Raw genomic sequence first — 115,343 nt, forward strand, 5'->3', positions numbered from 1 at the left:
CTTCTTAGTACCAGAAACATTGTTAACAACAGTTCTCTTCAACAGAATGCTTCTTTTCTATAAAAAATGTCCCAAAAAAGCAAAATAAAAGAAATTCGTTGTAATTTTACACATCTTCTAAAAAAATTCATTTTTCCTTGGTATAATAATTAGAGATCTGCGTATCATTAGATTTACGTTGCCCGTTAGTGAAGTTTCAGGCAACGTTTCTTTTTGGGGGATAGCTATATGGAAGATAAGCAAATTTTTGAGAAGCGGTGGCTATTAGCTACCAGTGAACAACGGGAGAAATACCATGCCTTAATTGCCTCTTACCCTTCAATAGAGTGGACTTTTAAAGAAAAAAGCTACCTTTTGTGGCTTTGCCAACTAGATAATGACACATTCAAATCCTTTGAAGCGATTTTTGCTAAACTGGCAAATGAACAGTAAGAGTTTTCGTGGATCAAGCTACTTCATCTCAGAAGCGTCCATCTTTTTTTTAAGAGGAGTGAAGGAAATTCCTTCCTTGCTTATTAAGAGAAAAAAGCCACAACCATTTTTCTCAACGGTTGTGGCTTTTTAGCTTAATAGGTATTCTGCTTTCATGAGCATTTCTGCTAGCAATAGCTTCACTGATTGCATTCAAAGTATACACTTGACTTAACTTGGGGTTGCACTTAATGCTTGCCCCAACTGAGGATCGATTTTTTCAATCACTCTTAGCCAATCTTGATGATCCGGGATTGTTTTAAGTAAGAGATAGTCCGTGGATAAGATGAACTCTGATAGGTATTCACTATAATTCGTTACCACGAGATCGATAGCATTTTCCTTCAAATAGGCAGTCGTCAATTCATTGATTTTTGGGAAAAACACGTAATGATCATTGCCAACATAGCGCAAAAAGCGTGCGCGGATAGCGTGACAGGTGTAAAGGTCGCCTTCTAATGTCAATGCGATTCGGTTGACCTTTTGATAATAGAGTTCCTTGAGCGCCTCACTATACAAGGTAAGCGCTGCACAGATATCAGACAGGTACTCCTTACTGACCCCAAGAATTGCTTGATTCTGCTTCAAAAATACAAGATTTTTTTGATAGGCGACGTAGCTATGCTTTAGGGGCTCATTTTTTACTTCCGTCAGCAAGCGATTCAAAATGGGCGCTAGTTGATCATTGATTTTCTTAGATAACAAAAAGGCGTGAATCATCGTCTCGATTAGTTGGGGATCATTAAATGGGATGCCCCATTCTTGAACAAAGTGTTGACTTAGCGCCTGTAGTTCAGGATAAAGTGCAAACAATGCAATGAACTGCTGTTCTTTTACGGGCTCAGTCAATGTACGCTTCATCACCGTGACTAGATAAAGCCACACCAATTCTTCTTGTGGTAGTCTCACCTGGTAAAGGGCTTCGATTTTAGGTGCTAAGTCTTTCATTACGGTAAATGCCGTGTGGTCTTTGACTATCTCAGCCAAATGAGTAGGAAGTTGGATGGTCTTTCCAGACTGATAACGCTTGATTGTAATATACAAACTATAATAAAAATCACTAGGAGCAACACCCGTGTTCACCACATCAGTTGGCACTTCTGAAAACGTCTCACTGACTACCGCAATCAGCTCTTTAGGTGGAAGCAGAGTATGAGGAGTAACATCTGATTCATAATAAAAATCTTTGAAAAATTTACGAATATTCGCTTCTGCTCCACTCAAATTAACTGGTTGTAGCACCAACTCTAAACCATACTTTCTCAACGTGAGTGAAGCACTATTCAAATAACGCCGCATCGTGCTTTCTGATACATACAAGCGCTGTGCCCACTCTTCAACAGAACAAAGTTCACCATGAAAGATTGCTTCTAAAATTTGATACATACCTTCTTTTGCAACCAGCGCTCTTTTTTTGGTCAAGTATACTTTCGGATTCGTTTCCATAAAATGATAACCATTAGCCACATGCACAAACTTGGCTGCATCCTGCAAATAGGCTTTCAGTTCCTTGATATCAGAGCTGATCGTCCGTTGAGTTACATCAAGTTTGTTCGCAAAGCTTGCGATTGAACAAGTACGTTCACGCTCAAACGCATTTAAAATTTGAAGCCAGCGAACGGTCGTTTTGTTCAGCATAAAACTTAACTGCAATTCTCTCATGTTCCCCTCCTTGTAAGCGATAGTTTGTCTAACGATTTTCTTTCAAAATGTCTTAACTCTAAAAATGATTGGCTAACACATGCCTCGAAAAAGGTATTGCACCAGTGTGTAACTTTCAGAATCTGTTGCATCGAAAGGAGTCAAACGGAGCTCTTATAGGTTTATCTACCTTATTCAGATGATTTCCTGAATCACTGTGTTTCCTAACATCTCAAGCGTTGTTTCCATAGCGACTGAGAACTGCCTCGTTCAACGCCGCAGGTTTCCTCTCTATAGTACATTATTTGCTTACAGAAAAAAACTACCCTTTTTCTTTTATTCATAATACGTTGGTTTTAGGTTGTATACTTAAGTGAACAAACGAGGTATTCTCTAGGTAGACTTATTTTTAAATGGAGGAAATTGTATGTCAAATATGGTTTATGGATACGCTCGCGTATCTACAAGACAGCAGGATCTTTCTCGTCAACTAGACTTGCTTGAACGATATGAATGCCACAAAATTTATACTGAAAAAATTAGCGGCATTCGCACAAATCGACCGGAATTAAACAAACTAAAAAAGCGAGTGAAAGAAAATGACAAAATTATTATTGAAAGCTTTTCACGGCTTGGTCGGAGCACCAAAGACTTGATTGATCTCGTCTATTTTTTCGAAAGAAAAGGAGTAAAAGTGATTAGTATCAAAGAAAATTTTGATACACAGACCCCTCAAGGAAAACTGATGATGACGGTTTTCCAAGCCTTCAGTCAATTTGAACGAGACATTATTGTGGAGCGAACCAAAGAAGGGCTAGATTCTGCTAGAGCCAGAGGAAACATTGGTGGGCGTCCACGAATCGACCCTAAACTGATTCAGTACGCCCTGAATCTTTATCAGAAGGAAGGTCGAACTGTCGTTGATATTTGTGCCCAAACTGGAATAAAACGATCAACTTTCTATCGCTATCTTCGTTTAGAAAACGACAACCTCCTTTCATGAATAGGTACTCTGGTTTTGCTAATGACCCTAGATTCCCCGTAACAAAAAGCACAAGACGGATCTTGCTGATTTGATTGATCCTTCAAAGATAACTTCTTAAGTTAGCTTTGAGGGACACTCACAGTTCTTCGTCCGGTGCTTTTTTTCGTCTAGCAGATTGTTTCCTTTATTCTTCTTCATTGCTTTTTCTTTTGCTCTCTTTTCTAGAGAAACTTCCGATTATTTGTCCTCTCCCGAACCTAAGCTAAGATGCACCGAAACAGGCCCTGTTCTTTTCGAAGGACACTTCTTCGTTAATTGAAGGGTGTTTTACGTATAAGTAGCGCTTGTTAAATCTGATTCTATTAAGTTTCAAAGGATAAAGCTTCTTGATTGACGTAGAGTATTATATAATCTACTTAAAACCAACGTAATTTACATTCGGCACTGATTGCTTCCATAAGATTTTAAAAGAGGTGGTGATATCAATGTTAGAAAATTTATCAATCAATTTGCATCGAGACAAGTCATTTTCCCGTCAAGTAAAAATTTTACAGATGCTAAATGCAGCACCAACCGGTTATCATCCGCAAGAATTGGCAACGTTGCTGGGTCTATCTATGCCGACAATCACGAAAGAACTCAATGTTTTGAGCGATAGCTTGCCAGAAGAACTGATTAAAATCAACTTTTCTGAAAGTAACATCGTTTCGATCAAGTATGCACCAAATGCCTCAATCAATTTAGCGATTCAGCTTTTAAGCATGGAAACACTCGAGTTTAAAATCATGTCGAGTATCATTGATAACAAAAAATACTCCATTCATCGAGCAACGATCGAATTTGGCTATTCTCGTAGTCACTTGTTGCGAACCATCAGCTACATGAACAAGTCTTTACAAACCTATTCTGTGACGATCGCTACGAATCAACTTGACTTTATTGGTACTGAAGCCGATATTCGTTTTTGTCTGTTTGTCTTTTTCTCCGCTTATGGTGACAGCACGATTTTAGATAAAGATAGCCCGGCGGATGCACGTCTTCTGGTCCAAAAAGCCAAGGAAGCCAACAAGAAAGAGTTACATTACAGTCATTATCGACTGGCCCTGTGGTTAAGTATCGCCAAACGCAGATGGCGCTATTCTTACTTTTTGAACTTGCCGCCTTCTTTAGAGCGTAACTTATTGGAAAAAGAACGCTTTAGCATTTTCTCGCAAGTATTGAACGAGTATTATTTAAAAAAATACCGGATCATTCACTTACCAAAACAAGAACTACTTTGGCTCTTCCTCACTACACTCCACTGTCTGTCTTATAGTACATTGGATGTTACTGAAGAAGATGCAGCCAAATATATTTTTCACCATACAGAAAAACCGGAAATCATTGCGGAAATTGGTCTGTTTTTAAAAAAAGGCCAACAACCTATTTCCTCTGCAGTCTCTCAGAAAATCATCTCTTATCTAGTGAACCTCCGCTTGTTATCGATGATTTCTGCCAACTATGAATTTGCTGATCCACAAATCAAAACCTTTGTTGAATCGACCTTTAAGACAGAGTACCTCGCTTGGAATAAGTGGTTGAAACAATCCAATGACCAAAGCGCCTTCTTCTCCTTTACTCACTTGGAGCATATCGCAGTCACATTGACCTTATTAAGCGAACTGGCACCTAGTACTCCGCTAAAAAAACAACGTAAAGTGGCCTTTGCTTTTCAAGGTGGCGCTGGATTAGATGCTTTCTTAGCCGCATCAGCGGAGCTATTCAAAAATGATCAGACTGAAGTCAGTTACTTTTTCGAAGTGACTCCTGATACCCATGAATTGATCCATCAGGAAATTGATTTGATTGTCAGCAATTTTGACTTACACTTGAAAAGTAATCCCCACTTTCAGCAATTGCGAATTTCGAATGTACCAAGTCTATCTGACTGGATGATCATCCATAAAACGATTGAACAATTGGTTCAGCCAAAGATCATCCCCGATTATTTACCGTAAGGAAACTGACGGCGCTTTACTAAAGCCAGCCGCCAGTTTCCTTCTTTCATTTGGAAGTTCAAGAAGCAAGTGCTGCTGCCCCCTCTTCGCTTGCGTTTTGCCTACAGGAAAAGCAAAAACCCGGTCCCTCACATTCCTTTATATCAGTAACTTATCGATGTGTTGCTCCTGGTATCTCATCACTAGAAGCCATCTAAGTAGTCGCTGGTTCCATCGCCTGCCTTTTTTAATGGAAACAACCTCTCACTTATTTCTAGGATTCGTTATAGTAACGGTCACCAAAAATAAAAAGACTTACCCCTGAATACTACACATATTTGAAAGAACTTTTATATCTATTTTTTTGATTTACGATAAAAAAAAAGAAATTATTTCACTTTCCTTTTTTTGTATAATTTGAGAAAAGAAAGGGGAACAAATGTGGATTTTATCAAAGAGCTGCAATCCTTTAAAACTATCGTCGAAGAAGGGACTTTTACGAAGGCTGCTGCCAAATTAAACTATGCCCAATCAACGGTTACCAATCATATCAAAAAGTTAGAAACAGAGTTAGAAGTGGCGTTATTTTTAGAAGGGAAAAGCAATGTACTAACATTGGAAGGCGAATTGTTGAAGCAGGAAGTCCCTGGACTGATCGCCCAATGGGAGCAGGTAAAAGAACAGTTGCACAACGCTTCAAGTACGATCGACTCATCTATACGGATGGGGATCGTTCAGCCCTATGACATTTCCATTTTGCCAGAACTGCTCCATATGTTTGCTCAGCAATACCCAAAAGTGAAATTCGAGATTCTTGTGGGAACCACCATGGAATTAGCCAAGGCAGTAAAAGAAAATCGTATTGATGTCGCACTATGCTCACTTCCTCACGAGGGGAATTTTGTTTACGAAGAATTGTTCCAAGAAGAGCTTTGCTGCATCACATCGATCCACAACCCGTTAACGATCAATAAACTAGCTGATTTCGAAGGCTGCCACTTCTATCGTTTTAACGATGACAGCCTAGCACATAAAAAAGTTGAAAGCTATCTTGCCAGTTGCGTGCCATCGATCCATTGGGAATATGTCAACAATATTAGTACGATTCCTTACTTGATCGAACAAACTGGTTATTGCAGTTTAGTGCCTCGCTCTATCGTTGATCAGACCCGCGCTGGAATAAAAATCTTAGCGAATCCTTTAGCAAATACTCGTATGTCGATCGGATTGCTTTCAAAAAAATCCCTAATGCATTCTCCCAGTATTACAAAAGAATTTGTCTTTGAATTAAAAAAAACGTCTGCTCTAGTTATCCAAAGGAGATTATGTATCATTGACTTTTTATGCACGTTTGCTTTTTCTTGAATCAAGTGTAGTTATTTTGAAAGGATCGTCACTGTAGAAAAGAAACAAGCTGTACAATGTCTAATGGAATCAAAGACGTTGTACAGCAAGGTTTTGGATATTTCTGACTCTCATAAAATGATGAAATCATAGCTTTTCCTCAATTTTAATCTGTGTTATCATTTTACTTTTTTTATACAAATTGATACGATTATTCATACCATTGATAAGAATCTGAAAAGAAAGGCTACTCTTAAATTTCAGAATTTTTCACCGATTTTAAAAAACAGAAACTCTCTTTTGTCCTTTCCAAAGTATACTCTACTTCGGAAAGACACAATGAACAAAAACGCCGGACGTGTAAACCGCTCGACTGTATTTTTCAGTAGCAGGTAGCTATTGAACAACGAGCCTATTTTTGCAATTGTCTGAAAAGATAGACGCTGAGAAAAGGAGGAGAAAACCATGTTTATCGTTGAAGCGATCTTCAGCTTTCTAAGAGACACATTAGGTGTGATCCTAGCCATTCTCTTAGGGACACTTTGTTTGTCGATGGTGGTCAATCTGATCGTGATCGTTGTAAAAAACACCTATACAAAATTCAAAAAAAATTATTGATCAATTGCTATCTTCCATAGATAGCTTTTTTGATCTTCTAGGTTTCTTTTTTTCCTTTGTAATATCTTTTTTCAAACTCAATCCAAGACTTGCTGAATTCATGGTTGGAAAAGGCGCTTTTTAATCCTGAGCGTTGTTTAAAGCGGAAAACTTCTTCACGATCCATCCCTAATTCCTTGGCAATTCGTTCATCCGTCCAGTCATTAGCGACCAATTGCTGCACGATATTTCCCATCTTCTCGATGCCATGGGTACCGCGGGCCCGATTGTGACGAATTGTTGAAGCGATGCGATTCTCAAAAGGCTTATCGATCACTGTGACCGGAACGCTTGGCAACGCCAAGCGCTCTTTTGCTACGATATACCGATGAAACCCATCAATCAAAATATACTGGTCTTGCTCTTTATCGTGGTAGCAAACCAATGGTTGCGTAAAGCCATCTTCTCGAATCGACAGTTCCAACAAATCCATTTCTGGAGCAGCCACGGTGTTGGGATTATACGTATTCGCGTGAATCTTGTTGACTGGGATCAGCTTCGCCGCTAACACTGGAAAATCGATATCGCTCATGAGGGACTACACTCCTTTTTAGAAATGAATAATTTTTTGTTTGTCGATAGACCGCAAACCCTTTTGACTCCAAAAGGGCAATTTCACTGGGCTGGTTAGTAGAAGCGAGAATCTCTGCTTCTGGGTAGTTGCGGGTGATATCCACCAACATTTTCCGTAAAAGAAACTTTTTAAATTGAGCAGCTGGATCTTTTTCATAAAATTCCCCTAGCTCCACTTTGTTGGCGCCTTTTTCATAATAAGAAAAAGCGGTCACTCGTTTTTCATCATCAAGAATCACGTACCAGTAACAGTTATCATCATTGACTAAGTACGGAAATTGTTGCTGATACACTCGCTCTGCAAAGAAAGCTCCCATCAATTGATAGAATTGGCTTTTCTTATACGGTGGGAAAAATAAAACCAATCGTTCGTTCACAAAACCCTTCCTCTCTACGGACCCATTCGTCCATCGTTAGGTGATTTTTTTCGTTAGATACTCGTATTTGGCATTCAATTTTTTCAACTGATACTTTGGTAAATGCTCGATCCCCAACGCCGCCCCAAAATCCACCGCCAACTCATACAATTCAGACTCATCTTTTTTCGTCAAACTGTATTGTCGCGTGCTCAAGGAAAAATCATTTTTTTCTAACGCACGAGCGATCCCTTTCCAGTCATGCCAGAGTACTTCGTTTTTTAGCCACTCCTTACGTTTGGTCACATCGGGAATGTCTTCCACTTCGATTCCGTGCTTTTCTCGATAATGATCAATCAAAATCGTGATTTTGCGGTAATAATGATCCTGTAATTTCTTTGAATAAAGTCCAATTGATTCCAGTAAAAAGACCGCATACTCTTGCCAAGTCATATGACTGGGTTTTCTCGTATTGTAATGCGCCAATAATCCCGTCTGGGCATACAAGCGACCAAAATTGGCTCCTGACACACGATTTACGACGCGCTCCCACGTTTCCGGTTCCACCAAAGCATATTGGTACAAGCCTTTTCGTTGCTGCATGCCGTAAGGCTGACAGATCCGCATTTGATGGATCGGAACGCCATGATCATACAACTTTTCATAAAAGCCATTGATCGGCCAGTCAAATCGAGCATAGGCTCCCCAGACATCTTCGGTTTTCCAATCATAGATGGGGTAAAAATTGACAACCATTGAATCTGCTACTTGCCGTTTGATCCAGCATTGCTTCCGAAAGTTATACTTTGGCGATGTGATTGATCGATACCGATACAGACTTTCTTGTGTCCGAATACCTACACCGCAAGCAACGGGCTCAAAGCCATGGTGACTTGCGTACCAATGAGCAAAGTTTCGCAAGAACTTATCAGGATTCATATTTGCACTCTGATAAATCTCCATCAATGATTCATCTAAATCACCAAGTGAAATCGCATCTTTTGGCATTGGCTGTACCCACTTCTCCCGTTCTTGTTCATCCCACATCAGCCATTGTGGCTGAAATACGCTGGTATTGTTGTCCTCGTAAAAGGGTAAGCAAAAATGGTAAGTTTGATTGATACTTGGTAACGCTTTGATTTTTTCCATGAATACTCGTGTAGCATCATAATTTGCCTCTATATCTAAAATCAGCAGATCGAAGGTTTTCTTTTTTTGTCGGGCGACTTGATCGGCCAACTGGATCATAGCACCACTGTCTTTTCCGCCACTGAACGAAAAGTACACATGGGGAAACGTATCAAAAATATATTCCAGACGATTCATCGCCGCTTCCAGCACATTTTCCTTACAATATTTCTTCATAAAAGCTCATGTCCTCATTTTATTTGTCCTTTTTTTGAATAAGTATTACATTCTAGTATAAAGTTTCACTTGGCTTCTTACAAGGACTTAAGGGAGATTTTGCATGCGATACATGCAACTAATTGGTAACTATCATTGCAGCATGCTCCTCATTCCTCCCGACTATTCCCAGTAATCAAGAAAAAAAAGTGGGGGAAAACAGCAAGCCCCCCTTCTGAAACAAGTTCAATTGCTTTTCTTGATTCATTCGGTCAAAAGAGTTTGGAGGACTTTATCAATACGCTTCATTTGTTTTTCATTGAAGTTTGAAAGCCATACTTGATCCGTAAGCAAGCGTTTCTTTTCATGCTGAAGGTCTTTGTGTCGACTGGCTTCCTTGATATTTTCAATCATCTTCAAGAAATTGCTAATTTTTTCTTCTTTAGGCAGTAGTACATATTCTTGCTTGATTGCTTCAAACTTGTCTTCATGATCGATCACCAGAAGTTGCGTGATCAAATCGTGGGCGATCCACTGATGATAGGAGTTTTTATGGGTATGCAACGCCCAGATCCGTTCCCACTCATCATAAATCAACTCAGGGTTTTTAATGGCTACTTCTTTAATGATCAAATAACTATTAAAATACTCATTGATATGGTTTTGACCATCAACGACATTCTCCACTAGTTTCTCCCTTACCTTTCGATCATCGATCGCCGTTTGCACAAACGGTTGGGGATCAAAGGATGTTGTCTGGAAATGACGCGCGATTTCTTGGTAGTCCATGCTTTCACCTTCTTTAAAAATTATCAGATTATTTTTCAAGTTTGAACCTCTATATGTATTTTAACAGAATTCAAGTATGAAAAAAGTGGCTTTTGGGTTCCCTCTTCTTACATCAATCATCAATTCTGCCCACGCAGATAGACTAATGTCTTTTTGAATATCATTATTTTTGGAAAAACAGTTAGGAAGAACCATCTTGATTCTTTATCCACTAACACATCTATTGATTTCTTTCATTCGTCTATTGGGCTCTCGCAAGCTTCCTTTTGTATCCTCTTCCGAAAGTGGTCCTCCACAAGAGAACGTGTTGACAACTGCTTTTTCGATAAGCACCCTATTTCAATGACATAAAAAAGGAAGTCCCGTCTTCGGAACTTCCTGCGTTTCTTTTCTCTTTAAAGACTATTTCACGCATAGCTGCGAGATGCTGGATCACGCGTCCTTTCTCCGAATAACTCGGCTGGTAGGCATTTTGATCCATTGTTCTGGCGGACGCTTTCTGATTTTTTTTGGTGCAAACATCAGTTGAACAGTTCTTTTGACAAAGTTATTTCGGTATACGTTTTCCATAACTTGCACGCCCTTTTCAATTGATTTAGGAAGTGGTGACGCCGATCCTTCTTCCTATCTTTATTATAAGCCCCAAACCGTCACAAAACAAACAATTCAGCTGCTGCTCTCGCCCTGTCGTTTAGCTAAAATCTGTGAACACTCCCTTAAGTAAGAGGCATATTTTCTTGAATAATGTTCAACAATTCACCGCATATTTATTGAAAAAAATAATGGAAAATTGCAGAAAAAGCTTGAATCTGCTCGAAACTAACGCCAAAGGATTGTATTTTTGAATGAAAAATCGTTTCACTTTACTTTTTCTTAAATTTTAATTATTATTCTTTTGAAATAAGATTAATGAAGGAGATAAAAACATGGAAAAATACCAAGTGTTCCCTGGTCAAAACTATCAGGCAAATGTTATTGGCTTTACCGGTTTACAAGAAGTTAGTGTGATTCATGTTTACGAAAATACTGCAACTGTTCTAATCAAAGAAACAGCTGAAACTGGTGTTGCCAAGCTATGTAATTTTCTTGTTGGTACAACACAATTAGTTAGTTGATGCTCTTTTATTAACCAAAGCATGGGGAGCCATTTGCCCTCCAACATGTTATAGGAAAACGATCTAAAAGTCGCCTTTTGAATGATTCCCTTTTTCCTATTCATCAATTACATTAGTATTTTTATTTATCTACTCAATATCTCTCTACTTTATATATAAATAGTGTTAGAATGAACAAAAGGAAACGTATCAGGCTTCCCCCAAGAGAATCTTCCCCAAGTACTCTTGTCTGATACGTTTCCTATTTTTGTGGCGAAAAAGCCACAGACCAATGGTAGCCCTTTACTCTGTGAAAAGCAAGCATTCAAAATTGATTTTTTCTTTATTTTTTTATTTTCCTTCCTCAAATTCCCTTTAAAAAGCAGGCAAAAACACACCTCGCGGCGAAAAGGTGTGTTCTTTTTATAACGATGATTATTCACGAATAATAAGTTCGTAAGGCAGAATGATCTGCTCTTGTTTTCTTTCTTGAAACAAGCGAAACGCCTCTTTCCCACACCGATCCAGATGAAACTCAACGGAAGAAAAGTGCAGCATTTGACTGATGAGGAGGTTTTCTTGCCCAATCACGATGGGTGCTGTCCCGTGAGGGTATTGATTTAAGATCATCGCTGCGATCTCGTCCCCATTTGTGATCACCCCATCGATTCCTCGTTCCTTAAAAAATGCGGCTGCGGAAATCCCGTCTTGGGCTTTGATACAATCCCAATAAATATCTGCTTCAGAAAAATCAGGAAACAGCTCCTTGGCTTTTGCGATAGTGTTGACTGAATTGCAGCTAAGACGTTTGCTGCGCCCTAACGTCACCCCCAAGCGCTTTACGCCTTGTTCCTTCAAATAATTGATACTGGCTGTCACAGAGCCGACCAAGTCGATCGCAACGAAAGGAACGGCAGTACCGGTCGAATTTTCACAAAAAACAATCGGTCCTTTTTCCATGTAGGGATAAAACGTCTCGATATGATTTGCCCGAGTGATGACGATCAAGCCATCAAATCCCTTTGCAGCGAATTCTTCTAGATACTCTAATTCCAATTTTCGATCAAAATTGGTCGGCAATAACGTCACTTTGTATTTTTGAGCAAAGGCTTCTTCCATAATGCCATTTAAGATCCCATCAAAGAAGGCGTGATTGACAAACGGTACGATGACTCCAATATTATAGGTTTTCCCCGAGCTAAGTTTTTGGGCGATTTTATTCGGTTTGTAATCCAGCTCTTCCATCACCGCCAAAATCGCTGCTCGCTTTTGCTCATCAACATAAGGATGGCCATTGATCACACGAGAAACTGTCGTGATCGAAAAACCAGTAATTTTTGCTATATCGCGAATCGTTGCCATTTCTTTCATTCCTATCTGATTGTTTTGCTAGTGACCTAAGTCTACCATAGAAAATTAGTTGTTCCACTTTCGACAAATTTTCTGAAAAGGTCCCTTGGTTGATTGTACGGTATGAAACGAGTTTCATAGCAAGAGACAAACTCCTTTTAAATAAAAATTTATTTGAAAACAAAAACTGACTGCTTAGCACGCTATAAGAGCTGCTCAAGCAATCAGTTTTTCCTACCATTTACTGAATCATTTCTTTTGACAAGCTTTTACGTTTCTTCGTATATCTTCGCATCAGCAGCTCGATGCCCTTATCCGCAAAGCGTTGCATATAGGCGGAAAAATTCAACAAGGCAATCAAGAGAATGAGGTTGAGATAGCTGGTATTGCCCAGGTTAAAGAGGTCACGACCGACGATCAAGGCGGCAAAGTACAAAATCTGGGTGCTGAAAAAAATCATCGTTCGATAGCTGTTGATCGCTGGATAGACTTTTTTCTGGATCAAGCGATAGTTCCAAGCAGTAAAAATAATGCTCATGATCGATAGAGCTTTACTGCTGCTGTTGAACCAATAGCCAAAGTTGATGATCAGCAAAGTTCCTACCGTAATCGTCAAGGCTGTTGGAAAAGCATTTTTGAAAATCGTCGTCATAAAGTCCCCTTTGATCCGATTGAAGTCTGGTTCAAAGTTTAAAAAGAAGGTCGGAATGCCGACAAAGCAGGCATTGATGATCGTTAATTGGATCGGCTCAAAAGGATAGGTCGTTCCTGATAACAACGTCCCCATAGTGATCATGATGGAGAATAAGACTTGCACTAGCACCAATGAACCTGAGCGAGTAATGTTATTGATCACTCGGCGGCCTTCATCCATGACCGATGGCAAAGCATCGAATTGATTTTCCAAAAGCACCAAATTTGATACTTGACGCGCAGCATCGACACCGGAAGCCATCGCGATGGAGCAGTCGGCTTCTTTCAGCGCCAAAACATCGTTGACGCCATCGCCAGTCATCGCGACAGTATGCCCTTGTTCTTTCAAGAAGAGTACCATTTCTTTCTTTTGTTGCGGCGTCACTCGACCAAAAATCTGATAGTTGCTGACAGCTTCTTTTAATTCGGTCGCAGTTAATTTTGACACATCGATAAAATCAGCTGCTCCTGGTAGATTGACTTTTTTCGCGATTTGACTGACTGTCACTGGATCATCGCCAGAGATGATCTTGCATTGGATTGCCTGTGAACGAAAATACTCCAAGGTCTCTTTGGCATCTTCACGGATCGTGTCTGATAGTAAATAAAAGCCCAGCGGTTCAATATCCGTCGGCAGTCCTGCCTCCTCATAGCCTTGCGTACTGTGAGCCAAAACGATCACACGGTAGCCTTCTTCTGCCAGCTGTCTTTCCTGTTTTAAGACAGCTTCATGGTTGGTTCCCAGTAAAATCGACGCAGCTCCGATGAAATAAGTGCCTTGTCCTTCAAACATGACGCAACTGAATTTGCGATCTGATGAAAAGGGGACGACTTGCTGCATCTGGTACGTCGTTTTTTCTGGGAAAAAGGTCCGCAGCGCCATTGCTGTTGGGTTCTGATCGGGTAGCTGCGCCATTAAGTTACCAGTGATTTCTGCCAACGGTGTGTACGATTGAAAGGAAATCGTCTTTTCCACCGTCATCTTGCCTTCGGTGATCGTACCGGTTTTATCTAAGCAAAGCACATCGACCCGTGCTAAGGCATCAATACAGTTCAATTCCTGCACCATCACTTTTTTGCGCGCCAGATAGACAGCACTGATGGTCAATGTGACACTCGTCAATAAAAACAATCCTTCGGGAAACATCCCCACAGCTGCCGCCACCGTCCGTAAAATGGCTGTGTTGAAAGCCGCATGAGAGAAATAGAACTGCTTGACGAATAAGAGGGTACATAACGGCACCAAAATCAAGCTGATCCAACGAATGATTTTATTCAAACTGCCTTGGATCAAGTATTTTTGTCGTTTGATGGTTTTGGCTTCTTTGTTGATTTTTGCGATATAGTTGTCAGCGCCTACGTGGATCACTTGGCATAACGCTTCGCCAGCAGTGATAAAACTGCCAGAAAACAACTCGTCTGCTGGCTGCTTGTGGATCGTATCCATTTCACCAGTCAGCAAGGATTCATTGACTTCTAAAGATCCTTGAATGACTTTGGCATCCGTCGGCACTTGATCCCCGCTTTTCAGTCGTAACACATCATCCATTACGAGCTTGTGGATCGGCAAATTCTCCAGCTTGCCATCCCGATAAACATCGGCTTTGGCAACTTTTAGCAGTGCCAGCTTATCCAGCGTTCGTTTGGAACGAACTTCTTGAAAGAGATTGATGATCACATTGCTGAAGACAACAAAGACGAACAACCCGTTTTGATAAGAACCCGTCAAACAGACGAGAAAGAATAGGACACAGTTGATCAAATTGAAAAAGGTAAAGATATTGGTAAAAAGGATTTTCGGGTACGTATTCGTCGTATCCTTTTTTGTCTTATTGACTTGACCGCGCTGCACCCGCGCCTTGACTTCTCCTGACGTCAAGCCAATGGTTTGGTTGTTTTTGATGATCCTCACCCTTTCTATTCTTAGTCATTTACTTTTATTTTGCTGAATATTCAGCAAACTTGCATCAGACTTGGGAATGGTTTTGTGTTTTTTCTATAAAACCAATTGGCGTCGATTGCGTAAGATACGCCATCGACTCCCCGCTTTTTTTCTGTAAAAAAACAAGTACTGTTTAAAATATAGCATACCCTTTTACGAATTGGCGTTTCATTTTTGTCACCTTCGCGTCACTTTAGCACTTAAAATAACAGTTTATTTTATTAACTCCACTAACTAGACATTAAGCGGTCACAGGCTTCTCCAGTTATTTCTTACGATGACACAAAACAAAAAAACAGCTGATCTTCACAGATCAACTGTTTAACAATTCTTTAAGTCAGCTTTTTCTAGCAGCTATTAGCAGCATCATTGGTCGGCGCATTTCGTCTTTCATTCCCGGTACTTCCAGTAATTCTTCTGGTGGTTGTGGCTCGATCACCTTTTCTAAAATAAAGCCGTTTTGCAATAAGGTCATTAAATAGGTTGTCAGGGTACGATGGTATTTGGTCACCGTTTCACCTAAAAATCGCGCTTGCCGCTTGCCTTCATAATAGTAATGATCGACTGGAAAATGCTGGATTTCCCCCTGCCTATCATACTGCCAATCTTGCGATCCTTCCGCCGTATAAACCGGATGCTCCACCGAAAATACCAGCACACCACCAGATTTCAGCCAGACCGATATACTTTTGATCAATGTTTCGAACGTTGCCACATAGTGAAACACCAATGAACTTAAAACAACGTCTATTGAGGCTGGAGGAAGTGTCACTTCTTCCATTGCGACACATTGATACGTTATTTTCGGATCAGGGTGCCTTTTCTTGGCCTCCTCAAGCATCCGTTGAGAAATGTCAGTTCCTAGTACTGCTGCCGCTCCATGGTCTACAGCATATTGGCAATGCCATCCATACCCGCAGCCTAAATCAAGTACCTGCTTTTTTTCGAAGTCAGGCAACATTTTTTCTAGCGTCTGCCATTCCCCAGCTCCTTGCAGGCCTTTTTGCGAACGAGTCATTTCACTGTATTTCGTAAAAAACGTTTGGTCATCATATTTGTTTTCTTTCATCATTTATTCCTCCCATGTAAATCGTTTTTTGCTGGTCTTGATCTACATGGGCTTAGGCAATTTTTTGGGAAATAATGCCACCACACATCTGCTTTTTCCTCCTTGCTCTGATTAACGCCATCATAGCACGATTTTCAGTCTCTCACAATTGATAGCAAGCCACTGGCGCTTCTTTGCCATTGTTTCTCAATGAACCGTTTTTTATGTACAGCAAAAAATCACACTATGAAAAGGGTGTGATTTTCCTGTTCGATTCATTCATTTCTCTGTTGATCAATGCAGTGCTTCCTTTTTCCATTTTCGGATTTTCGTTCTGAAATTGGTAAACGGCGCTACTGTATTGATATGGATCCATTTATAGACTGGCCACTGTGCTTTGGTGGTTGCCCAATCCCGTTGCCCTGCTTCAAACAATTCCTGATCGGATAAGCCTTCGATCCACTGGCAAAGGGCCGTCACCTTTTGATCTAAGAGTTCTTGCTGCTGTGCTAAGGTCAAACTGCCGTATGTCTGATAAAAAGATTGATACAATCCGCCAAGGTTGTTCCATTTATATCCTTCAGCAGGTGTGTGAACGCTCATCCCTTGTTGTTCCTGTGCTTCCCATGACAATAACAAACTGACCCAGCCGATTTGGTAAGACAGGTTTTCTGAAGGCGTCTTATCGACCCCAGCTGTTCGCTGATTTCGTAACGCTTCGGGAATTTCAACAAATTCTTGGCGAAATTTTTGGTAACGTTCTGTGATCTCTTGGATCAAGTCTGCTTTGCTTTCGTACTGTCTCATTGACTGTCCTCCTATTCAGGAAAATGGTTACTCTTTGTCGCTTTCTTCAATGGCGATAAAAATCGCCACCTCGCCGTCTGGTGCATACTGTTCAAAATCAAAGGAATACTTGCGCTGTAGCTGCTGGTTTTCTTCCTCTGACCAGATTTGACGCCAAGTAGTCAGAATGCCCTGCGCATCGCGCCGATCGACCGGATACATTTTCCAAGTATATTTTTCTGTATCAAAGTCTGCTTGCTCCGTTTCTTCGAAACAAAGCGAAACGGCATAGTCTCCTTGATAGTTTGACTCATACTCGTGGTAAACGCAAGCGATGACTGTTCCTTTTTCTGCGGCTTTCTTGACCGCCTCGCTGTTTTTCTCCCATAAGCCAGTGATTTTTGCTTGAATCGCTGGATCAGTAAAATTATTGGTTCTTTCCGTTGCCATTATCGAAAATTTCATTGGAGTTCCTCCTTCTTTGTCTTTATGATACGATAGAAACCTAGACACCTTCTGTCAGTGTTTTATCATCTTTTTATAAAAGGAGTAAATCAAGTGAGCACGACACGCCTGTTCGGCCTTATCTACCACCTGTTGAATCATGAAAAAGCAACCACTTCTGAATTAGCCAAACAATTTGAAGTCTCGACTCGCACCATCACCAGAGATATCAATACCCTAAGCAGTATTGGCGTACCCATCTATACCGAAACGGGTCGAAATGGCGGCGTTTATTTGTTAAGCAGTTTTGTGTTGGATAAAGTGTTATTATCAGAGGAAGAACGGAAAAACCTGCTTTTGGCGTTGAAAGGGATTCGCCAGCTGACGCCACAGATCAGCGGAGAATCATTGGCAAAACTGCAATCCTTATTCCAGCAAAACGATACAGACTGGCTAGAAGTTGATTTTTCCACTTGGCATCGGCGAGAAAACGGCAACGACACGTTTGATTTATTAAAAAAGAGTATTTTAACGAACCACGTGATCACCTTTGACTATATCAGTAAACAGGGACCGCAAAAACGCGTCTGTCAGCCTTACAAACTGCTTTTTCGTTCGCAAGCATGGTATCTGCATGCCTTCGACCAGCAAAAGAATGCCTTTCGGACATTTAAAATCAGCCGCATGAGTCAGGTCCACCTCACTGACCAGCATTTTTTTCCGGTCACTGCGCCTGATTCTGCCATTGAATTGACTGTTACCACCTATCCTGCTCGTCTATTCTTTCAAGCCGACGTTCTTTATCGGGTATATGATGAGTTCGATCATCAGGATATTACTTTGACGGAGGAAGGCACTGCTGTCGTTACCATTGAGTTACCCGAGGAAAGCTGGGTGGTGCCCTATTTGTTCTCTTTTGGAAAAAGCCTGCGTATTTTAAGTCCCCCTCGACTAAAGAATCGTTACCAAGAAGAAGTTGCTGCGATTTATGCCAATTTGTCTAAGAACGAGGGTGCGAACTGATTTTTCAAGAAAAGGATCCCTAGTTGAAAGGAGTGTTTGATTTGAAAGAAGTGATCGTAGACTATGGCGGGGTTTCGCTAGCCCGCATTTGCCAGCAGTTGGAAGAAAATCAGATTCACTTAAACGCGTATGCCAACCAGCTCTTGCGCCATCCCCAGCTCTCCCTCAGTGCCGATAAACAGTGTGCTACTTGTGTGATTGTTTCCCTTAAAGAACTAGGACTCACACAAGGTGGGGCTTTGACGGAGATTTTTGCAGCTGCATTTTCTTACGGATTGACCGATTGTACCTTGGAAATGGCCTTACATTTTCGCCTCAGCTATCGTCAACTGGCAAATAGTACCGGACTGAAATCCCACGGAAAAGCGCCAGCTGCTGCAATCACGATCGCTTCTATGCCACTGGAAAAAGCCGACGATTTCCCCAAAGGATTCTACATTCGCCGCATCGATGGGGTTGACTGGTTGCGAGGCTATACTTGCGATGGACTCTACCAGTTTGCACAGGATGACCTGTTTTTGTTTAAACGACGAGACCCGTTGTCAGAGACCTTCAACTAAAGGGGAAACAAACCATTCCATATCAAATGTCCTTGTTTCTCATGCCTACAATCATTCTGTAGGTTAAGAAGAGCCGAAAAGGACAAAAGGAGAAATAGATGAACTTAATACCAATGAAAGACAGCGACTATGCTGCCTACTTAGCCAATGCTGTTTTAGAATACGCCAATGACAAAGTCCAAGCGGGCACATGGACCAAAGACGAGGCCCTCACCCTCGCCAAAGAGAGTTTTGCTTCTTTGCTTCCTCAAGGGACTGCCACTGAAAACAATCACTTGTTTTCTTTATTTGCAGCTGATTTTAGTGAACCGATCGGAGTGATTTGGGTCAACACAGCTGCCCAGAAAGCCTTCATCTATGACTTTATTATCGAGGAAGACCAGCGAGGAAAAGGCTATGGTACCAAAGCCTTACAGGCTTTGGAAAAGTGGGCGGTCCAGCAAGGCATCACTGAGATCGGCTTGCACGTTTTTGCCCATAATCAATCTGCGTATCAGCTATACAAAAAAATGGGCTATCTGGAAACAGATATTACGATGGTTCGACGCTTAGCTGAATGAGTGGTGTTGAATGGGCCCGATCATTAGAACAAAAAAATTGATTGATCAGTGCCGGAGCCAAACAAAAAGAAACGACAGAAAATCGTCGTTTCTTTTTTCTATTTACAGAAAACCACTCTTTCAGATAGGGAATAGTTTTTTCAGTAGCATCGCCATTGTCGAGCCTTCTTCGCTATAAGGACTGCCTTTGACATCACCGAATATCTCACAAATATCAAAACCGGCAACCCTAGCTTCTTTTATCAATGCATCTTTTGCAAAATAGGTCGTCCATAAATAATAATTTGTGACCTCATCTTCTGATAAAATCGTTGTTTGCTCCAGCAAGACGTGATCAGGATATTTCCATCGTTGATTCAGCACATGATGGGGCTCCCCCCGCCAAAACCCTTCTGATTCTTTACTTTCCCAGGTCTGCTCTTCATTAAGCGTTAAAAACTGTGCAATCGTAAATACATCGAACAAAAATTTGCCCCCCGGTTTTAGATGCGCCAGCACATTTTTTAGCAGTAGTTTGCGTTCCTCTGGATTTAAGGCACCATAGTCGCAATAAATCAAGGTAATAAAATCAAATTGCTGAGCTAACGCCATCTCCAAATAATTATCAAATAGATAGGTAATATTTAATTGCTGCTTACTCGCGGAATCTCTCGCATAGGCGATGGACCTTCTGGAGTAATCAACCCCTGTCACTTCATAGCCCAGCGCTGCAAATCTTTCCGCATAGATCCCTGGCCCACAACCGATATCAAGAAGTTGCGTCTGTTTTTCTGGCGGCACAAGGCGACTGATCCATCGAACGGATTCGTCGATAAAGTCAACCTTTCTACTCGCTCCCTCAAAATCAGGATCCAAATGAGCCTTCAACATTTGCTTGGAAATATACGCATCGTCCCAAAACGCCTCTGCCATTTTTTTATAGAGCGGTGGCCGCTCGATTGCTTTTCTCAATTCTTGGTACATCTTCTTTTCCCCTTTCAAAATAATTGAAAAACAAAAAAGACCGCAGATTTCACTCTGCGGTCAACCTTCAAACGATGAAGATCAAAAAGCGAAGAGTAAAATAAAATCAATGATAGGCTCTTCAAATAAAACTGCATGCAGTCAATTTTTTGCCTATGAAATTGATTTTATTTACTCTTTTCCAGTCCTACCCCTGTTAGCGAAGGAATAACAGCAGATAGGCCGGAGCCATCACCTTTTTCTCTTGTTTTTCTGCTTTTAGTTTAGAAGGAGCCAGCCGATTTGTCAATGAGATTCGCCTGCTTTCCTTCGATAAAAGAAGTTCTTACTGCAATTCACACCTTGCCTAACAAAAAAATTGCATCAAACTACGTCTCTGCTTACTGTCGCCTGCTGATTTTTTCAACAGGAAGCTGGATCTCAGTCAGCCCTTCCTCTTCACTTTCTTTCTTCCAAATGCCATCAATATAGCTTTCACGAAAAGGCCCTGTGATTCGATAGCCGTTGTTTTCAACAAACTGAATAACTGCAGCATAGGCTCCATTATGGACCGTACAAACTGCTTCTAGTACTTCTTCTATCTGCCTGAAGGTCAAATCACTATCTTGGGATGTATAAGAAACAGCCCCCCTCACTTTATCTCCACCAATCCTATTGGTCAAAAATAGTACGACCAGCGGTATTCCAATACCAAAAAGGTCAGTTGATCAATTGTTTTGCGTCCATTGATTTCTTTTGACAGCCCAGCAACCTCAATCATTTTCCATAGCAATCGCCTCTTTCTACTAACGCATACTGGCTCCTCTTGAGGGAGAGTCAATAGCAGATTCGCTTTTTTCATGACGAACAAACTCATGCTCATTGGTTAGCTAAACGTGGCTTTTTCTTTTTTTTACCTATTCGCAAAAATATTTAAATCACAATTAACTATTTTTAATTCCTGACCTTGTTTTTTTCTTCTATCTCCACTATATTTGTGGGTAACCCTATTTATTTCTATGTAGAGAGGATGTTTCCCTTGAATTATCCCTTATTAAATGAACAAATGCCTCAAACCATCATTCGTGTTTGGCGGTTGCGAAGGATTACGTCACTGATTATTTTCAGCCTGATTTTCGCTGCTTCTTTTTGGTTTCTAGCCACGCAAAACTGGCTGCATTTCTGGGTGATCACCCTTTGGTCAAGCGTATTGGCGCTGACTTTGATCAGCCATCTGCTTTCTTTTGTGCTAATGAGCTACCGTTACAAATTCCATCGCTACGAGATCCAAGAAAATGATATCGCCATTCAACACGGCTATCTATTCCGCAGCACCACGTATATTCCGATCCGCCGAATCCAGCATATCGAAACAGACCAAGGGATCTTTTTGCGAAAATACTCCTTAGTCTCCTTACAGATCCATACGGCTGCCACCAACCACACCATTGAAGGCCTACCAGTGGCGCAAGCCGAACGCTTGCGAGAAACCATTATGACTTTAGTCGAGGTGGTCAAAGATGATCTATGAAAAACAACGACTGCCGTTGCTGTGTATCGGTCTTTATTGGTTCAAAAATTGCAAAAATTTTCTGGTACTAGCGTTTCTGCTTGTATTCAAATTATTCAACGACGCCCCTTCTTTGCCAATGATTCTGGGCGGCATTCTGCTATTTTTACTGGTCTGTTTGATTTTTGCGGTACTGTCATACACCCGCTTTACCTTTCAAATCGATCAAACGAGTGTGCTAGTCAACAAAGGACTCTTTATCCAAAAACAAACGATTTTGCCGTTTGAACGCATCCAAACCATTCAAGAGAATCATTACTTTTATTTACGTCCGTTTAAACTAGCTGAAGTGAAATTGGAAAGCGCCGCAAGTTCGAGTGGCGAAGCCGAAATTCTTTTCCCAGCGTTGCCGCTGGTTCTCATTGCCTCCATCGAAGCGTCAAAAAAAGCAGCTGCGACACCACAAGAGCCGACTGCCCAAGCAGCTAGTGGAGAAGAACCAACCAATAATTACGCTACTGTTTTTTCGGGTGAGGAAACAGCAAATCCGCCGTTAGAAACATTCACTTTGAAATTCAAGGAGATTTTCTTGTTTTCTATCACTGATTTTTCTGTTTTCACCTTGGTTCTAGTCATCGGCTACAACGTGCTCGACAACATTCCCAATCTCTTTGCCTATGCATCGGAATTGCAACAACTCGGCCTTTTATTAGGTGCTGCGCTTTTGCTAGGACTGCTGATTTTGTTTTTCTTCCTTGCGATCGCTAGAAATCTTTTCCGCTATTATGGCTTTACGGTGGAAACGAACCAGCAACAGCTGCTGATCACGCAAGGCTTGTTTTCTAAACGACACCAAACGATACCCCTCGCTAGGATCCAAGGGCTAAGTGTCGAACAAAACCTTTATCGCCGGATCTTTCATCTAAGCTCCGTCAAGTTACTGCTGGCTGCTGGCAGTTCTTCAGAAAGCGATGATACGGTCTATCTGTTCCCCATTTTAAAAGAGGCGCAGCTGACCGAAACATTGGCCCGCTTTTTACCCGAATGGTCGTTTCAACAAACCGCTCTAGTGAAAAATCCGCGACCCAACTTTTGGTACTTTTGCCGTTGGCCACTGCTTCTCGGGCTGCTTGCTGTAGGAATCTCCGCCTTCTTTTTCTGGTGGTTAGCGCTGATTTTCTTCGTGTTCTTTGGTTCCTTCGTGTTATCAAGCATCTGGCGGGGCAAAATACAAGGCTATCAATTTTTAGACAACCACGTATTGTTGTGTCAAACGATTCGCGGCTTATCAAAGGTGACCGCTTATCTGAAGAAAAATAAAATCCAAGATTTCACCGTCACCACGACGTATTGGCAGCACAAAAAAGGGCTTGGCAAGTCACAGCTGACCATCAAAACCGAAGATACTCTCACCGAAAGTAAGCTGTTCTACTTTCCATTAACTGAAGCAGAAAAGTTACGGCGCTGGTTTTTGTCTTAGTTCACACAAAAAAACGTCAAACAGCAGGACTTACGCGCTGTTTGACGCTTTTTTACAAGACCTGAAAGGAATGAAAAGGAAGCATCAACCATTGATTCGTTGATGCTTCCTTTTTCTATCCCTTGACCTTCCCCTCGACGATTTGCTGCTTGATTGAAGCAGCATCTAAGCCATATTCTTTTTGCAGAAAGTCGGGTGTGCCGACTTGGCCAAATCGTTCGTTGACACCAATACGTTTTAAGGAGACAGCACTGCCAGTTTCAGCAAGCACTTCGGCGACGGCACTCCCTAGTCCACCGGTGATAGAATGATTTTCGATGGTGATGACTTGCCGTTTCCCCTGAACTTCACGGATGATCAGTTCTTTATCGATCGGTTTGATGGTAAACATATCGATCACTTCACAGCTGATTCCTACTTCTGCTAATTCTTCTGCCACTTGCAGTGTTTCAGAAACCAATTGGCCACTGGCAATCAACAATAGTTCATCGCCTGGTCTTAAAATATTGCCTTTTCCTAGTTCAAAGGTCGAGCCTTTTTCATAAATTGTCGGAACCGCTTTCCGATTGCCTCGTACGTAATGAATGCCTGATAATTGGCTAAAGGTGTTTATGATCCACGCCATTTGGACTTCATCCGCTGCATCGCAGACGATCGACTGGGGAATCATTCGCATCAAAGCCACATCTTCCCATGTCGTATGGGTGCCGCCGTTGTGCCCGACTGCAAACCCTGGATCAGAACCGTAAATGTTGATCGTATTGCCGCCATAACCGCCAGAAATAAACAACTGATCGAATACCCGACGCGTCGCAAATGGCCCAAAGGTGTGGATAAAAGGTGTATAGCCAGTTAAACTCAAGCCAGCCGCAACGCCAACCATATTGGCTTCCGCGATCCCCATGTTGACAAAGCGTTGGGGATGTTTGTTAGCAATCGTTGTCCAGCCACTGGCAGAGCCAAGGTCGGCATCCAACGCAACTAGCTGGTTATTTTCATCCATGAGTTCCACCAATGTGTCAACGACACATGTTCGCAGCTCTTTACCAGCAGCAGTGGTTTTGCTTAATGTAAACATTCCTTAGCGTCCTCCTTCGATTTTTATCGTCAATTCTTTGATTGCCGCTTCTGCCGCTTGATTGATTTCATCCGTGGTAAACTTCACGGAGTGATTGGCATCTAGTTCTTCAAAGAAAGGAACGCCTTGTCCTTTCACGCTGTCCAAGACAATGCAAACCGCTTGGTCTTCGATTGCTTTGCAACGCTCGATTGCCTCATCAATGGCATGCATGTCTGCCCCTAGAACTTTTTCTGTATAAAAGCCAAAAGCAGTCATCTTCTGCTGGATGTCAAAGGGATCAAGAATGTCTTTGGTTGGCCCATCTAGCTGTTTTTTATTGTCATCAATAATGACGATACAGTGATTCAGTTTGAAGTGGGCAATGTATTGGAAGGCTTCCCAGCACTGTCCTTCATTTAGTTCGCCATCTCCGACGATCAAATAAACAAAATTGTCCTTGCCTGCCAAGCGCAGACCCGTCGCGATCCCAGCAGCCATGGAAGTCCCCTGCCCCAGTGAACCTGTGGTGGCATCAACCCCTGGCGTTTTCCAGCGATCCGGATGGGAAGGTAGTCTCGTGCCGCCCTCATTGATCGTCCATAACCACGACCGATCAAAATAGCCACTATTTGCTAATGCACTATACAGTGCGGCGCCGGCATGCCCTTTTGATAAAACGAGTCGGTCACGGTCCGCCCACTGTGGATCTTGTGGATTGATCCGCATCTGTTTGCCGTACAAAACGGCCAATAGTTCAACAATTGAAAAGGAACCGCCCAGATGGCCTTGCCCCATTTTCTTGATGCTGCAAAGGGTATCTAAACGAATCTTTGCCGCTAATCTTTCGAGTTCGTGGTATTCTTGTTCACTGATTGCCACTATTTATCCCTCCATCCTCTATTTATTCAGAAACAGATTTTGCCCGGCTGTTTTTCTTGAAAATCGTCAATCCGATCAAGACCGCGACTACCGCAATTATCCCTGAGAAGATGGCGATTTGACCGCCCATATTGGCTAAGTTTCCTAGGAAGATCCCTGCAACTCCATAGTCGGTATCAGAGAAAGTTGAGCCTTGGAACCCAAGATCCCCCATGACTGGCATCAACAAGATCGGCATGAAGCTGATAATGATCCCATGAATAAAGGAACCAATGACGGCGCCTCGCACACCACCCGTTGCATTGCCGTAAACACCTGCCGTTGCGCCACAGAAGAAATGGGGCACGACACCTGGAATAATAACGGTTGTTCCTGTGAAGACCATGATGATCAAACTAACGATTCCACCGACAAAGCTGGTTAGAAAACCAATCAGAACAGCATTTGGCGCATAAGGAAAGACAATCGGACAATCCAATGCAGGAATCGCATTAGGAACAAGCTTTTCGGAAATCCCTTTAAAGCTGGTACGATTTCTGCCAAAATCAGACGGACACCAGCTAAAATCACAAAGACACCAGCGGCAAACGAACCGGCTTGCTGCAACGAATAAATGATCGAGTTCGTGCCATTGCTAAGATTTTCTGTAATAAATTCACTCCCAGCAAAAATTGCTACGATCACGTATACAACAGCCATCGTAATCGTGATACTAACAGTAGAGTCCCGCAAGAAAGACAGGCCTTTCGGAAAATTGATGTCTTCGGTAGATTTTTCCTTATTGCCGACGTATTTCCCAATCAATCCGCTCAATGCATAGCCGAAGTTCCCCGTATGCCCCAATGCGACGGAATCATTTTTAGTAATTTCTCGAGTAAACGGTTGTGCGATCGCTGGGAAAATCGTGTTACAGATCCCTAACGCTAAGCCGCCAAATAAAACTAGATTAAAAGTATTCATTCCAGTAACGCTCAAAATCACCGCAATCATGCAAGCCATATACAACGTGGCATGCCCAGTCAAATAAATGTATTTAAAGCGAGTGATACGGGCAATCAAAATATTGAAGGCCATTCCGGCTAACATAATAAGTGCGGTATAGGTGCCGTAAGTCGTCAAAGCCAGCGCAACGATTGCTTCGTTATTTGGGACGACCCCTTGCATGTTAAAGGCTGCTTGGAACATCTCCCCAAATGGCGCCAGAGAGCTTTCGATCACCCCAGCCCCGGCAGTGACCACGAGAAACCCAACAAAGGTTTTGATGCCCCCTTTGACGATCGTGGCAATGTCTTTTTTCTGCAGCACATTCCCCAAAACGGCGATCAGTGCAACTAGGATCGCTGGGGTACTCGCGATATCAACAAGAATATCTAAAAATTCGTTCATGACTGTCTACTCCTTTTTATAGTAATCCTTTTTCCTGACAAACGGCTTGAACCTTTTGCTTCAATTCATCGAGATCGATAATACTGTCTAACACCACGATCTCACCTAGATGCTGCGCACTATCGGCTAAATCGCCACCAACAAAGAAAACATCCGCCATATCGGGTGCGGCACTTCCTAAATCATAATGGGACACTTCCACACCTGAGACACCCAATTCATTTAAAACAGAATTGATATTCATCTCCACCATAAAACTTGATCCTAATCCTGACCCACACACTGCTGCAAATTTCATTTTTCATCTTCTCCTTCTCTGATCACTTCAATTATTTGATCCGCAGTGGTTGCGGAAAGTAACGCAGTTAGTTTTTCATTATTCGACAAAATTTTTGTTAAACTCGCTAACGCTTTTAGATGGAGCTCATTGTCAACCGCCGCCAAACATATAAACACTTGAATGGGGTGTTGCGGATCATCATTTAAAAGCACTGGCTCTTTGACTTTTAATAACGACATCCCGATCGCATTGACCCCATCTTCTGGACGCGCATGGGGCAAAGCGATGCCTTTTCCAATATGGATAAAAGGACCGTGATCTACCACTTTATTGATCATGGCGGTTATATACTGTTCCTCAATTTTATTGGTCTTTTTTAATGGCGCAGCAGCTTCTCGAATGGCTTCTTGCCAAGTCAGCGGCACCTCAGTAAATTGGATGGTTTCTGCTGTTAATAAATCTGATAACATCGGACGTTGGTCTTCCCTTCTATTCAATTCTCGATTGATTTTTCTTTGCAAAATTTTTCTCAGCTTTTGCTTACTGATGCCTGCTTTTAAATCAACATAGGGCAAAATCACTTCTAACACATCGTCAATGGAATGCAAACCAGTTTTTGAAGGAAAGAATGCCGCTTGTACGTTTCTAAGCAGTTCATCCTTCTCAATGGGCGTCATAATCGGATTGATCACATAACATGGTCGTTTGGTTTTGATCGGGGCACTGGAAAAAATCAGATCAATCTCGTCATTGAAACGAACATTTTCATACTCTTCGATCGAACGAGCCGGAAAAAAATGGATCTGGGGAAACAGTTCCTTTAATTCTGATTCCAAAATCAAGGATGAACTGATGCCGCTTGGGCAGACAACTAATGCATTCAATTGGAAGTAATCACGTTTGGCCTTTTGTTTACTGATTTCTCCACCAAACAAAATCGTAAAATAACCGATTTCTTCATCAGGGATCGTACCGACTAGGTCTTCTAAAGAACCCAGTGCTCGTCTCGTCAGTTCAAACAACTCATTGTATTGCAGCTTGATTTCTTCAATCAGTACATTCTCCAGTGGAAAACCGTAGCGGATTCGAAAATACGCCGGGACAAGATGATAGAATGTGTTCATCAAAAGGGTGCGATAGTCCACAAACTCGATAGCTGCCAGCCGTTCCATTTCATGAATGATCTTACTGGCACATTCCAATAAAAACTCTAATGAAGTATCTTCGATATCTCCTTGCAGAATCGTTTTCAACAGGATCGTTACATAAAGTTCTTCTGTTTTCCGATCTTTGATGGCAGGAAATTCTGCTAAAAACTGCTGACTAACTTGATGGACATGCAGCGACTGTAGCAGCGATGTTTCTGTCTCCGCTAAAGAAACAGACGTTTCTGCCATCCGAAAGGATAAATAATTAAGAAAATAAAGCATTTCTTCGAAGCGGCTCGGTACGATCACCAGATTGAAGGCAGTCAATGTTGCGGACAAACGATCTCTTATTTGAATATACATCGTTTTATTCTGCTCATAGATTCCCTCAAATAAAAGCAAATTCCCATTTTTCGTATTGGATAACGCACTGACTTTTCGAAAAGCAAGAGCGCGAATCTGATATTCCTCTCCCTCTAGATAAAAGCCATATTTTCGAGAGTACAATAGTTGAATCTTGAAAGCTGCAAGTTCCTCTCTGATCCCCTTTAAATCCTTCAAAATCGTATTTTTACTGACATAGAACAGCTCTTGAAACTGGTAGACGGATAAGTCTTTCTCTGCTGAAAAAGTCAGAAGATAAATCAAGGACCGCCGCTCTTCTTCCGAAAAAAACAACGTGTTCTTCTGGACATCGAAAAGAATTTCCGCCCATTTTCGTTGAATCAGCGAAGGAATCAAAACTTCTCCCTCATGCATCGTGATTCGTTGATTCAACCGCTGTTCAGTGATTTGATTGATCTTGGCAATCTCCGCCAGAAATTCCTCATCCCTCCACTTCGTCAACTGAAGAAACGCCTCAATATTTGGTTCTGAAAACAGATACGTCAATTTGAAATGAATCATATTTGCTACCCCCACCTAAACTATAGCTTGCACAAAATGAAATCGCCATCATTTCTCGGCACAACTGAAACTCCGTTTTTTTTAAACGATGGACCGAAGAGGAGATTTCAAGGATTACCATAACATCCAATAAAGTATTCGAGAAGGTTTTATTGATAGAAGCAAATGATAAAAAATACAACATTAAAAAAAGCGAATCATTTACTGATTCGCTTAGATAATGATGCTATTTGTTGTTTTATTATTGAAACTATCAGAATCATGAAGGACAATCGTCTTTTTTCCAATATACTTTTTTAAAGTTATTTTCTAATACCTAAAAATACTTATCTTAATGAATGATGGAAAATAGGCTTCTTCTATCTACTCACTTATACTCAAAGGAATCGTTGTTCCCGTTTCTTGCGCCTCTGCGGTTTCATTTTTCACTTGCTGCTTTTCCAATATTTTGAAAAATGGCATATAAATAAAATATGAAATGAAAATCGATACAAAAGACCAAACGGCTGCTCCAATACTACCATTAGTAGCTAAATAAGGACCAATAATAGGAGGAATAGTCCATGGAACTTGAATAACAATCGGTCCTACTATACCAATATTCATTAAGATATACGTACCGATACATAGGACCATAGGCGTTGCTATAAACGGAATAAGCATTACAGGATTCATCACAATAGGCAAACCAAAAATAACCGGTTCATTGATACAAAAAATAGCTGACGGCAAAGATAATCGTCCAATCGACTTATACATCTTACTTCTGGAATGGAGCATATTTAACACTAGACCGAGTGTTGCTCCAGTTCCGCCTAAACACATAAAGACAATCCAAAATCCATCGGCAAAAACATGAGGTACTTCTGCACCACTTTGAAAAGCTGCCGTATTATCAGCAAGATAACTTAGGAAAACAGGGGTCGCAATTCCAGACAAAACATTGTCTCCGTGGATTCCACATATCCATAGCAAACAAACGAGAAGTGTGTATAACAGCATGCCTGGGAGTGTTCCCATCCCTTGCATTAAAGGTTGGAAAACAATAGTAATGATTTCATTGATATCAACCCCTAATAAAGTTCTGACGATCCATATAACGGTCAGAATAAATGCCCCTGGGATTAACGTTGCAAAAGAAGTTGCTACAGTGGGCGGCACACCTTCTGGCATTTTTATTACAATATTATGAGTGACAAACCATTTAAAAGCATGAGTGACAAATACCCCAACAATGATCGCGGTAAACATACCACTAGCACCAAAATTAGCCAAATTTATCGTCCAGTCATCGTTTAATGTTGCTAGAAGAAAGCCGATAGTTGTGAGCATCGAATTAGAAATAGCATCAACACCAAACTCTTTTCCTAAATGATAGCCTATGCCAATTGCAGATATCAGTCCAAGGATTCCGAACGTAACATTGACTGGTGCATTCAACTGCAGTCCCCAATTTGACACAAAATCCATCCATGACTGTATTGGAAAGTTACCAATGATTAGGAAGATACTTCCAACAATAGTAAAAGGAATCGTCATGGAAATCCCATTTCTTATAGCAACTAAGTGTTTACTATTGCCTATTTTCAGCAATATAGGCAATACCTTGTTCTCAATGACCTGCATCTTTTTTCCTCCTTTTAGTTCACGACTTCCTTATCAACCACCAATACAGGATCTTTGTGCAACCATAGAGAAGTAACTGGACACTCTTTTGTAATCGTACCGCATAGAAACTGTTGTATCGCAGATTTCTTTTTTGCTCCACTAGCTTGTACGATCATTGTTCCAGATTGTAATAATTGTCCTATCCCTAACGTAATTCCTTTCGTACGATCAACTTTCTCGTCTGAAAAATATTTTTTCCCAACACTTTGGGTTGATTCGTCTAAGTTCACTATATGAGCTTTATCTTCGAAGGACGAACCAGGCTCATTAAAACCTAAGTGACCATTTTCTCCAACCCCAAGCAAACTCAGTGTTAATCCTCCATTCTCCTCGATAAATTTATCAGCTTTTTTGCATTCCTCATTTAAATCATCGGCTAAAGGATCAAATGTGTGAAGTTGCTTTAGGTCAATAGGAACCCGATTGAATAAGTTTCTTTTTAAATAGGATAGACAACTGCCTTCATTTTTCGGATCGATTCCAACCCATTCATCTAGTTCAATAAACTTTGCCTGGGATAAATCTATTTCTTTGTTGATTGCTGCTTCTGCAATGATGTTAAGCGTTCCTACGGGTGTATCACCACCTGCAAAGCAATATAACCCATTTGGCTTTTCTTTTAAGACATCTAAAATGAGTTTTGCACAGATCTTACTGACTTCTTGGTAATTTGCCTCAACATAGTATTTTACTTTCATTGTCATTCTCCTTTAAAAAAATTCGGCAGATATTCTTTGTGTGCTAAAAGCATTTCATCAAGTAGTTGCTTTGCTGTCCTATCACTTGGAACTAAGGGATTGATCGTCATCGCTAATAAAGCAGTGTTATAGTCTCCCGTAACAGCTGCTTGGGCCGCTATACGTTCAAAAGACTTAATTTGTTGAACTAGTCCTTTGATAGGAATAGGTAATTCACCTGTAGTCAAAGGGATCGGTCCTTGTTTTGTAATCAAACAATTTACTTCAACCGCTGAATCACAATCGATATCACTGATGGCACCATTATTTCTTGTATTGACCGTTTGAATATCACGTTTGTCATTATAGATGGAATTAATTAAATTACATGCTGCTTCACTATAATAAGCGCCCCCACGTTCTGACAATTGAGGTGGTTTGATTGCTAGATGTTCATCTTTATAAAGTTCAAACAACTCATGCTCGATTTTCTGCACAACTTCTGCACGAGTTCCTTCTTTCTCTGCTGATCGTTTTTGCTCAGACAACATAGTAGCTGTTTGATAGTAATACCTTAAATAGCCGATGGGAATCATGCCAAGTGTTCGGAAAAAATTTGGTTCCCATTCTAAATCAGCAATGTTTTTCAGACCAACTGCATCGCCAGTATCTTGCGTCATCAATGTAAGTACTTTTTGGGTCACATCAATCCCTTTATGATAAATCTTTTTCGCAAAAACCATATGATTTAGCCCAGTAAATTCAACATATAATTCTTCTTTGGGTACTTTTAATGTTTCTGCAATGCCACGTTCTATTCCAATTGGTCCATTACACAAACCTACTACTCTACGCATATTGCTATGGCGTAAGACAGCTTCTGTCACCATGCCAGCTGGATTAGTGAAGTTGATCAGCCATGCTTCTGGGCAAAGGCGCTCCATATCTTTCACTATTTCTAAGATAACAGGAATCGTGCGTAATCCTTTAAAAAGCCCTCCTGGACCATTCGTTTCTTGTCCAATCGTGTCATATGTTAAAGGAATTCTCTCGTCTTTCGCTCGCGCTTCCAAAAGACCTACACGAAATTGCGTCGTAACGAAGTCCGCATCCTTTAATGCCGCTTCACGATCAAGAGTCATATAAATTTTCATTGGAAGGTTCGCTTTTTTTACCATACGTTTAGCAAGTTCCCCAACTATTTCTAATTTCTCTCTTCCTTGTTCAATATCCACAAGCCATAATTCTGAAATCGGTAATTCAGCATATCGTTTAATAAATCCTTCTATCAATTCTGGTGTATAACTTGATCCACCGCCAATTGTTGCAATTTTTATTCCTTTATCCATCCTGAAACACTCCTTTAACTTAACTACATGGTCAGTATAGATTATTTTTATCCCCTTAAATACCGCTTTTAAGTAAACGGTTACAAAAACAGACGATTGACACCGGTTACAATCCTGTTACAATTTGTAACAGGAGGGGATTACTATGTTGTTTCTTGACTATCAACCAGACTTAAATGAAACGGATATTGAGGTATATAAAGCAATTATTTCAGAGGTAAATGCAGTTGCTTCCATGAGTATTCGAGAATTAGCTGAGAAAAGTCATACGAGTACTGCCAGCGTATTACGCTTTTGTAAAAAATTTCGCTGTACCGGTTTTTCTGAATTTAAAATTTACCTTAGTGCGTATCTCGAATCTCTTAAAGAAGAAAAAGAGGTAAAAACACTTGATTTTGAGAGTGAACTCTTGAATTTTTTAGCACGGACACAAGACAAATTCTTTGAAGATAAATTTGATGAGGCAGTTCACTTATTGATGGAAAAAGAGCTGATTATTTTTATTGGCGTAGGCTCCTCAAATGTTGTTGCTGAATATGGTTCTCTTTATTTCTCGTCACTATTTAACATGGCGATTCGCATTGAAGATCCTAGTAATTATCCTATTAATTACCTATCCACTGAGTTAGCAAAAAAAATGTGTATCGTCGCTTTATCCGTTTCCGGCGAGACCACAGAAATCATTCAATATTTAAATCATTTGAATCTATCAGAAAGCTCAGTAATAGGAATTACCAGCAGCTCTAATTCAACACTTTCTAAATTAGCTGATATTTCAATAACCTATAATATTTCGCTAGAAAAAATTAATGAAGCTGATATTACAACCCAGATACCGGCAATGTATATTATTGAAAAGTTAGCCAAAACCGTGAGAAATAGAATGGAAACTCAATAGATTTGTATAAAAAAATTCTTGCTAATAAATTCTTCAGGTAATTCTTTCCGTCTAAACACAAGTTCACCGACCGATATTTCCACAAAAAAAAGAGACTCACATGTATCTATGTGGTCTCTTTTTGATATACAAATTTGTTCAATTTATTTGTTTCTCTTCCCTTTGGTTTGAGAAGACTTCAAAAATCTTGTGAAGTTTCCTCTTCTCAATCATTTGCCTCTTCATTTCCTATTGTTGAGGTAACTTTTTCATCGATACGTAAAAATGGTAAGTAGATAAAAACACTCACAGCAATGATCGCAATTTGCAAGACTGATGCTCGCCAATCGCCACCAGTTGCTAAAAATCCAGATATGACGGGAGGAGTGGTCCAAGGTATCTGCACGACTACATGATTGATCAAACCAACAGCTGTCGCAAAATATGCAACTGTTAGGGAAAAAATCGGCGCCAATACAAATGGAATAATCAAACTAATATTGAAAACAATTGGTAAACCAAAAATGATTGGTTCACTGATATTAAAAAGTGCTGGAGTTACGGATAATTTTGCAAAGTCTTTGTAATCTTTACGACGACTAAAGATAAAAATAGCAATTAGCAAAGCAATAGTATTTCCTGACCCTCCCATAACAGCAAACGTATCTTTAAATGCCATGTTTATGATATGTGGAATATCTTCTCTATTCGCATAAGCAGCCATATTCTCTTGCATATTTTGAATCAAGAACGGATCGAGAAGTGAACCTGATATCACTGCTTGATGAATTCCAAACCCAAAAAAGAGATTTGCAATTGAGGTAATTAAGAGGAACCCTGGTAAACCTGTCGTTACCCTACTTAAAGGCCCAGTGATTAGAGTAGTAATCAACGAATTAACATCCATATTGAATAATTGATTGACAGCAAATGAACCAATTGCGAAGGTAGTCACGGTAATCATGATTGGAATAAGGACGTTAAAAGACTTCAACACAGCTGGAGGGATATTTCCTGACAATTGAATTTGTAACTTTTTATTATTAGATAACTTAATAAAGAGTTCCGTAGCAGCTAAGCCCACAAAAATTCCAACGAACATTCCTGACGCACCAGTATGAGTGACAGGAATAACCCCACCTACTTCCAGCGCTTCTTGACTTCCTTCTGGTGTAAACATCGTCATCATAGGGGTGAGAACAATAAACGTTGAAATAGCGACTAGAACAGCAGCAATATGATTTGTATAATTTCTGCTAACACACATATGATAAGAAACTGCCGCAACAACTAATAGTGTCGTTATACTTAGCGTTCCATTACTGATGGAAGTCCCGATCTCTTGAATCGTCGTTAATGTTGCTGGATCAATAATATTTCCCATAAATCCTGTTGGCTCTAAAATAACATAGTTGATCAATGTAACAAATCCCGCCAACATCATAAAAGGCATAAAAGTGGCGAAAGCATCCCTTAGTGTTCGAAGATGAATCTGGTTTCCTAACCTTGTGGCTATTATTCCGAACTTTTCAAAAATAGCATCTTTTTTACTCATAATTCCAATCAGTCTCCTTTTTTAGTTGTAAGCGATTGCTTATGGGATGATCATACACCAGCTCTTCCAAAAAGTAAATATCTTTATTTAAAATTATATATCTTTTTTGAAAGTCAAAAAAAGACCAACGAAATTCGTTAGTCTTCACTTCTCAACAAAAACTGCTTCAAAAATAAAATCTTTGTATAAATGTCTCGAAAGAGAATATTCAAACGGTATACCAGAAGACAATGACACCACTTTGTCTACCTCTATCATAAACTCGCCTGGTTTTACAGAAAGAATTTCCGCATCGAAATCATTTGCCACATCCCCTTTGATCCAAATATGGGAAGATTTAATCTCTAGACCAAGCTCATTTGTAATGTAGCCATATACAGAACGTTTCAAATGCTTTGGTTCTAACCCCGGTATAACAGAAAGCGGCATAAACGTTTGCTCAATAGAATAAGGCTGTTCATCAATAAAACGACTTCTAATAATATTATAGACATACTCTTTTTGATTTATTTCTAAAATTTCTGCAACTTCATTCGATGGCAACTCAATTGAGAACGTATGGATTTCAGAAGTCACATGTTCTTCCCCTACTAAATCAAAAAGACCTTCATTTGGTCCAAACACTTTCGAATTATCAATTGGTCTGCGTAGAACTTCCGTTCCAAATCCACTACGTGTTCGTAAAACTCCCTCTGATACTAGCATATCAATACCTTTCTTCACAGTGAGCTTACTTGTTTGATACTCATACGCAAGTTCATCGCCCGTAGGTAATTTTTCACCGATTTGATAGGTTCCATTGGCAATTTTTTTCTTTACCTCCGTATAAACCTCCATATATTTTGGCTGTTTCTTCATAACTTACTCCCTCATACTCATCTCTATTACTTATACTTTAACATAAAAATTGTCTTTTTACAGCTAAAACCATACCCACCATAAAAAGATATATATTTTTAATAAAAAGTATTTATTTATATCAAAAGCAATGTTACACTGTTAAAAACGAACAGGAGGAAACGATAATGTCAATACATACTCAGTTAACATTTCCAGATGACTTTTGGTGGGGATCCGCTTGGTCAGCAGAACAATCTGAAGGGCGTGGAGAAACAGGAAAAGCAGAGACCGTATGGGATCGGTGGTTTCACGAAGAACCTCATCGTTTTTATAAACGAATTGGACCTAGTATTACGACAGACCATATCCATCGTTACCACGAAGATATTCAATTGATGAAACAAACCGGGCACAATTCATTTCGGGTGTCTATCTCATGGGCACGAATGTTTCCAAATGATGGGGGTGGTAAAGCGAACGAGAAAGCGATAGCCTATTATCGAGATCTTTTTACCGAAATGAAAAATAATAATATCAAAGTTTTTGCGAATCTCTATCATTTTGACATGCCAGCAAAATTACAAGATAAAGGGGGATGGGAATCACGTGAAGTTGTTGAAGCTTATGTAAATTTTGCTGATACCTGTTTTCTAGCGTTTGGCGACTTAGTTTATCATTGGTTCACCTTTAACGAACCTTTGGGGCCAATCTTGGGCTCTTATTTAGAAGATTTTCACTATCCAAATCTCATTGATTTTAAACGTGGTGCTCAAGCAGCGTTCTTTACCATATTAGCCCATGCAAAAGCCATTCAAACTTTTAAAAAATACCAGCTATCTAGCAAAATCGGAGTAATTCTCAATTTGAGTCCGACTTTCCCAAGAAGCCAAAATTCAGCAGATAAAAAAGCAGCAGAAATTGCGGATCTTTTTTATACTCGTAGTTTCTTAGATACCATGGTCAAAGGAGTATTTCCAGAAAAACTAGTCTCTTTGCTGGAAGAATATGACCAATTACCCGTTGATTTCAATGACACAGACCTAAAAATTATTGAAGAGAATACCGCGCAGATACTTGGTCTAAACTACTATGAACCACGCCGTGTCAAAGCAAGAACTTCTGCCGTTAATTTAGAAAGTCCATTCTTACCAGAATGGTTCTTTGAACCGCATATTATGCCTGGTCGTCGAATGAATGAATATCGTGGATGGGAAATCTATGAAAAAGGAATTTATGATTTATGTATGGACATCAAAAATAACTATGGAAATATTGAATCCTTTATCTCAGAAAACGGTATGGGTGTTGCTAATGAAGAACGGTTCATGGATGAAAATGGACAGGTGATTGATGACTATCGCATTGAATTTATCCAGGATCATCTCGCCTATTTATGGAAAGCAATTCAAGATGGCTGTAATATAAAAGGGTATCATCTATGGACATTCATTGATTGTTGGTCATGGATCAATGCATATAAAAACCGCTACGGCTTAGTTTCTTTAGATTTAGCCACACAGAAACGTACAATAAAGAAAAGTGGCTTGTTTTACAAGGAACTAAGTAAGCAAAACGGTTTTTCCTACGATCTCGAGCGATTGGTAGATTAGCATTCACGAATATGATCGATAGTGATCTGTATAGAAGAAACCTGTTGCCACAACTCCTCTCTAGCACCTTTTAAGAAGGCGACAGGGTTTTATTAGTAAAAAAATAACCGTTTCCTTGCTAAAGTCGACGGTTATTTTTTTGTTATTTTTCACTGTGGCTAGGATACGAAAGAGCAGCACGGCAATAAATATACCAGAATTTATCTGGAACTTATTAGCCGCTAGTTTCGATAATAATGCTTCCCTTTTCTTTAAACATTGCATTCGTTTTTAGATGTTCGAACACTTTTCAAAAATGACTACATCGAACACCTTATTCCAATTGAGAATAAGGTTTTGCCTATGTCGCTTATCGATTTTGTTTGAAAATATCCTTGTTAAAGTTGAAAAATCACTCTCTTCTTGCTATACTAACTATGTAAAGAGGAGTTGTTGCCACAACCCCTCTGCAGCGCCATTTAAGACGGCGACAGGTTTTTTAACTTAAAAGATAACCGTTTCCCTGTTAAAGTCGACGGTTATTTTTTTTGTCATTTTTCACTGCGGCTAGGATACCAAAGATCAGCATGGCGGTAAATGTACCAAAACTGATCATTAGCCCGATTGCTTCCGCTGTGGACAAAAAGGCTTCTCCTTTCTGAAGAGTTAGTACTTACATTCATAAGCACCACCACCTTTCAAAGATAGCCACCGTCACAAACTTTACTGCAGTCAAATGGTACCATACTTCCATCAATAAAACTTTCAAATGCCAAGGATTTATCGTTATTTTTTTCACGGTGCATGGTCTATTTGCTTTGATTCATTCCATAGAATCGTCAAAATATACTGCTGTTCTTTCTTCAAGGCTGATCCGCTCTTTCCCGACATTCTCCAGTCCCTTTTCTCAGTCCCAATCAAGGGCCTCCATCAAGAAAAATAGTCAAAAGTCAATATCATTCTATTCACCAAAAACCACTTTTGTTATAGTAACAAAAAGGAGAATGCAGATGAGAAATGAACGAAAAATCATTCAAGATAGCACCCTTGGTGTAGAGGCTTTATTATTTAACGGCATCCAGCAGGAGTTTCCTAACCATTGGCACGAATATTATGTGATTGGCTTGATGGAAGCTGGGACGCGTCAATTCACCTGTCAAAATACCTGCTATATCGTTGAAGCAGGCGACTTGATTTTGATTCCGCCAAATGCTGCCCACCGCTGCCAGCAACTCACGGAGGAAAAGCTGGTTTACCGCAATATCCACTTAACCCCGGAGAACATGGCGGTACAAGTACAAAAAATTTTTAACACTCAATTGACGCCGCACTTTCCTGAACCGGTCATTCGCCAAGTGAAAGAAAAAGAGGAATTTCATGCAGTGCACCAGCTGTTGCTGTCGGATCGCGGCGATGAGTTTGAAAAACAAGAACGCTTTACTTGTCTCCTTCACGACCTGCTTGTTCAGTATGCGGATTTCACCCACGAACAAACAGATCCGGTTTCAAATAAAGCCGCAGCGGCAAAAGCCTATATCGATCAACATTATGCCGAAAAATTGTCCTTGAGTGAATTAAGTGACGGTCTTGGAATGAATCAGTACGTCTTGATTCGGCAATTTACCAAAGCGTATGGGCTGTCGCCGTTTCAATATTTAAGTACGGTGCGCATCAGTGCTGCCAAGAAAAGACTGGAAGCACAAGAAGCAATTGCAGAAGTCGCTTTTCTGACAGGTTTTAGTGACCAAAGTCATTTTACCCGTATCTTTAAAAGCTTGATTGGGGTCACCCCCAAAGCTTACCAAACAATTTACCAAGAAGATGGGGTGAGAACGTATGAATAACCAAGAAAAATGTGTCATGATTATCGATGAACAATTACCGATTGGCTTAGTTGCAAATACTGCAGCAATTTTAGGCGCAACCTTAGGCAAATTGTTTCCCGAAGGAATCGGAGAAGATATTTACGATTCGACGGGCAGAAAACACCTTGGCATTGTCAACTTTCCCATTCCTATCTTAAAAACGAACAAGGAACAGTTGCAGACCATTCGTGAATCGATCAGTCAGCAAGCAGATCCAGAAGTAACCATCATTGATTTTTCCGACGTTGCTCAGACCACCAATTCTTACGAGCAATACCGTCAGACGCTTGAGACGATTCCCACAGAAACACTGGCTTATTTTGGTCTTTGTTTAAAAGGCAAGAAAAAGAGTATCAATAAAGTCGCTGGTAGTTTGCCGTTGTATCGGTAAAGCGCTAGTAAGAAAACGGTCGTTTAAAACAAATTTTCTTTTTGTCGGCCGAACAGTCTTCTTGCTATATACGTTATTTATAAACAGTCTTACAAAAAACAAACACTTTTGAGGTGTTTGTTTTTTTGTAAGAGATTTTCTAGCATACATTTTCTTGCTCTTTGATTTTGCCAAGATCAATTGAAAAAATAAACTACTCTCCTTGATAAATATTCAACCCCACTTCAGTATCTTCTACACAACTGTTCGCTGGTGCTTTAACAATCAGAAAAAGAAAGTAAAAGTCTCCCACACAAGAAGCGGCATGTGCGGTAGCAATCAAGGTAAAAAGAGATGCCGTCAACCAGCCAAATAAATATAATAGAAAGAGGCCCACAGAAATGCCAATGAATGGCGCCAATAAAATGATGGCAAATTTCCCTTTTGAATAAAAGGAATGGGGACTCGTGGCATATGCTACCCCATTTTTGAACCCAAACTTTACCTTCCCTTTAGGGTCAAAAAGCTTGAAGAAGGCACCATGAATCAATTCATGAACAATGATGAGAATAAAATACGCAACCATTAAGAGCAAAAGATCGAAAATAAACGAAGTTTCAGCATTTGACCCATGACCACCTAAGACAAAGAGTGTAAAGAACACATAGAAAAAAATAAAACTAGGGATCGCCGCGAGATTCAATCTCTTTATTGTTTTTTTATCATCCATTAAATTAATTTGTTTGAGTAATTTCATCGCTGTTCTCCTTTTCTTTTCGACATTCTTCTTAGTACTTAATTTCTATGAATTCCCTTTACCCAACCAACAAGAGCAGCAAACACAAAACCAGTGCCGTTAAAACGAAGAGGAAATTGATCGTTTCTGGCGCACCTTCGATCCTTCTCTTTAATGGCGGAGGACGAAAACTTGGATTCATGCTTTTCGTTTGGTAGTCCACGCTGCTTGATAAAAAGCTGTCGGAAGGGATCATAAACACCAAGAGAACGCCATAAATAATGGATGCAGGAATCAGGAGTGAGCATTTGGCTAAGTAGCCAATCAGTAGACTCACGATCAAAGGAATAGCTACGTATAAAGCACTTTGGTACAGTGATCGCCGAATTGGTTTCATAGGGAAGTCTCCTTAGTCAGTCTTCGTTACACACAGGAAAAAAATAATTTTATTTACTTATCAAATAAATATACCATTGCTTTCTAAGGGTGTAAACACGCAGAAAACCAATTCGATGCTGCCAAGTGCGGCTACCCAATGCTTGGTGCAAAAAAAGAAGTGGTTTCTTCCCACTTCTTAAAAAGCACTCTCCTTGCCTTTCTATCCTCGCTTAACCTCTCAAGATAATCGGAAACCGTTTAGTAAACCATTATACTTACCAGATTGCTTCCCCTCTTCCTTTTGAAAAAGCTACAACGCTGGACAAAGAAGCCTGCGAACATTGTCTCTTTATTAAAACTTCTTCTGAAAAGCATTCGTCTAAAAAAATCATACGGCCTTGTCTTTCCTTTTGGTTTCCTACAACACCCAATCTACTTGAGAAAAGACTGCAGAACCTTCTTTAGAAAAGCAAGCGTCTCAAGAAAATATGATCGTGCGGTTTCTGCCCTTCCTTTTGGCTTCGTACAATGCTTGATCCGCTTGATAAAAGATTTCTGAAATGTCTAACGTAGGACCTGCTTCTGAAATCCCTGCTGAAAAGTAAAGGGTCAGTTGTGTTCCCTCTAGTTTCAACTGTTCATTACTTAAGAACAAATGAAATTCTTCAATAATTTTTTTCACTGACACGGAAGTATTCTCTTTAAATAGGACTAAAAATTCTTCGCCACCATACCGATAGACTTCGATTAAATGGGAAGGACTTTTTTGATAGAGAAATGTCGTCAGTTTATCCGAAAAGAAGGTTAAGGCTTGATTGCCGATTTGATGTCCATGGTGATCATTGATCTGCTTAAAATGATCTAAATCCATCATCACCACGACCAGCTGATCCTTCTCGTTTATCACCAATTTTGAAATATCTTCGTTCAAACTACGGAAATTTTTTACCTTCGTCAACTCATCATAATTGCGCTCAATGATCTTCGTATTGATTTTTTCGAGAAAGTTTTTTTGATTCTGCAGATAATACTTCCATAAAGAAACGATTGCCACTGATCCAATCCCTAAAGTGACAGCATCCCAAAGACCAACTTCACGGCGATGAAAAAGCAATGCATTGACCATCGGCGAGACAACCGTAACCACAATCGAAAATAGATAAAAGACAGTATGATTTGTCTGTCCGTAAAATCTTTTCTTTAATAAGCAAGTAATGATTAAAATGATGTAATTTAATCCGATAATAAAGAGCATGGCTCCCCATTCGAATTTATTGATCAATGCAAAAAAAGTTAGCAAGATGACGGGGACCAGCCCAATCAGATATATTTTTTCTTTGAGGATACCAAAATAATAAATAAAGATTGGAATCGTATATTCATACGCAACATAACCGATACTGTTCAAAGAAAATGATATAATAAAGTAGACTTGCGAAATGAACAGAACGACACCGATAAGAATTTTAAATGACAAGCGTAAATTCAATTCTTTGAAGTTCTTGATAAACAGATCATACGAAATGAGCAAGCTTACAACTAAAACAGAATAGATCGCAGCATAAATCAGATGGACAAACACACTATTCCTTCTTTCTTTCATAGATTTTTCTTTAAAATCCTTCGCCCATGATTTTGAAAGGCTCGATTCTTTAACAATGCAGGTAAAGAACTCGATCTTCCTTTCCTGCACTTCATGAAACCAAAAATAAAACTACCCCAGAAAGGAGCAGAAACCAATGTCTGAGAAAATAGAACAAGAACTCTTATCGATATTTCCTCAATTATATTTTGATGCCCAGCCTATCTTTCAAATGAAAGCAGATAGTCAGAAAGTGATTGGCTACGAATTATTATTGAGAAGTACCGAAAGAAATAGGTTTCCCCTTTCCTTCTTCCAGCAAGTGATCAAATACAAAAAGCTACACACTCGCTTACTGCAATGGTACCGAAATGAAATTTTCAGCTTACTTCACCCGAATGAAGAAACAAAAATCAGTCTTAATATCCACCCGCAACAACTCAGCTACCCAGAAACCTTTCTGATGTTAGCTGACTTAGCACCCTACCATGATCGTATTTTGATTGAGATCACCGAAGACGATACGGAACCTTCTATCGCCTGTGATCCCAAGTCTTTTCTTATGAACAAAATCAACCAAATAAAAAAGATGCGCTTTTCTGTCGCATTGGATGATGTAGGGACAGGCATTCATTCACTGACAAATATTGCACCGATGCTGGATAAAATCGATGTGATCAAATTTTCGCCTATCTCGTTGCGAGTGCTGTCCCAAAAGGAGATTTTCTTTTTGATCGACTTCTGGCGAAATATCGCCAGCAATCGTAAAATCCAATTTATTGTCGAAGGGGTCGAAACCTCGGATATCCATGAGTACTTGCTTGAAGAAGAGATTTTTCTTCAACAAGGGTTTTATTTGGACAAACCTTCCCCAGCTAATCAATTAATGCGAAAAAAATAGCCATCGCGTCGTTTATTTTTCTCACTATACGCGATTAAAAATAAACGAATATTAAAAAAATGAACAGATGCCCTTCAAATATAACACAAATAATTTTATTTGCAGAATTTTTACTGATTCGGCATCGTTTTAACGGTGATTTTACATGAGAGGGAGTAGAAACCAAAGCAAAGACCTTTTTCAGATAGATGAATAGACAAAAAGCATTCAAGAAACCAATTCCTGAATGCTTTTTGTCTATTCACCCTTTTTTTCGATACAAACCTTCTATTTCAATCGCACACCTTTACTAATTGCAGAAACATTAAAAATACTCATCACTTCTTACCAAATCGTTTTGCTAGAAGTGATTCCGACTATTCCCCTCCTTGATTTATCTCACGTTGAAAACCAGAGAATGCTTCGTTTCCATTCCTAGATTGTAACCGCACAATTCTTTCAGATAAAAGCGATAATCTTTTTCGACGATTCGGATGATCTCGTCATCGGAAAAATCGTCAAATCGCATCATTTCTGTGACTAAAACCAGTTTGGCATCGATTCCCAGAATATCTGGGGTGATCGCCCAAAATGTTTCTGGAGAAATCCCTGCTACCAATTGATCAAGTAACGTTAATTGCTTTTCTACATAAGAGGCTAAGGCACCATTTTCACGATTGGAATCCGTAAATTTCTTTTGAAATCCATCAAGATATTCTATCTTTGAAGTAAATACAGTCAAGCTTCTTTGCTCCTTTCTTTGAGGGGAACAAGCCCCCTTATTTTCTTCCTAAGTCTCAGCCTATTCTTTTTCGTTATCTATTCACTACTTTTTCTAGCTACTGAAAAAACACCAAGGTCCAGTAGTCAATGAAGAATATCCAGCAACCCTCTGACCAGCTGCTTGTAATGCTCTTTTTGATCCTTCGCCTCATCTTCTGCCTTGATTGAAAGACTTTGCTCAATTGCTTCTTGAGGCATCAACAAATGGGTGTTCAAATTTGAGATGTACGAGACGCATTCTTCCAACAACTGATACTCTTTTTGTAGGACACTAGGTACTTTATACGTACGAAAAATGAACAAATAGCGAGCATTCGCTTTTATTTCTTCTATGTGATTATTTTCTAATAAGTAACGCATCTTATCTATTTGTTCCCCTTCGGGATAGGGGCTAGAATCTGCAGTCAGCAGATGATAATAGTAGCCAATATATTCACTATTTATGATGGTTCTTTCAAACGCTTCTTTCCTGATCTTCATCTTCTGTATCCTTTCAAAACTATCACTGACCTCACTTATACAGCGTTTGTGGTATCACTAAGGACTGCTTACCTTTTTGATTCATTTTTTATCCGCTCTACTCTTTCATTAAAAAAGAGAAACTGTAAGTTTTCCTCACAGTTTCTCCTTTACGCTTCTAGCGATGACGATAGTTAAGGAGCGACGCTTTCACCGTGCTTCTTTTTTCTTGTCGCTGCAATGACAAACAGTACTAAGAGTGCATACCCAAGGATGATCAAACGAGTGGTGTTTGAAGAACCTGTTTGCGGTAATTTCCCTTGTCCGATTTGAGAAGCATCTGCGACGATCGTTTTCTTATTGTCATCGTCTGCTTCTTCCTCTTCCTTCGCTGTTTCACCAATTCGACCAGTCACAGTGACCTGCCCTGTTGTCGCCTCTGCGACAACGGTTTCTGATAGATCCCAGACAGTCAGAGCCAGTAATGCAGCGATGAAAAAAATGATTCTTTTTCGTTTTTTCATACGATAGATCCCTTCTTTACTGGGATTTCAGTTTTTAGTCTTCCTCTACATCCGGCGCAAAACTCAAGACCAATTTGAAACTTGGGTTTGATTCTTCTGATGCATTGACAGGAGTTGCTTCACCAGTGAACGCAAACGTCCCTTCATTCGTTCCTTGGTTGCCTTCAAGGGTAAACAATTCTGTTTCTGTTACAGTTGGTGTGCCGTTTTCAAACAACTCAATCCCGTTTACGTTTAACAAGTCTACTTCAGACATATTCAATGGTGTATCAACACCTGCAACAGAAGCGATCACACCAACTGCTGAGTTATTTGTCACTGTGTACGTAGGCGAAACGATCTCTGTATGACTTGACGCTTCTGTCGTATAGAACAAAGCAGTCGTTGGAATCGTTACATTGATCCATTGGTTCAAATCATCGGGATTTGGTCCAGGTGTTGTATTATCGAATTCACCGATGATCCCGTTTACTTGGACATCTCCTGACGTATCGCCTTCACGTCCGTCAATAGTTTGTGTCGCAAAAGCGGTGGTGCCGCTTGCGATTACTCCTGCGATCGTTGCTGTACTTAGAATAGCTGCTACAAATTTTTTCATTTTTATTTCCTCACTTTTCCTTTTTTAATTCTTAACGATAATCGTTAATTCAGCTTCAGTGACCCCTTGTTTTTCTTTGCTTTCAGGGTCGTAAATATTGATGGTGGCTTTGGCAGGATACTCGCCTTTTGCCAATGGTGTCGCCAAGGCGACATTTTCAACAAATTGATTTGGATAGATCGCACCGGAAGAATAGATGACTTCCCCGCTCGACAGTAAAGAGATATCCACGGCGATTGGGTACACATTGGTGCCTGGATTAACGATTTCGATGGATCCCGTGCTTTGACCATCTTCAAAAATGGCTTCTGGATTGATTTGCAGGGTGAAATAATTCGCATCTGCAATTTCCTGCGCCCGTTCAGATAATCGCTGATCGGTGGCATCGCCAGATTCAGGCAAAAGGTCTGCACTGATCAACGGAACCGCTTCTTTTGATTGATAGAAATAGTACCCGAGTCCACCGGCAAGTACGGCCAATAGCAACAACCACCAGAGCCATTTCCGTCGTTTTTTATTTTCGGTTTGATTCGTTTGCTCCAATGGATTCACCTCCTTCCCATTTGGTACGATCTTTTTTTCTTAGTCTCGTGGAACAAAGCGTAAGACGATGCGATAATTCGGTACAAGCAAGTCTTCATAATACCCGCCTTGATCGGCTTCTGAATCAACGACCCACTGGGGATAGTCCCCATAGAAATCCCCCGTTAAGGAAATCGGCACGCGGCTTCTTTCTTCTAAGCGAACCAAGTGTTGTTCTTCCATCGCTTCATAGAGTTGAATCTGGGTTTCTTCCGTTTTTAGGTTCAGTCGCAACAGCGGGGTTGAGATATCGTCATAAGTAAGGGTTGGGTCTTCCTCTTCGCTTTCACTTTCAGCGTAATCGAGGGGATCTTCTCCCTCTTCTAACAAGACGATTCCGGCAGGATCATCGATCGCCAATTGATTGATATAGGTATCCACAGCAATTGGCGATTGATTGCGGATCTCATACGCTTGGCTTTCAAAATTACGATTCGATTCCGCCGTATTGTACAAGGATTCAAAGACCATTTTGGTCGGGATCGTCACTCGCATATGCTCCAGTTTCGATGTCACATCGATACCGATAGTCATCTGGTAGGCTTTATTCCCCACCTCAAGAACAGCGAAGTAACTGCCGTCTTCGTCCACTTCTCGTGTAAGATCCGTTTCTACGATGCGAAAGTCATCCGTCATATCCGCTTCCGTCAACACATTTGCGGCTTGCGCGCGACTTTCTTGAAGGATCAAAGCATCTAATTCTTCTTGCGTGCTTAATTCATTAATTTTATAGCGATCTAAAGTGATATTGTATGCTTCAAAATTCACACCTTTAATCACGGTTTGACGAGCGGTCACATCGACATAGGTCTCAATCGAAGGTTTCGATAAGAAAATCGACACTTCTGTCTCTGTTTCCAATCGCTCATTTTCTCTTAAGGGAATGCGGAAATAGCGATACAGCTGATTTTCATCCCGATAGTCGCCCCATTCGATTCGTTCAGAGTTTTTGTCCAATTCGACGATTTCTCCATCGGTATTTGTATAGGAGATCAAGGTGACATCGGTATCCTCGTACATGGAACCAGTGATTTCAGTCGACTGATCACTCAATGCATCGATTCGGGCAATGAGGCCTTCTGGTTCTGAAAAACGAATCTTATTGAAGTTATTCTTAGCAATCACTTGGTAAATGTCCGTTTGTTTTTCCAGACTTTCCAAAGAACCCTCTAATTGCTCGCCACTCAGTAATCTGGAACGCGCTTCGCCATTTCCTGTGCCGCCATAAGGGAATGTATTTCCCCCATTTCGATTGATTCGCATCGTTCCGGAAATATTGATAAATTCTTCTGTTGGTTCATCTAAAGAAGCATTTTCCCAAACTGCTAATTTTTGACTCGCAACATTGATTCTCAAACCGTTCGCAACCGTATTTTGTGCAGATCGGATCAAACGCTGCAATTGCGCATTGGCTTGACCAGTTCTTGTCGTAGGATGACTAATTTCAAACAAATTCACATTGTTTATATTCAATCGTGCATTGGCAAGTCTGAAATAAAGAACTTCAGATTTATTTCTTATGGTTTCCAATACAACCGTAGAATCTTCTCCTGCCGAAAATGAATTCCGCACATTGACTAACGGGCGATTGATAAATTCCGCCGATGTTCCCATTCCTGTCCGATTATCGGTCATGGAAAAATTAGCTCTGGCCCCTACTGTGATATTCGCAAATGAATTCGAATGATTGCTTGAGGCATTGCCTCCCGCCTGAGTATTTAAACCTCTCGCAACACCTTTAAATGTTGCCTCATCATTGAGAATGAAATTAGAGGAAGTCGTTACTCTAAAGATTCCTCCAGATTGATCCACGTCGAGGGTAGCCCCTTTACCAATCCGAACAAATGAATTACTAGCAGTCAACCAAATAAATCGGGAATCTGAAGTCGTTCGATCTCTTCTTGACGTCATGGTAGCATTGTCTTGCAACTCCACTCTTTGTGATACTCGGATTCTGGAATAATTTTGACTTGTTGCTGAATTTTGAATCGCCGTCGTTGTTGGCTCTGTCAAATGCACTTCAGCATGTTGCGCAAGCGTAACTGAACGAACAGTGGTGTTTCCTGTCATTCCTCTAGCAGCGTTTATTCTCGTATAGGAATTTTCGCCGAATAACAGATCTGTTGTTCCGACTCCCTGTAGAAATCGTCCACCAGTATCAACTTCGACTTTACTTCCTTCTTCCATCGTAAATTTCGAATTCGCCAAGGTTAAACGAAAAACGGCTCGTGCAGCTTGTCGTGTTGTATGATTGACCGTTACTTCCGCTTCACGACCTAGTTTGATTTCTTCTCTAAACCGGAAAAAATCAACATTTGCATTGCTTCGTCCAGAAACGGTGATTTCAGAGTGATCGCCCACATGCAACCGGCGAATGGTTGAAGAAGCAGCAGATGAGGTACCACCGGTAAAGCCTTGTGCGGTTTGTAGGCTGATCGTATTTGCTTCACCAATATAGATATCTGTTGTGCTGCGACCAGTCACCAATGGTCCTACTTGATTGAGGGTGATGGTTGCATTTGCTTCTGACAAAAATTGTGAAGCCGTCGACGTTGAACCCAGTGCAATGAAAGGATTGGCTGCTGATGATGTGCGAGAATAATTGATCGCTGCTTTTTCTCCTAGGAAGAAACGTCGTTGCACGGAAAAAGAATTGGCTGCTGTGCTCGTTGAATGCTCAGCAACATTGATTTCAGCCCCTTCAAGCAGCTCAAATTGATCGACCATCGTTCCAGCGGTAAAGCCATTCCCTAATACGCCCGTTAGTTTTGAGTATTTCCCTAAAGTGACATGGGACAAACTTGCGTTGACAAACGCCCCTCGCTGGTTCACGGCTATTTCAGAATAGTCACCAATGGTGATTTTCCCGTTGCTTGATGCTAAGCCGATGACGACATTCGATGTACTTGCTGAAGAGGTCGTTCGCGTTCTCGGCACGTCAATTGTTGTATGACTTCCGATTTGAACCGAAGACGTTGCGAAAAAGGTTCGATACGCTTGACCAACAGTGGCATTACTAGGTTCACTTATGGTTATATCCACCTGATCACCAATCGCAATACTGTTGACTGCTACGTTGCCATTAAACCCGTTGCTATGCTGATTGTTCATTTTCACGTGGTCTTGAATCACTATCGTGGTACTAGCCACACCCGTAAACATCGGTCCATGCTGCGATATTCGCGTTTGTGTATTCTCCCCAAAATCGATGGAGGAATTTGCACTTTGGAGCTGGATAAAAGCTCCGGTCGTTGTGCCCGTCCGCGTTCCTTCAATAATGGTAGGTTGGTCCGCGGTACTATTTTCAACGATGAAGCGGTGTCCGACATTGATGGCGGGCGTCCCGCTGACCGTCCCGTACTCAGATAGTTTTAACTGACTCCCTGCTTGTAACCTTACTTCGCCTAGCGTGCTGGTGGAATTACCAGAAAGCCCCTGTCCCGTGCCAACATCTAGTGTTGCCCCGGTTGCTAGCGTCAACCGACTATCTTGATTGGCATTTGGTAGAGAAACCATTGCGCCAGATTGGCGAATCGTGGTCATACTTCCTTGACCAAAATCAAGGCTTGCTGCGGTACCTGTCATGTGAAAGACAGTGCCAGTATTGCTGTTGGTACTTCGGGTGACAGAAATTTCAGCTTGGCTAGCCACTGCTACTTGATTCATTTCAAAGATTGGTGTGGCATTTGATGAGCGATGATTGACCGTCAATTGCCCTTCGACCAAGAGTCCTTCAGCCGTGAATAACGTTGGAATGGAAGACGTCGCTGTCGTCACCACATTGGTTCCTTTGAAATGAAGATGTGCTTGGTTGTTATTCACCACGCGTCCTGCGGTAGTGGTCAGCTCCAGTTGGGTATCTTCAAAAGTGATCGTTGATGCCCCAGTTGTTTGAGCCAGCCCTTGCGCCGACTGAATGCCTTGTTGTTGCACCCCTTGCCAAGTCAGTTGAACGGGTGCCGCAAACTGCATCAGGTTCTCTGCCGCCGTCTGCGAAAGGATCACAGGCGTATCTTGACTACGAAAAGTAACGTCTGTCCGTTGGATACCACTGATTGGCTCAGTTAATGCCAAGTTGTTGGCAAAAGTAAGCACCAAGGATTGATCATTGGCGATTTCTTCGTAATGATACTCCGTGCCATCTTCATCGGTGAAGGATTCCCCAAGTAAAATTGCCCGCAATTGCGCCTCACTTGCTACAGTCAATGCGACCGCTGAAGCTTCAGCATCAAACCTTTCGACTTGCTCATTCTCAGCTTCTGTTTCCGCTTCATCTTCTGAGCTATCTGGCGTTTCTGCTTCGGGCAGTGCTTCATTTTCCTCTGCTTCTTCTTGGCTAGCTGTCGTGGAATCATCCGTGGCTTCCGAAGAAGATTGTTCTTCACTGCTTTCTTCGGTTGTTTCTTGGTCTTCCGATCGATCAGCAGAATTAGTGGTTTCCTCAGTTGAGGAGTGTTGCGTCTCTTCAGAAAGTGACTCTGTTTCTGCATAAGCAACTTGCTGGAACGCCAGCGTCGTGTTGACCGCCGTGCTGCTTAGTAGGAATACTGCAGAAAACAATGTAAGTAGTTTCATCATATCCTCCTTTCTTCAAGTCTTTGGTGCATCAAGAAGGTTGAAGCTAAGAAACAGCCTCCTCCTTTTCGCACAAAGTTGTCTCAATATTCTTCGTTTTTGGGGGAACGACAAAAAAAGACATTTGGACGAATCAAATGTCTGAAGAAAGTTGTTAGATTGGGTTTTTGTAAAATAATATCTACATACGAGTTCCGATTTCTTAAAAACGAAGGTTATTGAGACGAAAAAAACTGTAAGTGTATCACGCGTGGTCCTTACTAAACTAAGAATAGCGTGGTCCTTTAGCAAAAGAAAATCATTATTTTCATAAACACCTGAAATAGATGAATAAATAACCTACCTCTTTCACTGTGTGAAAGGTACGGGAATGGGTTTAAAAAAGCGGTTTTTGATACGGGTTTATTTTCCGTTCGAGATGTTCCCAATCTCGATCATCTGGAAGAGATTTTAATAATAAATAATCTGTTTTGACTTTGTAATCGACGAGATAGCGATTGTAATTGGTCACGATCAAATCAATATGTGATCCATTTAGCGTCTTCTTTGTTAAATATTGCAGCTGCACAAAGGTCAACTCGTGCTTGCTGCCAAACCGCTGGATTGCTCGAGTTTGAATGTGCTGGCACACAAAATGATCTCCTTCTAGGAGAAAATAAATGGTTTTTGCTGGTGCGTAATAATCGAAAATCAACTCGCTATAAATTGTTAAACTGACACAGATGTCTTCTAAGTAAGCACTAGACAAAGAGAGTTTTTTGCTCTGCTCCTTAAGAAATTGTAAGTTCTTTTGATAATTCTCGCTGTTGGAACGCATGATCACTTCTTTGATATCATCCATTTCCTTGTTCAAAACCGGCGCAATCGCATGGTTTATTTTCCTCGATAAAAAGAAAGAACGTAAAAACGTCGCCACCGTAATGGCTTGCTCTTTGGGCACATCATGGTTCTGCAGAAACAATTCGGCCACGTTTGCAATCGCTGTACCTTGATGAAACTGACGGTAAAATTTTTGCTCTCGTTCTCCTTGATCCAAGGTTCGCTTACACAGGGTGACCAAGTAAATCCAAGCAAATTCTTCTTTGGGCAACTGGGTCTGATAGATTTCTTCAATGCCTTTTTTCAAGGAATAAAGTTTGGCGAAACTATTCCCTTTATACGCTTGCCTGACCAGTTCTTTGGGCACAGTGATATGATAGCCAAGGCTCGCGCGTTTGATGGCAATATAAAACGTATAGTAAAACGCTGCGGGGGTCGCCCCAGATCCGATTTCATAATAGCCGAACTTGTCATCCAATTGCCCTAAAATCAAGTCATGCAATGCTTGGTCTGGGACCAATGTATAGATCGTTTCGACCCCTTCATAGTAAAAATCTTTGAAAAACTTACGTAAGTTGGCTTCGCTTCCTTCAATCGTTAAAGGATTGGAGGTCCATTGTAAGCCATAGCATTTCAAAATAGGGTTGCGCTGATTAAGTAAGCGCCGAAATGTACTCTCTGAAAAATGGTAATGATGTGCTAGCTCATCCACCTTAGCTAACTTGCCATGAAAGATATTCCCGATAATTTCAAATAAGCATTCATTTTTTAACAAACTTTGTTTTCTTTTTTGATATTCTGTAGGCTTTTTCTCTTCGAAAACAAACCCGCTATTGCCGGAAACAAGAACTATACTGTCCCCAAAATATTCTTTCATGTATTTGATATCATTGGCAATCGTCCGCTGAGTTACCTGATTGCGCTCAGCTAAGTCGCCAATCGTAAACACCCGATCTCGCTCAATCGTACTCAACAGCCGAAACAACCGCGCGGTTGTGCGGTTGCTGATGAAGGCCAATTGCAGCTCTCTCATCCACTCCACTCCTTTTTCAAGAGATTCTTTTCTATACTATTACATAAATAGACCACTATTTGGTAATTATATACTCAAATTTACAGTATTTTTATCAAAAAACCTACTAATAATGAAAAAAATAGCGTTCTGAATTTTATTTTCTAACTTATAATCGCTTCTTCGATGGAATGAAAAAAAGCCGCAAGCAACACTCGATGAAAAGAGCTGCTTACGGCTAGTCTTGGCTTTTTCGTTAAAATAAATACTGCGCAGTAATCGACGATTGACAATTGATCAGTTGTTCTGGGGTTCCTTCGTACAAGATTTCACCACCGCGAATCCCACCATCAACACCGACATCGATCAGCCAATCCGCTGCTTTCATGACCTCAAGGTTGTGTTCGATCACGATCACCGTGTTGCCTTTTTCTACTAATCGTTCGATGATCGCCAAGATGCTTTTGATGTCTGCCATGTGCAATCCGGTCGTTGGTTCATCCATAATGTAGATATTGCCTTTTTTGCTTAATTCTTTTGCTAACTTCAGTCGTTGGCATTCACCGCCAGACAAGGTATTTAATGGCTGTCCGAGGGTCATGTATCCTAGACCTACAGCCAAAATCTGTTTTAGTTTTCTTTGAATCGCTTTTTCCTCAAAAAACTCCACCGCTTCCGTGATACTCATGGCAAGGACTTCATCGATCGACTTGCCTTTCAAGCGATACTGGTAGACTTCTTCTTTAAACCGTTTGCCGCCGCATGCCTGACACAAAACCTCGACGGAATCCATAAAGGACAGCTCCATCTTGATGGTCCCGTGGCCCTTACACGTTTCACAAGCACCTTCGGAATTGTAGGAAAAAAGACCTGCTGAAACCTTGTTTTCTTGCGAAAACAACTTGCGAATGTCATTCATGATTCCTGAATAGGTTGCAGGATTAGAGCGAATATTCCCCGCCACCGCTGATTGATCGATCGTAATGGCTTCAGGGTATTCTTTGGCAAAAACACCATTTACCAAACTGCTCTTTCCAGAACCAGCGACACCGGTCACCACCGTAAATACCCCTAATGGCACCCGCAGTGCTGTATTTTTCAAGTTATGCAGCGTCGATTTTTTCGTTTCGATAAACTGTTGGCTTCTGCGAGGGGCTTCTTTGAAATCCACCATCTGTCCAAAGGCTTTGCCAGTCAGTGTATCTGATCGCAGCAAACCTTCAAAGGTTCCTTCGTAAGTAATATAGCCGCCATTTTTTCCAGCTTTAGGACCAACATCGATAATGTGATCGGCTGCTTTAATGACATCTGGGTCATGCTCCACTACGATGACGGTGTTCCCTTTGTCCCGTAGTTTGACTAACAATTCATTCAATCGATGGACATCCCTTGGATGCAGCCCAATACTCGGTTCATCAAAAATGTAGATCACATCGTTCAAGCTAGAAGACAAGTGTTTGACCATTTTTACCCGCTGACTTTCCCCACCAGAAAGCGTCGTTGTTTCACGGTCTAAGGAAACATAATCCAACCCAATATTGATCAGATCAGTGATTCTCGCTTGGATGTTTTGAAGCAGGGGTTGGACACTCTCCTCCGAGATTTCTTGAAGAACCGTCAATAGTTCATCCACTTGCATCGCCAAAACGTCCGCAATCGAATAGCCCGCGATTTTACACGCGAGTACTTGTGGATTGAATCGCTTTCCCTGACAGTCAGGACATTTCTGCTCATTCATGAAAGAAGCGATTTTCTTCTGCGTAGCAGCGGAGCTTTCATTGCCACCTTTGATATTGGAGCGATTAAAACGAGCGACTAAGCCTTCATAGGTGGAACTCATGCCTTCCATATACAAGGAATCGATTTTTTCTCCTTGGGCATACAAAAAGCGGTTCATTTCCTCTTCGCTATATTCTTCCAACGGCTTGTCATTGTCAAAAAAGCCCGTATTGGTGAAGGACTTCAGTAGCCAAGAGCCGACTTTGTAGCCAGGAAGCAGGATCGCCCCTTCGTTCAAGGACTTTTCAAGATCCAGTGCCTTTTCTAAATCTAACCCGACGATCCGCCCAATCCCTTCGCAAGTGGGACACATCCCATGAGGGTCATTGAAGGAAAAATTCCATGCAGGACCTAAATACGGTTGACCAAGACGAGAAAAAAGCAAGCGGATCAAGGGGTTGATATCCGTGATCGTCCCTAATGTAGAGCGGGAATTGCCGCCTAAACGGCTTTGATCAACTACTACCGCCATCGAAAGATTGTCGATGGCATCCGCATAGGGCTGGCTGTATTTTGGCAAAAAGTTGCGGACAAATTTCGAAAAGTTCTCATTCAGCTGTCGACCAGCTTCTTGTGCGATCGTGTCAAAGACGATCGATGACTTGCCAGAACCAGAGACACCCGTGAAAATCGTGATTTTTCTTTTGGGAATCTTCAAGTCAAAGCCCTTCAAATTGTTCTGCCTGGCGTTGTGGATCGTAATGTATTCCTGCATGCTATACCCTCCCAGATTCTATTGAATTTTTACAGTGAGCGACCATTATAGCACAAACATTCTCGCTGTTTCTCGGAATTTTGCAAAAAAACTATGTTTATTTTATGTTTTGTTCTCAATGTTGGAATAGCAAGGATAGAGGGCTTATGCAATTTTTCGATAACTGTTGCATAGGAAGGAATTTAGCGTGCGAACGAAGTTAGAAGCCAGAGCGAAGAACGAGTATTTTGAATGACCTTAAATTGCTAAAACGTAAAAAAACAGTCCATTTCCCCTTGCTTGCAAAGTGAAATGGACTGTTTTCATGAAATAACCTTTAACCGTTTAAAGCCGACTATTATAGATCAACTCAATGCAGTTGACGGAAACGTTTTGATTAATGTCACCGTTTCTTCTGCCCCGTAATCCCCTTCGGCATATAAAGTAAGATACTCTTCCAACAAATAGTCAGCAAGGTCTTGGGAAGATTGCGTAAAACCAGCCTTTTCGTAAGATTTGACTGCAGCAATATTTTTTCTCGATGGCCGCATCATCAATTTTTGAATGCCGAATGTTTCATGTAAATGATCACCGAGGGTGACGATCGCATCGGTGCCAAATCCTTTGCCGCAATGAATTTCCCGGTTCAACCAGATATCCAGTTCTGCTATGCCGTCTTTTAGATGAAACGAGGAGTAGCTAATAAAGCCAATCGGTTCACCTGCATGTAGAATCAAAAAGCCTCTGCCATTTTGCGGTTGAGCACCAGTAAAGTAATACTCTTGATAGTCCTCAAAAAACTCTGCTTCAATGGCGATCGGTGCATTAGGATAAGAAGGTGGTCCGGAATGATATTTTGTGGTTTCAGAGTGAAAACACCATTGATAGACCGCTTCTTTATCTTTGATTTCCGCAGGGATTAAAGTGACTTTGTTGCCTGTTAGCATGTGGTGTACTCCTTTCGCTCTTCCTAATGTTCCCCCCAATTATAGCGGAGGATGTCCCTTAAAAACAAACCGCGTTTTTTCTTTACTTGAATCGAACATCGACATTGCTTAAATTTTCATTGTTGCGCCAACAATCTTCCGATTGATTCCTCTATTTTTTCATCCTCTAAAAATTAAATTCATTTTCCCAATTAAAATCAGCAGATTCTTCTAAACTGTTCGGCCAATGATGGCACCAGGAAGGAACTCTGGGCACTTCTACTCGATCCAAACTTGGTGTGTACGGTTTGATATCTATTAGTGGCGTTTGGTCGTTTGCATCAATATAAGGAATAGAAAGAATTCCTTTCTCAACATCGACTGATAATACTTGAACAACACTTAATGCAATTGGATTTGGTCGGATGGGTGATCTCGTAGCAAAAATCCCCATTTTTTCAGGCGCATGTTTATAGGGTTGCTCAGCATCCAAAATCATTCGATACTTTGCATCCGCAAAATCACTGAACCACCATACTAATTGAAGGTGACTAAATCCTTCAATCCCTGCTAAAGCTGGAATATATTCTTTCTTAAGCTTGAGCAAGCATCCGTCCTCATTGTTTTGAATGATCCCGATCGGTTGTAGTTTATATTCTGTCATTTTCTTTCCTCCATTTCCTCTTTGTGCTCTCAGAATAGTGCCTGACACAGTGTGAGAGTCAAGAAAAAACAGAAAAAATCTGCTACTCAACGTTTTATGAGCGGTATTTGTATTTCAGTCAAATAATTACGTTCTTCCTGCTCATTCCAAGGACCGCGATGCACGATTTGCCTGTCTGGTCCGTCCATTTGGTAATAAGGATGTTCTTGTAGCCACTCAGCCAAGGACAAATAGACGTTGGCTATGTTGGAGAATGCACCGTACACCATCGTGCACGCCATAATTGGCACTGCCTCCGTTTCGTAGCTGGAAAATACTTTGGAATCTACCTGCAGGCCTGCTTTCACTTGCACACACAATTCAACATCGACATTTTTTTCTTTAAACTCTTGGTCGTGATAAATCGAAAATGATTGTCCAAAATTCTTTATTTTCTGATTTTCCATAAAAGTGGCTAGTTCTCTCCACAGTTCCGCTTCAGCAAAATAATTTGGTATGACTTTGCGAAGGGAGAGCACATGATAACTCGGGACTGCTTTCATTGTAACCTGATAATGGCGCTCTATTCGTTTCTTCGTCAATTCTAATTTAGCCACTTCTAGTTTGATTAATTTTTGTTTTTCCGCTTCAATAGTCGTCTTAATCTCATCTCCTTTTCTTTCTAATTGTTCTGCAAGGAAGTCCTGCTCTTTGTTTTTCAGCAACACCGCAATTTCTGCTACACTAAAGCCGCTATCACGCAAATAGAGTATTTTATTGAGTTCAGGCAATTGAGCAGCCGAATATAGTCGATAACCAGTAAACGTATCAATCCTATTGGGCTTTAATAGGCCCATCTCATCATAGTAACGTAACATTCTGATACTCACTTGAGAGAGCTTTGAAAATTCACCTATCTTAAACATATGCACCTCCGATAGATGTATTATAAAACACTTTATCCACACTTCAATGCTACTCACTATAAAAAAACCGAAACAAAGAACTCACTCTCTGTTTCGGTCTTGCTTCATTATTCAACATTCAACGAAAAATTCTTCTAACAATTCTTGCCTTTCATAGGCATGTGCCCATTTGTTCCACCTATCGATTCACTGAGACGGCCATCCGGTGATAGGTATGGCGCTTGCCTCTGACGGCGATGGATAGTTGCAAGATGTTCTCGGGATCAGCGGTCCCAGAAAAACCTGCATCTCCGATATGATGAAGGTCGCAGCCGGCACGTTTGCTAGTCAATGCCAAGGCACGGATCGTACCTGTATCTGCACCTTCCTGTGTAGTGCCAATGGTGCCCATGACCAACTTCCCTTTTTGGTGGATAAAGGCCACTAGATCACTCATGTGTTGTTCACTCAGCCCAGGAATCGTGCCCGCAATGGGTACAAGAATAACATCGGCTCCAGCTTGAATGAATGCAGACGCAATTTCTTCATCCAACACAGGTTCATTGACACCAGCTCCGTGCATTTTTCCAGCAATAATGATCCCAGAGAAAACGGCTCTTGCTTGTTTGATTGCCGCTGTGATCTCTTTATTTGAAACGCCAGTGGAAGGATTTCCTGTCAGACAGATAAAATCAAATCCAAGTGCTTCTGCACGAGCCATGTTTTTCTTTGTTGCCAAACGCCCTGTAGCGATAGTTGTCAACTGTTCCATCTGCTCCGCACAATCGTCGACAGGCTCAAGATTGACCCCAACAGGCCGCCCCGTCAAGCATTGCAAAAAGCGAATGGGGTCATCAGTTGTCGGTAATCCTTTGATAGTGCCGTTTTCGCAATCAAATAGGTTCAGCAAAATCAAATCCGCCCCAAATGCAGCGACGAATTCAGCATTGGTGATTCCTCTAGACATCGGATCGATTTGGACATCATTTTCTGCTACGATCGTCCGTCCCGCACTTCCTCGGATACTTTCCAATAGCTGGTCTTTATCAAATGATTTAAAATCAGCTGCCGTGCAATTCAATAATCGTTTTGTCTTCATTTTACGCCCCACTTTCTGAACCGAGTTCACTGGCTAATGTCCGATTATCCAGCATTTTGAAGAATGGATAATAGATGGCGATAGAAACCGTCAGATTCACCAGCTGTAAGATTGCCCCCGAAATATGTCCGCCTGTAGCTAGATAACCGCCGATGATTGGCGGCATCGACCAGGGCACCAAAACGACGGCAGGTCGGACGATCCCCATGGCAACTGTCGTATAAGAGATAATATAGCAAACGACCGGCGTCAGAATATATGGGAACAAAATCAATGGATTCATGACAACGGGCAACCCAAACATGATGGGTTCATTGACATTAAAAACCGTTGATGGAAATCCGAGTTTCCCCAACTCTTTTAAATACTTGCTTTTACTTCTGACTAAGAGTAAGATCGCCAAGCCCAAAATCACGCCACTCCCACCAATCCAGACAAAGGTATTCATAAAGGTATAATTGATGATATGCGGAATCGTTTCGCCGTTTTGAAAAGCGATCCGATTTTCATCGATCATTTGAATCCATGTCGGCTGCAGGACGCTCAAGACCAAGTCCCAACCGTGGATGCCCACTGACCAAAACAATGACGTAAACATAATGGCAAATAGACCACCTATAAAGCCTCCGCCAATGATCGATAAAGGTTGTCCCACAAGGCTGTACAGCAGATCATGAACATTCGTGTTGCCGAATGATTCCACTAATAAACGAATCACCCAGAAAAGCGAGAGGCAAAAGAATGAGGGGATCAATGCAATAAAGGAGCGACTGACCGCCGGGGGAACGTTTTCTGGCATGCGAATCACGATATTCTTTTGTACGAATAATCGGAAAATCTCCGCCGTGATCAAACTGGTGATGATTGCTACGATCAGCCCGCGGCTACCAAGATAAGACATTTGAATGCCGCCGTCTTCAATCGGAGTGACTAAAAGAAAAACCGACGCTGCCAATACACCGGCAGATAAACCGCTGACGCGGTATGTGGTTGCTAAACTATACGCAATAGCAAAGGAATTGAACAGCGCCATCACACCAAAGGTCACTTGGACGACAAAATCTAATTTGCTGCGCCATTCCCCGCCAAAAATACTAGTAACAAATAGGTTAAAGCCTTCCCATGGAACGTTGGATAAAATAACAAAAATAGAACCGATAATAATCAAAGGCATCGTGGTGACAAGTCCATCACGGATAGCAACTAGATGCTTTTCACCGCCAATTTTCATTCCCCATGGTAGCATCTTTTCTTCCATAAATTTCTTTAACGAATCCTTCATAAGCTTCCTCCTTAAACTTAAAAGATCGCTGAAAGAGTGCGTTCAGGTATCTTTTCGAAGTGTGAATAGAAACCAAGGCTTGCCACCTTCAAGAACCTAGGATTGAAGTCCTGATCGCCAAAACGCTATTGCTATGAATACAGTAAGAAAGCAAGGCATTGGATTTCTCAACTATGACTGCCTATTTTCCCTGCAACTGTCCTCAACTGATCTTCACACCTTTTATTTGCCGCAAACGATCCTGCGCATGAACCGTTTCAAACGACAAAAAAGGCATTGGACAAGATTGTCCAATGCCTTTGGCATAGCAAAATAAGCGTCCAGCATCCCACGGTTTTTGCCCAAAAACCTGCCTGAATCTACTAGAAATCGACAAGGAAATCGGGTACAATAAACACGTTGATGCCTTTGGCGATCAACTATGGCAACTTGATTGGTCAACTGTCTTAAGGGTGTGACTGATCAGGGCCTCGTAAATCTGCGCCAACAGAATTACGAGGTGCCTATTTTTTTGGTTTCTATTCGCTTACATTCTATAGAATGTCTTTGGGAAAAGCAAGCGAACATTGCAACAAAATTGTAAATAATGGTCAAAAAAATAAAAAACTATTGTGATTTGTTCGATTGAAATAGAAAATAGTAATTGCTTTGCGTATTTATCAAAAAAGGAGGACCGAATCATCCATGATTCAGTCCTCCTTTTCGCGCTAGACAAATACAAATAAAATTCCAGAGCAGATCGTGCCTACCAATAGCCCACGAATACTGCCTTCGCCTTCATTAGGTAACTCAAATTTGATGATATTCACCAGCAAAGCGCCGGTGATCAAGGCTTCAATGATGACCACCAAATAGTAGGGCAATGAAACAAAGAGGGAGAACGCCGCTCCCGCGAAAATACTAAAGGAAAGCACAAAGCGGCCATATTTGTTATAAAGGGCACCATGATGGTGATAGAGCAGCCAATCGTTCATGAGAAAATGCAAACCAAAAGCAATAAAGTAGGTCAAAATGTAAAAACGCTCTGATAGCGTATTGGCAATCACGATATAGCCGATCATGATATTGTAGATCACATGAAAAGCGATATCCGACCAAAAAAAGGCGTTTTTGGCACTGGTGATGTCTTTCTTTTCTAACACCATAAACGTCCGCTCATCGATTTTGTAGATCACGTAACTGAAGACTAAGCCAAACAAAACGATGCCATAGACCCCATGACTATAAAAAATCCCCGAGTCCCAGCCAAATTCATCAATCAACACCGTTTGAAAATACGCCAAATGGGGCAATAGATGAACGATCGCATAGGAGATTCCTACCCCAGCGGCAAAGGAGCTCATGTATTGCACGTTTAGTTTTCTGGATGAGATAACATTTGAAAATAGATGGATGAAGATAAACCCTAAAGTGATCATGCAATTCACAAAATTGTTTGTTAAATACGTCATTGTTTTCTCCTTCTTACATTCCGTTTACAGCATCGTTTAATCGCAATTTTCAATAACAAAGTCTTTTTAATTAGTTATTTTTGGTTATTTTCATGAAATATTCTTGTTTACTATACAGTAAGTGGGCTTGGGGGGCAATAGGTTTTTTAGGTTTTTGGGGAGAAATATTTTTGATAGAAAACGACCTTCATTATTGCCGATTTTTTACCGATGACCTTGCCTTCATTTTTAGGAAAGGATAATCTTGTTTTTGTTCTTGCAGACAGTAGGTCTAACTTCGTTTTTTATAAAAATTGGGCTTATTTGAAGTTAACTTCAAATTTCCGAAAAATTGTAACCAATTTGAAGTTATCTTCAACTTTCTCAATTATGTCAGATTTTTGACGTTCGTAACCAATCACTGATGAATTCAGAAAGCCATTGTTGCTCCTATCCCATCAAAAAAAGAAGCAAGAACTTGCAGCGTCCTTGCTTCTTTTTTGTTACAATTCATTATACTTCTTTTTCGAATCTTTACTTTCTTTCACCGGATACTTCATGTTGTTTTTTTCCAGCTTTTCTTTGATGATCTCATCAATATCAAGACCCAAATTGTCTGCCAGCATATAAGAATAAATCAGAACATCGGCAATTTCTTCTTTTAGATGTTCGAAATCTTGAGTGGCTTCTTTAGGTGTTTTCCATTGAAAAATCTCCAACAATTCGGCGGCTTCGATGGAGATAGAAATAGCTAGATCTTTTTCATTATGAAATTGTCGCCAATTGCGATCATCTCGGAATTTATTGATCCGTTCCATTGAAGAGGGTTGGTTTTGCATGGTAGGCCTGGCTCCTTTCGTTTTGTAGGGTTAAGAGTTTTTGGCGCAGATTGGGATTGATTGCATAGATGTAAAGCCCTTTGATTGCTCGTTTCATTAATACATTCAATGAATTAAGGATGATCGTTTCTTTGGCTTTCTTCGTCAATTCTTGGTTCATATCGTCACGTCCCGTAAACGCCCCTTTGTCCTCATATTTATCGATATCGATGACAAGCTGGTCGGTCTCTGGATCGTAATCAATGGAAGGGCCAATGACGACTCCTACATTGTTTAAATCAAACCCTTGGACGGTGTAGATTGAACCGACTTCACTGATTGTATCTGGTCGCTCCGCCCATGTTCGCTTCGTATCGGTCGTATTCCAAGGCAGGTTGATCCCACCAGGATCTACAAGATAAGAAGCTCCGTCTTTCTTATGAACATAATCGAATGTTGAGATGATCCGTGACAGACCTTCCTTTTTATCGAGAGAAAAGATTTTATTCTTCAACGCATCATGGGTTTCCATAATCTGAAGCTCAAAAGATGCTGTTGATTCTGGAATCGATGTTACACGTTTTTCTACGATATCATCGATCCATTGAATTATTTGTGGACTACTTTTCATTCTTAATTGATCTTTTAGCTTAAAGAGAGAAGCATTGTACCTTTTCTGAAACTGATCCAATTTGTCCTGATCCCAATAACTTTTGATTTTCAATACTTGCTTCGGATCAAAGATACAAATCGTGATTTTTGCTCGCTTAATAATCTCTTCTAGTTGGTTTTCATAGTGAAAACTGTTATAGCTGTCTTTCTTCGTTAAAAGCAAATGGGCCTCATCCACAATAACGATGTCTGGGTGCAACTTCTGATTATCTGTTTTATTAATAAAGGAAGTTGGCTTTAACATATGATTCTTTTTTAAATTTGGCAAACTTTCTGCCATTGTATGATAGGTTTTTAACATTTCTGAATGGTTGACCAACAAATAGTTATCGGTGCCTTTTAATACAGGCTCTGACTTTGTATAGTCTTGAAGGGTGTTATAGAGAGATGCCAAAAGGACGCTCTTTCCCGTTCCAGCTTCTCCTTCGATCATCAAGACTTTTTGTGTCTCATCCTGCTGAATCGCTTGTTTACAGTACTCAATGATTTCAAGTTTTATATCTAACTGTTCTGGCGTCAGTTCTTTAAAAGGGGATAATTTATATACATCTTTGTTGCGAATCGTATCGATTGAGTGCTTCGCCAATTGACGCCTTTGCAATTCTTCCCATAACTCTTGGAAGACCACTTCATCATAATACTCTTTTTCATAATACTGATGCATCTGCACCTGTCTTGTTTGACTGACATTTTGTAACTGAAACTGCTCATCCCCAATGAAGTGATTGATCAAATTGGTTTCGATATTGTAGGTCGCTGATTGATTGAATTTTTCATGTCCAATCAGCAAGACTTCTTTAATTTCTCTGCGCTTAGAGTTATTCAAGTGCTGCTTCAATCGTTTGTTCACTTGAACCGTTTGACCAATGTACGCAACAGGCCTTTTCTTTTCATTTCGGTTGTAGAGTATGTAAACGACTGGGTACTGATCGATATATGCCGTCGTTATGCTAGATAGCTCACCTTTCTTGAAATGATGATCTTCTATGATTAGTTGGTTGGTCATTTTTTAAAGTCTCCGTTTAGTGTCTATTCCATTAAGTTTATTTATTTTAGTATATCACTGCATATTTTGCTCTTAAAGCATTAAAGACAAAATTGGTAATTTTTTGTTTTAGCAAAATAACCATTATCTAAAAAAATCGCTATTGATTAATCTACTAATTTCGTCCAACGTGCATACTTTGCTACTGATTTAATAGACTAACTTATTATCCTGAAACTCTTTTCAAACGAAAACTCTCTAAGACGTTCTAAAATAAATAGCTGAAAATCCCCTTTGACAATTCACCAAATATCCTCTGTTTAGGATATTTATAAATTGTTTATTAAATCAAAAGAATTTATTTTGCAATCTGAAAATAAATAAATATTTTATAATTTTAATTTGACCAAATCATTCAATATGAGATAATCATTTACGAAAGGATGATTTGATGGACCATACAGTTACCAGCCTAAGATATCTGCGGATCGCTCAAATTTCTTTGTTAACATACTATATTTATTTAGCCGTCCATGACAATATTTTCGAAGCAATTCCATTACTGTTTATCAGTGGTATTTTAGATCTCGTGTACCCGCCAGACTACGCAAACCAGTCATTTTGGTTTCCTTATAAAAAGAAAACAATATTTTTAAAAAGCAACAATTTGTTTCTGGAAAGAGCATTAGAAATCTTAATCATAATTGTTCTTGGTATTTTTTTATCTCTTGTTTTTTAAAGTAAAGGAACAATTTGTGATTGCTAGTTCCCTTTTACCCAACAACTGAATCATTTTTCTATTACTCACTACTTTTTTATCCATTTGTCTATTAAAATGGATTTACCAGATGAATAACGAACCCTTCGCTGTTGAAATAATGCTAGTATCTAATCGAAAAGAAAGGTGATTTTTTATGAAAAGAATTTGTTTTGTCTTAGTGTTGAGCAACGGGTTATCTTACACACCATTAACTCCAGGTGTTCTTTATCAAAGAGACACAAGCCTCAAAGACTATTTTTCACCGTATTACGACGTTTCAATCAATTATCTGAGAGATAAAGATACTGTTGATTACTTAGTCCTTCCTGAGCCATTCGCTCCTTTTGATAATGAAAATAACCTCCCTATCATAAAAGTTCCTTCAAAATTTTTTCTGACTAAAGACTTTGAAAAAATTAAGGCGTACATTGATGACTACTTTAAAGAAAACGATGCTAAGTAATACTATCCTCGATCGTTTTTCGCCCTTACTGATTGATACCGTTATCAATCAGTTTTTTCGTCGGATTGTCAACTTATTTTGGGACGAGAAAACAGTCCGAATATTCTAAATTTATTCTTTTGCGATAAAATTATTCCAATATAGATAATAAGGTAATATTTATTTGGTAGCTCTCAATTATTCTTATACTTAGCTGAGGGCATCACTTGCTTGACCAAAAAATTCAATGATCGAATACGGGCTAACGGTTTTAATTTAACTTAAAGGGGTTTTAGTTTTGACAGACGAAAGATGGTTCCAAATAAGAAAAAGACGAAAAATAGAATTATATGTTTGTCTTTTAGTCGTTTTCCCAATGGTCTATGGGCTATGGTTCAACATAGTTTTTCTTGTACAATATACTGCACTACTTTTTTGTATCGCAGTTTTAACAGCAATATATGAACTCGGAAAACTATTAATTGATAAAACTCTAAGAAAAAGGTAGTAATGTTCAATCTATATTTTGTAGGTTGGACATTACTACCTTTTTCTTGAAGGAATTTAATAACAATAAGCCTAAAGAAGATACAAAAAGGAGCACTCCTTAGAGTACTCCTTTTTCATTATTTAATGGAAAACAGTAAGATACTAGTCAAGTCAACAGAGCTCTGAAAGTAGTGGTATACACCTATTACCCCACAGACCCTTCCATATAGGAAACGGCTTCTCAACCAGTGTCATTAACTATAAAACCAAGTTTTTAAGAGTTCTTATAGTAGTTTAGAGACTCAATATTTATCATTGATTGTCAAATTAAGATGGTCAAAATCTGGTCAATTTTGTATATGTTATTGGGAGCAATTTAAAAAGCTGTTTTGTTAAAGAATTCAACTTTTTTATTCGCAGTTTTCTTCAATAAAATCAGTTACATTTTTCTTGCTATTTTAAATGTTTATTTATAATAGTAACCATTACCTGAACAAAAATGTAACATGCTCTTCTCAAGCTTTCAGAAGTCTCATATCGTTGTCAAGCAGAAATGTTTTCCCATTTATACATAAGTATTTATATATTTGCCAATTTAAGGCATATTATTGAAACAAAGAAGAGAAACATTAAAGCCTCTCTCCTCACAATTAAATTTCGTTTAAATTGCATTTGTAGATATCATAGAAGCCAACACACTTAAACTTCTAAATTCTCTATTAGTATTAGAAGCAAGTATAAAACTTGGAAAGTCTGGGTCATACACATACAGAGCTAAATTTTCTATATCTATCTTATGAGTCTGACACATGGTGTTTATATATAGACTATCAGGATTTGTCCTTATATATTTCCCCAACATTTCAACATATTCAAAAAGTTGTTCTTTAGATAGTCCACGTATAGAATTACTAAAAAAAGCTTGTGGTAGATAAATAGTCGCTTTAACATTTTCAAACACAACTTGTATAGAAGCAGATGATTGTTCTTTGTTAAGAACTACATTTTTAATTAAGCCAACAGTCGACAGATTCTTATTGGAATCTCTCTCTGATATTTGGTGAAGAAGAACCGATATAAACGCTGGTTCTCTTGTTTTTGTACCATTTTGATCTAATTCTTCTTTACTTACTATACTATTGGGATCATACTTTATTCTAACCCCTGTCTTGACATCTTTGGAGTTAGGATCATCTGAATCCTTTTTAGACCTAGTAGTCTTTTTCTTATCTGACTTGGCTACTTTTTTTCCTCTGGAGGATTTAAAAAATCTCTTAGCTTTTTACCCATGTTTTTATTTCTACGAGAAATACCATCATCTGATATATTTCCATTAATCTCAATATATACAGTTTCAGGTACAACCCTAATTGAGTCATCAGCATAATCACACTCTTCCTTATGTTCAAAACCTTGTGGTTTTTTCAAGTAACCGCCTTCACGAGTTCTAACATAAATTAATTTCGCATCACAATTTTCATCTGGACAAAACAAGTGGTTCACGAAATCATCATAATTATTTTGATGCGGAATCCTTTTAACTTCGATAAATCTTGATTCACCCTCCTTTGAATACAAAGCTTGGCTAAATTTTACCATTACATCATTCCCTATCTATAATATTTTATAGAAAAGGTCGAAATTAATTCTAGTCTTGGATACTCTAAGCAAAAAAGCTTTACATTTTCAAAAACATTTGATAAACTTCTAAGAGTTAACATTTTAGTTAGGTAATTAATTTTTGTGTTGTGTCTGCAACTAGTTTAACTAATATCAACCACGGGGATAGACTGCAATCTATGCCCTTTTTTCTATTACTTGATAATATCACAATGTATTTATACAGTCAAATCTATAACACTATATATTGTGTCTCATTCTTTTATATAGATTGTAAACAAACTATATATTGAATACGAAAAATTAATTGTAGAACGCTACCAAATCCTCTGAACATAAAAATTAAAGATCATCCCCCCTACATATAGTATGTAAAAAATGTACTAAGATTTCAATTGATCTATTATCCCTTCTATATTCACTATTTTCCATTCTCCTCCCTCTATCAGCCTGTTTTCAACTTCTCCTTGTTTTTCATATATCATCCTAAAAACTAATTCTTTATTTTTGCATACACCATCAAGGCTATAAACCATAGAAATATATACATGAGTCACTGACGCACCTTTGTCATCTATTTTAGTTATAGAATAACTATCCAATGTGATATCCTCATATTCTTTTCTAAATAGTCCAGCTTTTTCTTTCACTGAAACTTTTCCAAATATATTTTCAAAGTACAAACTAACTGGTGTACCAAAGTTTCCTTTCTTAATGCATTCTAAAAATTTAATAGCATTGGCTTCTGGTGTCCCATCTTTAATAGTAAAGTGCTCATAACCATTTTCAAATTTTCTTGGTTGCCATTCTTCAAGTAGCTTATCCATTTTTCGTAACTTCTTTTTGTGATCAGTGTATTTCCTAGCTATATCAAAAAAACTTGTTTCTTTACTTTTCTTTTTCTCTTCTAAATACTCTTCTCTTCTTTTTTCTTCACTTTCTAAAGACTGAATCCAGTCATTCACATAAAATAAAATGGCAAATGTTTTAATAGCAACTATCTTGTTATTATACTTCAATTCCCTACCATGTAGTATACCGTTTCTATAAGGTAAATAAATCGGGTCTACATTAGTTTTTTTTCTATTTTCCTTTAAAATATCTACAAGAGAATTTAGTCCTGTAGAATGACCTGCAATACTATCCCATACGTCTAAGTCTGTCGCATCAGCAAATAACCCTGTTGTTTTAATGTCATTTACTATACCATCAACCAACATTAATACAATTGGGATACAGCTATGATATCTTTCTTCAAAATAGTCTTTTTTAGCCAAATTTAGTAACTCAGCTCTTTCTTTGAATATAGGTCTATAAGATAATATGTTAATTAGCCATTCTAGTTTTCCTTCATAATAATTCATAAGAAGACTTTCCCCATCTATTCCCTGTTCCACACACTCTTTCATTACTTTAACATCTAAAGAATCATGCGCAATCCATCCTCTAGAAGAAAATATTTCATTAAACTTATCTGGTAATTCTTTAATTTCTAATATCAATTTTTCTAGCAAATCAAAATCTTCATCAATTTTAATACCAAACAATGAGGAAATACTGCTTAGAATTTTAGCTCCTTGTATACTTTCTTCTAAATCATGTATAGTTTCATTTTTAGCTATCTTATCTCCCATTCAATCACCTCGTTTCTTATTATATCATCCTTCTTTAGCCAACGATAACCACATAGAAGCTATATGAAACATTTATAGGTCTGTTTAATCTGCAATAACTCCCACAACTATGTAGTACTTTCCAAGGATTTTCAGCAAAAAAAATTTTCGTTTCATTTACATATAAAATATAGAAACCCTTGCATATCAATGTTTATAAAGCTTTATTTCATTTCGTTTCATGTATCAAAACTAATTAATCTTTTGCAAATTACAAAAAAAGTACCCTAGTGAGCACTGTAGCTCACTTAAGGGGTAACCCTTAGTACTACGGTCAAATAACAACGGAGTTAGGCTCTCTATCCTATTCATTCAATTCCTTGTATCATCCTACCAAAGATATCATTAGCTTGAGTTGGTTGTCCATCAATTATAATAAAAGTGTACTCCGTTTCCAGCGGCTCTTTTAAGCTTACTGTAATTCCTTCTCCCACCTTCTGCTGAACAGATAGGCTAATTGCTTTCAGATGTTCAATTGCTTCTGATATAGCTTGCCTATCATTTGGAATAGACCCATCAACATAACTAGAAAAGTAACGTAATCTATCTATACAAATATTGCGAACAGCGCCCCTAAGAAAACTGGTCAAGAGTTTGCTGATATGATGGCTCATCAGTAAAAAAGCTGATCAAAAGCTGGTCATTTCTACTATCAAGGCAAAACAAAAAAGCTAGAATCCTTATACATCAAGGGTTCTAGCTCATATAATAGGTGTTACCCCACACTACCTTCCATCTCATAACTAATCAACCGGTTCAATTCGACGGCGTATTCCATCGGTAATTCTTTGGTGAATGGTTCGACGAATCCCATGACGATCATTTCGGTTGCTTCGCTTTCGGAAAGGCCGCGGCTCATTAGGTAGTACAGTTGTTCTTCTGAGATTTTGGAGACTTTGGCTTCGTGTTCTAAGGACACTTGGCTGTTGTGGATCTCATTGAATGGAATGGTATCGGATTTCGATAGGTCATCCATGATGATAGTGTCACACTCGATATGGGAGATAGAGCCTGCGCTCTTCTTGCCGAAGGTGACTTGTCCACGGTAGTTTACTGCACCGCCGTCTTTAGAAATTGATTTTGAGACGATGGAGCTGGAGGTGTTTGGTGCATTGTGAATCATTTTTGCACCAGTATCTTGGATTTGGTTGGCACCTGCAAAGGCAATGGAAAGCATCGTGCCTCGTGCGCCTTTGCCATCAAGATACACACTTGGGTATTTCATGGTTGTTTTGGCACCTAGGTTGCCATCGATCCATTCAACGGTAGCACCTTCTAAGGCTTTGGCCCGTTTGGTTACTAGGTTGTAGACGTTGTCTGACCAGTTTTGAATGGTGGTGTAGCGGCAGTAAGCGTCTTTTAGGGTAAAAATTTCAACGATGGCTGCGTGCAAACTATTGCTTGAATAGGTTGGGGCGGTACAGCCTTCGACGTAATGAACGCTGGCGCCTTCGTCAACGATGATCAATGTTCGTTCGAACTGACCGGTATTTTCGGCATTGATCCGGAAATAGGTTTGCAATGGCACATCGACACGAACGCCTTTTGGTACATAGATAAAGGTACCACCTGACCAAACGGCTGAGTTCAAAGCAGCAAGCTTGTTATCGGTTGGTGGGACTAATTTTGAGAAGTATTGTTTGAACAGCTCAGGGTATTCCTTCAAGGCTGAATCGGTATCGGTAAAGACGATGCCAAGTTTTTCAAACTCTTCTTTCATGTTGTGGTAAACGACTTCTGATTCGTATTGGGCAGAAGCGCCGGCCAGGTATGCCCGCTCGGCTTCTGGAATACCAATGCGCTCAAAGGTCTCTTTGATTTTTTCTGGTACGTCATCCCAATCACGGGCAGGACGATCACTTGGTTTTTGGTAATATTTGATGGCATCAAAATCGATGTCAGACAGGTCTGGGCCCCAGTTTTGCATGGGCATCTTGTTGAAGGCTTCAAGAGACTTCAAGCGGAACTCAAGCATCCATTCTGGCTCTTGCTTGACCCGTGAGATTTCACGGACGATGTCTTCGGTCAATCCTTCGCCGGTACTAAAAACAGGCTGCACGTCATCGTGGAAGCCAAATTTATATTCTTCTAATTCGGGTACACCCATGGTTCTCACTCCTTTTGTAGTGCGGTTGTCTATTCGCTGGTTTCTTCAGTGTCAGATTCATTGGCGTGGCTGTGACTGACAGATGCTTGTGTACTGTCGGCAGCAATGGCTTTTTCTAATGCTTTCCAAGCTAAGGTCGCACACTTGATGCGTGCAGGAAACTTCGCCACACCCCCAAGCATGGAAGCATCTCCTAAGCGATCGCTTTGGGGAATGTCGTTTCCTTGAACGAGCTCAGAAAATAAGCCTGATAGTTCACCAGCTTCTGCTAGTGTCTTACCGATAATCGCATCTCCCATCATGGATGCACTGGCGGTACTGATGGAACAGCCTTCGCCAGTAAAGGCGATGTCTTTGATAGTGTCTCCTTCGACAGCGAGCTCCAAGTGGATCACGTCGCCGCAGGTAGGGTTATTCAATTCGACTTTGTACGTTGAATCATCCAAGGTGCCCCGATGATGTGGGTGGCTAGAATGATCTAGAATGACTTGTCGATACAAATTATCTAATTTCGTTAGTGCCATGTTGGAAAAACTCCTTCGTCAGCTTGATGGCGTCAACCAGTCGATCGGCGTCCTCTCTTGTATTATACAGGTAAAAGCTGGCCCGTGCAGTCGCTGGGACTTGCAAATAGGTCAAGAGGGGTTGGGCACAATGATGACCTGCCCGTACCGCGATGCCTTCCATGTCTAAAGCGGTGGCAACATCATGAGGATGGATGCCTGCTAGATTAAAGGCGATCACTCCCGTGCGTTTTGCTGCTTCTTGGGGACCATAGATGGTCAAACCTTCAATGGCTTGCAGTTTGGGCAAAACGTAGGCAGCTAAGTCTGCTTCATGGGCGTGGATGTTTTCTAAGCCGATTTCTGTTAAGTAATCGACCGCTGCACCTAAGCCGATCGCGCCGGCAATATTTGGTGTGCCCGCTTCAAATTTCCACGGCAGTTCTTTCCACGTGCTTTCTTGCAGATGGACAAAATCGATCATTTCACCGCCAAATTCGACGGGCTCCATTTGATCCAGCCATTGCCGTTTGCCGTATAAGACACCGATGCCAGTTGGTCCGCACATTTTATGGCCAGAAAAGGCATAGAAATCACAATCCAGTGCTTGGACATCAACTGCCATATGTGGAACAGCCTGAGCACCATCCACCACCATGACGGCTTGGTGCTGATGCGCCAATTTGGTTAGCTCTGCAATCGGATTGATCACGCCTAAAACATTGGAAACGTGCGCGATCGAAACGATGGCGGTTTTGTCTGTGATCTGTTTCTTGGCATCTTCCATGTCCAAGGTGCCTTCTGGTGTCAACTGGATATATTTCAAGGTAGCTTTTTTCCGAGCAGCTAATTGCTGCCAAGGGATGATATTGGAGTGATGTTCCATATAAGAAATCACGATTTCATCGCCTTTATTGACAAAACGGTCGCCGTAGCTGCGGGAGACCCAATTTAAACCAGTGGTCGTCCCTCGAGTAAACAGCACTTCCGCCGTTTCATTCGCATGGATAAAACGGCGAACTTTTTCTCGTGCGCCTTCATAGGAATGGGTCGCCCGTTCTGCGAGGGTATGGACCCCACGATGAACGTTGGCATTGTCTTGATGGTAATAATCGGTGATCGCCTGCAGCACCGCCTCTGGCTTTTGCGTAGTGGCGGCATTGTCGAGGTAGATCAATGGTTCGTCATTTACGAGCTGATCCAAGATGGGAAACGCTTGTTTCACTTTTTGGGCATCGATCATGCGAGCAACTTCCCTTCGATAACGGCAACCAATTCTTGTTGCACTTCTTTGACTGGGATCGCGGTCAAGACGGATCCTAAGAAACCACGAATCACCAAACGTTCCGCTTCTGCTTTGCGCAACCCACGACTCATCAAGTAGTACATTTCTTCTGGATCGACCCGTCCCACACTGGCTGCGTGTCCGGCTGTTACTTCGTGCTCATCGATCAAAAGGATTGGGTTAGCATCGCCACGAGCCTGGTCAGAAAGCATTAAGACTCGGCTTTCTTGTTGCGCGTCCGCCCCTTTGGCTCCTTTTAAAATGTGTCCGATACCGTTAAAGGTTAAGACGCCGCGTTCTCTGATAACGCCGTGTTGCAGGATATGACCAATGGAATGCGGTGCTTTGTTGGTTACGCGGGTATCGATCCCTTGTGTTTGGCGTCCAGCACTGATTGCGACCGCTTTGACTTCCGAATGCGCGCCTTCGCCTACAAGATCAGAATCAAAGTCTGCCACGACGTCGCCTTCATTCATGACTCCGATCGCCCAATCTACCATCGCATCTCGTAATACGTAGCCGCGACGATTCATGTACGTAGTAATGTTGACACCTAACTGATCAATCGCAGAGAATTTGACCTTCGCGCCTGCTTTGGCAATTACTTCCACTACGATATTGCCTGACAGTTTTTTCGCTTGTTCGCCTTTGGTTTGGAAACGTTCCAAGTAGCTGAACTCACTGTGCTCATCAGCAACGATCAAAATGTGTTTGAAGAAATGCGCTTGGCTATTGCCATTGTGGTAGAAAATCGCTTCAAGGGGTTCTTCGATCACCACGTTTTTTGGTACATACAAGAACATGCCGCTATTCATAAACGCCGCATGTGCTGCGGTCATTTTGTCTTCGTCCATTGGCACTGCTTTGGTCATGTAGTATTGATTGACCAACTCTGGTACTTCTTTCATTGCTGTAAACAAGTCGGTAAAGATCACGCCTTTGTCGATCAACTCTTGCGGTAATTGCTCAAAGATCGTGGTGTCATCGAACTGAACGAGGGTCGGATGGTTATCCATCGCGTCAAAGGCGGGAACTGCGCCTGCCACTTCTTCTTCTGACAAAGCGTACTCACCAGCAAGTGCTTGTTCGTCGATATTGAACAATGGCCAACGCTCGTAACGCACCCGCTCGATTTTTGGAAACGCAAGTTCATCCACTTTCGCAAGGGCTGCTTGGCGTAATTCCAACATCCATTCAGGCTCTTCTTTTAACGCTGAAAAAACGTTGACTTGTTCAAGATAATCCTGTAATTTTGCCATTTACCTTGCCTCCTTACGCTTCTTCTTCTTTGTAGTCGATCCCTAACTCTTTACTGATCCCAGCATAGCCTTCTGCTTCTAGGCGTTTGGCTAAGTCTGCCGAACCGGTCATCACGACACGGCCTTCCATCATGATATGAACCACGTCTGGTGTGATGTAGTTTAACAGACGTTGGTAATGGGTGATGATCAAAGCGCCAAAGCCTTCGCCCCGCATTTCATTGACGCCTTTTGCTACGACTTTCAAGGCATCGATATCTAGACCAGAGTCGATCTCATCCAAAATCGCAAAGGTTGGATCTAGCATCAACAATTGCAAGATTTCATTTCGTTTCTTTTCTCCACCAGAGAAGCCTTCATTCAGATAGCGTTCCGCCATTTCTTCGGGCATATTCAATAAATCCATTTTTTCATCTAATTTTTTCAAGAAATCCATGACAGAGATTTTGTCGTCTTCGTCACGTTTGGCATTGATCGCTGCCCGCATGAATTCTGCATTGGTGATGCCTGGAATTTCACTTGGGTATTGCATCGCCAAGAACAAACCTAAGCGAGCTCGCTCATCCACTTCCATTTCCAAGACGTTTTCGCCGTCGAACAAAATTTCTCCTTCTGTCACTTCATAATTCGGGTTGCCCATGATGGCAGCGGACAAGGTTGATTTCCCTGTACCGTTTGGTCCCATGATGGCATGGATCTCTCCAGTTTTTAACACTAAGTCAACGCCTTTTAAGATCTTTTTATCTTCGATTTGGACGTGTAGATTTTTGATTTCTAAAACTGACATTTCTTTCCCTCCAGTATCTTTTCTTTCTCACTATTTTAGACTAATTGAGAATGAACTTCAAACGCTATTCCCGACTTTTTTAAAATATTTCTAATCTGTACATTGGAATTATTATAAAGTATTACATAGAGATAGTACATGGTTATTGTTCAGAAAGTCGACTATTTTTGAAATTTTACTTTTATCTTTCAACTATCTTCTTTTCTCTATTGTTGAAACCTTGTATTCTTAGGAAATCAAAGTGAAGGACCCTCACTCGTTTTTTGTGAGGGTCCTTCACTTTTTCCATCCTGCTGTTTTTTAACTATAATGGAAAATTAAAGTTCATCATAAAATGCTGTGCAACGTTAATCAGTTCTTTTTTTGATAGTTTCCCTAAAATTTCAATCTTTCTACCGCCACGCTCGGAATAATCTAGCGTATAAACTTGCTTTGTATTTACTTTACTCCCAGGTTTCAATTTGTCGTGTTGAATATCGACAAAGTAAGGACGCTTCCGATCTGTACTCGTTATTGGACAAACAATGATCAAATTTGAGGTGTAACTGTACTCATCCCTGCTGATGACTAAAGCAGGCCTGCGCTTTTTGATTTCACTCCCTTTCGAGGGATCAAAATCAATAAATACAAGAGTCCCTTGTTCGAGCCTATTCATCAAGCAGCCTGCCTTCAACAATAAAATCAGCAGCTAGCATATCTTCTTCATCAACAAATTCTTTCTCTTTCGCAGCTAAAAAATAATCATCGATCTTAGGAATCAAGGAAATCGTACCATCGTCTTCTTTGCTGATAAAGTAGGTCTTACCAGCAGGAATCTCAAACTTACTTGCTAGCGTGACCATTACCGCATTTCCTTGCTTTCTTGTTTTCACTGTATCCAAAACAATCACCTTTCCTTCATAACATATATAGTCTATTTTACCACGTAATTACTGTAATTACAAAATACAGCTAGGAGAGCAGCCCCTTTTTTACTAGGTACTTTACTATACGCAAAATGCATCTGATCAATCATCAACAACGAAAGAGGACACGAAAAAATTTCGTATCCCCTACCTTCACTTCTGCTGTGCCCATTCTTCTCGCAAGATGCCATACTTGATGGAATCATAATAGGTGCCTTCCCAGAAACGGACTTTGCGGATTTGGGCTTCTTTGGTCATCCCTAGCTTTTCTCCTAGTTTCATCATGCGGTGATTACCGGACCACGTGGTGTACCCGACTCGCTGGATATGAAGCTGTGATTCAAACAACTCATTGATCCACTGGCGAATTGCTTGGCTGCCAATGCCTTGATTCCAAAGGGAAGCATCATAGATGGCTATCCCGAATTCCAACCACTGCTGCAAGGTATTGTCTTCCCAATAAGCGGTCGCGATTCCTACGATTCTACCTTGATAGCTGATCGTTTTACGTAACGGATTATCGATACAGCTAGCGCCAAACCCCGTTCGAAATTCTTCCCACGTCAACACGGGGTCTTGGAAATACGGTCCGTCCCATTTTTTCCATTCTAAATCTGCCTTAGGCCCATAGCTGATCGACCAAAGTTCAGCAATCATTTCTTCCGTAATCGGTTGAAGTGTGACTGTTTCTGCCATCTTCATCCCCCCCCCTTTCTCCTAAAAAAAGTCGTCTCCTTTATTCGTAGACGACTTTCTTTCTATTTTATCTGAAATTTCCGTAAATTTAAATAAAGGAGTCCGAAAAAAAGGACTGGAAAAAGAGTAAAGCCAAATTGCGGCTTCAAAATCAAGGCGACAAAAACGGCAACAAACAAACAGGTTGCTAACAAACTAACAGGCCATTTTTTCAAAGTGAAAAAAAGTGCGGTACGCAGGACATCTTTCTTAGCGGCTTTTGGATTACGCACTTGGAAGTACCACGCGTTGATACTAAGAGCTATGGAAAGCATCCCTAACAAAAGAAAGAAAGGAACGAGCCATTTACCACTTTCAAATTGAACCGCAAACAGAATATCCACGATCGCAATGACACTTCCCAGCCAGCCGATGAGCCAATAGAGAAACCCGCGCACGGCAAAGGTTCGTAAAAAGTAGCAGAAATCTTTTACTGGATCGATGTCTTTGTGTTCTGCAAAGCGATCGATCGCAGCCAGGAGGCTGATCATGCTTGGACCAATCAGCAAGAGTGCCAATGCAAACCAAAGGAGGTTTCTAGGATCGACTGCCAAGAACATTGCCGTGAGGGTGTAGGGTGTATTCACGACCCAAAAACTGATATTCAGGGCAAAGCCAATATATAGCCAGCGGAAGATCCGCATGTAAAGATTGTTTTCAAAGGTAGGTTTGGTAAACATGATTGATCACCTCAATTTTTCATTCCCGAAGTAGCGATTCCTTCTACGAAGTATTTTTGCATTGCTAAAAAGACGATCGCCACTGGCAAAATGGAGACCACAGATGCTGCCATGATCAGGGCATACTCGGCATCATATAAGCCGACAAACATTTTCAACCCTAACTGAATGGTTTTGTTTTCGGTTGAGGAAAGGTAGATAAATGGTCCCATATAATCATTCCATGTATTGACGAAGGTGATGATGGTCAGACTCGCTAAAGCGGGCTTCGTCAGTGGTAGAATGATTTTTCGATAGATCCCCCACTCACTCAAGCCGTCGATCCGCGCACTTTCACACAATGAGTCAGGAATACTACTATAGTATTGTTTCAACAAAAAGACCCCAAAGGCACTGAAGGCTTGTAAGAGGACCAAAGACCAAAGCGTGTCTGTCAGCCCGAACTGGCGCATCATGATGAACTGAGGAATCATATAGGATTGCCAAGGAATCGCAATCGTACCGATGTATGTCAAAAACAACAGGTCGCGTCCTTTGAAATGCATCTTCGAAAACCCATAAGCCGCAAAGCTAGAGGTAAACAGTTGGATCAAGGTAATGATGACGCTCAAAAATGCTGTGTTCTTGAAAAAAGTCAGCAAAGGTATGCGATCCCAGATCACCGTATAGTTTTCTGGGTGCCAACTTTTTGGAATCCATTGGATCGGTACGCTAAAAACATCGTTATTGGTCTTAAAAGAAGCAGAGATCATCCAAAGAAACGGGATCAGTGTCACTAACGCGAGAAATGTTAATAAGAGAATCAAGGAGACACTGCCGATCGACAGCTTGGCTTTTTGTTTTGGTTTGGCTTGAACATTCTTTTTACTCAGTGTATTTTCCATCTGTACTCCCTCCTTACACCCGTTCTTGTCTTTGGTTCCACTTAAACTGGATCACCGTGATGCCCAAAACGATCACAAACAAGACCATGGCGATCGCAGACGCGTAACCAAAATTAAATTTCACAAACGCTTCGTTGTAAATTTGATACACCAAGACATTGGTGGCTCGACCGGGTCCGCCGGCAGTCATGACTTGGACCAAATCGAAGATCTTGAAACAGTTTATGACCAGCATGATCGAAACAAAGAAGGTCGTTGGTCGTAAGGACGGCAACGTCACGTTGCGAAACTGCTGCCACTTGTTGGCCCCATCGATCGAAGCCGCTTCATACAATTCCTTTGGCACACTTTGTAGCCCTGCCAAGTATAAGATCATGTAATACCCCATGCCACGCCAGACGCTGACTATGATGATCGCCGTCAAAGCCCAATCAGAGCTGGAGGTCCAACCAGGAGGATTTTCAATAAAAAATTTCAAAAACTGATTGATTGGTCCCATCGTTGGGTGAAACAACATGTTCCACACGACAGCGATCGCAACTAACGAGGTGACATAAGGAAAGAAGAAGGCAGTACGGAAAAACTTCATTCCACGTACTTTTTTATTCAATAAAATCGCTAAGCCTAAGGAACATACTAACGTTAATGGAACGACGCCAATCGTATAGAGAAAGGTGTTCTTTAACGAGATCCAAAAGGTGTCGTCCCCTAGCATTTTGCTGAAATTTTTCATTCCCACAAATTCAGGCGAACTAAAGGAATCCCATTCCATGAAAGCCAGAATCAATGAGAACACAACTGGCACTAAGGTAAATAAGAAAAAGCCGATAAAGTTCGGTGCAATAAAAGACAGCGCGGTTAGCGTATTTTTGCGTTTCAACTTATTGGCTGCTTTTGATTTTGAGGTTATTTCCATATTTGTCTCCTGCTGCTTGCCAGCAGGCCCCCTTTCATTAATAAAGAGAAGGAACTTTTTTGCCCAAGTCCCTTCTCTCGTTAGGACTATTCTGTTTCAGATTTCACCCTTTTTTCCATATTCGCAATGCCTTCTTTTGGTGTTTCATCCCCTACAAGGATCAAGTCATGTTCTTCTTGCAAGATTTTGTCGATCGCTGGTCCATTTTCATCGACAGGAAACTCGATCGCGACGGTTTCTGGATTGAAGGCTTTTTTCGATACTTCATCGGCAGGCATGCCTTCACGGGAGAAGTAAAGTTCATCAATGGCATCAGTCTTATACGAAGGAACGACACCGACTTCTGCTAATACTTTGGCGCCTTCTTCACCGGCACAAAAGTCTAAGAATTTTTGTGCAGCTTCTTGATGTTTTGAATTTTTATTGATGGCAAAAGCAGTCGGAGAACCAAATGTCGTTACTTCCCCTTTTTCATTTTGCGGCATTTCCGCAATGCCCCACTCGACATCTGTCTTACCATCGTCGATATTGGTCATCAATGCACCCATATACCAAGTTCCCATGTACATCATGGCTGCTTTTTCATTTTCAAATTGTGACTGATACGTAACTTTCGTTGATTTTGCTGTCCCGAAGTCCATTTGCGCTTTTTCGTCTTGCATCCGCAATGCACGATCATAATATTCTTCTAAATAGTCGTATTGAGGATCGATCAAGTTGGCACCATTTTGAGCAGCTGCAATCGCTTGAGTAGTAGAACGCCATGTGTGTTGATACGCACCATAAATTTGTTCGTCTGGTTTTGTTAGCTGCTTGGCAAGCTCCTCATATTCGTCCCAGGTGATGTTTGATGGGTAGTCTAAGCCTGCTTCATCGAACATTTTTTTGTTGTAATACAAGACCCAAAAATCCGTCCGATACGGTTGTGCATAGGTTTTGCCTTCTACGTCATACATGTCATAGCTTTCTTGCGCTGGGGCAATATCCAATGATCCGATATGGTCGGTGAGATCGACTAATTGATCCCGCAACGCATAATTGGAATAGGAAAGCAAATTTTTCATGGTCAAAATATCTGTCGTATCTCCGGAAGAGAGCATGGTCGTCAGTTTGGTATCATAATCATCTGAAGCAATATCGACAGGCTCAACGGTAATGCCCGGATTCGCTTCTTCAAAGGCACGGAATAGTTTTTCGAATTCAGGTGTCGTATCGTAATTCCAAGTGGTTACGGTCAATTTGATGTCGCCATCTTCAGAAGCAGCGGAATCATCTGTCGCTTCGCCTCCACAGGCTGCCAAGGCTGCAATCGTCCCAAACATCGTTGCTGCTAATAAACCTTTTTTCAAAAAGTGCATTTTCATTCCTCCATTAAACATTTTTTTAAAGGGTCGCCCCTAAAACTACCAATAGGAATACCAACTTTGTGACACCCGCATCAGCGCTTCCATGTAATAATAATCGCCCCAGATCATGCATTCATCGACCCCTTTGAGGGAATTCTTGTCATAAACCCCATGCATCAAAAGTCCGTTTGATTCGGGATGGTCGATCGTTGTATAATTTTGGGCTAACGATGCCAAGATCGCCAAGGCGTTTTCCTGGTAGGCGGCTTGGTTTGGCTGCGTGATCGGTAAATGTTTCGCCAGTTCTAGCAAGCCACAGACTGCGATGGCGGCGGCCGAACTATCCCTTTCTTCCTGACTACCATCGTTAAACACTAAATCCCAATAACTGACCTTGTCCGCCGGTAATTCAGCAATAAAGTAATCCGCAAGGTCTTGAGCAGTCTTCAAGAAACTGGTATCACCGGTGTAAAGGTAACTCAGCGTAAATCCGTAGATTCCCCACGCTTGCCCTCTCGCCCAGCAGGAATCATCGGCATACCCTTGTTGGGTATTGCCGCCGATCGCCGCTCCAGTTTCAACGTCGAAGTAATAGGTGTGGTACGTCGTGGCGTTGTCTCGCACGATGTATTTCTGGGTCTGCTTGGCATGAGCATAGGCTGCTTGTTTGTAGGATTCATCCCCCGTCATTTGGGAAGCAAAATACAATAGCGGCAAATTCATCAAGCAATCAATAATGATGCGCCCCCGTTGTTGCGGATCATCGAGATTGCCCCACGCTTGAATGATTTGGGCTTTGGGTGAGTAACGGGCCATCAATAGATCGGCGGCGGCAATCGCGAGTTTTTTCGAAGATTCCCGTCCGTTCACTCGATAGTCGGCGATCGCAGTCAAACTATACAAAAACCCGATATCATGGGTTTCTAGTCCAATTCTTTGATCCAATCGTTCTTGGAAAGAGTGCAGCTGTTTTTCGATGGTTTCATCAAATTCTGTTGATCCCGTCAGTTCTTTACTCAAAAATAACATGCCAGTCCAAAAACTCGCCGTCCAATCATGGTTGGCTTCTGGTCGATAGACAAGCTGTTCACTTGCTGCAGGTGGGACCAACGTGTCAAAGGTCTTAGTATTCTTTCTTACTTGATTAACGGTGAAGTCGATTTGCTCGGCTACCCATTGTGATAGCTGTACGTCATAGCTGGTTTCCATTTTTTCCTCCTATTCGCTCAACCTGGATCATATGTCCGGATTGATTGATCGTAATGTTGTTTGTTGTCACTTCGACGGTCACTGCTTGTTCTTGTTCTTGTGGAAGCAAGCCGGTGACGAGGGAAACGAACAGGTGCTTTCCCGCTTGTCGTTGAGCAGTTAAATACGGCAGCCACGTTGCAGGATACAAGAGGTTCGTATTTGGCTCCGTTCGTAAGACATCGCTCGTTTCATAGCCAGCGATTGCCTCGATTTTCGAATAGCCGATCGATGTTCGTACCGCAGCGCTGCTTGTGGTTTTTTCAGTGATGGCAGTTGCCTCTTTCGGTGATGAAAACCCACCCTCATAGAAAGAAAGGGCGCGCTGAGAATTGATCTCATGAATGCGAAGGTGACTGCCTATCAGTGGAATGATTGTTGTTTTTATCTGGACGTCTTCCCATGGATTCCATTCATGAATGATCCGATCAGGTAAAAGCTGATACTGGCGATCCAATCCTTTAGTGCGAAAGTAATGGTCATCTTCTGACAAAGCCAACGTATTGTCATAATTTCCTTCATAAAACCAATAATTGCTTTTGGGCACGCTATTGCCAAACGTCGTTGAGTAGACAAATTTGCTATATTTGCTGCTGGCATGACTTTGATAGTTGATAAATTGCCCTGCAGGAAACATCAAGGCATGCGTCAAGTCTTGATTGTGTTGATAAAAGTTCTTACTGATGGGATGAGCCAACGTTCTTTCAGTGATCGCTAATGGCGTGGGGGTGGCTTGCCAATAGGGATGCTCCCTTGGTACCGCTAACAAAAGAAAGGTTTTTAACGCCCAATAAGGCGAACCTGGTGCATTGTAGCCTTCGGCAAAAATCAGATTCTGGTACGAATAGCCGACCGTCAGTATCCCTTCGGAAGTAAAAATGTCTTGCTGCATCCACTGATGCAGGTGACGACTGATCAACCCCTTGATCTCTCCCCATGGCAATGCTTCAACATCCGCAAAAACCAATGCGCTGAAAAAAGAAACTTGCGCAAAGCGATACGTCAAACTTCGACCAAAAGGAACGGCAGCTCCACTTGCTGCAAACCAATGCTTGAAGGTTCCAGCAAAATCGGTGGCTCGTTGTTTGAACTTCGTTGCCCTTTCAAGATCCTCAGGGACAAATCGACAGTACAGAAGACTATAGTAGTGGATCGCAAAAGATACATAGTAATCGATTTGAGTGGCTACTCCGTCACAGTACCATCCTTCCCCTAAATAAAAGGTCTCGATCAATGCCAAGTCAGCATCGATTTTTTCTTGGGAAAAGCTGCTGCCACAACGCTTCATGGCTACATTGACGAGAACCCGAAAGAAATGCCAATTGTTTGCGGGAATTTCTCATTGATTGACTTGGATCAGCCACGCATGGAGATCATCTTTTTGGCGTTGGGATAAAACATCCCACGTTTTTTCCTTGTTTAATAATAAAAAGGTACTTAGCGAAGCCATTTCCACGATTCGTTGGTCGAAGTCTTCCACAACACCCCAATAATCGGGACTCTCTGGATCTGTACCCGCAATAATTCCTGAGAGATAGGTTTCCATGAATGAATCTTCTTGCTGGGTTAGATAAGGCGCGAGTCCCCAAAGCGGTCGCAAGAACGCTTCAAGTTCCTGTACCTCTTTTTCATAGACAGTCCCATGGCTGCCTAAAGCCAAATGACCGGGACGACTGCTTGCAAAAGCGGGTTTGAGTTGATCCATGATCGTTTTGAAGCCGGCTGCTACATCTTCATAACTTTCAAATTTATTCTTTTTCAATTGCTGCAGCTTCTGTGATTGCATCCGCATCCTTCCTTTCAATCAATGTCGCTTTAATAAAACCATAATATTCTCCGTAGACCGTCACCACATCTTGCAGTTTCAGTTGTTGACTTTGTTCATTGAATACTTGGTACTGTCCAGCCGCTGTTTCTAGAATAAATCGATCCCCTTTCTCAATGTCTGCTGTTTTCGCATCACTCTTTACGATGGTGCCAGATAGCTTCACGAATTCATGCAACGGGACGACACCTTGCGAAAAATCTTCGTCAGAATAACAAAGCGCTCGTTCTTTTAATTGCTTTTCGCTGCTTTGGGAAAATGCTTGCGTCTGCGTTGCTTCATTTGGAGAACAAGCAGTCAACCCCATAAGTAGTCCCAGGATAAATAACGAATCAATCCACTTCATTCATGCCACCCTCATTTTTAAAACGCTTTCTTCATTTCAAATCATACTTTTTTTTAGGAAAATAATCAATAGTTTTTCCTAAAAAAAGTAAAATTTTACTTGAGAGCAATTTCTCTCTGGTTTTTTTACTAAAAAGAAATATACTGAAGAGGAGAAGCATTGGAGGAGGGATTCTATGGCTACGATTACCGACATAGCGACCATAGCTGAGGTATCAATATCAACCGTATCACGGGTTCTGAACTACGATCCTAGTCTTTCAGTGACCGAAGAAACCAAACGAAAGATTTTCGAGGCAGCTGAAAAACTAAATTATACGAAATACAAAAACAAGCAAAAGCAGCGTGAACTACCAGTGGATGTACCAAAAAAACACAACAAATCGATCGGGATCGTTCAGTGGCGGATGGATGATGAAGAATTAGAAGACATTTACTATATGTCGATTCGTTTGGGTGTGGAAAAACGCGCCGCCGAACTGGGTTGTGATCTGTTAAAAATCTCCAACCTTGATGAGTCAGTGATCCAGTCCGTCGATGGCTTACTGGCAATCGGCAAGTTTACAGAAGAGCGGGTCAAGAAACTCCATGAGCTACACCCCAACCTCTGTGTGATTGGCAGTAACTTTCCACTGGATGACTACGATTCTGTCAATACCGATTTTACGCAAGCAACCGAGTTGGCTCTTTCTCACTTGATGGGACTTGGTCATCAAAAAATCGCCTTTATCGGCGCCGAGGAAAGTCAAAATATGTATGGGTATCGGCGGTACAAAACGCCAACGGTCAACACCTATGTCGATATGATGCAGCATTATCAGCTGTTTGATGAGGATTATTTCATCGTGAAAGAAAATAGTCGGTTGGATGTCCAAACGGGGGAAGAATTAACGGAGCAGGCATTGGCTTTGTGGCAAGACCGCTTGCCGACTGCGATTTTGGCAGCCAATGATGCCTTTGCGATCGGGGTCATCCATACGTTAACGGCTCATGGAATCAAGATTCCTGAAGACATCAGTGTTATGGGCATCAATGATATTTCGGTGTCCCGCTATGTCTCCCCACCCCTTTCTTCGGTCCAAGCATTTACTGAAGAGATGGGTGAAACGGGGTTAGAGCTACTCTATAACCGCATCGAAAATCCTGGGATCGCCAGACGCATCTTTTTAAGTACACAGCTGGTGATTCGTCAATCTACCGCAAAACCAAAAGAAGGCTGAGAAGCTGCGGTGTCTTCTTGCATTGATCAACGTCATTGCAAGGAAGCACCGCAACCTTCTCACCCTTTTTTTATTTTAATGGTCGTTTTGATTTCCCCTGTCTGCTCAAGCGCGTATTCGGCTTGGATCAAATACGCTTGTGCCTGTCCACCATGGTGATCTTGATAAGTGACTGGCTGTATTTGGATCTTATCACTGGTAAAACCAAGAACACAGCATGCTTTTTTTGTCATTAGTTGAACGGTCTTATTTTGCACCATTGGTGGTATGTTCGTAATAAAGTTTTCCACCACCAGATTCTTTGTTTGGTGCTCGTCAAAGACAAAATGGTCTTCGATCGTTACTTGTTGCTGCGAGACAACGAAGCGCCGCTGGTATTCAGTGACCGCTGCTTTCGGATAGAACGCACTGAGGTCTATGTCAAATCGCTGGTCATTGACCTGCAGCACCGTTGCTTCCTCGGCAGTTGCGCGTTGGGTGTGCTGATTGATGATCGGCAGCGAATGACTGATTGCGGCTGCGGGAAAGTAGTGATAGCGCGTGTTATCGTCAAAATACTCTTTGGTGTATTCACCAGCACCAAGGTCCGTCAGAAACAGCTCCTCCGTCGTTCCTAAGACAAAATGACCGACATCGAGATGATTGTGGCTTTCTTGATTGCTCCCCCCTTTGGCAGCAAAAAAGAGATCCTGCTGCACATCTTTTGCAACGAACCACTGCGCTTGTTCAAAATAGTGATGATACGAGGCATTCGTTTCTCGTGTGATCGCTTCGTTATGCCAATACAAATTTCGATAGCTGTGGGCAAACCGGTAGCAAGGATCAAAATCTAACGGACTGACCCCCGATAATTGGGGAACCGCCACGCCCAAATGCTCGTAGCAATAACTGACCAAGCCACTAGGCAGTTCGATCGCCGAATAATCAGAAAAAGGAACGTAATGCCCTGGAGAAATCATCGTGTAGTAAGGAAAAGCGGCAATTTTTCTGGTTTTAGGCTGTTTTAGGTAGGTATCGTCTTGCAATACTTCTGCCAACAATTGCGCATAATACAGAAAATAACCAAACCCATACGCCCAGTATCCGACACCTTCCACACAAGCCCCATCTTCGCCAAAGCTGTTAAGATAGCTTTGCATTGCAGTATCCAATCGTTTGATCATCCGCAATTGTCGCTCGCTTTTTCTCGGCAATACATAGAGCGCCGTCATTCCAAGACAGCCACCAATGACTGCGGACCAATTGTTCTCTTTTGTCTCCCACTCCCAGGTTTGCTCCTCGAAGGGTAAAAAAAGCCGTTGATCGATCTCATACAACACTCGTTCTGTGATGACTGGTGAAAGGTCCCCCCCAACCAACATAAAAAACTCTGCTAAGGATTGCCCAGTTTCAGCTGCAAAAAGATCGACTGTGTGGCGCGCTTGCGAAGAAAACTGGCCATCGACAATCGGCAGATGCGCTGGCAGACACCATGTATATTCATTACAGATTTCCCAAATCACCTGTTCCAGCAACACTTTGATCGCTGCCTTACGCTCTATTTCATAAGCAAGTCCTAAAACCACCAGCATCCGTCGGCGGGCAAAATAATGGGATTCGAAGACAACACGATTCCCCGATTCGAGATACTCTTGATAGCCTTGATAAGGCAAATAGGGAATCTCACCAGTGTCAAGGTAAGCCTGTGCCGCCTGTAAAATTTCTTCTTTTACATCTGCTGGATTCACGCGTTTTCCTCCTGAATGGAGCGTCCGAAGACTTCGATTTGGGTCAACGCTGGAAATGGTGAGGGATCGTCATTTTGGATCAGCTCATACAATTTCACCCAAGTGACCGTTCGCGGCTGGAAAGAAAACCGTTGAGGCTGGCTGCTTTTGACCGTCTGCAAGATTTCTTGACTCCCATCGGAAAACGCCAACGTGACTTGTTGCCAATAGCTATCATGGGGAAAATCCGCCCGTAACGTAAGCGCGCATTGGTCGATGCGGACCTCATGACCAAAGTCGATCGTCAAAGCGGCATCTGCTTGTTGATTGATCCCCCATGAGCCATAGGGATAATTGCCATGAGACGTATTGGCAAAAATGCCATCAATGGCGTTACAAGCGAAAAACGTCGCATCATCTCTTGTTTCAACATTGGCATGGGCATGCGGATAGGCACCCAAAAATTCTTTTTGATCATGAGGGTTTAAGGCGACGTTGCGGTAAGCTGCTAGTTCTTCTTTTGTTGCTACCCGCACACTCAAATAATGGCTTTTCCCAGCAAAACGGCCTTCTGGCGCGGCTTCTTTGGCATTTTCACTAAGATGTACGGGGTAGATCCACTCGTTGCCTTTGATGTACACCAAAGTAGTCGCCAGCGTTTCATCTAGTGTGACCCACACAAATTGTCCACTGCGTGAGAGCGAGACAACGATTTTATCTCCGTCCTCGTAACAATACGCTTGGGATGCCAACGTGACAAAGTCTTCCGCCGTCGCTTGCAGAAGGGTAGGTTCACTTTCAGGTGTTCGTTTGCCTTTTTTTACTTGATGCTTTTGGTCATAAATCGTTAAGGAAATCTGGGTCATTGCATGTAGCTCCTCTCGTATTTTCTCCATTATAGCGATGTCGACAAAAAAAATGTACTGGTTCCAGCGATTTTTTTACTATTTTTTTTACTTAAAATCGAGAAATGTAACAGTTCCCATTTCTTTATTTTACTAAATAAAGTAAAATAACAAATAAAAGGAGCTGTTTACATGAGAAACTTCCAAGAAGCATTAAGTAAGAACCCTCTTCGAACCAAAACCGATCTAGAAGAGGCCCTTGTTGATCTGGTCACTCCCGTATACGAATGTATGGCACGACAAGGAACTCCCGGGAGGGTCCACCTAGGAAATTCAGGAGCAGTGTACACCCAGGAAAAGAGTGACGTCGAAGGCTTTTTACGGACACTCTGGGGATTGGGCCCATTGTTCAGCCAAGAAGAAGCGTGCCTTCGTTACCCAAAACTTTTTCAACAAGCCAATGCCGGGATCGTTGCAGGCACCACCCCGACCTCTCAGGAGTACTGGGGAAAACTGCATGACTACGACCAATTGTTTGTGGAAATGGGTGCCCTTGCTAGCTATTTGATTTTTACCAAACCCGTCTTTTGGGATCTCCTCACACCAAGAGAGCAAACAAATCTCTTTAATTGGCTCAATCAGATCAATCAGCACACGATCCCTAAAACCAATTGGCTCTTCTTTCGGATTTTAGTTAATACCTTCTTTGAAATGGCAGCATTGCCTTTTGTAGAAACAACCCTTTTGGCTGATCAAGAAGAGATCGAGAGGTATTACTTAGCAGACGGCTGGTATTTTGATGGCTATGAAAACCAAATCGACTATTATATTCCTTTTGGGATGCAATATTACGGACTCCTTTACAGTGTTCTTACTTGTCGTTCCCAATGCCCTTATCAGTTTAGCTACTGTCAAAGAGCCGCTACGTTTGCGCAATCCTTTAAGCAGTGGTTCACGAAAACCGGTGCGGCATTGCCTTTTGGTCGTAGTCTAACGTATCGGTTTGCACAATCAAGTTTCTTTGCTGTCGGTGCTTTCGCCGATATAGAATATGAAGGCTTCACAAAAAATGAAGGAAAATATTTACTGTTACAAAACATGCGTTACTGGTTTCGCCAACCAATCTTTACGCAAGAAGGCTTTTTAAGTATTGGCTATGCCTACCCCAACCTAAATATGGCTGAAGGCTATAACGCACCCGGATCGCCTTATTGGGCTTTCAAAAATTTCTGTGTATTGGCCATCCCAGCGGATGCTGAATTTTGGACGCTTGAGGAGCAGGTGCCAACCTTTGCCACAACGGTGCGCAATCCGCATAGTCGGATGCTTTTGGTGCATAACCAAGAAGGCACAGAATTGCAAGCTTTCACTGCGGGGCAACATTCCCACGAACATGCTCACGGCAATGCCAAATACGAAAAGTTTGTCTATTCGACAACGTTTGGGTTTAGCGTACCGAAAGCAACCGTTTTATTGAAACAAGGTGCCTATGATAATACATTGGCGATCTCAGAGGGGCAGACGGATTTTAAAACAGCTTTTGGTTACGAAGCCTTTGCGATTGAAGATGACTACGTCTATAGTCGCTGGCGCCCCTACGAGCAGATCGTCATCGAAACCTTTGTGATTCCGATGTATCCTTGGCATCTGCGTTACCATCGGATTCAAACGGATCGAAGGTTGCAACTGGTCAATGGCAGCTTTGCAGCACCAGCTGATGGTGCTGCGCTTTCTAGCAAAGAAGGCACCTTTTATCAAAGCTCGGTTGGCTGTGTCGGTATCAAAAGCTTCCCGACGCATCAAGAAGGTACCCTCTTGATGCCAGAACCCAACACGAATCTACTTTATAGTCGAACAGTCATCCCTCAAATAAGCAAAACCGTTCTCGCCGGACAACAGGAATGGCTCGTTGCGTGTTTAGGCAATGCCTTTTCTGATCAGATTCCATCTTTTGATGTCACTATCACAGCGGACAAAGTAGCAATGAGCCAAGGGGATCAGAGAAAAACCATTCAGCTTAGCTACTAGCAAAAAAATTACTGGCAAATGCTAGTAGAAAAGCTACCGAAAACACCTTTCTGATTTACGGGATTGAAGAATGTCCCCCCAGAAGTTCGATTTCAGTCTAAGGTTTCAGCGTCAGTACCTTCTGATCTCTCCGTTTCTATTGGCAAAAAGCAAAAAAATACTTGTACCACAAAACGGTGCTTCACGTATTGTGAAGTGCCGTTTTTTTGGTACAAGTGATTCATGTTTTGATCGACGATCAGTGCTTATTTCCCGAAAAGCTTTTGGAGAAATCCTTTTTTCTCAGAGACTTCCTTTGTTTCAGTCACCTGAAGCGGTCCAGTTTCCTTCACAACTTGCTGAAAGCCACGATTGTCTTGCAGCAACAGACCGTTTAGTTCCAGGATCCCGGACAGACTGCCAATCATCCGCCGCACTTCTCCCGCACTTTTGCCAAAAAAGCGCTGGTCGTCGTTTGCTTCGGCTTCTTCCAAAATAACCAACAGCTGCTGGATGCTTTGATTTTGTTCACCTAAGACGTACGACAACTGGTCAGCTTCCGCTGCTGTAGTGGCCGCTGACGGTACTAAATCCGTTACGAGCTTTAAGCTATCTAAATAATCCTTTAAGTCAAAAATGAACGTTTGTGCCGCTTCATTGTTCGTTAATTGACTTTGACTCAATTTTCTTTGTAGCGCTTCCAATTCGCTTGAACGTTTAGAAAGTTCGCTTACGATCGTTTCTGTATCCATACGCCACCTCCTAATGACATTGTCCCGTTTTCTCTTTCATCCGTCAAGAATTCGTCGGACTTTTTTCAGCGTTTTTACCGATCAGACCTGCCTATTGCTCCTGTTGGTACTTTGTCGGTGCACAGCCATAGCGCTTCGCAAAGAGCCGATTAAAATGGTTGATGTTTTGGAACCCAGATTGAAACGCCGCCTCTCGAATCGTCAGTGTTTCGTTGCTGCGTAGATAAAAAAACTTTTGAAACCGAGCTTGCAATAAATCTTCTTTGGGCGTGGTATGAAAAAACTGTTGATAGAGCTTGTAGAATTGGCTTTTACCGATGGAAAGCTCTCGGCTAAACTGGTAAAAATCCCATTGCTGTTCGCAATTGACTAACATTTTCAACCGCATCGCTTGAAACAGTTGATAGTGTTCATTTTGTGGTTGCGGGATGCTTTCTTCAAAATTGCGTTCAAGTAAGACCAATAGATTTGTCATATACGCCGCAATCAATTCTTCCGTGTGCCGTTGTGGCAACAAGGATTCATGATTGATCTTTTGGATCAATTTGTTGATTTGTTGAATATTTTTCGGCTGGAACAATTGGTTGCAAGGGATCGCATAGGTTTCTTCGATCACCTGATCCGTTTGAAACTCAACAAAGCTATTAAAAAAATCTTCTTTGCCACGATAATTTTGATAGACGGTTGGAGGAAAAAGAATGCAGCTACCTTTTTCACTAGTTTCTTGATGACCATCTTCAAAAGTGAAAACCATTGGAGACAAAGTCAACACGAAAAGATAATGCTTTAAGCCAGAGGGTCGATAAATATGATCGGAAACAGCATTGTGCATTTGAAATCCTGAATAGGTTACGTTCAACTTCTCACTCCTTCCTACTTGCCTTTAGTATAAAGAAAACGGACAAAACGTCAATAGAATAAGACAGAATGTAGTGTTTATTTCCATGGACTATCGCTACAATGAAAGAAAAGAAAGGGGTTGCAAAATTGAAGGAAACTACGATGTATTTAGACAAACACTTTATTTTGGCACCAGTCGACGAACGGATCTACGGCTCTTTTGTGGAGCACTTAGGGCGCTGTGTGTACGAAGGGATCTATCAACCAGAAAGTCCTTTTGCCGATGAGCAAGGCTTTCGTCAAGATGTCGCTGCCTTGATCAAGCAGTTGAATGTGCCGATCGTCCGTTACCCAGGAGGCAATTTCGTCTCTGGGTATAAATGGGAAGATAGCGTCGGCCCTAAAGAGCAACGGCCAGCAAAAATCGATTTGGCCTGGCGGGTGATCGAAAGCAATCAGTTCGGCTTAAACGAATTTATGGATTGGACCAAAGAAGTCAATACGGCACCGATGATGGCGATCAATCTTGGGACACGAGGAATCGAAGCAGCGAAAAACTTGATTGAATACACCAATTTAAAAGGCGGCAGCTATTATAGTGATCTCCGTCGTACCCATGGGGTGGCCGATCCTCATGACATCAAGCTTTGGTGTCTAGGCAATGAAATGGACGGCCCTTGGCAAGAAGGACATAAGACAGCCGATGAATACGGCCGTCTCGCAGAAGAAGCTGGCAAAGCGATGCGTCTGGTGGACCCAACGATCGAAACCGTCGCTTGTGGTAGTTCTTCTCTCACGATGCCGACCTTTGGCATGTGGGAAGATACAGTATTAAGTCATTGTTACGATCAAGTCGACTACATTTCCATGCACCAATATTATGGCAATCGTAACGGCGATAGCCAAGACTATCTAGCAAGCAATGTCGCAATGGATCAGTTCATCAGTCAAGTCGCAGCGATCTGTGATGCGGTGAAAGCCAAACGCCGAAGCAAGAAGACCATCAATATTTCCTTCGACGAATGGAACGTCTGGTATCACTCAAATGAACAGGATCAAAAAATCGAACCTTGGAGTCAACACCCACCACAATTAGAAGACGTCTATCACTTCGAAGATGCGTTACTCGTCGCAAGCATGATGATCACGATGCTTCAGCACGCAGATCGCGTTAAAATTGCCTGCATGGCACAGCTGGTCAACGTGATCGCACCGATCATGACTTCCGATACTGCCGCTTGGAAACAAACGATTTTTTATCCCTATGAAATGATCAGCAACTATGGTCGCGGTCACGTGTTGCATAGCATCCTTCGAGGGGCCGATTTCGATAGCAGCCATGGAAAAGCTTCATATGTGGATGCCATTGCGATCGAAAACGAAGATGACTATTTGACCTTTTTCTTGGTGAATAAGGATTTGCAGGATACCAACGAATTCACTTGCGACTTGCGTCAATATGATTCATTGCAAATCGCTACCCATCAAGTCTTGCACCACCCAGACTTGCATGCTGTCAATACCGAAGCAACCCCGAACAACGTTGTGCCCGTCAATGGAAAAACAGCGGAATTGAATGACGGCATTTTGCGTGTCGTCTTGGAAAAACAAAGCTTCCAGATGCTACGCTTGAAGAAAAACGGCAGCAAGTAACGAGCCTATCTGTTTGAGCAAAAAAGCAGCCGCCTTGGCGATACCCTGAAAAAATGAGACTTTTACGGAGTGGAGACATCCACTCCTTTTTTATGATCCCCCCCTGTTCGATTGCTGTTTTTCGCATTCTTAACTGATCTGGGCAAGGAAGCGGCAACTGCCAGCTTGCTTTCTCAAAAAAAATGAAACGACAAAAGAACACCCTGCGGCAGCTAAGATACCGCAGGGTGTTCTTGATTCATTGTTTAGCCGTTATAGGCATCAACGATGATTTGTTTCAATTCAGAGATTAGTGGTTCTTTTGGATTTGCTGTTGTACATTGGTCTTCGTAAGCCAATTCAGCCATGCGATCAACTGTTGTATCTAGTGTTTGTTGAGTGACGCCTTGCGCTTTCAAGCTCATGTCGATACCAACAGATTGTCCTAATTCGTAAACAGCTGTTGCCAATGCTTCAACCAATTCAGCCGTTGTTTTGCCTTTAAGGCCTAAGAATTTCGCAATGTCTGCGTAATCTGTATCGGCACGGAAGAAGTCATATTTAGGGAACATTGCATGTTTTTGTGGGTCTTTGGCATTGTAACGGATGATGTGCGGTAAAAGAATCGCATTTGTACGTCCGTGAGGAATACCATATTCACCACCGATTTTGTGAGCTACAGAGTGACAAATACCTAGGAATGCATTGGCGAAGGCCATACCTGCCATTGTTGAGGCATTATGCATTTTTTCGCGAGATTCCATATCAGGTGTTTTCACTGATTTTTCTAAGTAGTCAAAGACTAGCTTGATTGCTTGTAAGCTCAATCCACGAGTGTAATCAGAGGCCATTACGGACACATAAGATTCGATCGCATGAGTCAAGACGTCCATTCCAGTGTCTGCTGTAACAGAAGCAGGTACTGACATTACGAATTGAGGGTCAACGATTGCAACATCTGGTGTCAATGCGTAATCAGCTAATGGGTACTTCACGTGTGTTTCACTATCAGTGATAACCGCAAATGGGGTTACTTCAGAACCAGTACCAGACGTTGTTGGGATACAAACGAATTGGGTTTTTTCTGGTTTGTCGATCTTGTATGTCCGTTTACGGATATCTAAGAATTTTTGTTTCGCGCCGAAGAATGAAGTATCTGGGTGCTCATAGAACATCCACATGCCTTTGGCAGCATCCATTGCTGATCCACCACCAAGGGCGATCACTGTATCTGGTTTGAAATCAACCATCATTTTTGTTCCAGCGTAAACGGTGTTTGTTGATGGGTTTGGTTCTACGTCAGAGAAGACTTCGATTTTCACGTCATTTTTACGACGAGCAAGTACTTCACGAACCGTATCGCAATAGCCGAATTGAACCATACCAGGGTCACAAACGATCATGACACGTTCAACGTTTTCCATTTTCTCCAAGTACATTAGAGAGTTCTTTTCAAAGAAGATTTTTGGTGGCAATTTAAACCATTGCATATTATTTCTCCGTTTCGCTACAGTTTTCACGTTGATCAAGTTCACGGCAGAAACATTTCGTGATACAGAGTTTTTCCCGTATGAACCACAACCAAGTGTCAATGATGGAATCATTTCGTTGTAGATATTTCCGATACCACCTTCTGCAGATGGTGTGTTAACTAAGATACGGCAAGCTTTCATGCGTAGGCCGAATGCTAATTGCAAGTCTTCGTTTTCAGTGTGGATCACCGCTGTATGGCCTAATCCGCCTAAATCAAGCATTGCTTCACATTTTTCGAACGCGTCTTCTGTGTTGTTTGCTTTGATCATTGCTAAAACTGGAGAAAGTTTTTCTCTTGATAGTGGGTAATCAGCACCGACACCGTCAAGTTCAGCGATCAATAATTTTGTTCCTTCTGGTACGTTGATGCCTGCTAATTTCGCGATATCCATTGCTGAATGACCAACGATTGCTGGATTTACGGCATATTTCCCTTCGTTCATCACGGCATCTTCAAGTTTTTGTAATTCTTTTGCTTTTACAACATATACTTGATGTGCTTCAAATTCTGCTTTCACAGAGGCATAGACTTCTTTATCAACGATCACTGCTTGTTCAGAGGCACAGATCATTCCGTTATCAAAAGTTTTTGACACGATCAAGTCATTGACTGCTCGTTTCACTTTCGCTGTTTTTTCGATATAAGCAGGTACGTTCCCTGGTCCAACACCTAATGCAGGTTTACCAGTTGAGTATGCTGCTTTGACCATGCCAGCGCCACCAGTTGCTAATACGATCGCAATTCCTGGGTGGTTCATCAATAAGCCAGTCGCTTCGATTGATGGATGCTCGATCCATTGCACACAGTTTTCAGGTGCCCCAGCAGCGATGGCTGCATCACGAACGATACGTGCAGCTTCTGCTGAACATTTTTGTGCAGATGGGTGGAAAGCAAAAACGATCGGATTACGTGTTTTCAAAGCGATCATTGCTTTAAAGATCGTTGTAGATGTTGGGTTGGTTGTTGGTGTTACCCCACAAACGACACCAACTGGTTCAGCGATTTCGATCAAGCCTTTTTGTTTGTCTTCATTGATCACGCCGACTGTTTTGTCATGTTTGATACTGTTCCAAATATATTCTGAAGCGTACATGTTTTTGATTGCTTTATCTTCATAGATACCACGGCCAGTTTCTTCTACTGCCATTTTAGCTAAAGGCATGTGTTTGTCTAATGCTGCCATTGCCATTTCATGAACAATGTGGTCCACTTTTTCTTGATCAAAGCTTTCCATTTCTTTTAACGCCACATTTGCCTTCGTTGCTAAATCGTCGATCATTGCTTGTACGTCGATTGTCACTTCTTTTTCCAATGTCTTAGCCATTGTTTGTCCTCCTAGTTTTTAAACATGTTTTGTTTGTTAACTACTTCACATACAAATCATACAACATCTTTTTTTGTTTGTAAATAGTTTTTGTGATTTTTTTCACAGTTTTATTAAACTCCCTTTAAATTAAGCGTTTTCAAGAGCTTTTAAGGAAAAGAAGTGGACAAAAGTTTCGGTTTTTATTAAGAAAAATGTCATGTGCTAAGTTGAACAATGGAGGGATTTACGAAAACACCTTATCCCTACTAAATATGATCATCTGCTCTTTTCACTTTTTCTGTCAAATGTCATATGATCTGAAAGGATTATTCATAAGAAGGGTCCTCTAATACATCCCATTTCATTAGGCGTTGGCTTCTTGCCGTAAATGCCTTCTGTTTAAACACCTCACAAGCTTTTATTACAAGAGGTGATGCATTTTGTTCATTTAGCTGCTCGATGGGGAAAAAAACTGCTCCCAATGAATCTTGGCCTGTAAATTGAGGAACATTCTTCTCAAGACTTCCAACGGTTGTTTGAATCTCATAAAAGACACAGATGTGATTATTCATAGATGTTCCTTGATAGTGCCAGGGGTAAAGAAAATTAATTGCCCCTAATTGATGATAGCTAGTGACGGTCATGCCGGTTTCTTCTTTAAATTCTCGGCACAGCGTGTCTTCCAGCAATTCACCTGCCTCCATGCTGCCGCCTGGCAAATCATAGCGGTTTTGATAAGGTCCCGCCTTCTTTTTGATGACGGCCAAGCAGTTGCCTTGAAACAAAATTCCATATACTCCAAATGCGGTATGGTACAACCGAATCCCTCCTAACTTGTATCTATTCTACGTAAATCAAAACAAATCATCAACAGGCTTAGTCGATTTATGTCTTACATCGAACATGCTTGGCTTGATTCATAAAAAAACGACCAGCCAGCGCTGATCGTCTTTCTCTTTAAAACAAATCTTCTTGGTCTGCTTCTGTTAGAGGCTTCCCGTGGGCAAGCTGGGAAACAACATGCGCCATCTTTTTGTAGGAATCATTCAATCCGATTCCGCCTTTTTCGGCATCTTCAAGATATAGATATCTTTGGCATAGATTGCCACTGCTGGGTTTTCCTCTGACATCGCTGCAGCCCCTGGAATTCCTTGTGCATTGAATACTTTCGTCAATCCTGCTGCCATTTCGCCAAAATTAGGATAATGCATCGCAGGTCCGCAAAGAACGGCATCGGCGTCAAATTTTTTAGCAAACCCCACAAATTTTTTATTCACTTCTTCTTGATGCTCGTGATAATATTGGTCACCACAATAAAGCGTTGCAACGATTTGTGCGTCTTGCTCTTGAAAAAGTGGATTCAAGGTTCGACCTGGACCAAGGGCAGCTTTTTTGCCGCTTGGCGGCAACTGAGCATTTTCATCACTTCCCATCCCTGCAGTGACATGATTGAGAATCAAAATTATTTTTTTCATGAGCGGTGCCTCTTTTCTTACAGATCATCAAAATCGAAATCATCAAAATTGATTTCCTCTTCTTCTTGTTCAACGGCATCCGCTTCTTCTTTTAGATATTGATTATCTAAGACTTTGATAAACGGGTAATAAATAGCCATTCCTAAGAGGATCAACAAGACTTGTAACACGGCCGCTTGCCAACCACTGACTAAGAAACCAGAAATAATCGGTGGCGTGGTCCATGGCAGCTGAATTCCATTGGTATAGTTGACTAACCCAAGATCCATACAGAAGTAAGAGATAATAATATTGATCGTTGGCACTAAAGCAAAAGGAATCAGCAGAACTGGATTCAAGACGATTGGTAACCCAAAGATGATTGGTTCATTGATCCCGAAAATACCTGGGATTAACGATAACTGTGATAGTTTTTTGACCCTTTGGCTTTTACAGACTAAGATCATGACTAAAATCAAAGATAATGTCGAACCGCCCCCGCCAAAGGTCGCGAACATGTCTTGAAATTGACCGGTGATGATGTTAGGAATTTCTGCGCCATTCTTGAAAGCATCTAAGTTTTCAATAGATAATGCCCGTAAGATAGGGTTGAAGACGGCACCGACCACACTGGAACCATTGATCCCAAAGAACCAGAAAAAATGCAAAAATAGGTAAGCTATGATCATGGCACCTAAAGTATTTCCTAAACTTAACAACGGTGTCTGTAAGAACTTAAAGAGGATCTCTTGGAGATTGCCATAAGACGTCAAGTTGGCTAACCAGTTGGCGATCATAAAAACCGTCACGATCACAAAACTAGGAATCAATGCCTCAAAGGATTTCACCACGGTTGGGGGAACACCGTCAGGCATTTTGATCGTCCACCCTTTGCGTAATAACGCAACGAACATTCTGGTGGAAATCAAGGCAACGACCATCCCTAAGAACAAACCGCTGGAACCCATCCACCGTAATGGCAGGCTGCCAACTTCATACACTTCCGTAGAGCCTTCTGGTGTGAAAACGGTCGTAAATGGTGTCACGATAAAAAAAGAAACGAGTGAAATAATGGCTGCTTGCATGGCATCAACTTTAAACTGTTTTGCCAAACTATACCCGATCCCACCAACGGCTAAAATCGTCATAATGTCAAAGCTGGCTGTTGCTGGCATATTCAACATCGTTGCCCAGTTGTCTCCCAGCAAACTGCTCATCATCTCGTTCCAATTTGGAATCGGAAAATTGGTCAAGACTAAAAAGAGTGAACCCACGATCAACAACGGTGTGGATAATAAGAAACCATCACGAATCGCAATCAAATATTTGTTTTCACCAATCGTCTTTGCCATCGGTGTTAACACTTTTTCTAACCAGTTTAAAAATTTCTGCATTTTTCTTCCTCCCATCTGCGTGCTATCTGGCAGATAACACGTAGTCCCCTGTTACTCCAACACTTTTATTACTTTGCTTTGGCTTTTTTGATCAAGCTTAAGGCATCTTTCAATGCTCGTTCGCCATCCATCATGCCGTATGCTTCTGTTGCGATCGTGCCGACTGGAATCCCCATTGGCTCGAAAGTTGCTTTCATTTTGCTATCTAAGTGTCGTACTTGTGGACCTAACAAAATAGCAACTGGTTTTTCTTGTTCGACTTTTTCTTCTGCATGGATTGCAGGGAATGCTTCGATCGTCAAAGGCATGTTGTGCTTTTTGACGACTTCCATCATTTTATTGACCATGATACTCGTTGACATTCCAGCTTCACAAAACAAATAGATTTTTTTCGTTGCCATATCCATTCCTCCAATGTTTGTTTTTCTCAATCGCGGTTGTTAGACCGGCGCTTTGATTCGTTCTTCATACGCTTCCAACCATTCTTTCGTAATAGGCTCGATCATGGTTGTCTGCTCAGGTCCTGGCGTTGCCATAAAAATAGCTGGCGCTTGATTGGTGGTTGCGACACTAAAGGTAAATTCTACATTGGTTGCCACGCCCCAGCGCCCCTGTTTATCTAAGGCGATCAGCGAGAAGGCGCCGGCTTTGCCATAGCGCTTCTTCAATCGCGCTTCAAAGTCGTAAACGGCTTGATCACATGCTTCTTGCGGTGCTAGCCCTTCTCCCATCAAACGGACGATTTCGTAGGAAAGGCAGCCTTTCATCAAGTCTTCCCCTAACCCTGTGGCAGCGGCACCGCCGATTTCACTATCCACATAAAAACCAGAACCAGATAAAGGTGAATCGCCGACACGACCGCTTTTTTTCATAAATAAACCAGAACTAGAGGTTCCTGCTGCCATACTTTGGTGTTCATCTAGCGCAACTACTCCCACTGTATCGTGGCCGTCATAGGGATCGAGGTTGTTGGCAGCGATCTCTGCTTTGCGCTTTTCCCAAATGGTTTTGGCTCGCGGTGTCAGCATCGCTTTGGGCTGGAATCCTTCGGCAAGCGCATAAGCGACCGCTCCTTGGCCGATCCGAAAACTATTGAATTTTTCCTCACTTAGGCGGCGTGCCACGGAAATAGGATTTTCCACATCGACGATCCCAGCGACGGCACCAATTTTGAAGGTATCACCATCCATGAAGGCAGCGTCCATTTCCAACACGCCTTCTTCGTTGGGCAGCCCGCCATACCCCACCGATTTATAAAATGGATAATCTTCCACTGCTTTAATGGCTGTTTCTACTGCATCTTGGCAGGAGCCTTGTTGTTCTAATAGTGATTTAGCAGCGAGCACGCCATCGTGTGCCATCCGCCATGTAGCAATCATTCCCCACATAAATATCCCTCCATTTTTCATAGCGCTTTCAAGTATATTCTATACGGTATATACTACTATGTCTATACTAAAAAAAGAGTTTCTCAAAAAAATTGGAAAAACTCTTCTTCGTTCGCGTCTTCGCTTATTTTGTCAGTGCTTGTAAGCTGCGCAGATAAATTTCAAGATTCATCCGTAGATCGGCAACCGCCATGTACTCATCTTGGTTATGAGCGATCCCTTTTTGCCCTGGAAAAGACGGACCGAAAGCAAGGATATTTGGCATCTTGCGGGCATAGGTTGCTCCTGTAGTGGTCACGGGGGTTGGATCATTGCCCGTTACTTGGTGATAGATCGTCGATAGCGTTTGGATTTCGGGGGCATCTTTTGATCGGCAGAACCCCGGAATGCTGCGAAGGATCGTAAGGCTTGCCCCTTCTGGCAATGCCTTTTGCACCCCAGCGAGTACTTGTTCCTCCGTTACCGATACAGGATAGCGAAAGGCCACTTCTAACGCTAGTCCACTGGCGGATTTTTGGAGAACCACAGGGGTCAAGATCAACTTTCCTGAATCAGCATCTTCTAGTACCAAATCAACGCCTTCGCCATAGTGCTGCTGGTGAAAACTTTGGGCGATCCACTGCAAAGCTGCTTGCAAGGACGGTGTCGCCGCTAGTTGCGGTGCTGCTTGCTGGGCAAGCTTTGTAATGGCATTGTCCCCTAGCTCAGGGGCATTGCTAGGGGAGCGTTTGCCTAGTGCTTCAAAGGACTGGCTGCCTATGGTTACCGATAGGTGGTCTGGCACATGATCGCGGAATTGATCGCCAGAAAACGCCGCTAACAGCTGCTGTTCTTGGGCGGGCAACGGAAAATCAAGTTGCACATTGACGACACCTCGTTCGCCGTAAACCACTGGGTACTTGCAGTCTGGCGTAAAACCAAAACGCGGTGGCTGCTCAGCCGCTAGATAATGCGGGATATCCGACATACCGCTTTCTTCATCTGTACCGAAAATGATCCGCAGCGGTAATTGCGGTTGATGACCAAGGTCTTTCAACAATTTCATGGCAAACAAACAGCTGATGATTGGGCCTTTGTTGTCTAAAATCCCTCGGCCATAAAAGTTGCCGTCCTTTTCAGTTAGTGCAAACGGTGGATAGCTCCAGCCAGAACCTGCCGGCACGACATCCAAGTGTCCTAACACACCGATATAGTCGGTATCCGTTGGTCCCCAATGGGCATAGCCGATTGCATCATCAATGACCGTTGTTTGAAACCCGTATGCTGCGCTTTTTTCCATGACGTATGCTAACACTTCTCGTGGTCCCTTGCCATAAGGCGCATGGGGCGCCGGCTCACCTTTGACGCTTGCAATCTGCATCACTTCGCTCAAAAGCGTGAGAAATTCTGACCAATTGGCTTCAATACTTGCTGTGAGTGGATCCACTGTCTTCACCTCTAAAGGATTGATTTTATTTTTGACGAACTAATGTATTTTTGAAGGTATATTTGTCTGCTCGGTAATAGGATGTATCGTATAAGATCGGTTTGGCTGATGCGGAATAGGTCATCGAATGGACCAAAAGCATCGGTTCCTCTTGAGGCACCTGTAAAAGTTTCGCAATATCGGCAGGACTTTTCACAGCTTCCACCTCTTGATGGGAATAACCAATCTCGATGTTGGCTTCAATGACTTGATATAAAGACGACTCTAATTGAGCTTTCGTGAGTTCTGCGGTGCCTTCTTGCAGATAGCGTTTCAGTACGTAAAGATTTTCCACCGTCATCGGCTCATCATCAAAGTAACGCAAGCGCACCAAATAAACGATCGGTTCCTTGGCGTAATCACCAAACAACTGACCAATCTCTATCGGGAGCTCTTTGACGGTTTCGATATGCAGAACTTCCGTACGGGTCTTTTTCCCTTGGACCTTTGCAGTTTCAGTAAAACTTTGAAGGCCGCCGGAGCCGCTTTGGATCTTGGGCTGTTTCATGACATAGGTTCCTTTGCCTTTTTCTTTCACCAACAAATTCTGGCCAATCAATAGATCGATGGCTTTGCGCACCGTTAAACGGCTGCACTGAAATTCCTCTGCTAAATCATAATCGGAAGGAAGTTTTTGGCTCGTCACGTACTTACCTTCATGAACCCGTTGCGCAATCTGCTGGGCAACTTCTTGAAATACTGCTTGTTTTTTCAACGTCTCTCCTACTTTCTTTCACTTTGCTACCATTCATAAAACGATCGATTGGCACTGACGCCAGAAGAAACACTGACAAACGCTTGTTCATCGATTCCTTGGATCATGCCTTCGACGGTCTTGAGTTCTCTATGGGAAATGACAAGTAATAATAGTTTTTTCTGTTGATGATCAAATCCACCTTCGACATCGTTGATGACCGTGATGCCTCGCTGCAAGGCACATTGCAGCGTCGTAATGACGGGTTCTGCTTTTTCTGTAACGACCAGCAGCTGCACACGCCGCTGCTTCAGGTTGACGTAGTCGACCATCCGCCCACTGATGAAGAAGGAAATGGCACTATAAAAAGCATAGGGCCAGCCAAAGATCAGCCCGGCTGCTAGCTGCAAACTGACATTGAAGCCGATAAAGAAACTGCCGATACTTCTACCAGTGGCTTTTTTCACTAAAATCCCTAAAATATCAAGCCCACCCGTTGAAAAATCGTCGTTCAATGTCAAGCCCACCGACACCCCGTGCAGCAATCCGCCGAACACGGCACAGATCACCGGATCGGTCGTTAAAGCAATGACCGGTACCACCTTCATCATAACAGAAGACAGGACGACGGTACAAACCGTCATGATGGTAAATTCTCGATCGATTTTGACCCAAGCAACCGCTAACAATGGCGCATTAAAAAAAAGCACCAAAAGCGGGATCGAAAGCTGCAGATTCAACTGCTCGTCTAAAAGCTGCGACAACAATTGCGACAAACCAGTGATCCCACTCGCATAAATATTTCCCGGCAGCCAAAAGAGATTTAAAGCAATCGACGACAACAATGCATAGATCAAAGCAACAAGCATTCGTTTTCTATAACGTGCCATGTTTTTCCTCCTCCACTTCGCTTTTAGTATATATCATTAAGTATATACTGTCACGCGAAAAAAGCAGGAGAAATGAAGGCAGAAATGGAAACAAAGCAATGTAAAAAAACGCCAAAATCAAGGAGTAAAACGTTGGTATAAAAGGTTTTTTAAGATTTTTTTAAAGCGAGTAAATCACTTGAAATTCGCTAAAAAATGAATAAAATAAAAAGTGTAAAAACAAAAGAATAAAGAAAGGATGATTCTTATGACACATGAGATTGTGCCACGCCGCTCAGATTCATACAGTATGACACCTTTTGATTTCTTTGAAGATTTTGGCCGCAGTTTTTTTGATGGGTTTCCATCGAACCTGATCAAAACCGATATTCACGAGAATGACAAGGAATTTCTCGTTGAAGCAGAACTGCCTGGCATCCCTAAGGAAAATATTCAAGTAACCTATGAGAATGGGGTTTTAACGATTACGGGACAACACCAGACGGATCATGCGACCGAAGATGAAAAAGGACGTCTGGTTCGCAGCGAGCGCAGCTTGACAAGCGTTCGGCGACAATACCTGTTAGAAAACGTCAAAGAGGATGAAATCAAAGCCTCTTACGCTGAAGGAATTTTGAAATTGACGTTGCCAAAAGATCAAGGCAAACAAGTGTCAAAGAAACTGATTCCGATCGAGTAGCGAAGGCAATCAAAACACTGCAGCAAAACGAGCGATCTCTGTTTTGCTGCGGTGCTTGTTTTATTTTAGAAACTGTCCGACTACTAAAAAAACGCACCATCGCTTCTGAGAAAGCGACGGTGCGTTTGTGCTTATTCTTTGGTTTCGTCTTGGATGCTCGTTGCGTCTTCGACATCAGCTGGTTCGATTTGTGTCTCAACGGATGCAACAGTTCCAGGTTTCACTGTGCGGATCGCTGAACGATCAAACTCTAAGAAAATTCCTTCACAGTCGATGATCACGGTGCTTTTTTCTGTGTTGACTTCAGAAAGAACGCCGTGGAGTCCGCCGATGGTTACGACTTCATCGCCAGCTTTCATATTTTCTAAAAGATTTTTACGCTCTTGCTGTTGTTTCTTTTGTGAACGACTCATAAAGAACCACATTGCCACTAAAGCAACCAGCATAAAGAGCATTGGTAAAGATTGTGCCATTTTTTTCACCTCGATTTATTTTCTTTCTATAAGATACTTTATCAGAATTCCTCTATTATTCCCACCATTTTAGTAGAGAATGTTAGAAATTCCTCGCATTTTCCTTGTTGAACCCATACTCTTCAATAAAATGCTCACGGAACTCCAACAAGTTGTCGTCCATGATGGCTTGACGGACATTTTTCATCAGATTCAATAAGAAGTAGACATTGTGGTAAGACGTCAAACGCATACCAAAGGTTTCATCACATTTGATCAAGTGGCGGATGTACGCACGAGAATAGTTTTTACATGTATAGCAATCACACTTCTCGTCAATTGGTCGAAAGTCACGGGCATATTGCGCATTTTTCACGACTAAACGACCTTTTGAAGTCATACAGGTACCGTTTCTTGCGATCCGTGTTGGTAAAACGCAGTCGAACATATCGACACCGCGAATCACGCCATCGATCAAGGAGTCGGCTGCCCCAACGCCCATTAGGTAACGTGGTTTATTTTCTGGAATCCAAGGGGTCGTAAATTCCAACACGCGATTCATTTCCGCTTTTGGTTCGCCAACTGACAGGCCGCCGATAGAATACCCTGGGAAGTCCATACTAATCAAGTCTTGGGCACTTTGCTTGCGCAAGTCTTCAAAGCCTGCACCTTGAATGATCCCAAACAAGCCTTGACGATCTGGATTGGCATGAGCTTTCAAGCCACGTTCTGCCCAGCGAGACGTCCGTTCCACCGATTTTTTGACGTAGTCATAGCTTTCATCAAATGGCGGACACTCATCAAAACTCATCATGATATCTGATCCTAATTTGTTTTGGATATCAATCGCTTTTTCAGGAGATAAAAACATTTTCGACCCATTCAAATGGTTTTTGAAATGGACACCTTCTTCGACGATGTTGCGCATTTCGGCTAATGAAAAGACTTGGAAACCACCTGAATCTGTTAAGATCGGTTGATCCCAATTCATAAATTTATGTAAGCCGCCTGCTTCTGCAACAATGTCTTCTCCTGGACGCAACCACAAGTGATAGGTATTGCTTAAAATGACGCCTGCACCCATTTCTTTCAACTCTTCAGGGGCAAGGGTTTTAACCGTTGCTAATGTGCCGACTGGCATGAACATTGGCGTTGGAAAGGTTCCGTGAGGCGTGATCAGTTCGCCTAAACGGGCACCGGTATGCTTTTCTTTCTTTATCAGACGATAACGAATGGCTGGTTCCGTCATTCATTTCCCTACTTTCTCTCTAAACTCAATTAACTGTGCAACGCTATCTATGATAAGGGTTGCCCTTACATTTTGCAAGGAAGTTTAAAGAAACTAAGAGTATTTTCTCCTAGTTATGCGAAACATCTATTACTTTTTTTTGAAGATTTAGCGAAAGTTTGCTATCATGTTATTTATATTGAAGGGAGGTTTTTTGAAATGAAATCAAATAGAGAACTAAAAGCAGAAGCAAAAGCAATCCTGAGAGGCCGCTGGAAAGACAGTGTTTTGATGTGTATTGTACCGACTTTGATCTCGATCGCTATCGCACTCGTCATTATCGTTCTTGCTGTTATTCCATTGTATCAAAGCGGTATGTTTAATGATCTTGGTTCCACTGACGCAGTCAATTCCGCAGGAGGAAGTGGCAGCGGCAGTGGTGGCGGTTTGATCAGCGGTCTATTTTCTGCCTTATTCGGTGCTGGGATCTCTTGGACTTTCCTTGACATTTTACGCGGTAAGAAGCAATCGATCCAGCCTTTTTCTGATGTCTTTCGCGGCTTCAGTGGCGCTTTCGTGTTAGGGATCATCGTCATCTATATTCTGTCGACTATTTTCACGACGTTGTGGACGTTCCTGTTTATCATTCCTGGGATCATTAAAGCTTATTCTTATTCTCAAGCATATTTTGTCTTTTATGATACCTATGAAGAAACGGGCATGCGGCCAGATTTTCTCAGCTGCATCACAGGTAGCCGTCATTTAATGAAAGGCTACAAAGGTCAACTGTTCATCCTTGATCTGAGCTTCATCGGCTGGCACATTTTGGCCATCATGACAGCAGGAATTGGCTACTTATGGTTGACGCCATACATCAGTGCAACCAAAGCAGCATTCTATGACAATCTGCCTAAACGAGCACTTGCTTAAAAGATCGGTTCGCCGGTCTTTTTTTTTGAAGAAAAGAATCGTTTTCTTTTGCAAACGCTTCCTTTTCGTGTTATAGTATAAGTGTAAGGAAGGTAGCAACTCTGTTGGTGGTTTTCGTAAATATCGCAAACTCAATCTACTAAAAGTTGTTGAACGTACAAGTTTCACCTAGTACCAAACGTGTAAAGTAACAAGAAGAAAAACGTAACAAGGATCGAACATTTCCATATCGAAAAATGATACGTCTCATTTTGTATCGGAATACACGAAACATGTGTAAGTTTGTAAATGAAAACAAATTTTCGAGAAACATTGCTTTGCATGGACCACAAAAAGCGACCACCACTTATACCTTCCTCTAGTAGTAAGCTGGGCGACAAAAAAAGCAGTTCTAAAAGTTGAGAAATTGATTCAACTTAAAGAGCCGCTTACGTCGCTCAGTTTTTTTGTTTATTTTAAGAACATCGCATCGCCAAAGCTAAAGAAGCGATATCGCTCATCGATGGCATGCTGGTAGGCAGAAAGTGTTAGGTCGCGTCCTGCAAAGGCACTGACTAACATCACTAAGGTTGATTTTGGTAGGTGGAAGTTGGTAGAAAAAGCTTCCACGATTTTAAACTGATAGCCTGGCGTGATAAAAATACTCGTCCACCCACTATCGGCTTTGATTTGCCCATCAAACTTGGTCCCAATGGTTTCTAATGTACGGATCGAAGTCGTTCCGACTGCAACGATCTTGCCACCATTTGCCCGAACCTCGTTCAATTGTGCGGCAGCTTCTTCTGTCAAACGGTAAAATTCGCTGTGCATCTCATGATCAGCGATATTATCGACACTGACTGGACGAAACGTTCCTAAACCAACGTGCAAAGTCAGATAAACCAGCTTGACGCCTTTCGCTGCAATCTGCTCTAGCAATTCTGGGGTAAAATGCAAGCCGGCAGTTGGTGCGGCCGCTGAGCCGTTTTCTTTGGCATAAACCGTTTGATAGCGGTCTGGGTCTTCTAGCCGTTCTTTGATGTAAGGCGGTAACGGCATTTCGCCAAGCGATTCCAGAATCTCTAAAAAGATTCCTTTGTATTGAAAACGAATGATCCGGCCGCCGTGATCGAGCTCTTCTTCCACCACTGCCTCTAATCGTCCGTCGCCGAAGGTGATCTTCGTGCCGACTTTGGCTCTTTTGGCTGGCTTGATCAAGGTTTCCCACGTATCCCCTTCAATATTGTTCAGTAAAAGGATTTCCAGATGGGCACCTGTTTCTTGTTTTTCGCCATAGATACGAGCTGGTAATACCCGCGTATCATTCATCACCAAGGCATCCCCTGGTTCCAATTCATCAATGATGTTATAGAAGTGCTTGTCCTCAAATTTGCCAGTCTCGCGGTCAACCACTAATAAACGGGAACTTGAGCGATCACTTAATGGCGTTTGAGCGATCAGTTCTTCCGGTAAGTCAAAATCAAAATCTTCAGTTGTAAGCATGTTGTTCCTCTCTTTCCCTAAATTCTTCTCTATTCTAGCATGTTTTTATAAAAATTGAAAAAACAGCTTTTAATTCTGCCCTTTCTTAGAAAAAAATAAAGAGACTGCTGCTAAGGCCTTCAGCAAAAAAGCACCCCTTTTCCCAATGAAAAATAACGACATATTTTCGCTGCTTCTTTTCTCTATGCATCGCTCCTTAATTTGGACTTGCTTATGGCGCTATTTTCGTTTTTGTCTATACAATTATGAAAAAAATGGGCAGATTATTTGAATAACACGTGACTTTTCGGCATACTTAGTACAGATTATAAGCCATTATTCAGATTGCTTAAATAAAAATAGAGGTGACATCATGATTGAGTTTCAGCAGGTATCCAAAATTTACAAAGGTGGTAAAGTCGCTGTTGAAGATGTGAATCTTTCCTTTGAAAAAGGCGAATTCATTTGCTTCATCGGGACAAGTGGTAGCGGAAAGACGACTTGTATGCGGATGATCAACCGTATGACGGATCCTTCTAAAGGAAAAATCTTGATCAATGGAAAAAGCGTTACAGAGATCAACCCAGTGGAGTTACGCCGTCAAATCGGCTATGTGATCCAAAGCATCGGTTTGATGCCTCACATGACGATTCGGGAAAACATCACATTGGTTCAAAAATTGTTAAAAGTCAGCCAAGAAGAACGCAACAAAACTGCCGAGCGCATGATCGACTTAGTGGAATTGCCACGAGAAATGCTCGACCGTTACCCCAACGAATTGTCTGGAGGGCAACAGCAACGGATCGGTGTTGTCCGTGCCTTGGCAGCTGACCAAGATGTCATTTTAATGGATGAGCCTTTTGGCGCACTAGACCCAATCACTCGTGACTCCTTACAAGATTTGGTTAAAGACTTGCAAGAACGGCTTGGAAAAACCGTCGTCTTCGTTACCCATGATATGGACGAAGCATTGAAGCTTGCTAGCCGTATCGTGATCATGAGTGAAGGAAAAGTCATTCAATTTGATACACCAGAAAATATTCTGCAACACCCAGCAACACCGTTTGTGGAAGAATTGATCGGTGAAGACCGCTTGTTACAAGCAAAACCTGACACGACGCCAGTCAAAGACGTAATGTTAAATACCCCGATCGCTATCACACCAGAAAAATCCATACAAGAAGCGATTCACTTGATGCGGGAAAAACGGGTCGATACCTTGCTTGTTACCGACAATAGCAACGTGCTAAAAGGCTACATCGATGTCGAATCCATCGACCGCAACCGTGGCAAAGTTACTAGTGTCGGCGATATCTTGAACAAAGATGTCTTTTTCGTTCGCGAAACCGCCTTGTTGCGGGATACCTTGCAACGCATCTTAAAACGCGGCTTAAAATATGTCCCAGTAGTAGATGCCGACAAACATTTAGTTGGGATTTTGACCCGTGCTTCCTTAGTTGATATCGTTTATGACGTGATTTGGGGCGATGAGCCATCGATCATGGAAGCCATTGAGTCGGCGAAACCTGAAGAAACTGAGGAGGTCTAGCGCATGCAAAGCTTCTTTAATGAATATGGCGGCCAATTGGTCACCAAAAGTCTTGAACATTTGTATATCTCTTTTGCGGCTTTGCTCTTAGGGATTCTTGTTGCCGTACCGATCGGTGTGATCTTGACCCGTTTCCCCAAAGCAGCAACGATCGTGATCGGCATCACCAGTGCGTTGCAAACCGTGCCTTCTTTGGCACTATTGGCATTGATGATCCCGATTTTAGGTGTCGGAAAAGTCCCTGCTATCGTCGCTCTTTTCATTTATTCCTTGTTGCCGATTTTGCGAAATACCTACATTGGAATGAAAAAAGTCGATTGGAATTACCGCGATGTTGCCAAAGGGATGGGAATGACCAACTTACAGTCGATCATTAGTGTGGAATTACCCCTAGCGATCCCAACGATCATGGCAGGGATCCGCTTATCGGCCGTGTATGTTTTAGCCTGGGCTACCTTGGCTTCTTACATCGGTGCCGGTGGACTTGGTGATTTGATCTTTAGCGGACTAAACAACTACCAACCGCCTTTGATTTTTGCTGGGACGATTCCAGTGACGATCTTTGCTTTATTAGCTGACTGGTTGTTGGGTTTGTTAGAAAACAAACTAACACCAGCTGCCTTAAGGGGGGATGCGTAATGAAAAAAACTTCAAAATTAGCGCTGTTGTTTTCTTTAAGTGTCGCTTTACTGTCCGGCTGTTCCTTTCCCGGTTTAGCATCGACTTCTGATGAGAATACCGTGGCGATCACAGGTGGGATCACTTCCGAAGCCCAAATTCTTGGCGCGGTGGTTGCCGGTATGGTCGAACACTATACGGATAAAAACACAACCGTCATTAACAACTTAGCAACAACGACCATCAATCACCAAGCGATGATGAATGGCGATGCGTCGATCTCAGCTGCCCGCTACACAGGAACTGACTTGACCACGACGTTAGGGTTGGAGCCAGAATCTGATCCGCAAGCCGCCTTTGACAAAGTCAAATCAGAATTTGAGCAACGGTACCAACAGACTTGGTTCCCTTCATACGGCTTTGATAACACATATGTCTTTCTTGTCAGAAAAGACACTGCCGAAAAATACGGATTGGAAAAAGTCAGTGACTTGAAAGATGTCGCAGATCAATTAGTTGCAGGGGTCGATACCGCGTGGATCACACGGGTCGGTGATGGGTACGATGGCTTCCAGAAAGCCTATGGGTTCTCTTTCCAAAATATCCTACCGATGCAGATCGGTCTCGTTTATGATGCTGTTGATAACGGAAAAATGGATATCGTTTTAGGGTACTCAACCGACGGCCGGATCGGCAGTTACGATCTCGTGATGCTAGAAGATGATCTAAACTTCTTCCCGCCTTATGATGCCGCACCGATCGTCGATGACAAATTATTGAAAGAAACACCTGAAATCGGCGATGCCCTGAACAAATTAGCAGGCAAAATCGATACCGAAAAAATGCAAGAATTGAATTACCAAGTGGATAATGACCTTCTAGAACCAACGGTAGTTGCCGAACGTTTCTTAGAAGAAAATAATTACTTCGAAGGAGAGTGACGAAATGGCAGACATGAATTTATTCCAACAATTTCTTTTCTATTTTCAAGAAAATGGCGGCTATGTTTTTGCCCAGTTCATTCGTCACTTCTTGATTTCAATCTACGGGGTACTTTTTGCCTCGATCGTCGGCATTCCAATCGGGATCTTGATTTCTAAAAAAATGCGTTTGGCAGATTGGGTGATTCGTTTCGCCAATATCATCCAGACGATTCCATCTTTAGCGATGATCTCGATTTTAATGATCGGCATGGGCTTAGGTGTGAATGTCGTGATTTTAACGATTTTCCTTTATTCTTTGTTACCGATCATCAAAAATACCTATACCGGCATGCGCCAAGTCGACCGCAATACGTTAGATGTCGGCAAAGGGATGGGGATGACTAGCTGGCAACGATTGTATATGATCGAATTGCCATTGTCTGTTTCGGTGATCATGGCAGGGATTCGAAACGCCTTAGTCGTGGCGATCGGTATCACCGCTATTGGGGCTTTCGTTGGTGCTGGTGGACTGGGGGACATCATCATCCGTGGAACCAATGCGACGGATGGTGCATCGATCATCTTAGCCGGTGCTTTACCAACTGCCTTGATGGCGATCATTACGGATCTTGGGTTGAGCTTTATTGAACGCCGCTTAGATCCAGCCAGCCGTACGTCACGCTAAATTTATTGGGAAAAAGCAAAAGCCGTTGTGACCATTTATTGGTCGCAACGGCTTTTTTGGTTCGGTCATTTTTCAGTAAAGTATCGCTTCAGTCGCTTCCCTTCTTAGGGTTAACGCCCTGCTCTTTTCGCTATTTATCCATTCCGTATACTTCGACTTCATAGATTCGGGCTGCTGAGTCTGCTCCTTGTGTTGGTTTATCGATACTGATTTTTACATATTGCACCTTCTTGACGGCAAACGTATTGGTGCTAGTGCCAGCTTCATTTTTCAACGTTCGTGAAACTGGCTCATAGTCTTTGCCATCTTCACTGATGAGCACCGTATACGCCCGCGTATTCATGTCTGGACCTTCTCCACCAGCCTCCGCATGAGCGAGGCGTACTTCACTGACCGTTTGTGGTCGACCGAGATCGATCATCAACTCATGAGGCGCATTGCCTGTCGCACACCACTTCGTACTCAAATCACCATCGAGGGCAAAAGCCGGTGCTTCGGCATCATTGACAAACGATGAAGCAGTTGCTTCGGCATCTTTTGAAAGCAGCAGCAACTCTTTCGGCGCATCAGCAGAAATCGTGATCAATCCCGCCATTTCCAGAGGGGTCTCTCCTGCTTCGTTTTTGGCAACAAGCGTGACTTTGTAGGTACCTGGTTCCGAATAGGTCACTTGGGGATTTTCTTCTGTACTGCTGGTGATATCGCCGCCTTCAAACGTCCATTCAAATGCTTCGGCATTCGCAGATGAGGTATTCGTGAAGGTGATCGTTTCCCCCGGTGCCGCTAAGGTTTTAGAGGCTGTAAAGGCTGCTTTTGGCAGCTGATTGTTCGGCCAAGTGATCTCCACCGTATCGGATAGCTTGCCGCGATTGCCATAGCGATCCACTGCCACCACCGCGAACTTGGTTCTCGTCCCTTTTGGTCGTTCAACGGCATTCAAATAGTGGTTGGTTGCTGGCGTAGCTGCTAAGAAAGAGCGTGAGCCGTCATCGTTCAATTGGTAGACCTCATAAACCGCAGCTGTCTTGTCCTTGGCAGCTTCCCACGTTAAACGGACACCCGCATAGTTGCCCTCTTCTTCATCAAAGAGCACATCCTCAACCGTCAATGCTTCGGCAGCGAATTTCTCCGCTTTCTGATCTCCGATCGTTAATTGCCCTAAATTCAATTCATAGACATCACTGGTTTCTTTCGTGGTTATGTCATAACCGATCGCTGTCACTTCTCCTTTGATGTCTTTCAATGAGTAGGTGATCGTCGTCCAGTCTGTTGCGACCTCTTTGTCTCCTTTGATTGTTTGTGTCGAACCATCGGCTAAGGTCACGACCAAATCAAGAGTTGTCGGTACCGTTGCTTTGACAGTCGTCGTCAGCTTCGTCTTTTTCGTCACAGGAAATGCTGTCTGATACAATGCCATGTGACTGGTACTGCCTTTTGTCATCTGTCCACGTAGTTTCAGTGCATTTCCGCCATTGTAGGCATCCGCATAATTGATTGATACAGCCAAATCATTGTCTTTTCCATGGTCAAAGACCCAACGATAGGTCGGCAAAACAGCTTGCAAGCTTCGGTTGTTCCAATTGCGGCTGGACACTTTTTCTCCGTCGATAAAATAGTTGTAGCCATTCCCCAGACTAAAATTCGTCACAAAAGGCAGCTCTGTGATAGCGGTCTGTTCCAGGGCATATGTGGAGATTCCAGGCCACTCTGTCGCTTCTGGCAGCTGGCTTTCCCGAGGATCGCCCGTGTTATTGACCCAAAAAGCATTCTCTTTGCTTTGGAAATCATCCGGCGTACTAGCAGAAGAATAGGTCCAGCTAGGCACATACAGGCCCAATGAGGTATAAGGAACGCCTTTTTCATCCGTAAACAGATCCCAGCGTACAGGCGTTGCATAGCCATTTTCTTGCACATCGATCCCAGCAAAAAGATCGTAAGGATCGACACCGATTTCACGGGCTTTTTCATTGGAGGCCTTCAACAGCTCCTTGTCCGCCAGTTTGTCAGTGGTCCACCAGAAATTCAAGAACATACTATCTGCCAATGGGTTCATCTCTGCATCCACCAAATAGGCTTTGTTCTTATCCGTCAACGCGTTTTGCCAATCCATTTTCCCATCACTCGTCATAGAATCATACCACATGATCTCTAAATGCTCGTCGGCTTGTTCTTTGAATTGGGCGATCAATTCTTGCATCGCTTTGGCGTGGCTTTCATTTAGTCCTTTACCATCAGTCCCCGATTGTTCGACACCTTCCGCTGCATCATCAAAACTAGTGACCGCCGTATCGGTTTCTTGATTGATGAACCAGCCATCAAAGCCATACCTATTGGCAACTTCGATCATTTTTTCTACGATCGGGAAATTGCCGTCCTCATCCTTAGCTAAAAACGTATCTAGCCATTCCAGCTTCCCACCATGGGCAGTTTGCGGAAAGAAGATCGTTCCTAAAACCGGCACGCCATTCCTATGAGCAGCATCTGTCACATCAGGACTTGGCGGTACGATGATCCCTTCGCCAGAAGAGCCGCCCCAATAAACCAATTGATCGATGTATTGCCAATAAGAAAAGACATTGGCATCAAAGGTATTGATCCCTCGTGGTGCATTGCCGCTCGTACTGCTATTCATGATCGAAAGCGCCACGACTTTGGTTTCTGCCGTTTGCGTGTCATTCATCTTCGGCAACGTCTCTTTAGCTGCCCGCTGCGCTAATGGAACAACGCTGGTATTGTATTTCGCATCTGGATCTTTTTCAAAAGACCATGCCAACAAATCCTCTGGGAACCAATAAGACGACTCCGGTTGATTGTCCATCGCTTTTTCCAACGTACTTTTGGCTGTTTCCTGGTAAACGACTTTTCCCGTTGTCTTCGCCTCACTTTGGGTGCAGCCGCCGATTGCCGTTGCCGCTGCCAATACCAACAAAGATACGCCAACTTTACTGATTTTCCTTGTCACACTTCTTCCTCCTTGTTTTACATAAACCCGCCAACATTCCTATACTAAAACGATAACGCTTTCAAAGGTAGGAATATAGGAACAAATTAAAGAAATCATGCAACAAATCCAAGAAGGTTGAGTTTAGAAAAAAAGAGCCTCCTTTTTGGGAAGCTCTTTGGCCCTGCTTACTTCTTACTTCTTTCCAACGAGCGGCAGCCAAACGCGCATTTCGCCTATGCCCCGATTGCCCCATAAATGGTATGGGATCAGTTGCCACGTACGAGGTATGACCGTTTCCGCTCGTTCTTCGTAAAGGGTTGTTCCCGACCATTCTTCGCTTTGGTAGCCTTTGATCGCCAAACGTAAAGTAGTTGGCAACAACGTATCCTCTTTCGAAAAGGTCGCCTCCAGCGCCTGTGGGTCGATGCGGCAACGCCAGAGTGCTTGACCATTGTCGGCTTCTTCTATGCAATACACGAAGGGGCCACGTTGCAATGCGACTTGATTGATAGCTTGAATAACTTGAGGATTCGCACGCAGGATTTGCAATGGTTGTTCAAAACGGATATTGGCCGTCACGTTTTCGACTGCCTCAAAGATGATTGCCTCGTTCGTCTCCTGCCATTCGTGTTCACTCTCGATTTGAAACTTACTTAGTCCGTTAGGTTTGTGGATGATGAGCGTCTTTGAAATGCCTTGATAGCGAATCGTGAGGTCCTCTGTAAAAGGAAACCCGCCCGTTTGTTCAAACGTAAATTGG

The 115,343-nt window shown here is 41.8% G+C and carries 101 protein-coding genes and 3 pseudogenes (1 of these 104 running past the window's edge); 26 read left to right on the plus strand and 78 right to left on the minus strand.

Annotated elements, in window-relative coordinates:
• The first annotated feature begins 228 nt into the window (after nucleotides 1–228).
• Nucleotides 229–432: a hypothetical protein gene (locus FJU10_RS13995; RefSeq protein WP_077453641.1), complete on the plus strand. Its 204-nt coding sequence runs from the start codon at nucleotides 229–231 to the stop codon at nucleotides 430–432.
• Between the two features lie 210 nt (nucleotides 433–642).
• Here FJU10_RS13995 and FJU10_RS14000 read toward each other — a convergent pair whose 3' ends face one another.
• Nucleotides 643–2,133: a helix-turn-helix domain-containing protein gene (locus FJU10_RS14000; RefSeq protein WP_140966182.1), complete on the minus strand. Its 1,491-nt coding sequence runs from the start codon at nucleotides 2,131–2,133 to the stop codon at nucleotides 643–645.
• Nucleotides 2,134–2,539: 406 nt separating this feature from the next.
• Between FJU10_RS14000 and FJU10_RS14005 the strand changes: the two genes are divergently transcribed.
• The 4 genes from FJU10_RS14005 to FJU10_RS19105 all read left to right on the plus strand — a co-directional run bounded on the left by FJU10_RS14005 (nucleotide 2,540) and on the right by FJU10_RS19105 (nucleotide 7,035).
• A complete protein-coding gene (locus FJU10_RS14005; RefSeq protein WP_096742239.1) occupies nucleotides 2,540–3,115 on the plus strand; it encodes a recombinase family protein in 576 nt (191 codons plus the stop codon).
• Nucleotides 3,116–3,582: 467 nt separating this feature from the next.
• Entirely contained in the window at nucleotides 3,583–5,094 is a 1,512-nt protein-coding gene (locus tag FJU10_RS14010) for a helix-turn-helix domain-containing protein (protein ID WP_140966183.1), read from the plus strand.
• Between the two features lie 420 nt (nucleotides 5,095–5,514).
• Nucleotides 5,515–6,438 (plus strand): LysR family transcriptional regulator, encoded by a 924-nt coding sequence (locus tag FJU10_RS14015; protein WP_140966184.1) that lies wholly within the window; start codon nucleotides 5,515–5,517, stop codon nucleotides 6,436–6,438.
• Between the two features lie 444 nt (nucleotides 6,439–6,882).
• A complete protein-coding gene (locus FJU10_RS19105) occupies nucleotides 6,883–7,035 on the plus strand; it encodes a hypothetical protein (RefSeq protein ID WP_175632043.1) in 153 nt (50 codons plus the stop codon).
• 37 nt (nucleotides 7,036–7,072) lie between these two features.
• Here the strand turns inward: FJU10_RS19105 and FJU10_RS14020 are convergent, their stop codons facing one another.
• From FJU10_RS14020 to FJU10_RS14035, 4 genes are all read right to left on the minus strand, one after another.
• On the minus strand, nucleotides 7,073–7,606 hold the full coding sequence (locus tag FJU10_RS14020) for an IbrB-like domain-containing protein (RefSeq protein WP_077453646.1): 534 nt from the start codon (nucleotides 7,604–7,606) through the stop codon (nucleotides 7,073–7,075).
• On the minus strand, nucleotides 7,533–8,024 hold the full coding sequence (locus FJU10_RS14025; RefSeq protein ID WP_081119026.1) for a hypothetical protein: 492 nt from the start codon (nucleotides 8,022–8,024) through the stop codon (nucleotides 7,533–7,535). The genes FJU10_RS14020 and FJU10_RS14025 overlap by 74 nt, the downstream gene beginning before the upstream one ends.
• Nucleotides 8,025–8,060: 36 nt before the next feature.
• A complete protein-coding gene (locus FJU10_RS14030; RefSeq protein ID WP_081119025.1) occupies nucleotides 8,061–9,368 on the minus strand; it encodes a DUF3440 domain-containing protein in 1,308 nt (435 codons plus the stop codon).
• A gap of 243 nt (nucleotides 9,369–9,611) precedes the next feature.
• Nucleotides 9,612–10,136 (minus strand): hypothetical protein, encoded by a 525-nt coding sequence (locus tag FJU10_RS14035; RefSeq protein ID WP_140966185.1) that lies wholly within the window; start codon nucleotides 10,134–10,136, stop codon nucleotides 9,612–9,614.
• Between the two features lie 926 nt (nucleotides 10,137–11,062).
• Here FJU10_RS14035 and FJU10_RS14045 point away from each other — a divergent pair.
• Entirely contained in the window at nucleotides 11,063–11,251 is a 189-nt protein-coding gene (locus FJU10_RS14045) for a hypothetical protein (RefSeq protein ID WP_081119023.1), read from the plus strand.
• Nucleotides 11,252–11,665: 414 nt separating this feature from the next.
• Here FJU10_RS14045 and FJU10_RS14050 read toward each other — a convergent pair whose 3' ends face one another.
• From FJU10_RS14050 to FJU10_RS14070, 5 genes are all read right to left on the minus strand, one after another.
• The gene (locus FJU10_RS14050; protein WP_189372333.1) at nucleotides 11,666–12,592 is read right to left on the minus strand and encodes a LacI family DNA-binding transcriptional regulator; all 927 of its coding nucleotides are present in this window, start codon (nucleotides 12,590–12,592) and stop codon (nucleotides 11,666–11,668) included.
• Nucleotides 12,593–12,821: 229 nt separating this feature from the next.
• Nucleotides 12,822–15,185, minus strand: coding sequence for an HAD-IC family P-type ATPase (locus tag FJU10_RS14055; protein WP_140966187.1), 2,364 nt, complete (start codon nucleotides 15,183–15,185; stop codon nucleotides 12,822–12,824).
• Nucleotides 15,186–15,552: 367 nt separating this feature from the next.
• A complete protein-coding gene (locus FJU10_RS14060; protein WP_189372335.1) occupies nucleotides 15,553–16,284 on the minus strand; it encodes a class I SAM-dependent methyltransferase in 732 nt (243 codons plus the stop codon).
• A 273-nt stretch (nucleotides 16,285–16,557) separates the two neighbouring features.
• Nucleotides 16,558–17,070, minus strand: coding sequence for a ClbS/DfsB family four-helix bundle protein (locus tag FJU10_RS14065; protein WP_005232023.1), 513 nt, complete (start codon nucleotides 17,068–17,070; stop codon nucleotides 16,558–16,560).
• 27 nt (nucleotides 17,071–17,097) lie between these two features.
• The gene (locus FJU10_RS14070; protein ID WP_140966189.1) at nucleotides 17,098–17,514 is read right to left on the minus strand and encodes an effector binding domain-containing protein; all 417 of its coding nucleotides are present in this window, start codon (nucleotides 17,512–17,514) and stop codon (nucleotides 17,098–17,100) included.
• 93 nt (nucleotides 17,515–17,607) lie between these two features.
• On the opposite strand from FJU10_RS14070, the gene FJU10_RS14075 reads away from it, so the two are divergent.
• The 3 genes from FJU10_RS14075 to FJU10_RS14085 all read left to right on the plus strand — a co-directional run bounded on the left by FJU10_RS14075 (nucleotide 17,608) and on the right by FJU10_RS14085 (nucleotide 19,636).
• Nucleotides 17,608–18,516: a helix-turn-helix transcriptional regulator gene (locus FJU10_RS14075; RefSeq protein WP_140966190.1), complete on the plus strand. Its 909-nt coding sequence runs from the start codon at nucleotides 17,608–17,610 to the stop codon at nucleotides 18,514–18,516.
• 50 nt (nucleotides 18,517–18,566) lie between these two features.
• A complete protein-coding gene (locus FJU10_RS14080) occupies nucleotides 18,567–19,076 on the plus strand; it encodes a helicase (RefSeq protein ID WP_223273079.1) in 510 nt (169 codons plus the stop codon).
• Between the two features lie 98 nt (nucleotides 19,077–19,174).
• The gene (locus FJU10_RS14085) at nucleotides 19,175–19,636 is read left to right on the plus strand and encodes a GNAT family N-acetyltransferase (RefSeq protein ID WP_140966192.1); all 462 of its coding nucleotides are present in this window, start codon (nucleotides 19,175–19,177) and stop codon (nucleotides 19,634–19,636) included.
• Between the two features lie 120 nt (nucleotides 19,637–19,756).
• Here the strand turns inward: FJU10_RS14085 and FJU10_RS14090 are convergent, their stop codons facing one another.
• The 3 genes from FJU10_RS14090 to FJU10_RS19445 form a co-directional block, all read right to left on the minus strand.
• A complete protein-coding gene (locus FJU10_RS14090; protein WP_140966193.1) occupies nucleotides 19,757–20,599 on the minus strand; it encodes a class I SAM-dependent methyltransferase in 843 nt (280 codons plus the stop codon).
• 380 nt (nucleotides 20,600–20,979) lie between these two features.
• Nucleotides 20,980–21,234, minus strand: coding sequence for a transcriptional regulator (locus FJU10_RS14095; RefSeq protein ID WP_140966194.1), 255 nt, complete (start codon nucleotides 21,232–21,234; stop codon nucleotides 20,980–20,982).
• Between the two features lie 23 nt (nucleotides 21,235–21,257).
• On the minus strand, nucleotides 21,258–21,440 hold the full coding sequence (locus FJU10_RS19445) for a hypothetical protein (RefSeq protein ID WP_223273076.1): 183 nt from the start codon (nucleotides 21,438–21,440) through the stop codon (nucleotides 21,258–21,260).
• Nucleotides 21,441–21,617: 177 nt separating this feature from the next.
• Here FJU10_RS19445 and FJU10_RS14105 point away from each other — a divergent pair, with 177 nt between their 5' ends.
• Together FJU10_RS14105 and FJU10_RS14110 are read left to right on the plus strand one after the other, a co-directional pair.
• A complete protein-coding gene (locus FJU10_RS14105) occupies nucleotides 21,618–22,109 on the plus strand; it encodes a PH domain-containing protein (protein ID WP_189372338.1) in 492 nt (163 codons plus the stop codon).
• Nucleotides 22,099–23,568: a PH domain-containing protein gene (locus FJU10_RS14110; RefSeq protein WP_140966196.1), complete on the plus strand. Its 1,470-nt coding sequence runs from the start codon at nucleotides 22,099–22,101 to the stop codon at nucleotides 23,566–23,568. The genes FJU10_RS14105 and FJU10_RS14110 overlap by 11 nt, the downstream gene beginning before the upstream one ends.
• Nucleotides 23,569–23,683: 115 nt before the next feature.
• Here the strand turns inward: FJU10_RS14110 and FJU10_RS14115 are convergent, their stop codons facing one another.
• The 8 genes and pseudogenes from FJU10_RS14115 to FJU10_RS14150 all read right to left on the minus strand — a co-directional run bounded on the left by FJU10_RS14115 (nucleotide 23,684) and on the right by FJU10_RS14150 (nucleotide 32,921).
• On the minus strand, nucleotides 23,684–24,646 hold the full coding sequence (locus tag FJU10_RS14115) for a transketolase family protein (RefSeq protein WP_140966197.1): 963 nt from the start codon (nucleotides 24,644–24,646) through the stop codon (nucleotides 23,684–23,686).
• Nucleotides 24,647–24,649: 3 nt separating this feature from the next.
• Nucleotides 24,650–25,507 (minus strand): transketolase, encoded by an 858-nt coding sequence (locus tag FJU10_RS14120; RefSeq protein WP_140966198.1) that lies wholly within the window; start codon nucleotides 25,505–25,507, stop codon nucleotides 24,650–24,652.
• Between the two features lie 22 nt (nucleotides 25,508–25,529).
• A pseudogene (locus FJU10_RS14125) lies at nucleotides 25,530–26,893 on the minus strand (PTS ascorbate transporter subunit IIC).
• A 16-nt stretch (nucleotides 26,894–26,909) separates the two neighbouring features.
• On the minus strand, nucleotides 26,910–27,191 hold the full coding sequence (locus FJU10_RS14130) for a PTS sugar transporter subunit IIB (protein WP_005227537.1): 282 nt from the start codon (nucleotides 27,189–27,191) through the stop codon (nucleotides 26,910–26,912).
• On the minus strand, nucleotides 27,188–29,227 hold the full coding sequence (locus tag FJU10_RS14135; protein WP_086299098.1) for a BglG family transcription antiterminator: 2,040 nt from the start codon (nucleotides 29,225–29,227) through the stop codon (nucleotides 27,188–27,190). The genes FJU10_RS14130 and FJU10_RS14135 overlap by 4 nt, the downstream gene beginning before the upstream one ends.
• Nucleotides 29,228–29,590: 363 nt before the next feature.
• Nucleotides 29,591–30,853, minus strand: coding sequence for a PTS sugar transporter subunit IIC (locus tag FJU10_RS14140; protein WP_140966199.1), 1,263 nt, complete (start codon nucleotides 30,851–30,853; stop codon nucleotides 29,591–29,593).
• Between the two features lie 14 nt (nucleotides 30,854–30,867).
• Complete coding sequence (locus FJU10_RS14145) at nucleotides 30,868–31,593, minus strand: glucosamine-6-phosphate deaminase (protein WP_034878070.1); 726 nt, start codon at nucleotides 31,591–31,593, stop codon at nucleotides 30,868–30,870.
• Between the two features lie 2 nt (nucleotides 31,594–31,595).
• On the minus strand, nucleotides 31,596–32,921 hold the full coding sequence (locus tag FJU10_RS14150) for a 6-phospho-beta-glucosidase (protein WP_016619912.1): 1,326 nt from the start codon (nucleotides 32,919–32,921) through the stop codon (nucleotides 31,596–31,598).
• A 145-nt stretch (nucleotides 32,922–33,066) separates the two neighbouring features.
• On the opposite strand from FJU10_RS14150, the gene FJU10_RS14155 reads away from it, so the two are divergent.
• Entirely contained in the window at nucleotides 33,067–33,819 is a 753-nt protein-coding gene (locus FJU10_RS14155) for a MurR/RpiR family transcriptional regulator (protein WP_005232077.1), read from the plus strand.
• 205 nt (nucleotides 33,820–34,024) lie between these two features.
• On the opposite strand, the gene FJU10_RS14160 is transcribed toward FJU10_RS14155, so the two are convergent.
• Together FJU10_RS14160 and FJU10_RS14165 are read right to left on the minus strand one after the other, a co-directional pair.
• On the minus strand, nucleotides 34,025–35,353 hold the full coding sequence (locus FJU10_RS14160; protein ID WP_005227522.1) for a PTS sugar transporter subunit IIC: 1,329 nt from the start codon (nucleotides 35,351–35,353) through the stop codon (nucleotides 34,025–34,027).
• 144 nt (nucleotides 35,354–35,497) lie between these two features.
• Nucleotides 35,498–36,211: a GntR family transcriptional regulator gene (locus tag FJU10_RS14165; protein WP_086372609.1), complete on the minus strand. Its 714-nt coding sequence runs from the start codon at nucleotides 36,209–36,211 to the stop codon at nucleotides 35,498–35,500.
• Between the two features lie 167 nt (nucleotides 36,212–36,378).
• On the opposite strand from FJU10_RS14165, the gene FJU10_RS14170 reads away from it, so the two are divergent.
• Nucleotides 36,379–37,803, plus strand: coding sequence for a glycoside hydrolase family 1 protein (locus FJU10_RS14170; RefSeq protein ID WP_140966200.1), 1,425 nt, complete (start codon nucleotides 36,379–36,381; stop codon nucleotides 37,801–37,803).
• Nucleotides 37,804–38,308: 505 nt separating this feature from the next.
• On the opposite strand, the gene FJU10_RS14180 is transcribed toward FJU10_RS14170, so the two are convergent.
• On the minus strand, nucleotides 38,309–38,425 hold the full coding sequence (locus FJU10_RS14180; protein ID WP_080646931.1) for a putative holin-like toxin: 117 nt from the start codon (nucleotides 38,423–38,425) through the stop codon (nucleotides 38,309–38,311).
• A 367-nt stretch (nucleotides 38,426–38,792) separates the two neighbouring features.
• Between FJU10_RS14180 and FJU10_RS14185 the strand changes: the two genes are divergently transcribed.
• On the plus strand, nucleotides 38,793–39,626 hold the full coding sequence (locus tag FJU10_RS14185) for an AraC family transcriptional regulator (protein ID WP_101698837.1): 834 nt from the start codon (nucleotides 38,793–38,795) through the stop codon (nucleotides 39,624–39,626).
• On the plus strand, nucleotides 39,619–40,038 hold the full coding sequence (locus FJU10_RS14190) for a DUF2000 domain-containing protein (RefSeq protein WP_005232083.1): 420 nt from the start codon (nucleotides 39,619–39,621) through the stop codon (nucleotides 40,036–40,038). The genes FJU10_RS14185 and FJU10_RS14190 overlap by 8 nt, the downstream gene beginning before the upstream one ends.
• A gap of 193 nt (nucleotides 40,039–40,231) precedes the next feature.
• Here the strand turns inward: FJU10_RS14190 and FJU10_RS14195 are convergent, their stop codons facing one another.
• The 3 genes from FJU10_RS14195 to FJU10_RS14205 all read right to left on the minus strand — a co-directional run bounded on the left by FJU10_RS14195 (nucleotide 40,232) and on the right by FJU10_RS14205 (nucleotide 42,734).
• Entirely contained in the window at nucleotides 40,232–40,774 is a 543-nt protein-coding gene (locus FJU10_RS14195; RefSeq protein WP_086299091.1) for a DUF3267 domain-containing protein, read from the minus strand.
• 58 nt (nucleotides 40,775–40,832) lie between these two features.
• Complete coding sequence (locus tag FJU10_RS14200) at nucleotides 40,833–41,150, minus strand: hypothetical protein (RefSeq protein ID WP_005232089.1); 318 nt, start codon at nucleotides 41,148–41,150, stop codon at nucleotides 40,833–40,835.
• Nucleotides 41,151–41,609: 459 nt separating this feature from the next.
• Nucleotides 41,610–42,734 carry a GGDEF domain-containing protein gene (locus FJU10_RS14205; RefSeq protein ID WP_223273077.1) on the minus strand — a complete coding sequence of 375 codons (1,125 nt, stop codon included), beginning with the start codon at nucleotides 42,732–42,734 and terminating at the stop codon, nucleotides 41,610–41,612.
• A 136-nt stretch (nucleotides 42,735–42,870) separates the two neighbouring features.
• On the opposite strand from FJU10_RS14205, the gene FJU10_RS14210 reads away from it, so the two are divergent.
• Entirely contained in the window at nucleotides 42,871–43,614 is a 744-nt protein-coding gene (locus FJU10_RS14210) for an EAL domain-containing protein (RefSeq protein ID WP_061053741.1), read from the plus strand.
• Between the two features lie 373 nt (nucleotides 43,615–43,987).
• Here FJU10_RS14210 and FJU10_RS14215 read toward each other — a convergent pair whose 3' ends face one another.
• The 16 genes from FJU10_RS14215 to FJU10_RS14290 all read right to left on the minus strand — a co-directional run bounded on the left by FJU10_RS14215 (nucleotide 43,988) and on the right by FJU10_RS14290 (nucleotide 64,199).
• A complete protein-coding gene (locus tag FJU10_RS14215; RefSeq protein WP_016611346.1) occupies nucleotides 43,988–44,335 on the minus strand; it encodes a DUF7006 family protein in 348 nt (115 codons plus the stop codon).
• A gap of 125 nt (nucleotides 44,336–44,460) precedes the next feature.
• Nucleotides 44,461–44,856, minus strand: a complete 396-nt coding sequence (locus FJU10_RS14220; protein WP_086299089.1) for a hypothetical protein — start codon at nucleotides 44,854–44,856, stop codon at nucleotides 44,461–44,463.
• Between the two features lie 173 nt (nucleotides 44,857–45,029).
• Nucleotides 45,030–45,359 (minus strand): LPXTG cell wall anchor domain-containing protein, encoded by a 330-nt coding sequence (locus FJU10_RS14225; RefSeq protein ID WP_008377889.1) that lies wholly within the window; start codon nucleotides 45,357–45,359, stop codon nucleotides 45,030–45,032.
• 34 nt (nucleotides 45,360–45,393) lie between these two features.
• Nucleotides 45,394–45,957 (minus strand): hypothetical protein, encoded by a 564-nt coding sequence (locus FJU10_RS14230; protein ID WP_008377887.1) that lies wholly within the window; start codon nucleotides 45,955–45,957, stop codon nucleotides 45,394–45,396.
• Between the two features lie 24 nt (nucleotides 45,958–45,981).
• Complete coding sequence (locus FJU10_RS14235) at nucleotides 45,982–46,500, minus strand: hypothetical protein (RefSeq protein WP_034871937.1); 519 nt, start codon at nucleotides 46,498–46,500, stop codon at nucleotides 45,982–45,984.
• Between the two features lie 39 nt (nucleotides 46,501–46,539).
• On the minus strand, nucleotides 46,540–51,117 hold the full coding sequence (locus FJU10_RS14240) for a hypothetical protein (RefSeq protein WP_140966201.1): 4,578 nt from the start codon (nucleotides 51,115–51,117) through the stop codon (nucleotides 46,540–46,542).
• Nucleotides 51,118–51,490: 373 nt separating this feature from the next.
• Nucleotides 51,491–52,966 carry a helix-turn-helix domain-containing protein gene (locus FJU10_RS14245; RefSeq protein WP_101698835.1) on the minus strand — a complete coding sequence of 492 codons (1,476 nt, stop codon included), beginning with the start codon at nucleotides 52,964–52,966 and terminating at the stop codon, nucleotides 51,491–51,493.
• Between the two features lie 235 nt (nucleotides 52,967–53,201).
• A complete protein-coding gene (locus tag FJU10_RS14250; RefSeq protein WP_101698834.1) occupies nucleotides 53,202–55,439 on the minus strand; it encodes an ATP-binding cassette domain-containing protein in 2,238 nt (745 codons plus the stop codon).
• A gap of 344 nt (nucleotides 55,440–55,783) precedes the next feature.
• Nucleotides 55,784–56,365: a GNAT family N-acetyltransferase gene (locus FJU10_RS14255; RefSeq protein WP_101698833.1), complete on the minus strand. Its 582-nt coding sequence runs from the start codon at nucleotides 56,363–56,365 to the stop codon at nucleotides 55,784–55,786.
• 166 nt (nucleotides 56,366–56,531) lie between these two features.
• Complete coding sequence (locus FJU10_RS14260; RefSeq protein WP_101698832.1) at nucleotides 56,532–57,008, minus strand: SAM-dependent methyltransferase; 477 nt, start codon at nucleotides 57,006–57,008, stop codon at nucleotides 56,532–56,534.
• A gap of 86 nt (nucleotides 57,009–57,094) precedes the next feature.
• Nucleotides 57,095–57,913, minus strand: coding sequence for a MerR family transcriptional regulator (locus FJU10_RS14265; RefSeq protein WP_101698831.1), 819 nt, complete (start codon nucleotides 57,911–57,913; stop codon nucleotides 57,095–57,097).
• Between the two features lie 178 nt (nucleotides 57,914–58,091).
• Nucleotides 58,092–58,991 carry a WecB/TagA/CpsF family glycosyltransferase gene (locus FJU10_RS14270; RefSeq protein ID WP_140966202.1) on the minus strand — a complete coding sequence of 300 codons (900 nt, stop codon included), beginning with the start codon at nucleotides 58,989–58,991 and terminating at the stop codon, nucleotides 58,092–58,094.
• A gap of 1 nt (nucleotide 58,992) precedes the next feature.
• Nucleotides 58,993–60,273, minus strand: coding sequence for a PTS cellobiose transporter subunit IIC (gene celB, locus FJU10_RS14275; RefSeq protein ID WP_077453683.1), 1,281 nt, complete (start codon nucleotides 60,271–60,273; stop codon nucleotides 58,993–58,995).
• Nucleotides 60,274–60,980: 707 nt separating this feature from the next.
• Nucleotides 60,981–61,724, minus strand: coding sequence for a hypothetical protein (locus tag FJU10_RS14280; RefSeq protein ID WP_008377866.1), 744 nt, complete (start codon nucleotides 61,722–61,724; stop codon nucleotides 60,981–60,983).
• A gap of 482 nt (nucleotides 61,725–62,206) precedes the next feature.
• Entirely contained in the window at nucleotides 62,207–62,542 is a 336-nt protein-coding gene (locus FJU10_RS14285) for a nucleotide pyrophosphohydrolase (RefSeq protein WP_034857870.1), read from the minus strand.
• Nucleotides 62,505–64,199, minus strand: a complete 1,695-nt coding sequence (locus FJU10_RS14290) for a DUF2075 domain-containing protein (RefSeq protein WP_101698830.1) — start codon at nucleotides 64,197–64,199, stop codon at nucleotides 62,505–62,507. Before FJU10_RS14290 ends, FJU10_RS14285 begins: the two co-directional genes overlap by 38 nt.
• Before the next feature lie 893 nt (nucleotides 64,200–65,092).
• Here FJU10_RS14290 and FJU10_RS14300 point away from each other — a divergent pair.
• Nucleotides 65,093–65,401: a hypothetical protein gene (locus FJU10_RS14300; protein ID WP_086299077.1), complete on the plus strand. Its 309-nt coding sequence runs from the start codon at nucleotides 65,093–65,095 to the stop codon at nucleotides 65,399–65,401.
• A gap of 1,707 nt (nucleotides 65,402–67,108) precedes the next feature.
• On the opposite strand, the gene FJU10_RS14310 is transcribed toward FJU10_RS14300, so the two are convergent.
• The 17 genes and pseudogenes from FJU10_RS14310 to FJU10_RS14400 all read right to left on the minus strand — a co-directional run bounded on the left by FJU10_RS14310 (nucleotide 67,109) and on the right by FJU10_RS14400 (nucleotide 83,988).
• The gene (locus FJU10_RS14310; RefSeq protein ID WP_140966203.1) at nucleotides 67,109–67,468 is read right to left on the minus strand and encodes a hypothetical protein; all 360 of its coding nucleotides are present in this window, start codon (nucleotides 67,466–67,468) and stop codon (nucleotides 67,109–67,111) included.
• Between the two features lie 404 nt (nucleotides 67,469–67,872).
• Nucleotides 67,873–69,123 (minus strand): hypothetical protein, encoded by a 1,251-nt coding sequence (locus FJU10_RS14315; RefSeq protein ID WP_140966204.1) that lies wholly within the window; start codon nucleotides 69,121–69,123, stop codon nucleotides 67,873–67,875.
• Between the two features lie 754 nt (nucleotides 69,124–69,877).
• Nucleotides 69,878–71,269: a Fe-S cluster assembly protein SufB gene (sufB, locus tag FJU10_RS14330; RefSeq protein WP_005232103.1), complete on the minus strand. Its 1,392-nt coding sequence runs from the start codon at nucleotides 71,267–71,269 to the stop codon at nucleotides 69,878–69,880.
• A 29-nt stretch (nucleotides 71,270–71,298) separates the two neighbouring features.
• Nucleotides 71,299–71,793 (minus strand): Fe-S cluster assembly sulfur transfer protein SufU, encoded by a 495-nt coding sequence (gene sufU, locus FJU10_RS14335; protein WP_005232105.1) that lies wholly within the window; start codon nucleotides 71,791–71,793, stop codon nucleotides 71,299–71,301.
• Complete coding sequence (locus FJU10_RS14340; protein WP_005232108.1) at nucleotides 71,771–73,015, minus strand: cysteine desulfurase; 1,245 nt, start codon at nucleotides 73,013–73,015, stop codon at nucleotides 71,771–71,773. The genes sufU and FJU10_RS14340 overlap by 23 nt, the downstream gene beginning before the upstream one ends.
• Nucleotides 73,012–74,316, minus strand: coding sequence for a Fe-S cluster assembly protein SufD (gene sufD / locus FJU10_RS14345; protein WP_005232110.1), 1,305 nt, complete (start codon nucleotides 74,314–74,316; stop codon nucleotides 73,012–73,014). Before sufD ends, FJU10_RS14340 begins: the two co-directional genes overlap by 4 nt.
• A gap of 13 nt (nucleotides 74,317–74,329) precedes the next feature.
• On the minus strand, nucleotides 74,330–75,103 hold the full coding sequence (sufC, locus tag FJU10_RS14350) for a Fe-S cluster assembly ATPase SufC (RefSeq protein ID WP_005232112.1): 774 nt from the start codon (nucleotides 75,101–75,103) through the stop codon (nucleotides 74,330–74,332).
• Between the two features lie 304 nt (nucleotides 75,104–75,407).
• Nucleotides 75,408–75,758, minus strand: coding sequence for a type II toxin-antitoxin system PemK/MazF family toxin (locus FJU10_RS14355; RefSeq protein ID WP_005232114.1), 351 nt, complete (start codon nucleotides 75,756–75,758; stop codon nucleotides 75,408–75,410).
• Entirely contained in the window at nucleotides 75,751–75,993 is a 243-nt protein-coding gene (gene mazE, locus FJU10_RS14360; protein WP_005232116.1) for a type II toxin-antitoxin system PemI/MazE family antitoxin, read from the minus strand. The genes FJU10_RS14355 and mazE overlap by 8 nt, the downstream gene beginning before the upstream one ends.
• A 168-nt stretch (nucleotides 75,994–76,161) precedes the next feature.
• Nucleotides 76,162–76,704 (minus strand): GNAT family N-acetyltransferase, encoded by a 543-nt coding sequence (locus FJU10_RS14365; protein WP_101698816.1) that lies wholly within the window; start codon nucleotides 76,702–76,704, stop codon nucleotides 76,162–76,164.
• A 62-nt stretch (nucleotides 76,705–76,766) separates the two neighbouring features.
• Nucleotides 76,767–77,423 (minus strand): DUF624 domain-containing protein, encoded by a 657-nt coding sequence (locus FJU10_RS14370; protein ID WP_101698815.1) that lies wholly within the window; start codon nucleotides 77,421–77,423, stop codon nucleotides 76,767–76,769.
• 11 nt (nucleotides 77,424–77,434) lie between these two features.
• On the minus strand, nucleotides 77,435–78,307 hold the full coding sequence (locus FJU10_RS14375; RefSeq protein WP_101698814.1) for a carbohydrate ABC transporter permease: 873 nt from the start codon (nucleotides 78,305–78,307) through the stop codon (nucleotides 77,435–77,437).
• A gap of 13 nt (nucleotides 78,308–78,320) precedes the next feature.
• On the minus strand, nucleotides 78,321–79,223 hold the full coding sequence (locus FJU10_RS14380; protein ID WP_005232126.1) for a carbohydrate ABC transporter permease: 903 nt from the start codon (nucleotides 79,221–79,223) through the stop codon (nucleotides 78,321–78,323).
• Between the two features lie 86 nt (nucleotides 79,224–79,309).
• Nucleotides 79,310–80,581 carry an ABC transporter substrate-binding protein gene (locus tag FJU10_RS14385; protein ID WP_140966206.1) on the minus strand — a complete coding sequence of 424 codons (1,272 nt, stop codon included), beginning with the start codon at nucleotides 80,579–80,581 and terminating at the stop codon, nucleotides 79,310–79,312.
• Nucleotides 80,582–80,626: 45 nt separating this feature from the next.
• Entirely contained in the window at nucleotides 80,627–81,778 is a 1,152-nt protein-coding gene (locus tag FJU10_RS14390) for a glycoside hydrolase family 88 protein (protein ID WP_016609652.1), read from the minus strand.
• Nucleotides 81,762–83,603, minus strand: a pseudogene (locus tag FJU10_RS14395) (DUF2264 domain-containing protein). Before FJU10_RS14395 ends, FJU10_RS14390 begins: the two are co-directional and overlap by 17 nt.
• Entirely contained in the window at nucleotides 83,566–83,988 is a 423-nt protein-coding gene (locus FJU10_RS14400; RefSeq protein ID WP_140966207.1) for a hypothetical protein, read from the minus strand. Before FJU10_RS14400 ends, FJU10_RS14395 begins: the two are co-directional and overlap by 38 nt.
• A gap of 175 nt (nucleotides 83,989–84,163) precedes the next feature.
• Between FJU10_RS14400 and FJU10_RS14405 the strand changes: the two genes are divergently transcribed.
• Nucleotides 84,164–85,207: a LacI family DNA-binding transcriptional regulator gene (locus FJU10_RS14405; RefSeq protein WP_005232137.1), complete on the plus strand. Its 1,044-nt coding sequence runs from the start codon at nucleotides 84,164–84,166 to the stop codon at nucleotides 85,205–85,207.
• 59 nt (nucleotides 85,208–85,266) lie between these two features.
• On the opposite strand, the gene FJU10_RS14410 is transcribed toward FJU10_RS14405, so the two are convergent.
• Both FJU10_RS14410 and FJU10_RS14415 read right to left on the minus strand, forming a co-directional pair.
• The gene (locus FJU10_RS14410) at nucleotides 85,267–86,934 is read right to left on the minus strand and encodes a heparinase II/III family protein (protein ID WP_140966208.1); all 1,668 of its coding nucleotides are present in this window, start codon (nucleotides 86,932–86,934) and stop codon (nucleotides 85,267–85,269) included.
• On the minus strand, nucleotides 86,931–87,779 hold the full coding sequence (locus FJU10_RS14415; protein ID WP_140966209.1) for a hypothetical protein: 849 nt from the start codon (nucleotides 87,777–87,779) through the stop codon (nucleotides 86,931–86,933). Before FJU10_RS14415 ends, FJU10_RS14410 begins: the two co-directional genes overlap by 4 nt.
• A 171-nt stretch (nucleotides 87,780–87,950) precedes the next feature.
• Between FJU10_RS14415 and FJU10_RS14420 the strand changes: the two genes are divergently transcribed.
• Nucleotides 87,951–89,786, plus strand: a complete 1,836-nt coding sequence (locus FJU10_RS14420; protein WP_101698809.1) for a DUF2264 domain-containing protein — start codon at nucleotides 87,951–87,953, stop codon at nucleotides 89,784–89,786.
• Between the two features lie 245 nt (nucleotides 89,787–90,031).
• On the opposite strand, the gene FJU10_RS14425 is transcribed toward FJU10_RS14420, so the two are convergent.
• Together FJU10_RS14425 and FJU10_RS14430 are read right to left on the minus strand one after the other, a co-directional pair.
• A complete protein-coding gene (locus FJU10_RS14425) occupies nucleotides 90,032–90,517 on the minus strand; it encodes a hypothetical protein (protein WP_101698808.1) in 486 nt (161 codons plus the stop codon).
• Nucleotides 90,518–90,608: 91 nt separating this feature from the next.
• A complete protein-coding gene (locus FJU10_RS14430; protein WP_087664853.1) occupies nucleotides 90,609–91,376 on the minus strand; it encodes a helix-turn-helix domain-containing protein in 768 nt (255 codons plus the stop codon).
• 101 nt (nucleotides 91,377–91,477) lie between these two features.
• On the opposite strand from FJU10_RS14430, the gene FJU10_RS14435 reads away from it, so the two are divergent.
• On the plus strand, nucleotides 91,478–93,010 hold the full coding sequence (locus tag FJU10_RS14435) for an alpha-N-arabinofuranosidase (RefSeq protein WP_139959806.1): 1,533 nt from the start codon (nucleotides 91,478–91,480) through the stop codon (nucleotides 93,008–93,010).
• Nucleotides 93,011–93,255: 245 nt separating this feature from the next.
• Here FJU10_RS14435 and adhE read toward each other — a convergent pair whose 3' ends face one another.
• The 9 genes and pseudogenes from adhE to FJU10_RS14480 form a co-directional block, all read right to left on the minus strand.
• On the minus strand, nucleotides 93,256–95,847 hold the full coding sequence (gene adhE, locus FJU10_RS14440) for a bifunctional acetaldehyde-CoA/alcohol dehydrogenase (protein WP_008376050.1): 2,592 nt from the start codon (nucleotides 95,845–95,847) through the stop codon (nucleotides 93,256–93,258).
• Between the two features lie 308 nt (nucleotides 95,848–96,155).
• On the minus strand, nucleotides 96,156–96,647 hold the full coding sequence (locus FJU10_RS14445; RefSeq protein ID WP_005232154.1) for an NUDIX hydrolase: 492 nt from the start codon (nucleotides 96,645–96,647) through the stop codon (nucleotides 96,156–96,158).
• 139 nt (nucleotides 96,648–96,786) lie between these two features.
• A pseudogene (locus FJU10_RS14450) lies at nucleotides 96,787–97,304 on the minus strand (GrdB-related putative oxidoreductase).
• A gap of 17 nt (nucleotides 97,305–97,321) precedes the next feature.
• Nucleotides 97,322–98,677, minus strand: coding sequence for a PTS cellobiose transporter subunit IIC (gene celB / locus FJU10_RS14455; RefSeq protein ID WP_034872054.1), 1,356 nt, complete (start codon nucleotides 98,675–98,677; stop codon nucleotides 97,322–97,324).
• Between the two features lie 68 nt (nucleotides 98,678–98,745).
• A complete protein-coding gene (locus tag FJU10_RS14460) occupies nucleotides 98,746–99,078 on the minus strand; it encodes a PTS sugar transporter subunit IIB (protein WP_005227348.1) in 333 nt (110 codons plus the stop codon).
• A 39-nt stretch (nucleotides 99,079–99,117) separates the two neighbouring features.
• A complete protein-coding gene (locus FJU10_RS14465) occupies nucleotides 99,118–100,065 on the minus strand; it encodes a N(4)-(beta-N-acetylglucosaminyl)-L-asparaginase (protein WP_086299062.1) in 948 nt (315 codons plus the stop codon).
• A gap of 124 nt (nucleotides 100,066–100,189) precedes the next feature.
• The gene (locus tag FJU10_RS14470; protein ID WP_016619682.1) at nucleotides 100,190–101,491 is read right to left on the minus strand and encodes a Sapep family Mn(2+)-dependent dipeptidase; all 1,302 of its coding nucleotides are present in this window, start codon (nucleotides 101,489–101,491) and stop codon (nucleotides 100,190–100,192) included.
• 25 nt (nucleotides 101,492–101,516) lie between these two features.
• Nucleotides 101,517–102,245, minus strand: a complete 729-nt coding sequence (locus FJU10_RS14475; RefSeq protein ID WP_140966210.1) for a GntR family transcriptional regulator, LSA1692 subfamily — start codon at nucleotides 102,243–102,245, stop codon at nucleotides 101,517–101,519.
• Nucleotides 102,246–102,271: 26 nt separating this feature from the next.
• Nucleotides 102,272–103,114: a YitT family protein gene (locus tag FJU10_RS14480; protein WP_005227341.1), complete on the minus strand. Its 843-nt coding sequence runs from the start codon at nucleotides 103,112–103,114 to the stop codon at nucleotides 102,272–102,274.
• Nucleotides 103,115–103,361: 247 nt separating this feature from the next.
• On the opposite strand from FJU10_RS14480, the gene FJU10_RS14485 reads away from it, so the two are divergent.
• Nucleotides 103,362–103,793 carry an Hsp20/alpha crystallin family protein gene (locus FJU10_RS14485; protein WP_140966211.1) on the plus strand — a complete coding sequence of 144 codons (432 nt, stop codon included), beginning with the start codon at nucleotides 103,362–103,364 and terminating at the stop codon, nucleotides 103,791–103,793.
• Nucleotides 103,794–103,924: 131 nt separating this feature from the next.
• Here the strand turns inward: FJU10_RS14485 and yajC are convergent, their stop codons facing one another.
• Both yajC and tgt read right to left on the minus strand, forming a co-directional pair.
• Nucleotides 103,925–104,266, minus strand: coding sequence for a preprotein translocase subunit YajC (gene yajC, locus FJU10_RS14495; protein WP_005232170.1), 342 nt, complete (start codon nucleotides 104,264–104,266; stop codon nucleotides 103,925–103,927).
• An 82-nt stretch (nucleotides 104,267–104,348) separates the two neighbouring features.
• Nucleotides 104,349–105,494: a tRNA guanosine(34) transglycosylase Tgt gene (gene tgt, locus FJU10_RS14500; protein ID WP_005227333.1), complete on the minus strand. Its 1,146-nt coding sequence runs from the start codon at nucleotides 105,492–105,494 to the stop codon at nucleotides 104,349–104,351.
• A 198-nt stretch (nucleotides 105,495–105,692) separates the two neighbouring features.
• On the opposite strand from tgt, the gene FJU10_RS14505 reads away from it, so the two are divergent.
• Nucleotides 105,693–106,403, plus strand: a complete 711-nt coding sequence (locus FJU10_RS14505; RefSeq protein WP_005227331.1) for a DUF975 family protein — start codon at nucleotides 105,693–105,695, stop codon at nucleotides 106,401–106,403.
• A 450-nt stretch (nucleotides 106,404–106,853) separates the two neighbouring features.
• Here the strand turns inward: FJU10_RS14505 and queA are convergent, their stop codons facing one another.
• Nucleotides 106,854–107,885: a tRNA preQ1(34) S-adenosylmethionine ribosyltransferase-isomerase QueA gene (queA, locus tag FJU10_RS14510; RefSeq protein WP_008376077.1), complete on the minus strand. Its 1,032-nt coding sequence runs from the start codon at nucleotides 107,883–107,885 to the stop codon at nucleotides 106,854–106,856.
• Between the two features lie 352 nt (nucleotides 107,886–108,237).
• Here queA and FJU10_RS14515 point away from each other — a divergent pair, with 352 nt between their 5' ends.
• Genes FJU10_RS14515 through FJU10_RS14530 form a run of 4 tightly spaced genes read left to right on the plus strand, consistent with a single transcriptional unit; the run spans nucleotide 108,238 to nucleotide 111,639 of the window.
• Nucleotides 108,238–109,413, plus strand: coding sequence for a betaine/proline/choline family ABC transporter ATP-binding protein (locus FJU10_RS14515; protein WP_008376079.1), 1,176 nt, complete (start codon nucleotides 108,238–108,240; stop codon nucleotides 109,411–109,413).
• Nucleotides 109,414–109,416: 3 nt separating this feature from the next.
• Nucleotides 109,417–110,052 (plus strand): ABC transporter permease, encoded by a 636-nt coding sequence (locus FJU10_RS14520; protein WP_005227319.1) that lies wholly within the window; start codon nucleotides 109,417–109,419, stop codon nucleotides 110,050–110,052.
• On the plus strand, nucleotides 110,052–110,972 hold the full coding sequence (locus FJU10_RS14525; RefSeq protein WP_060792624.1) for an osmoprotectant ABC transporter substrate-binding protein: 921 nt from the start codon (nucleotides 110,052–110,054) through the stop codon (nucleotides 110,970–110,972). The genes FJU10_RS14520 and FJU10_RS14525 overlap by 1 nt, the downstream gene beginning before the upstream one ends.
• Before the next feature lie 4 nt (nucleotides 110,973–110,976).
• Nucleotides 110,977–111,639 (plus strand): ABC transporter permease, encoded by a 663-nt coding sequence (locus tag FJU10_RS14530; protein ID WP_005227316.1) that lies wholly within the window; start codon nucleotides 110,977–110,979, stop codon nucleotides 111,637–111,639.
• 130 nt (nucleotides 111,640–111,769) lie between these two features.
• Here FJU10_RS14530 and FJU10_RS14535 read toward each other — a convergent pair whose 3' ends face one another.
• Together FJU10_RS14535 and FJU10_RS14540 are read right to left on the minus strand one after the other, a co-directional pair.
• Nucleotides 111,770–114,601, minus strand: coding sequence for an endo-beta-N-acetylglucosaminidase (locus FJU10_RS14535; protein ID WP_140966212.1), 2,832 nt, complete (start codon nucleotides 114,599–114,601; stop codon nucleotides 111,770–111,772).
• 174 nt (nucleotides 114,602–114,775) lie between these two features.
• Nucleotides 114,776–115,343 carry the 3' end of a glycoside hydrolase family 127 protein gene (locus FJU10_RS14540; protein ID WP_140966213.1) on the minus strand. 1,373 nt of this gene lie beyond the right edge of the window, so 568 of the gene's 1,941 nt are visible here — the last part of the coding sequence; the start codon falls outside the window, past its right edge; the stop codon is at nucleotides 114,776–114,778.

It is taken from the genome of Enterococcus sp. OL5 (assembly GCF_006491895.1).
Taxonomy (GTDB): domain Bacteria; phylum Bacillota; class Bacilli; order Lactobacillales; family Enterococcaceae; genus Enterococcus_D; species Enterococcus_D innesii.

What these genes read in the sequence shown, in the direction of transcription:
- FJU10_RS13995 (WP_077453641.1), top strand. Translation starts at nt 229, where the DNA reads ATGGAAGATAAGCAAATTTTTGAGAAGCGGTGGCTATTAGCTACCAGT.
- FJU10_RS14000 (WP_140966182.1), bottom strand. Translation starts at nt 2,133, where the DNA reads ATGAGAGAATTGCAGTTAAGTTTTATGCTGAACAAAACGACCGTTCGC.
- FJU10_RS14005 (WP_096742239.1), top strand. Translation starts at nt 2,540, where the DNA reads ATGTCAAATATGGTTTATGGATACGCTCGCGTATCTACAAGACAGCAG.
- FJU10_RS14010 (WP_140966183.1), top strand. Translation starts at nt 3,583, where the DNA reads ATGTTAGAAAATTTATCAATCAATTTGCATCGAGACAAGTCATTTTCC.
- FJU10_RS19105 (WP_175632043.1), top strand. Translation starts at nt 6,883, where the DNA reads ATGTTTATCGTTGAAGCGATCTTCAGCTTTCTAAGAGACACATTAGGT.
- FJU10_RS14020 (WP_077453646.1), bottom strand. Translation starts at nt 7,606, where the DNA reads ATGAGCGATATCGATTTTCCAGTGTTAGCGGCGAAGCTGATCCCAGTC.
- FJU10_RS14030 (WP_081119025.1), bottom strand. Translation starts at nt 9,368, where the DNA reads ATGAAGAAATATTGTAAGGAAAATGTGCTGGAAGCGGCGATGAATCGT.
- FJU10_RS14035 (WP_140966185.1), bottom strand. Translation starts at nt 10,136, where the DNA reads ATGGACTACCAAGAAATCGCGCGTCATTTCCAGACAACATCCTTTGAT.
- FJU10_RS14045 (WP_081119023.1), top strand. Translation starts at nt 11,063, where the DNA reads ATGGAAAAATACCAAGTGTTCCCTGGTCAAAACTATCAGGCAAATGTT.
- FJU10_RS14050 (WP_189372333.1), bottom strand. Translation starts at nt 12,592, where the DNA reads ATGGCAACGATTCGCGATATAGCAAAAATTACTGGTTTTTCGATCACG.
- FJU10_RS14060 (WP_189372335.1), bottom strand. Translation starts at nt 16,284, where the DNA reads ATGAAAGAAAACAAATATGATGACCAAACGTTTTTTACGAAATACAGT.
- FJU10_RS14065 (WP_005232023.1), bottom strand. Translation starts at nt 17,070, where the DNA reads ATGAGACAGTACGAAAGCAAAGCAGACTTGATCCAAGAGATCACAGAA.
- FJU10_RS14070 (WP_140966189.1), bottom strand. Translation starts at nt 17,514, where the DNA reads ATGAAATTTTCGATAATGGCAACGGAAAGAACCAATAATTTTACTGAT.
- FJU10_RS14085 (WP_140966192.1), top strand. Translation starts at nt 19,175, where the DNA reads ATGAACTTAATACCAATGAAAGACAGCGACTATGCTGCCTACTTAGCC.
- FJU10_RS14090 (WP_140966193.1), bottom strand. Translation starts at nt 20,599, where the DNA reads ATGTACCAAGAATTGAGAAAAGCAATCGAGCGGCCACCGCTCTATAAA.
- FJU10_RS19445 (WP_223273076.1), bottom strand. Translation starts at nt 21,440, where the DNA reads ATGAAAAAAGCGAATCTGCTATTGACTCTCCCTCAAGAGGAGCCAGTA.
- FJU10_RS14110 (WP_140966196.1), top strand. Translation starts at nt 22,099, where the DNA reads ATGATCTATGAAAAACAACGACTGCCGTTGCTGTGTATCGGTCTTTAT.
- FJU10_RS14115 (WP_140966197.1), bottom strand. Translation starts at nt 24,646, where the DNA reads ATGTTTACATTAAGCAAAACCACTGCTGCTGGTAAAGAGCTGCGAACA.
- FJU10_RS14130 (WP_005227537.1), bottom strand. Translation starts at nt 27,191, where the DNA reads ATGAAATTTGCAGCAGTGTGTGGGTCAGGATTAGGATCAAGTTTTATG.
- FJU10_RS14135 (WP_086299098.1), bottom strand. Translation starts at nt 29,227, where the DNA reads ATGATTCATTTCAAATTGACGTATCTGTTTTCAGAACCAAATATTGAG.
- FJU10_RS14140 (WP_140966199.1), bottom strand. Translation starts at nt 30,853, where the DNA reads ATGCAGGTCATTGAGAACAAGGTATTGCCTATATTGCTGAAAATAGGC.
- FJU10_RS14145 (WP_034878070.1), bottom strand. Translation starts at nt 31,593, where the DNA reads ATGAAAGTAAAATACTATGTTGAGGCAAATTACCAAGAAGTCAGTAAG.
- FJU10_RS14150 (WP_016619912.1), bottom strand. Translation starts at nt 32,921, where the DNA reads ATGGATAAAGGAATAAAAATTGCAACAATTGGCGGTGGATCAAGTTAT.
- FJU10_RS14155 (WP_005232077.1), top strand. Translation starts at nt 33,067, where the DNA reads ATGTTGTTTCTTGACTATCAACCAGACTTAAATGAAACGGATATTGAG.
- FJU10_RS14160 (WP_005227522.1), bottom strand. Translation starts at nt 35,353, where the DNA reads ATGAGTAAAAAAGATGCTATTTTTGAAAAGTTCGGAATAATAGCCACA.
- FJU10_RS14165 (WP_086372609.1), bottom strand. Translation starts at nt 36,211, where the DNA reads ATGAAGAAACAGCCAAAATATATGGAGGTTTATACGGAGGTAAAGAAA.
- FJU10_RS14170 (WP_140966200.1), top strand. Translation starts at nt 36,379, where the DNA reads ATGTCAATACATACTCAGTTAACATTTCCAGATGACTTTTGGTGGGGA.
- FJU10_RS14185 (WP_101698837.1), top strand. Translation starts at nt 38,793, where the DNA reads ATGAGAAATGAACGAAAAATCATTCAAGATAGCACCCTTGGTGTAGAG.
- FJU10_RS14190 (WP_005232083.1), top strand. Translation starts at nt 39,619, where the DNA reads ATGAATAACCAAGAAAAATGTGTCATGATTATCGATGAACAATTACCG.
- FJU10_RS14195 (WP_086299091.1), bottom strand. Translation starts at nt 40,774, where the DNA reads ATGAAATTACTCAAACAAATTAATTTAATGGATGATAAAAAAACAATA.
- FJU10_RS14200 (WP_005232089.1), bottom strand. Translation starts at nt 41,150, where the DNA reads ATGAAACCAATTCGGCGATCACTGTACCAAAGTGCTTTATACGTAGCT.
- FJU10_RS14205 (WP_223273077.1), bottom strand. Translation starts at nt 42,734, where the DNA reads ATGAAAGAAAGAAGGAATAGTGTGTTTGTCCATCTGATTTATGCTGCG.
- FJU10_RS14210 (WP_061053741.1), top strand. Translation starts at nt 42,871, where the DNA reads ATGTCTGAGAAAATAGAACAAGAACTCTTATCGATATTTCCTCAATTA.
- FJU10_RS14220 (WP_086299089.1), bottom strand. Translation starts at nt 44,856, where the DNA reads ATGAAGATCAGGAAAGAAGCGTTTGAAAGAACCATCATAAATAGTGAA.
- FJU10_RS14225 (WP_008377889.1), bottom strand. Translation starts at nt 45,359, where the DNA reads ATGAAAAAACGAAAAAGAATCATTTTTTTCATCGCTGCATTACTGGCT.
- FJU10_RS14230 (WP_008377887.1), bottom strand. Translation starts at nt 45,957, where the DNA reads ATGAAAAAATTTGTAGCAGCTATTCTAAGTACAGCAACGATCGCAGGA.
- FJU10_RS14240 (WP_140966201.1), bottom strand. Translation starts at nt 51,117, where the DNA reads ATGATGAAACTACTTACATTGTTTTCTGCAGTATTCCTACTAAGCAGC.
- FJU10_RS14245 (WP_101698835.1), bottom strand. Translation starts at nt 52,966, where the DNA reads ATGAGAGAGCTGCAATTGGCCTTCATCAGCAACCGCACAACCGCGCGG.
- FJU10_RS14250 (WP_101698834.1), bottom strand. Translation starts at nt 55,439, where the DNA reads ATGCAGGAATACATTACGATCCACAACGCCAGGCAGAACAATTTGAAG.
- FJU10_RS14255 (WP_101698833.1), bottom strand. Translation starts at nt 56,365, where the DNA reads ATGCTAACAGGCAACAAAGTCACTTTAATCCCTGCGGAAATCAAAGAT.
- FJU10_RS14260 (WP_101698832.1), bottom strand. Translation starts at nt 57,008, where the DNA reads ATGACAGAATATAAACTACAACCGATCGGGATCATTCAAAACAATGAG.
- FJU10_RS14265 (WP_101698831.1), bottom strand. Translation starts at nt 57,913, where the DNA reads ATGTTTAAGATAGGTGAATTTTCAAAGCTCTCTCAAGTGAGTATCAGA.
- FJU10_RS14270 (WP_140966202.1), bottom strand. Translation starts at nt 58,991, where the DNA reads ATGAAGACAAAACGATTATTGAATTGCACGGCAGCTGATTTTAAATCA.
- celB (WP_077453683.1), bottom strand. Translation starts at nt 60,273, where the DNA reads ATGAAGGATTCGTTAAAGAAATTTATGGAAGAAAAGATGCTACCATGG.
- FJU10_RS14280 (WP_008377866.1), bottom strand. Translation starts at nt 61,724, where the DNA reads ATGACGTATTTAACAAACAATTTTGTGAATTGCATGATCACTTTAGGG.
- FJU10_RS14285 (WP_034857870.1), bottom strand. Translation starts at nt 62,542, where the DNA reads ATGCAAAACCAACCCTCTTCAATGGAACGGATCAATAAATTCCGAGAT.
- FJU10_RS14290 (WP_101698830.1), bottom strand. Translation starts at nt 64,199, where the DNA reads ATGACCAACCAACTAATCATAGAAGATCATCATTTCAAGAAAGGTGAG.
- FJU10_RS14300 (WP_086299077.1), top strand. Translation starts at nt 65,093, where the DNA reads ATGAAAAGAATTTGTTTTGTCTTAGTGTTGAGCAACGGGTTATCTTAC.
- FJU10_RS14310 (WP_140966203.1), bottom strand. Translation starts at nt 67,468, where the DNA reads ATGGTAAAATTTAGCCAAGCTTTGTATTCAAAGGAGGGTGAATCAAGA.
- FJU10_RS14315 (WP_140966204.1), bottom strand. Translation starts at nt 69,123, where the DNA reads ATGGGAGATAAGATAGCTAAAAATGAAACTATACATGATTTAGAAGAA.
- sufB (WP_005232103.1), bottom strand. Translation starts at nt 71,269, where the DNA reads ATGGGTGTACCCGAATTAGAAGAATATAAATTTGGCTTCCACGATGAC.
- sufU (WP_005232105.1), bottom strand. Translation starts at nt 71,793, where the DNA reads ATGGCACTAACGAAATTAGATAATTTGTATCGACAAGTCATTCTAGAT.
- FJU10_RS14340 (WP_005232108.1), bottom strand. Translation starts at nt 73,015, where the DNA reads ATGATCGATGCCCAAAAAGTGAAACAAGCGTTTCCCATCTTGGATCAG.
- sufD (WP_005232110.1), bottom strand. Translation starts at nt 74,316, where the DNA reads ATGGCAAAATTACAGGATTATCTTGAACAAGTCAACGTTTTTTCAGCG.
- sufC (WP_005232112.1), bottom strand. Translation starts at nt 75,103, where the DNA reads ATGTCAGTTTTAGAAATCAAAAATCTACACGTCCAAATCGAAGATAAA.
- FJU10_RS14355 (WP_005232114.1), bottom strand. Translation starts at nt 75,758, where the DNA reads ATGAATAGGCTCGAACAAGGGACTCTTGTATTTATTGATTTTGATCCC.
- FJU10_RS14365 (WP_101698816.1), bottom strand. Translation starts at nt 76,704, where the DNA reads ATGGCAGAAACAGTCACACTTCAACCGATTACGGAAGAAATGATTGCT.
- FJU10_RS14370 (WP_101698815.1), bottom strand. Translation starts at nt 77,423, where the DNA reads ATGTTTACCAAACCTACCTTTGAAAACAATCTTTACATGCGGATCTTC.
- FJU10_RS14375 (WP_101698814.1), bottom strand. Translation starts at nt 78,307, where the DNA reads ATGGAAAATACACTGAGTAAAAAGAATGTTCAAGCCAAACCAAAACAA.
- FJU10_RS14380 (WP_005232126.1), bottom strand. Translation starts at nt 79,223, where the DNA reads ATGGAAATAACCTCAAAATCAAAAGCAGCCAATAAGTTGAAACGCAAA.
- FJU10_RS14385 (WP_140966206.1), bottom strand. Translation starts at nt 80,581, where the DNA reads ATGCACTTTTTGAAAAAAGGTTTATTAGCAGCAACGATGTTTGGGACG.
- FJU10_RS14390 (WP_016609652.1), bottom strand. Translation starts at nt 81,778, where the DNA reads ATGGAAACCAGCTATGACGTACAGCTATCACAATGGGTAGCCGAGCAA.
- FJU10_RS14400 (WP_140966207.1), bottom strand. Translation starts at nt 83,988, where the DNA reads ATGAAGTGGATTGATTCGTTATTTATCCTGGGACTACTTATGGGGTTG.
- FJU10_RS14405 (WP_005232137.1), top strand. Translation starts at nt 84,164, where the DNA reads ATGGCTACGATTACCGACATAGCGACCATAGCTGAGGTATCAATATCA.
- FJU10_RS14415 (WP_140966209.1), bottom strand. Translation starts at nt 87,779, where the DNA reads ATGACCCAGATTTCCTTAACGATTTATGACCAAAAGCATCAAGTAAAA.
- FJU10_RS14420 (WP_101698809.1), top strand. Translation starts at nt 87,951, where the DNA reads ATGAGAAACTTCCAAGAAGCATTAAGTAAGAACCCTCTTCGAACCAAA.
- FJU10_RS14425 (WP_101698808.1), bottom strand. Translation starts at nt 90,517, where the DNA reads ATGGATACAGAAACGATCGTAAGCGAACTTTCTAAACGTTCAAGCGAA.
- FJU10_RS14435 (WP_139959806.1), top strand. Translation starts at nt 91,478, where the DNA reads ATGAAAGAAAAGAAAGGGGTTGCAAAATTGAAGGAAACTACGATGTAT.
- adhE (WP_008376050.1), bottom strand. Translation starts at nt 95,847, where the DNA reads ATGGCTAAGACATTGGAAAAAGAAGTGACAATCGACGTACAAGCAATG.
- celB (WP_034872054.1), bottom strand. Translation starts at nt 98,677, where the DNA reads ATGCAGAAATTTTTAAACTGGTTAGAAAAAGTGTTAACACCGATGGCA.
- FJU10_RS14460 (WP_005227348.1), bottom strand. Translation starts at nt 99,078, where the DNA reads ATGGCAACGAAAAAAATCTATTTGTTTTGTGAAGCTGGAATGTCAACG.
- FJU10_RS14465 (WP_086299062.1), bottom strand. Translation starts at nt 100,065, where the DNA reads ATGTGGGGAATGATTGCTACATGGCGGATGGCACACGATGGCGTGCTC.
- FJU10_RS14480 (WP_005227341.1), bottom strand. Translation starts at nt 103,114, where the DNA reads ATGGCACGTTATAGAAAACGAATGCTTGTTGCTTTGATCTATGCATTG.
- FJU10_RS14485 (WP_140966211.1), top strand. Translation starts at nt 103,362, where the DNA reads ATGACACATGAGATTGTGCCACGCCGCTCAGATTCATACAGTATGACA.
- yajC (WP_005232170.1), bottom strand. Translation starts at nt 104,266, where the DNA reads ATGGCACAATCTTTACCAATGCTCTTTATGCTGGTTGCTTTAGTGGCA.
- tgt (WP_005227333.1), bottom strand. Translation starts at nt 105,494, where the DNA reads ATGACGGAACCAGCCATTCGTTATCGTCTGATAAAGAAAGAAAAGCAT.
- FJU10_RS14505 (WP_005227331.1), top strand. Translation starts at nt 105,693, where the DNA reads ATGAAATCAAATAGAGAACTAAAAGCAGAAGCAAAAGCAATCCTGAGA.
- queA (WP_008376077.1), bottom strand. Translation starts at nt 107,885, where the DNA reads ATGCTTACAACTGAAGATTTTGATTTTGACTTACCGGAAGAACTGATC.
- FJU10_RS14515 (WP_008376079.1), top strand. Translation starts at nt 108,238, where the DNA reads ATGATTGAGTTTCAGCAGGTATCCAAAATTTACAAAGGTGGTAAAGTC.
- FJU10_RS14520 (WP_005227319.1), top strand. Translation starts at nt 109,417, where the DNA reads ATGCAAAGCTTCTTTAATGAATATGGCGGCCAATTGGTCACCAAAAGT.
- FJU10_RS14525 (WP_060792624.1), top strand. Translation starts at nt 110,052, where the DNA reads ATGAAAAAAACTTCAAAATTAGCGCTGTTGTTTTCTTTAAGTGTCGCT.
- FJU10_RS14530 (WP_005227316.1), top strand. Translation starts at nt 110,977, where the DNA reads ATGGCAGACATGAATTTATTCCAACAATTTCTTTTCTATTTTCAAGAA.